This window comes from Neoaquamicrobium sediminum, from assembly GCF_013240295.1.
Classification (GTDB): domain Bacteria; phylum Pseudomonadota; class Alphaproteobacteria; order Rhizobiales; family Rhizobiaceae; genus Aerobium; species Aerobium sediminum.
This window is the reverse complement of record NZ_JABETK010000003.1, coordinates 114,571-229,913: the sequence shown is the minus strand read 5'-3', so window position 1 is coordinate 229,913 and position 115,343 is coordinate 114,571. Positions and strand designations below refer to the sequence as shown.

Here is a 115,343-nt window from a genome sequence, read left to right as displayed (position 1 = left end):
GCTCCGGTGTCGGCTCCCTGAACATGAGTGTGGAACAGCCGCGCATAGCCGCTTTCGGGAACCGGCATATTGGGGTGCCAGGCTTTCAGGCGTGCCTCGATCTCCGTCTCGGGCAGGTCGAGATGCAGGCGGCGCGCCGGCACGTCCACCTCGATCATGTCGCCGTCCCGCACGATCGCGAGCGGCCCGCCAATGGCGGCTTCGGGCGACGTATGCAGGATCACGGTGCCGTATGCCGTACCCGACATGCGCGCATCGGAGATGCGGATCATGTCGGTGATGCCCTTCCTGAGCACCTTGGGCGGCAGGCCCATATTGCCGACTTCTGCCATGCCCGGATACCCTTTCGGCCCGCAGTTCTTCAGCACCATGATCGAGTTCTCGTCTATATCGAGCGCCTCGTCGGCGATCTTCGCCTTGTAGTCGTCGATGTCTTCGAAGACGACGGCGCGGCCGCGATGGCGCATGAGATGCGGACTGGCGGCGGACGGCTTCAGCACCGCGCCCTTGGGCGCGAGGTTGCCCTTCAGAACCGCTATCCCGCCGTGCGGCGTCAGAGCCTGCCCGACCGGCCGGATCACGTCCTCGTTCCAGTTGCGGACGTCCTTCACCTCGTCCCAGACCGATGCGCCAGACACGGTGAGAGCATCCTTGTGCAGAAGGCCCGCCTCCCCCAGCGCACGGATCACCACTGGCAGGCCGCCGGCATAGAAGAACTCTTCCATCAGGAAGCGGCCGGAAGGCATCAGGTCGACGATGGTGGGAATGTCGCGGCCGAGCCTGTCCCAGTCGTCCAGCGTCAGGTCGATGCCGATCCGGCCGGCAAGAGCGAGCAGATGGATCACCGCATTGGTGGAGCCTCCGATCGCGCCATTGGCACGGATCGCATTCTCGAACGCCTCGCGTGTGAGAATGTCCGAAGGCTTCAGGTCGTCCTTGACCATGTCGACGATGCGGCGGCCGCTCATATGCGCCATCACGCGGCGACGGCTGTCGACGGCGGGAATGGCGGCGTTGCCGGATAAGGCCATGCCGAGCGCCTCGGCCATCGACGCCATCGTCGAGGCCGTGCCCATCGTGTTGCAGGAGCCGGGGCTGCGCGACATGGCCTGCTCGGCGTCGAGGAAGTCCTCGCGCGTCATGGCGCCTGCCTTGATCGCCTCGCTCATCTGCCACAGCGCCGTGCCCGAGCCGACGCGCTCCCCACGGAACCAGCCATTGAGCATCGGACCGCCCGAAACGGCGATGGCGGGAATATCGACGCTTGCCGCGCCCATCAGCAGGGCGGGCGTGGTCTTGTCGCATCCCACCAGCAGCACGACCCCGTCGAGCGGATTGGCGCGCAGCGCCTCCTCCACGTCCATCGCCGCCAGGTTGCGATACATCATCGCCGTTGGTCTCAGCGCGCTTTCGCCGGTGGAGAAGACCGGAAACTCCAGAGGCAGGCCGCCTGCTTCATAGATGCCGTGCTTCACCCGCTGCGCCAGGTCACGCAGATGGGCGTTGCACGGCGTTAGTTCCGACCATGTGTTGCAGATGCCGATGACCGGCCGCCCGTCGAAGAGATCGGCAGGCAGGCCCTGATTCTTCATCCAGGAGCGATGGTAGATGTGGTCGCGGCTGGTGCCCCCGAACCACTCCTGCGAGCGCAGCCGGCGCGGCCATTCGGCCTTTCGAAATTTCATGGCAATGAGGCCTTCCGCATGTGGGTCCCGCCGTCGCTAGAGAGCATGCACGCTCACCCTCCCGGTGCGCACCATGCTGCCGTCGATCGTCAGGCGGTTGCGCAGCGGGAGGCCGAATCCTTCGGCCTCGATTTCGAACTCGTCGCCGGGCTCGGTGCGCACGCCGTCGGCAAAGGACAGTGTTGCCGTGCCGAACATGTGGACATGCACGTCGCCCGGCTGCCGGAACAGGTCGTACTTGAAATGATGGTGCTCCAGATTGGCGATGCTGTGGGACATGTTCGCCTCGCCGGACAGGAACGGCTTGTCGAAAATGGTGGCGCCGCCGCGCCGGATGCGGGAGGTGCCGCGCACGTCCGCCGGCAGCGCGCCGATTCGGATTTCCGGACCGAACGAGGCCGGCCTGAGCTTCGAGTGGGCCAGATAGAGATAGTTCCGCCGCTCCATCACATGGTCGGAGAACTCGTTGGCAAGCGCAAAGCCGACGCGGCGGGGAACGCCGTTTGCGTCGATGACGTAGATGCCGGCAATCTCCGGCTCCTCGCCGCCGTCTTCGGCAAAGACGGGAGAAAGCAGCGAGGCACCCGGCGCGACGACATTGGCGCCGTTGCCCTTGTAGAACCATTCTGGCTGCACGCCCGGGCCCTCGTTGGCGGGCTTTCCGTCTTCGAGCCCCATCCTGAACATCTTCATGGAGTCGGTGAGCTTTTCCTCCTCCTGAGCGTTGGCGTTCTGGTGCATGGCGTCGCGCGTGGCTGCCGAGCCCAGATGGGTAAGGCCCGTGCCGGTCAGGTGCAGATGGGCCGGATCGGGATGATGAATGGGAGCCAGCAACCGCCCCGTTTCGTACGCGTCTTCGAGGTCGACGGCGGGCCCGAGGCCGAGGCTTGCGATCCTCGTCGCCATGTCGACGCCGGATGCGGCACAGTCGAGCGCGAGCTGATAGACGCTTTCGGCCCCGCGCACCTCATAGGCCTCGGTCCCCTCGCGGGAGACCACCGCCACGGAGCCGTCCGGCCTGCTGATTTGCGACAAATGCATGGATCGCTCCTTACGACCTGTTCTTGTTGTAGACGTCGAAGATCACGGCAGCGAGCAGCACCAGGCCCTTGATGACCTGCTGGTAGTCGATGCCGATGCCGAGGATCGACATCCCGTTGTTCATGACCCCCATGATGAAGGCGCCGATCACCGCGCCCACGATGGTGCCGACGCCGCCCGACATCGACGCGCCGCCGATGAAGACGGCCGCGATCACGTCCAGCTCGAAGCCGAGACCGGCCTTGGGCGTCGCCGTATTGAGCCGCGCGGCAAAGACAAGGCCGGCAAGCGCGGCCAGCATCCCCATATTCGCGAAGGTCAGGAACACCAGCCGTTCGGTGCGGATGCCCGACAGCTTAGCCGCCTTCTCGTTGCCGCCTGTGGCGTAGATGCGCCTGCCGACCGTGGTTCGGTTGGCGACGAAGGAATAGACGGCGATCAGCAGCGCCATCACGATGAAGACGTTGGGCAGGCCGCGGAACGAGGCCATCAGCCAGCTCATATAGGCAAGTGCCGCGAATATCAGCGCGTTCTTGATGGTGAATGCGGTCAGCGGCTCGCTTTCGATGCCGCGCTTCTGCTCCTGCCGGCGCGCGCGCAACGCCAGATAGACCAGCAGGCAGGCAACCGCCACGCCGATCACCAGCGAGAACAGGTTGATGTCCGTACCGCCAAGAAAGTCCGGCACGAACCCCGAGGCGATGCGCTGGAAGGCTTGCGGGAACGGGCCGACCGACTGGCCGGCCAGCAGCCACAGCGTCAGGCCCTTGAAGACCAGCATGCCGGCCAGCGTCACGATGAAGGATGGTATCCGGTAATATGCGATCCAGAAGCCCTGCGCGGCGCCGATCGCAGCCCCCACGGCCAGGCACAGGATCGCCGCGACCACGAAATTCATGTCCCATTGCACGATCATCACGGCGGCGAGCGCGCCCACGAAGCCCAGCACCGAGCCGACCGACAGATCGATGTGGCCTGATACGATGACCAGCAGCATCCCAACCGCCATGATGACGATGTAGCTGTTCTGGAGGATCAGATTGGTCAGGTTGACCGGTCGCAGCAGTATACCGCCGGTGGCGAACTGGAAGAACGCCATGATCGCCACGAGCGCGATCAGGATGCCGTATTCGCGCATGTGGGTACGCAGGAAGCCGGCGCGACCCTGCGGCTGCGCATGGGCTATCTCCTCGCGATTGGCTGTCTGGTCCATGGTTCTATCCACCTGACTTGACGATCAAGGACATGATCTTTTCCTGGGTCGCTTCATTTGAAGGCAATTCGCCCACGAAGCGGCCCTTGCTCATGACGTAGAGGCGGTCGGTGATGCCGAGCAGCTCGGGCATTTCCGAGGAGATGACGATGATCGACTTTCCGCTCGCCGCCAGGTCGCGGATGATAGTGTAGATCTCGAACTTGGCGCCGACATCGATGCCCCGCGTCGGCTCGTCGAGGATCAGGATGTCGGAATCGGCGAACAACCATTTGGCCAGAACGACCTTCTGCTGGTTGCCGCCCGAAAGATTGACCGTCTGCTGTTCGATCGACGGGCTCTTGATGTTGATGCGCCTGCGGTAGTCCTCCGCGACTTCGCCCTCGCGATGCTTGTCGACAACGCCGTTGTTCGCGATGGCGCCGAGGTTGGCGAGCGGCACGTTGCGGCGGATGGTCTGGTCCAGGACGAGACCGTAGCTCTTACGATCCTCGGTGACATAGGCAAGGCCGGCGGCGATCGCGCGGGGAACGGTGGACAGGTCCGCCTTGCGCCCGTGGATAAGCGCCTCGCCGACAATGCCGCTGCCATATGACTGGCCGAACAGGCTCATCGCGAGTTCGGTGCGGCCTGCGCCCATGAGGCCGGCGATGCCCAGCACCTCGCCCTTGCGAAGCACCAGCGAAACATCGTCCACCACCTTGCGGCTGCGGTCGATCGGGTGGTGCACGCTCCACCCGCGCACCTCCATGACTGTCTCGCCGATCCGCGGGTCTCGCGGAGGATACCGGTCGGAAAGAGGACGGCCCACCATGTCGCGGATAACGCGGTCCTCCGGCACGGGGCCGGCCGCGCAGTCATGCGTCGAGACGGCCATCCCGTCGCGCAGGATGGTGATGGAATCGGCGACCTTCGATACCTCGTTCAGCTTGTGCGAAATCAGGATCGAGGAAATGCCGCGCTCACGGAACTGTTTCAGCAGCGCCAGAAGCGCATCGCTGTCCTTCTCGTTAAGCGACGACGTCGGCTCGTCGAGAATGAGCAGGCGCACTTCCTTCGACAGGGCCTTGGCGATCTCGACAAGCTGCTGCTTGCCCAGGCCAAGATGCATCACCTTCGTCTCGGGTTTTTCCTGCAGGCCGACGCGGGCTAGCAGCTCGCCCGCGCGCCGGTTGGTCTCGCGCCAGTCGATCACCCCGGCGCGCGCGCATTCGTTACCGAGAAAGATGTTCTCGGCAATGGAAAGCAGCGGCACCAGCGCCAGTTCCTGATGGATGATGATGATGCCGTCGCGCTCGCTTCCAGCGATGCCCGAGAAGCGCTTGACCTCGCCGTCATAGACGATGTCGCCTTCATACTCACCGTGCGGATAGACGCCCGAAAGCACCTTCATCAGCGTCGATTTGCCGGCGCCGTTTTCGCCGACGAGCGCGTGGATCTCCCGCGGCGGACCTTGAAGCTTACATCATCGAGTGCCTTCACGCCGGGAAAGGCCTTCGTGATGTTGCGCATTTCCAGAATGGTGTCGCTCATCGCGTATGCCGCATCATCGCCGCGCCGCAGGATCGGGTCCGGCACTGCGGACCCGATCCTCGATGCGATTGCCCTTGGCTCAGTCCTCGATCTGCGAGGCCTCGTAATAGCCGCTGTCGACCAGCACCTCGCGCCAGTTGGCTTCGGTCACCGGCAAGGGCTCGAGCAGGTAGGACGGCACCACCTTCACCCCGTTGTCGTAGGTTTCGGTGTCGTTTATCTCGGGCTCGCCATCGTTGAGAACCGCCTCGACCATGCCAACCGTGACGCGGGCAAGCTCGCGCGTGTCCTTGAAGATGGTCGAATACTGGTCGCCCCGCAGAATCGCCTTGACTGACGGAACCTCGGCGTCCTGCCCGGTGACGATCGGCATCTTCATGTCGCCGGTGCCGTAGCCGACGCCGCGCAGCGAGGAGATGATGCCGATGGACAGGCCGTCATAGGGCGAAAGCACGCCGTGCACACGGTCGTCCGTGTAATTGGCGGAGAGCAGGTTATCCATCCGCGCCTGCGCCACGGACCCGTCCCAGCGCAGCGTGCCGACGGTCTGCATACCGCTCTGCTCGGACTTGATGACGATATCGCCCGCATCGATCATCGGCTGAAGCACCGACATCGCGCCGTCATAGAAGAAGTAGGCATTGTTGTCGTCCGGCGAACCGCCGAACAGCTCCACATTCCAGGGCTTCACGTCGGCAAAGCGCTCCTTCAGCCCTTCGACCAGCGTGTTGGCCTGCTGCACGCCCACCTTGAAGTTGTCGAAGGTGGCGTAATAGTCGACGTGCTCGCTGTCGCGGATAAGGCGATCGTAAGCGATGACGCTGATGCCGGCCGCATCGGCGTTGGCAAGCGCGTTGGACAACGTCGTGCCGTCAATGGCCGCGATGACCAGCACGTTGACGCCCTTGGTGATCATGTTCTCGATCTGGGCGAGCTGGTTGGGAATGTCGTCCTCGGCGTATTGAAGGTCGGTCTCGTAGCCGGCCTCTTTGAACTGCTCGACCATGGAGTTTCCGTCGGAAATCCAGCGTGCGGACGATTGCGTCGGCATGGCGATGCCGACGAAACCCTTGTCCTGGGCAAGTGCGGGCGCGCTTATCAAGCTCGCAGACAGAGCCGTGACCGCCAGGGCGGCCTTCAAGAAATGCATGGGTGAATCCTCCCGATTCAGATGATGCCAGCTCCGCCGACTTTCCGCCGGCCGCAGCTTTTTCCTCCCGATCGTTTCATCGGCCTACAAGCGATAGGGTTCAGTTGATATAACCGTCAAATTCAGATCGATCGCTTTGATATGCTCAAAACGGTATATCCAGGGAGGATGACGATGGATTGGCGCCGAACGCCGGCACGTGACGCGACGAGTCCGGACAGGCTCGTGCGGCGAGGACTGAAATTCAACCACCTGCGTCTCGTCGCCAAGCTCGGGGAGACGAACCAGGTCAGCGCGGCGGCCGGCCAGCTCGCCCTGTCGCAGCCGGCGGCGTCCCGCCTGCTCGCCGAATTGGAGCAGATCGTCGAGGCCCCGCTCTACCAGCGGCACGCGCGCGGCATCGTGCTGACGCAGGCGGGTCTGGCGCTGGTGCAGTGGGCACGCAAGGTGCTGGACGATCTCGACCACGCCGACCGCGAGATCGGCGAGATGGCCTCCGGGGTTCGCGGCACGGTGTCCATCGGTTCGGTCACGGGCCCGGCACTCGAGCTGGTCCTTCCCGTGCTGCGGCAGGCACGCGTCACCCACCCGGGCATCACCATCGACGTCTCCGTCGATACCAGCGACAAGCTGGCCGAGCTTCTTCTTGCCCGAAAGCTCGACTTCTATGTCGGCCGCATCCCCCAGGAGCTCGACCACAGCCACTTCGCGGCCGAGCCGATCGGCCCCGAACCGGTCAGTCTGGTCGTGCGCGACGGCCATCCGCTGATGCGTCCCGGCCGCGCCTCGATCGAGGCCTGCATCGCCTATGACTGGGTGCTGCAACCGGTCGGCAGCCTGCTGCGTCACGCGGTCGAGACGTATCTGCTCGAACGCCGGCTGCAATTGCCGGAGCGCATCGTCAGCACATCCTCAACGCTGATGACGCTGGCCATCATATCGCAATCCAATGCCATCGCACCGCTCGCCCGCGCAGCCATCGATTTCTTTGCCGGGCCCGAGGGGCTGGGCGCCAAGCTCTGCGCGCTGCCCGTCGCGGAGGAGCTCGCCGTGTCGTCCTATTCGGTGCTGCGATCGTCGAACAAGCCGCTCTCACCCGCCTCCGACACGCTGTGGTCTTTCATCTGCGAGCGCGCACGCCGGCTTCAGTCGGCCGGCGGCGCCTGAGGGGAATCGTATTTACAAAAGTAATATAATATGATTTTTTTGGATCGTGGGCCTCAAACAGCCCCATCTTGTGGAGGAGACACATGATCCGGAAATTGACTCTCGGCGCGAGCCTGCTCGCGACCGCATGCCTGATGTCGTCTGCGGCGCTTGCCCAGACGGTCGGCTTCTCGCAGATCGGTTCGGAATCGGGCTGGCGCGCTGCGGAAACGACATTGACGCGCATGGAAGCGGAAGAGCGCGGCATCGACCTGAAATTCGCCGACGCCCAGCAGAAGCAGGAGAACCAGATCAGGGCCGTTCGGTCCTTCATCGCCCAGGGCGTCGACGCGATCCTGCTGGCGCCGGTCGTGGCAACGGGCTGGGATGACGTCCTGGAAGAAGCCAAGGAGGCCGAGATCCCCGTAGTGCTGCTCGACCGCATGGTCGATTCCAGCAAGGATCTGTACCTCACTGCCGTCGGCTCGGACCTCGTCCATGAAGGCAGGGTCGCGGGCGAATGGCTCGTTGGCGAGGTCGGCGATGCCGACTGCAACGTCGTCGAGCTTCAGGGCACGACCGGCTCGTCGCCCGCCATCGATCGCAAGAAGGGCTTCGAGGAAGGCATCGCCGGCCACGACAACATCAAGATCGTGCGCAGCCAGACCGGCGATTTCACCCGCGCCAAGGGCAAGGAGGTCATGGAAAGCTTCCTCAAGGCCGAGGCCCAGGGGTCGATCTGCGCGCTCTACGCGCACAATGACGACATGGCCGTCGGCGCGATCCAGGCCATCAAGGAAGCGGGCCTGAAGCCTGGCGAAGACATCAAGGTCGTGTCCATCGACGCTGTGCCCGATATCTTCCAGGCGATGGCGGCCGGTGAGGCCAACGCCACGGTGGAGCTGACGCCCAACATGGCCGGCCCCGCCTTCGACGCGCTGGCTGCCTTCTGGAACGACGGCACCGTACCGCCGGATTTCATCCAGACCGAGTCGAAGCTCTACACGCAGGCGGACGACCCGCAGGCGATCTATGAGCAGAAGAAAGATCTCGGCTACTGAGCCCGCCACAACCAGGGCCGGCGGCATCCGCTGCCGGCCTGACTTGTCGGCGTTGTCCCGCTAAGATGATCCATGCCTGAGCCGACGCACGGCCCCGAGCCGCTTCTGCACGCCTCTGCCCTGTCCAAGACCTTTCCCGGCACCAAGGCGCTGGAGCGGGTCGACTTCTCGCTTCGGCGTGGCGAGGTTCACGCGCTCCTGGGTGAAAACGGAGCCGGCAAGTCCACGCTCATCAAGTGCCTGACCGGCGCCTATCTGCGCGACGGCGGCGACGTCCTGCTCGAAGGGCGATCGATCCATCCGCGCAACACGCTGGACGCCCAGCGTCTCGGCATCGGCACGGTGTACCAGGAGGTCAATCTCCTGGCGAACCTGTCCGTTGCCGAAAACCTCTTTCTTGGCCACGAGCCGCGCCGGTTCGGTTTCGTCCAATCGGCACGGCGAAACCGGCAGGCGCAGGAGCTTCTGGCCGAATACGATCTCCACATAGACGTGACCCGCGTGCTGGCCGGCTATTCCGTCGCCATCCAGCAGATCGTGGCGATCGCGCGCGCCGTCGACCTGTCCGGCAAGGTGCTGATCCTCGACGAGCCGACGGCAAGCCTCGACCAGCACGAGGTCGACGTGTTGTTTGCCACGATACGACGCCTGAAGGAACGGGGACTGGGCATCGTCTTCATCTCCCATTTCCTCGATCAGGTCTTCCGCATCAGCGACCGGCTGACTGTCCTGCGCAACGGCCGGCTTATAGGCTGCAGGGACACCGCTTCAGTCGACCGGGTCGAACTCGTCAACATGATGCTGGGTCGCGACCTGTCTGAGGAGACCCGAAAGACCGGCAAGCCCCCCGTCGCGACATCGGACGGGCCTCGCATTGCCTTCTCGCATTTCGGCCGTCGCGGCCAGATCGAGCCTTTCGACCTGTCGCTGCATCGCGGCGAGGTCATCGGCATGGCTGGCCTGCTGGGTTCGGGCCGCACGGAGACGGCGGAAGTGATCTTCGGCGCAAAGCCCGCCGACACCGGCGAGGCCTTCAAGGACGGCAAACCCATCCGCATCACCTCGACCCGCGCCGCGATCGCCGCAAGCTTCGGCTTCCTGCCGGAGGATCGCAAGTCCGACGGGATCATTGGCGAGCTCTCGGTGCGCGAGAACATCACGCTCGCGCTGCAGGCCCGGCTCGGCTGGTCGCGGCCGATCCCCTCGCAGCGGCAAAAGGCGATGGCGGACGACTTCATCCGCCGTCTCGACATCCGTACGTCCGATGCCGAAAAGCCGGTCGGTCAGCTCTCGGGCGGCAACCAGCAGAAGGTGCTTCTTGCGCGCTGGCTTGCCACCAATCCCGATTTCCTCATTCTCGACGAACCCACCCGCGGTATCGATGTCGGCGCGCACGCGGAGATCATCAGGCTGATCGAGGAATTGTGCGAAGCCGGCATGTCGCTTCTCGTGATCTCCTCGGAACTGGAAGAGCTCGTGATCTATAGCCACCGGGTGATAGTCGTGCGCGACAGGGCCCATGTCGCCGAGCTGATCGGCGACGAGATCACGGCCGAACGCATCGTCGAGGCGATTGCCGGCGACCAGCCGGACCATGGCAAGGACGAGACGACATGATGGCCCTTGCCCGCCGCCTTCTGCCGCAACTCGCCACCTTCGCCACGGTGCTGCTCCTCATTGCGGTCGTGTTTCCCGGGTTCTTCGACGTGTCTTTCGCCAATGGCCGCTTGTACGGCAGCCCGATCGATATCCTCAATCGCGGCGCGCCTGTCGCGTTGCTGGCCATCGGCATGACGCTGGTAATCGCCACGGGCGGCATCGACCTGTCGGTCGGCGCCGTGATGGCCATCTGCGGCGCAGTGGCGGCATGGGCCGTCGACCAAGGCCATGGCCTGCCCTCCGCATTGGCGCTCAGCCTGTCGGCGGGGCTCGCTTGCGGCCTGTGGAACGGCATGCTGGTTGCCGTGCTCAAGATACAGCCGATCGTGGCGACACTGATCCTGATGGTCGCGGGGCGCGGCATAGCCCAGCTCATCACCGAAGGCACGATCCTCACCTTCAACCATCCGGGGCTGATCTTCCTCGGTTCCGGTACAGTGCTTGGCCTGCCCACCCCTGTGCTGATCTGGCTCGCGATGGGTTTGCTCGTGACGGCCATCGTCAGGCGCAGCGCGCTCGGCTTGCTGATCGAGGCGGTTGGTATCAATCAGCGTGCGAGCCGCCTTGCCGGGGTCAACGCCAAGGTGCTGATCGTCACGGTCTACATGACCTCCGGTCTCTGCGCCGCGATCGCGGGCATGATCGTGGCAGCCGACATTCGCGGCGCGGACGCCAACAATGCCGGCCTGTGGCTGGAACTCGACGCGATCCTTGCGGTCGTCATAGGCGGCACATCGCTGCTTGGAGGGCGGTTTTCGCTGGTCGCATCGCTTATCGGCGCCATGATCATCCAGTCGATCAACACCGGCATACTGCTCTCCGGCTTTCCGCCCGAGTTTAATCTCGTAATCAAGGCGGCGATCATACTGGCCATCCTCGTGGTGCAGTCGCCGGCGGCGCGCGTCGCCTTGATCTATCCGAAACCCTGGAGACGCGACGGATGAACGAACGCCTCCTGCCTCTTCTGGCCACGATCGCCATTTTCATCGCCGCCTATGCCGTCTGCTATTGGCAATATCCGATGATCCTGTCGACGCGGGTCATCGGCAATCTGCTGACGGACAACGCTTTCATCGGTATTGCCGCGGTCGGCATGACATTTGTCATCCTGTCGGGAGGGATCGACCTGTCGGTCGGGTCGGTAATCGCCTTTTCGGGCGTCTTCATCGCCGTGCTTCTGCGCGACACCGGCATGCCGGTCTTCGCGGTCTTCGCGATGCTGCTTGCGATCACCACGCTCTTTGGTGCCGCGATGGGGGCCACCGTGCACTATCTGGAGATGCCGCCCTTTATCGTGACGCTAGCCGGCATGTTCCTGGCGCGCGGCATGGCCTATGTGCTTTCGATCGACAGCGTGCCGATCGACAATGAGGTCATGAGTTCCCTTCAGCGCCTTCGCTGGGTGGTGCCGGGCGGCGGGCGGCTGACCTTCATCGGAATATTGATGCTGGTGGTTTTCGTGGCAGGCATGGTGATAGCCCACCGCACCCGCTTCGGGCTGAACGTGTACGCGCTGGGCGGGGGCACGCACACGGCCCGTCTCATGGGCGTGCCGGTGGCGCGGACCACGATTGCCGTCTACGCCCTCTCCGGCTTTTTGGCGGGCCTTTCAGGAATTGTCTTTGCCATCTATACCTCGGCCGGCTACTCGCTGGCGACCGTGGGCGTCGAGCTGGACGCGATCGCGGCGGTGGTGATCGGTGGAACATTGCTGTCGGGGGCAGCGGGTTCGTCGGCGGTACGCTGGTCGGAATCCTCATCATGGGGCTGATCCAGACCTACATCGTCTTCGACGGCACCCTTTCGAGCTGGTGGACCAAGATCGCGATCGGTGTGCTCCTGCTCGTCTTCATCGCGCTGCAGCGGGCACTCGTCTGGCTGGGCGACCGAAGACGAGGCGCCGGGCATGCATCCGGCTGAAAGGAAATGGACGTGTTGAAATCCGCGATTTCGGGAAGCGCGCCGCGCAACAGCCATTCGCGGGTCGTCGACGAGCTGGGCCGCGCAATTGTCGGCGGGACCTTTATCAGCGGGACCATCCTGCCCGGCGACATAGAACTCGCGCAGCGTTTCAAGGTGTCGCGCACGGTCTTGCGGGAAGCCATGAAGACACTGGCGGCCAAGGGCATGGTCGTCCCGAAAACCAGAATCGGCACCCGCGTCACCGGCCGCAACAACTGGAACCTGTTCGACGCGGACGTTCTCGCCTGGCACCTGGAGAGCGCCACGGATACGCGCTTCCTAGAACATCTTTCCGAAATGCGGCTGTCCTTCGAACCCTTCGCCGCGCGCCTTGCATCAGAGCGGGTGTCCAGCGATGAGGTCAGGTCGCTCTACGCGCAGGTCGAGGAAATGGAGAAGGCAAATTCCATGGAGAGTTTCGCGCTCGCCGATCTGGACTTCCACATGGCCCTGCTGGGCGCCTCAGGAAACCCGTTCATGTATTCCCTCGGCGCCTTGATCGAGGCGGCATTGGCCACGAGCTTCCGGTTAAGTTCGCCGTTCGGCGAGCCCGACCTCCAGCAGGAAACCGCGCTTGCCCACCGCCGCATCGTGGATGCGATCGCGGCCCGGAATCCGGAAAACGCGGCTGAAGCTATGGACAGGGTCATCGTCGTCGGTCGCGACCGTATTACCGGAGCGCTGTCACCCCGACGTTGATGGAAGGGCGTCATCGCGCCAACATTGTTTCGGGGCAGGCAGCAGTCTTGCGAACGTGGTGGATAGAAGCTGAGCCGGTGGTCTATCCGCCTTCGATCACGGGCCGGTATATTCCTTTCGTGCTGCATCCACCTACACCTCACAACACTTCGAAGAACGAGATCCTGTCGCGCGAGGCATCGGGTAGTTTTCGAAAGCCGATCAAGGGGCGCCGGACGGCGGTGCGGTTCAGCCTTCTACGATGAGGGCTGCGAAGAGTTGAAGGAACGAATCCGTGTCCACGCCATCGGGATCGACCACCGCGTCCGATTGCGGGATGATGTTGTCGGGCTCCGCCCCGGCCCAGATCGGTTGGAGCCTTCCCGCCCCACCACCTGCCAGCAAGTCGAATACAACATCGAAAGCGCTTTCCGGCTTTGCGAGCCTGATCCATAGCGCCGTTGCCGCCGCGACTGTCGCTGCTGGGTTCACGCCGAGCTTGGCAGCCATCAGGCGTTGCCGGAAGTTCGCAATGCCGGCCGAATACCCCTCGCCTATCGCGGTATCGATCGACGCGACATCGAGCCCGCCGTCGAAGGTCATTCCACGGCGCCGGAAATGGCTCGTCCCGTTGAGGCAATACACGTCGTCCACGATCACCGTGGTTGTGCGGATGGCGCGGCGCGGCCGGGGTACCCGATAGGGTGGAACGCGGCGACCCGGCGAGGGTCGACCGAAATCAGGTCTGCCAGCGCCTCGCGGCGATGCCGCAATGCGGTGACTGTCCAGTGCGGGCGCTCGCGCGCAAAATCGCCCTCGCGCGGTACGCACAAAATGAGCTTGAGACGAGGATTGGCTGCCATCCGCGCCGCTATAAGGCTTACGAGATCGATCTCGTCTGGGCGTGGCGGCCCATCGGGCCGTGACGTGCGCGCAAAGGCGGGGCCTTCCACGTAGATCAACTCGCGCGCCTGACCGATCGCACGAACAAGCGACCACAACGCATCGCGCTGGCCCGAGCGCGCGGTTGCGATCTCGCGCTGCACGATGGGCACGACGCGCTGCTCATTGCCAAGTGTCACGGTCGGCGGCTGGATGCCGAGGTCGGCGGCGATTTGATTGATCAGGTTCTGCAGGGTTGCACCGGGCTGAGGCGCCGGTGCAGCAGCAAGCTCGGGCGTGTCACAGAAGGGCGCAATCGTTTCCAGAACAGCCGCCGCCACCGTGCCACCGGGCGGTGGCCCCGGCGGGTCATTCCATTTGTCGTCCATCGTCGTGGCGAGCCAGCCGCGGAAGTTCGCGCCTCCGGTCGGAATGAAGATCGGCTGCGCGCGCTTGATCGCATGCAGTGCGGCGTCGCGAGCCAGCGCGCCTGAAAAAGCCGTTCCAGAGGCAAAGACGTCCGGTCCGGCGGGATGGCCGGCATTGGCGAGTTCGGGCCGGGCGTGGCGGCTCTCCGGCGTCAACCGCGCACCAGTCGTCACCGCCTGCCAGTCGTAGGGTAGATTCGGATTGCCTGCAGGAGGTGCAGGCGACACGCCGATCACGAATTGCGTGTCGAAGCGGGCCTGCGTCGGCAGGCGCGGTCCCTGCCGCGGCTGCTCGTCGCTCGCCAGCCGTCGCAAAAGTTCGGTAAGGCTCGTCGGAGGTCCGGCGGAGGCGGGCGGACGCGGCAGACCAAAAGCCGGTACCGGCGCGATCGACCGTGTCATGAAACCGTCGAGAATTGTGGCGACCAGTGTGCCCGGCGCGAGCAATGGCACGCCGCCGAAACTGGTGTCCGGTACAAAAAGCGTCCGGTCCGGCCGCGACCTCCAGCCTGACGCCTGAATACATGCGGCGCCGACCGCTGCGCGAAACGACCACCAGGTCGACGATCAGGATCGCCGGTGATGGATGCGGCTCGGCCGGCGATAGGCCGAATGGATTGACCAGCAGAAGTCTGGCGGGACCTCCCTGTACGATGGTCGCGCCGCCGTCGCCGCGTACGAAAGAGGGCTGCTCGCCGATCGAGGCGATTTCGACAAAGCGGCGCGGATAGGCGCGAAGGTGAGCACCGAGCGGCAATTGGGATCCATCGACGGTCAGCACGACGTCCTGCACCGCGCCCGGACCGTCGCCCGGCGCGCGCCAGGATGCAGTGAGCCCCTGGCGCGGGTCCGCGGTCTGCACGATTTCCGAGGTCGCGGCGGCGGGCGGAAAGGCCGGCCACTGCGCTCCCGGTGCGGGCGGCGCAAGGACCGCCGGATCCAGAGCCGGAGAAACAGCGGCGGCAAACAACTGGTCGTTGGGATTGCCGAAGCCCTGTGTCATCGCAGCCATCGCGCCCAGCACATCCACGCCATCGGCGAGATAGGCGAAGCCCGGCGTCCTATCTCGCACGACAGGGTGCAGAAACGGCGGTGTGCCGCCGTCCTCCGCCGGGATCGCTGCGCCAGCGACGCTCGCGATCGGCACCATGGTGCGATTGCCGAGGATATGCCAATCCAGATCGACGGCCATGATCCGGAAGAAGCGGCGGCCGAGCCCCACTGTTGCAGGCAGCGCAGGCGCGGAAAGTCGTGCCTGTCCGAGCGTCCCGTTGCGCGCGAACCCCCAACGCAGCGGAGGGACCGTGTTGGCCGGTACCGCGGCAATATCCGCATTCGAGCGCCCGAAAGTCTCCCCGGCGGCGAGCGTCTCGAGACTATCGGCAGCGAGATCGCGAACTGCATCTCCCGCTCCGTTAAGTACACGCAACGTGGCCGCCGGGCGTGTGCCCTGATAGCGCCAGCCGTGCGGATCTACGACGTGGCAGAGATCGCCGGCGGCAAAGCCCAGCATTGAGCCGATGCCGCCAGGGTCTGCGGGTGTGCCGGCGAAGGTGTTTGCATTCTGTAGCGCGGCACGAAAGACCATCAGGTCGTTCCACAAATGCGCCATCGCGATTGGATCTATGGGAAGCCCGCGCGCATCGTGGAAGCTGACGGTGGCGGTACCGTCGTCAAGTGTTTCTCCTGCGAGATAGATTTGAGGGGGCGGCAGCGGGGACGGCGGCGCGATGCCGCGCAGGAGCATGGCAACGGGCACGGGATAGACGTTGGACCCGGTGCGCAGGTCGACCAGCACCTGAAGCCGACGAGCGGCTTCCGGGTGTAACGTCAGCGCGAAGGCGGGACCCGTCACTGATTGACCGCTGACATCACTATAGATGGCGGGCGCGGCAAGCCAGGTTGCGATGCCCATGAAAGGTGCGCGCGGGGACGCAAGGCGCAGGGTCAGTGCGGTCGGATCGTAGTCCCCCTGCGCCGGGTTCGACCCGGCCCAGAGCGGGCTTAGCGCAGGCGCAGCCAGCCCCATCGCCTCGAGCCCGCGCGCCTGCAGGTCATTGGCTGCCGAATTTGCGGTGAGCACGGTCTGAGCCGGCATCAGAGGCAGCATGTCAAGGGACCTCCTGCATGAAGGACGCGGGTGCTCCATCCACGCCGCCGAGGGTCGCACGCAAACTGCCGCCTTGGCCACGCAGGTAGAAGGATAGCAACGCCCCCGTTCGACCGGCGGCCTCGCGGCGTACCGGCAGCGGGACCGTGCCGGCGAACGGGTCCTCCAGAGGGCGCAATTGCGGAATGTCGGCATAGTCGACGTCGAGCGTCACCCCGCGCCCCATGGGTCGCGGAAGCGGGCCTGGTACAGCGAGGTGCGGCCGGAAGGCTGCCTTGAGTCGGTATCCCGCTTCTGGAGGCACCTTGAGCGGCAGGTTGATCGGTGCGCGGACGACGAACCCCTTACCGGCAATGCGCCTCACGGCAACCACGCCGAAGGCAAGCGGCGGAAGCGGCGAACCCGCGGGCACCGCTGCAATGCGCTCCGTCGCGCGGCCAAGAGGATCGTCGAGCTGGAACCGCACCGACAGCGCGGTATCCACGTTCGGACGCACGATGCGCAGCCGAATTCGCGTGTTCTCATCCGGCGTCTCGCGCCAGATGCCACTCGTTCCCAATGCTGGAGGGGCCGTCGGCAATGCGCGGAGCGAGCCGTCTCCCGGCACGCCATCGACAAGCTCTGGCCACGCGAACAGCGCGGTTCCGGGCCCGTTTTCAGCAAGACCGGTTACCTCCACGCGCAGTCGATGCGCCCCGAGCGTCGTGGCCTCGATAGGAGCCGGCGTCGCCGTCGCAATTTCGATCAGAGCAATATCGCCACCGGGCCAGGAATGTTCAAGCGGTTGGAGGTCCGGCGGGCCAGGTGGCGGTATGACCACACTGCGTGCTGCCGAAGGCTTCGAACGTCCGCCCAGAAGGCCACGTTCGGGACGCGGCAGTGACCATGCGACGGCCCGGTAGTAAAGCGGCGACCAGCTGCCCGCCGGCCGGTCCACGCCATTGGCGATGCCGATCGCCTGGCCCGGCGCGGCCCCACGTGGCGGGAGCGCACGTATCGCCCAGGTCGGCTCACCGCTACGCACTGTCATCAGCGGCGGTCCCATGGTATCCAGCTCCACCGCGGCTGCTTCAGATCGAACCCGGTGAATGTCGATGCGGTCGACCGTCGCCCCCGGCAGCGTGGTGAGCCGCAGATCCGCGCGAAAGGCATCGGTTCCACTGTCGGGATCTGCGGCGCGGCGCACTTCCAATGTCGGGGCGTCGGGAACCTGCTTCTGCGGCGCGGCATAGGCGATGGGCCGCTTGCGAAGCATCGGATCCCCGGCACCAGGCCATTCGGATTCCACGCCGCCGGCGCTGATTCCGACCACGAGGAAGAGATGAATCTCCTTGCTGCCGCGGGGCAATGTTGCCTGATAGGATGTCGCGCTGACTGCGGTCTCGTTGAGCCGGGTGAAGAAGCGCTTCGCCGGATTGGCCGCAAAGGCGTTTCGCAACTCCACAAGGCGCTGCGACAGGGTTTGTTCCAGCCGCGGCTCGGCAAGTCCCCAGTCGGCCCGTAATTTTCCCTCCTGGGCAGCATAGATGAAATAACCGGCCGCTCCAGGTGCCGAGGGCCATGTCACAAGCGCATGATGGCGCCCGGCCCCGTCTTCCATACTGGCGAGCAGCACATCTTCGTGTTCTGTCGCGATGACGGGTGGCCTCGGGTCCGACGCCGAAGCGATGCGCGGTGCACTCCAACCACCAGCACGGCCGGGGGGCGCCTCTCGATCGCCATTGCCGACAGAGCCAATCCGATGTGCCCGGCGGCGTTGAAATCGAGTGAGAAGCCGTCGACGCGAAGCCGGTAGCGGCGGGGGCCGGCAACGTTGAGCGGGCCAGCAATGATGTCGCGACCGTCCTCACTCAGATGCTGGAGCGTGCCCGGCATCGACGGCCGCGTTGCCGGCGGGGTCGAACCTGACCTCAAATGGCATACCCGCAGCACCGCCAAGGCTCCTCTGCAGGCCGATTGGTGCCGCTGGCCCGAGCGGCGGATCGCCGCGACGGGCCTGAGCGTAGAGCACCCCTGCGAAACGGATATCGGCCGGTGAGCGCGCTGCCCAGTCCCAGGCAAACTCCACCGTCAGCGAGGCCGGACAGGGTCCTGCGGAGGCCGTAGTGTCGAGCGACGCAGACAAGACAGGCACGATCTGCACGGGGGTTCCTGCACATTAATCGGGGCGGTGCGCCACTCGCTCCAGACACCGAATATGTCCTGATGGGCGACGCCGTAGAGAAGCGGAACGACGGCCGGACTACCAGGTATGGCAAAGCTGTCGTCCGAGGCGCGCAGTTGCGGCACGTTCGCAGGTACGTCGCTGCCGGTCGTCACGCCGATCGGCTGAAGCGCCTCGTCGCCCCTGCGCGGCAGGATAAGCGCCTGCGCGGTGCGGGCCCCGCCGACGCTGCGAGCATGGGCGTAGGCGGCCGATCGAAGCGGCAGACCGGGCGGCAGCCGATCCCATCCCAACCGCATCACCGGTCGCCATGCACCATCGGTCGTGGGCGGCGAGCGCATCCCTTCCTGCAGAATACTGAGATTGGCCGGTGGTGGTGGCGGGACGACGCGGCGCGGCGACAGCGCGATGGCAGCGAAGGCGATCTTGTCAGACTGACCGTCGAGCCCGTTGGCAAAACGCGCGGTAACGCGGAAATCGCTGTCGCTCCTGTTGGGATCGTTGAAATATTCGACGTCGCGAACGGAGATCGGCGGGATGTCTATTTCCTCGACTGCGGTTCCAAAACCGGCAAGCAGGCTCGCGACAGGATCGGTCGCAGCGGCGAACATCAGCGTGCCAAGCAGCGAGAAGGTAGCCGCGGCAGCTTCCCCTCCGCCTTCGGCGGCCAGGTCCACCGAGCGTTCCAGCGTGCCGTGCAGGTTCGGCGGGCGGGTGGTCACCATCTCCAGCAGCCCGTCAAGGACGTCGTCCTCCATAACCCGGAGGAAGGCTTTGGGGTCTGCTTTCCGCCAGTGGGGGGCAAGACGGCCTGGCGCGAAGGCGCTCTGCCATCCGAACGGCGCAGCGCCCCGGGAAAAGCGCGACAGCGCGGCGTCTACCGGCGGCATAGGCATGCCTGCTGGCCCTTGATCCGCGTCGAGGCCGAATACGCCGTTCCACTCGCCCTGGTCGACGGGCAGCCCAACGCGCTCGATGAGCGTCCACTCACCCCGGTTGGCGTCCTGGCCGTCAATGCCGACCCAGCGCAGGAGTTCGACCCCGTCAAAAAGCACCAGGCAGGCAATCTGTGGTGCGGAAAACGAGATCGTCCTGAAGCCGCTCGACACGGTCTCGATGCCGACGACAGCCGAGCCGAAGGGCGCGCCGGCAAAAGCAATGACATTAGCCTGCGGTGCCGTCACTTGGAGCGTTGCACGAATAAAAACCATTGGGGACGGCGCTGCGAAGGCTCGCCAGTTGAACAACGTCTGGACGATCAGTGTCTCGTCCTCGACCGGCAGCTCCTTTTCCAGCTGCACGTTGAGCGCCGGCCGCCGCCAAACCTCAAAGGGTTCGGTCGGGTAACCAAGCTCCGGTGACAGCAGCCAGCGCAGCTGCACGCCTCGCACCAAAGTCTCGCGGCTCTGCTTCAGTGCCGTCATATGGGTCTCGTCGCGGCGTGCGAGCGCGGCCCAGTCCACCAGCGCGGCGGCAAGCAGGAAGCGATCGGGATCGAGGATGAATTCCTCTTCCATGGCGATCTCACTCTTCCCACGGCGGCTGGGAAAGCTGCAGGTCGACGACAATCCTGCGCTCCTCGGCAACCGCCAGATAGGGTTCGGAAAACGGTCGACGGACCAGTTCAAGCTGGATACGGCTGCCGAGCGCGCCGGATCTGAGTAATATCAATGCACGTTGGCCGCCCGGGGCAATCACAGGCTCACCTTCAATCAGGCCCGCACTTGCGGCCGCCGGCTGGAAGCCCAGCCATTCCTTCTCAACAAGTTTCCAGCGCCTCGTGCCAGGGAGCCCATCCGGGTCGGGCACGCTCTCGGGATAGAGCCTGGCACGCGACAACGGCTCGTCCGCATCGACGAGGATGGCCGTCGGTCGGCTGCCGCCGGGGGCGGGCTCCCATAGCACCGTCACCTTCGGCGTCCGCGGCGCTCCGTCGACATCAAGACCGGCGCGGGCAAAAGCCTCGTCGAGTTCCTGGCCCATCGGGGCACGGCCGGCAAACGGCGCCAGATGCGTCATGGTCATGCCGGCCTGCAGGGCACGGTGGCCGACTGTCAGCCCGCCGAGCGAAACGCCGAAGTCCGTCATCGTGGCATGACCGCCGGTGGAGAAGTGGCGACGGTAGATAAACGGTGTCTCGTGCGTCGCATGCTGACCGACCGGCACCGCCACCACGTCCATGATGTAGTCGGTGAAAGGCTCCAGCGGTATCGGGATCACGACCACTGTCTGGCGGGTACGGCCACCGTCGATCGGGATGCACTGCCCATCAAGCACGCCGACAAGCGCGTCTTCGAACGGGGACAGGACCAGGGAGCCCGCACCGGCGAGGGTCGCGGCCGAGATGTCGATCTGGCCCGCCGTTCCATCCTGTCCCGGCGGATGCCGTCCGGAGGCCGCCTGCAAGCGGACTTTCAGCTCCTTGCCGTAGGCGCCGTAGAGACGATCGATGTCGGCGGTGGCGAAGACGAGGCGCGGGGGTTCGCCGCCGAAATAGTGCGTCTCGCCTTCCATCGGCGAGGTCATCAGCACGAACGAGTCCAGCCTTGCCGGTGCCTCGGCATCGGTGCGGAACCAGAAGCTCTGCTCGCCCTGTCGGGCCTTGCCGGAACTCTTGCGGGTCCCGGCCCAGCTGAGCCGGCAGCGATAGAGCGAGGACGGGAAGAGGAAGGCGTTGTCGGTGCTCGCCGGCCCGAGCGATTCGGTCACGATCTCCCGCTCGCGGTCGATCGTGGTGGTGTCGTGGTCGAAGCGCAGCCTCTCGGAAAGGCGCAGCAGTTCGATGGCGGCGAGATAGTAGGGCAGCAGGAACGGACGAAGCTGCGGATCGGAGCGCTTCACGCCGATCTCGACCCGAGCGGCCTTTTCATGTGGGCCGAGTTCGACCAGGGCCGCGCGGTAGCGGCCGAGGCGCTTCTCCGCCTCCAGGAAGGCGAACACGTCGGTGATTCCGGCCGCCCACGGCATGTCAGTCCTAGTCCATTCCTCGGGGAGGTCGCGCGGGGGCACGAGATCGTCGAAGGTGACGGGCCGCGATTCCAGCTCATTGCCTTGCTCGTCGAGCACGCGGATGACGATCGTCGCCGCCTCGTCGATCGGCGTAAGGAACAGCAGCAGGCGCAAGCGGTCGAACCCTGCGGTCTCCAGGACGAGCGTGTCGTCCAGCGGCCCGTGCACGATGCCGGCCTTCTCCAACGCTTCCTTGACGAGCTTTTCCTTCAGCGGGCCGGCGAAGCGCACGAGGGTCCCGTCGTCAAGCTGAGGCGACTGCAGTACCCGCGCTTCGCATGCGCGTTTTTCGCCCGCGACCAACGTGCCGACCGGCGAAAATGCCCCCAGGATGTCAGCGCGAGACACCTCCTCGCCGCGGCCGAGCGCGGCTATTGCTGCAAACTGGTCGCGCTGCGGCCTCGCCGTCATGTCGGCAAGCGCCTTGGCGTGCAAAGTCTCCGGAACCCTGAAAGGCTTGACCTCATCCGAGCCCACAAGTGCTGCAAGGACCGTGTCGTCTGGCGCAAGCGAGAATCCGTCCCGCCCACCTGCGCCCTCCTCGCGCATGACCGGACCGCGGCCGCCGACGCGCACGATCTCGGCCAGGTCACGCAGCGGGCGCGTGCGGCGGATGCAGGGAACTGCACCTCCCACCACCATCGCCGGCACGATGCCGCGTGCGGCGTCCACCCAGGCGATGCCGCTGCGCCATTTCTCGTGCACGAAGAGCCTGGCGTCTGCCGTCCCGGACCGCCGCGTGCCGTCCGGGTCTGGCCAGGCGATGCCGGCAAGATCCCAGCCGGACGTGCTCGGGCCGAGCGGTTCGAAGCGGAACGTCCACAGCACGGCGGCCGGCGGCGCGGCGTCGTCGCACACCGTCTGCCAGCGGTCGCGGATCGTCTCGGTGCGCTTGTCGCTGGTCTCGATGGCCTTGGGCGCGGGGTCGAGGTCCCAGGTCAACAACGCCAGTTGCGCTGCCGAGGATCGCCCGTCGCACCCTGCTGCGTCCACCAGCGCGTCGGCGTTCCGATGCCGAGCACGGGCGGGTCGATCACCGACCCGTCTGGCGCGATGCGTTCGAGTTCGAGGACCTGCAGCCCGTAGCGATAGCGCTCCCCACCGCGATCGACGAAGCCGTTGTCCGTCATGTCCAAGTTCGGGGGCGGTGCGAGCGTCGTGCCGAGGAAGGCGGCGCCCTCGATCACCGGCGGCGCCAGCATGGTGATGACAGGGATGGAATCAATCGGCACCACCGGCAGCGGCGCATTGGCCGCCGGCACGCCGACGCTCTCATGGGCATCGCCCAGACTGCCGTCGATGGGACGGTCGACGCCGGTTCCCTGGGTCAATGCGGGCGAACGGCTCTTGAGCGCCACCTTGCCGATCAGTCCCGGCACGTTCGGTTCGATGCCCGGCGTTCCGAAAGAGATCGAGACGCATTCGCTGATCTCAAAGAAGAAGAAATCGACATGGCCGCACGCCTTGCCGTCGACCCGAACGGCGATTGGCAGGGGGCCGTCCTGCTCGCGCACGGTGACGGTCAGGTGGACGTCCGCGCCGACCGAGACAATGAACAGGCGAAGTTCGCCGTAGACGCTCATGGTGCCGGAGATCAGCATCGGGTCGAAGCCGACGACCGCGTCGAAGCCGCCGCCGACTTTGAGATAGAGACCGATGTCGGTATCACCCCAGATAAACGAGGCCCCGGCCCCGATGCCGATGCCGAAGCCGGTGATGCCGGGTAGGTCCTTGTATGCTTGGAGGCCCTCTCCGCGGATCATCAGGTATCCGGTGCCGTCGACGATGCCGAGTACGCGCACGACCGCGGGACCCGGACCTTGGACGTCGGGGCGGGCGCCGAGATAGAAGTGCCATTTGCGCAAATTGCCGGTCGAGAAGAAGGCCTCCGCCGGGATCTTGATCTCGATCAGCTTCTCGATCTCGTAGGTGGCGTAGATGCCGATCGCAATGTGCTGCGGGGTAATCTCCAGGACGGCCAGGACGCCACCAACGCCTCCGGCCTCTTCCATCGCTGGCGGCGGTGTCAGAAAGCGCGCATTGAGCGCTATCAGGATGTTTGGCCCCGGCAGTTCCAGAAGCAGCGTTCCGTCAAGATTGAGGAGCACACCGCCTTCCATGGTGCCGATTATGGTCCCGACACCGAACGACCAGCGGTCGATCCGCGGCTCCCACAAAATGACGCCGCTATCTTCCTCTTCCTCTTCCGTTTGAGCAGGTTCGGTTTTGAGCAGGTTCGGTCGCCCCTTTGCCGCCTTCAGCCACTCGATAGATGGAACCGATTTGTCAGCGCCGATCGGCGTGCGTGCATAGTGCATGCCAAACAGGCCGCGGAAGCCGAATATCCCCAGGCCGGTCGAGCCAAGCGGGATGCCGACTGGCAGGAGGAGGTCAAGGCCGACGAAGAGCCCGGTCGCTGGGCCGCCTTCGGCTTCGGAGATGTCGGCGATTTCAAGCGCGCCAGCGACGCGCAACCCGATGGCGCGGACCGTCAGGTCGATCTGGCCTCCTATCTTGGTCTTGCTGATGGACAGGTAACCGTCGCCGACAAGTGCCCCGGGAATGTCGACACGTGCCCCGATGGATGTGATCTCAGGTGGTCGGGGCTGGTCGAGATAGGCACGTATGCCCAGCCTGTCGAATGAGACGACCCCGAAATCGACACCCATTCCGATCTCGACCTCGAATGTCATCGGATTGATGCGTGAGAGCCGCGCGCCGAGTATCTTGAAGATACGGTCGAAGGGCGGGCGCAGCATCAACCCGCCGGAGTTCTGCAGGCCGATCGTGTAGCCGCGCGAACTGTCGAAGACCGGCCTGAACTCGTAACGCGGCGCGATCGGAGCACCATCATCGTCAAAGTCGGAAAGCCGCACGCCGATTGCCTTGTAGCGGACGGAGAGCGGTGCGGCGGGATCGATGCGGACAAGCCAGTCATTCTCGGAAGGCAGGGACGCCGACCAGCACGCCTCAAGGTCGAAATAGATGTTGCCCTCGCTGCCAGCCACATGCCAGCGCGCCAGATACTCAGCACCGTGCAGGATGACGCGTTCGACCGTGAACCATGGCAGCGCGGCGATCAATGGTGGAAGGGCCAGCTCGGCACCCGTGATCACGGCATCGACCGGCGAGCCGACATCGCGGTCCGCAGCCTTGGCAAGCAGCGGCCAGAACGAGATGTAAGAGCCCAGCAGGTTCGCGCCAGAAACTCTGCGTCCGTGCCTCGCCGGGAAGCCAACCGACGGCGAGCAGGCCATCGGTGTCAGACGGGTCGGCGCCGATCGAGAACGACACCACCGTCTCGCCGGTCATCTCGTTTTCCTGCAGCAGGAAGCGGAACGCGGTGATGCCGTCACCCGGGTTGTCGGGCGCAAGCGGCACACCCCGTTGCAGGGTGCGAACACGTTCGGCAGGCTGCCCTTGGACCTGGCCGGTATTGCGCAGTTTTTCCTCGGCGGCAGTCTGAACATCGATCTCGCCGTCGATCTGGATCGCAACAAAGCGGCTTTCGATGACCCGCAATTTGACACCCGCGCTGCGGAACCAGTCGGGCCGCTGCGGTGGGTTCGGAACTGGCGGGTCAATGACCGATATCACTGGCGGCGTCCCACCGCCGGACGGATCACGGGTCAATGTTGCATCAGAGGCGCGTGGCGGACGGCTGGGGTCAGGATTGAACTTGATCTCGGCCTTCCACCAGTCACGATCGGAAGGCGACTTGTGCGTCATCCAGGCAGCCTTCCAGGCAGGAAGCGCGACGTAGCTCTCCTTGACCGGTGGCTCGGGGTCTATGCTGGGCGAGAAGCGGCCAGGGTAGTGATGGTGGATCAGTTCGCGTACGGCAATCGCACGTCGGCGAGCCAGCTGGTAATTGTGCTCCAGCTTGCTCTCATCGTCCTCGAAGCTGGCATGCCCCACGATCTGGATCTGCGTGACGGCGGGATCGATCGCCTCGAAGATTGCAGGATGGTTGCCGCCCGTCAGGGGCCGGTGGCCGCCGGTCTCGCGACCAGAACCTGGCGATCTGCCGCGCGCCAGGCTGGTCCACACCTGGTCGTTGCTTTCCGGCAGCACAGAGGCAAGGATTTGTGGCTCAGCCGCGCCTGCGCCCGGCTTCGGTGGGAGGTCGAAGTAGAAATAGACCGGCATCGCCTCGACCGTCATGCCGGGGATGCTCGCGCGAATCTGGTGTGAGGCGCCGGCTACGACCTCGACTGTGAAATTCGGTCGCGGCGTCGTTTCGGCGCCGCCGTCAAGCGACCATCGCACGTCACGCTCAAGAGGCTCTGTGGTCAGCGTGACGAAGCGATCATTCTGCTCCTTTATGACAATGCGTGGGTTCGCGCCGGCGGCAACAGCGATCATCGCCTGCCTGGCCGGTTCGGCGGCGGTGCCAGGGGTAACGACAATGGTACGCGGATCGCCCCTGCGCGCGGCGATCGTCAGCGCGGCGCTGTCCGGCGCGCCGGACGTTGCGTCCGCAACGGCGATAGCGATTGTGGCGGTGGGATTGGCTGACAAATCGATCTCGAAGATTCGACCGGTTGCTGGCGCAGCACCGTCGACAGAGACCGACACGCCGTAGGGCGTGCGCCCACCCTCCACGTCCACGACCATCCGGGTGATCGCCGGCAACACTGCGGAGGCGGTCGCGCCGTCCCGCTCCAGGAGGGCAAAACTGCGGCCGGAGGCGTCGAAGAAGCGTGCTCCCACCGTCAGGTCACCGCTGCCCTGGTTGAAAATCCTGCCCTCGAAGTCGCCCGAAATGCCGCCGTTTGGACCAAAACCGAAGAGGAAATCGCGCACGCCAAACTGATATGCGAAACCGTTGCGGCCGCCGGAGACAAACACGCGCAGTTCCGGCAGGTAAATGCCCTGCCAATCGTCGCCGACGCCGATCCGCTCCAATACGTCCGGAGGGGTACTTTCGCTGGACAGGTCCAGCGTCCCGCCACGGAATCCGATGCCGATGTCGGTGCCGTTTACGAACGCATAGGGTGGAACCATGGATATGAATTCGGATGTGGCAATGTCAGTCGGGTCGTCGAGGCTCTCGACACCGCTCGACAAAAGCAGGAAGCGCAGCCTGCCGTCACCCTGATCGTGGGCAAGGCGAAAGCGGAGTTTGGGGAGATTCAGCACCACTTCGCTGAAATTGGTGTCGGGCACCAAGAGCCCGTCATCAGTCATTCGCGCCGGCCGCAGTCCGCCGGGCCGGAAGGTTGGTGCGTTGACGATCAGGTCCAGCGTGAAGGCCGAGGCCGGAAAGTCGGATGGCGGCGCGTCGAGAGGGATCGGATCCCAATCGGCGAGAACCGCGCGAGCGGCGGCAAAGTTGGCGTCGCCTGCAAGTTGCGCGGCGCCTGCCGCAATGATGGTGGACGCGGTGCGCGGCACATGCAGTTCGAAGCTGATGCTCGTCTCCGACAGATCGAAGACGGGGTCGCGCTGCGCCGGGTCGAAAGGTGGATCGGTCTCGTCGTTTCGGAACTGGAATAGCGCACCGTTTGGACCGGGAATGCTGAGCCGGCCCTGGAACTCGGCGCGGCCGCGGATGGAGATGCCGAAAGCGTCGCTTGCCGTCTCATGCTCGACCACGCGCAGCACGGAAAATGCCGCGTGGAAGGCGTTCAGGTTCTGCCCCTTCAGGAAGTAAGGAGCGACCAGATCACTGAGCGCAAGGCTCTGTGGCACGAGAACCTCTCCGCCCCCGCGGCACTCGTCTCGTTGTTACGCTGGTGGAAAAGTATAGTGTCGATATAATCTTCTTCTGTTTTGGTAATCGTTGTCAATCACCTTCCGCACCGCCGGAAGTCAACGTTAACGAGAGCCTTCCGAGCGCAGTTGAGATGTTTGTCCGGTGGCCGAAGAAATCAGCGTAGCGAGTTAATCCGAGAGCCCCCTGCCGTCGGCGATGGTTTGTTGAAATGAAATTAGAGGAATGCGGAATTGAGTTTCCGGTCGGTCGCTGCGATCGCCGGTTGCTCAGCTATTCGCCATTCTCCAATATTTTGTCGAGTCCGAGATCAGCAGGATCAATTTCGAGATTCCGAATGCCGTGCGACAGACCCGTGTAGATCTGCGTTCTGGCAGCGTCTTCGATCTGACGTATGCTCTTACGGATCGCTTCGCGCCAAGCTGGCCCGCGCTCCCAGGCCTCAATGAAAACCTCGGCCAAGTCCTCCGCCTGATGCTGGGCGATCATGACCTCCATGATCGTTGCAGCCTGTGCAAGATCTTTGCGGCTTTTTGCCGTGCCATCGCCGTCGGTCCGACGCCGGCTTGCGACTATCAGCTTGTGAACTGCGTATCGTTCAGGCGCCGGCACGTTCACCGGAACCCCTGCCCCGTGCAGCAGAACGGCACGGATCGGGTTGTATATCAGGAAATCCAGAAATCGCAGCGGTTGCGCCGACGCGCCTCCAAGTGAAGGCATTGGAGCAGGACGTCCGCCATATTCATCCGATCCTGTATTTGGGGTCAGAAATTCCACCTTGTATCCGGCGCGGGACGTATACTGCGTTGTGAAGCGACCGTCGTTCTGGTGCGGTATCTCTCGAAAGGTTGGATCCACCTGCTTCAGCGTTTCGAGCACCGGCGGCATTTGATCTTCGACAGCAACCGAGATCGAATGGAATTGGGCAAAATCCGCATCGGCGGTAACCATGGCGGTGCGGGGCAGACGGACCCCCAGAACCGCCGGATAACATTGAAACGCAACGGTCCCAACTAAAACACCACGAAGCCGAAAGAAGCCTGCATCGGCCAACGCTTGGACAATCTCGCCGACGCCTCGTTCAGGTCGTGGCAAATATGCTTGACGAACGAGCGTAGAGACCAGTTTCCTGCGTTCTTGGATGTCGCTTTTCAGGTCCTTGAAGTTGTCCACCCGTTTGGTGACCTCAGGATCATCGACAGGACCGACATAGGTTCGCTTCTTCCCCCTGCCCGTCAGGCATGTCGAAATACCAGTAGCGACGGCCCTTGACCGCAGCGGTGATGAAGCGGCCGTCAGCGCTGAACTCAGAGGTGAAAGCACCATCCAATGCGCGCTGCGCCAGTTCCGAGTAGATGGTTTGGTAGCTGTGAGAGATGTGCTGCATGTGCGTTGTTACCGTTTACGCGAAGACGGTAATAGCACGCCTGCATTACAGCCGCCAGACGATTTGTTACCATATCTGCGAAAACGGTAATAGCCTCCTGCCATTCTGTTCATGGACATCGAAGGCGCTTGAATAGCTCATGTGGGCTGGATCGTGGCTCGCTCCTGCCAGCATATGCTTTCGGCACCAAGCAGCCGCGAAATCACTCTCTAGCAGCGATCCATTGTCTATGCCCTTGCCTCAACGTCAACCGAATGCGTGACGAACAATGCAGTCGCGGTCATCTTCACGCCCATCGTTATCAGGCTTGCCAACAAATAGGGATCGAGCCAAGGGCGCTCGTTGTAGCCGTAATGTTTGGCGCAAGCGCGAGCTTTGCGACGCCTATTGGCTATCAGACCGCACGCTTGTCTACGGCGCCGGCAATTACAGGTTCAGCGACTTCGTTAAAATCGGGCTGCCGATGAACATCGTCGTCGGAATAGCGTCATGTTACGCGATCTATCTGTACTATGGTTTGTAAGGCGGCACGCCGCTCGAACGAGACTTGCGGGCAAGTGTCCCCGAACTCGTCCGTCCACGATGACCCTGCGGCCATGACGGTGGCTGGGTCCGCTCTTCTCTCGGCGAACACGGAACCGATTCCGATCACCACCGGACCTCCGTTGAGGAGGGTGTTGATCCCCTTTGACAGATCCGCCAGATCGCAACACAGTTTGGTCTCACCAATCCGCCCAATGTCGGCCGCAATAACAACCGGCGTCTCTGGCGGCATGCCATGAGAGATCAATAACGAAGCGATCGAGGAAGCTGTCCGTCCGCCCATATAGAAGATCGTCGTGGTCGAGGGGTCGGCTATCGCCATCCAATCGATATCATCGGGCAGGCCGCCATGCTGTGAATGCCCAGTGATGAAACGAACCGATCGCGCCTTGTCACGGTGCGTGAGGGAAACGCCAAGTGTGGCGGCCAAAGCGAGCCCGGCAGTGACCCCTGGCACCACGTCGTAGCCGATGCCATGCCTTTCCAGTTCAGCGATCTCCTCGCCTGCCCGCCCGAAGATCATTGGGTCGCCCGACTTTAGCCGTACCACCCGTCGCCCGGCGTTGGCGAGTTTTACCATCAGGTCGTTGATCTCGTGCTGTTTGCAACTTGCACGCCCCGCCCGCTTGCCCACGAGAATACGTTTTGCCTCGCGCCGGGCCAGTTCCAGCACCTCATCCGACACGAGATCGTCGAACAGGATGACGTCGGCCGCCTGCAGGGCACGTATCGCCTTCAGCGTGATGAGCTCTGCGTCTCCGGGACCTGCCCCGACGAAGGTGACGTGCCCGCGGGACTCGATGTCTTGCAGTCCGCCAAGGAGGGAGGCTTCACTGGTTTCATCCGCGGCTGGCCCGAACGCACGGTCGACGAAGCGCTCCCAGAACCTGCGCCTTGCCGGCCCAACCGGCAGCGCCTCGGCGACACGGCGGCGCCAATCCCGAGCCAGCCCCGCCCACCCAGCGAGTGTGGGCGGAAGCAGCGTCTCGATGCGCCGCCGGATCGCCTGCCCCAGCACGGGTGCTGCGCCTGACGTGGATATGCCGACCACGACCGGCGAGCGGTTGACGATCGTTCCGAACTGAAAGTGGCAATACTCCGGCCGGTCGATGATGTTGCACGGTACCCCAGCCTCGCGCGCCGCCTGCTCGAAAGCCACCGCCTCGACGTCGTGTTCGGCGTCGCAGAGCGCCACCGCCGCGCCATTCAAGTCTCCCGCGCGCCAGCTTCGCGGAAAGTGACGGATTGCCGGGTGACGCACCGCCACTTCCTCCATGCCCTCGGACAACTCGCCAGCATAGAGGTCGACGTTGGCACCTGCCGACACCAGCAGTTCGACCTTCCATGCGGCGGCCTCGCTGCCACCGACGACGACGGCACGTTTGCCTGTCAGGTCGAGGAAGACGGGAAGGACGCTCAGCGCTCCTATGCGCGGCGCGGGGTCACTCGGCAGCCTGGAGACGATGTGCATCGAGCAGTGTCCTGATTTCGGAGCGGCACGAGCCGCAATTGGTACCCGCGCGAAGCTGCTGACCGATGTCCTCCAACGGCGGCCCCACGCGTTACTGCTGCCGCGATCTGATGTTCGCCGACGTTGAAGCAGGAGCAGATGACACGGCCGATCGACGGCATCGGCACGGGCGAACGTCCAGACAGAAGCGCCATGCGCTGCCCCGCCGCCAGCGGCTCACGCGCGCCAAGCAACGACACCAGCCAGTCTCGTGGAGGAAGTTGACCAGGGGTGCCACCAGCAGTGCCTCGGCAAGAGCACCGGCCGGATCGAGGGCAGCAGCGCGGTATGTCAGGCCGCGCCGGTCGGTGTATTCCATAAACTGGTTGCGCGGCGACCCATCCAGCAGGCGGCGCGACAGGAGGATGCCCTGGTCCGGCGTTTCGGTGCCGCACAATTCGTAGACCCAGCCGCCGTCGACCGGATGCCGCGTCCAGTGGACGAAGCCCGTTGGCCGCAACTCGCGACGCGTCATCAGCACGCCCGTCCAGGCGATGGCCTCACGTTCAATGCGTACTGGAACGTTCTTCAGTTCCGGTGGCCCGAGAACGGATCGCTCAGCGGCGTGGCAAGCGATCCCGCGCCTGCATTGGCGGCAAAATGGCCGCTCCAGTGCATCGGTAGGAAAGCTGTACCCGGTTTCTGATTGTCCGAGACGGTGACGCGTGCCCGGGCGAACCCGTAGCGGCTCGATATATGAGCGAGATCGCCATCCCTCAGCCCGCGCCGGTGTGCGTCCAGCGGGGCGATTTCGAGTGTCGGTGCGGGCACGTTCGCCATCAGACGGGGAACCCGGCCAGTTCGTGTCATGGTGTGCCACTGGTCGCGCAGCCTCCCGGAGTTGAGCGCGATGGGACGCTTCGCATCTACCGGCAGCGCCACGCCCTCCTGACGAACGGCAACAAAGCGCGCTCTTCCATCCGGTGTCGGGAACCGGCCGTCCACCAGCAGGCGCTCCGCGCATGGCTCACCACTCGCCTGTGGCCAGTGGCGAGGCGGGAAATGCTCATACTCGGCATCGGCAATCTCGGCCAACGCACCGATGTCGAAAAGCCTGTCGCCGTGGTTCTCGAACGCCGACAACCGGGCATGTTCCCGGAAAATTTCCAGCGGTCCATCATAGGTGAAGGCATCGCCGAATCCCATGCGCTGCGCGACATCGCAGATGATGCGCCAGTCCGCTCGCGCATTGCCGGGCACCGGCAGGAAGGGCCGCTGGCGCGACATGCGTCGCTCGGAATTGGTGACGGTGCCGCCTTTCTCGCCCCATGCGGCAGCTGGCAGCAGCACGTCGGCATAACGGGTCGTGTCGGTGCGGGTTACGTCCGAGACCACGACGAACTCGCACGATTTCAGAGCGGTGCGCACACGCGCCGAATCCGGCATCGAGACCGCCGGGTTGGTGCCCATCACCCACAGCGCCTTGGCTCGCCCGTCGCCGGCGGCGCGGAACATGTCCACCGCCTTCAGACCCGCCTGCCGCGCCATCGCAGGGGCGCTCCAGAACCGTTCGACGCGCTCGACGTCTTCCGGCCGGTCGAAATTCATGTGGGCGGCAAGCTGGTTGGCCAGCCCGCCGACCTCGCGCCCGCCCATTGCATTGGGCTGCCCCGTGACCGAAAACGGCCCCATGCCGGGCTGGCCAATGCGACCGGTCGCAAGGTGACAGTTGATGATGGCGTTGACCTTGTCGGTGCCATGCGCCGACTGGTTCACGCCCTGGCTGTAAACGGTGACGGTTCGCGACGTTGCGGCAAACAGCTCGTACAACAGCCGCACGTCGGCTTCCGCCAACCCGCATCCGGCGGCAACAGCGCCGGGCGAGGATGCTTCCGCGCTCGCGACCGAAAGCGCTTCGGCAAAGCCGGTCGTCGAAGAGTCGACAAAATTGCGGTCGATCACGCCGGCAATATCGAGATGGGCCAGCAATCCGTTGAACAGGAGCACGTCGGTGCCGGGGTCGACTGCGAGGTGCAGGTCGCATTCCTCTGCGGTGGCCGTGCGCCGGGGATCGATCACGACGATCTTGGTGCCCCGCGCCTCGCGAGCCGCCAGCAACCGCTGATAGAGGATCGGATGACACCATGCGGTGTTGGATCCGGTTAGCACCACAAGGTCGGCCTGATCGAGGTCCTCATAGGTGCCAGGGACGATATCCTCGCCGAAGGCGCGGCGATGGCCGGCAACCGACGACGCCATGCAGAGCCGCGAATTGGTGTCGATGTTGGCCGAACCGATGAAGCCCTTCATCAGCTTGTTGGCCACGTAATAGTCTTCGGTCAGCAATTGCCCGGAAATGTAGAACGCGACCGAATCCGGTCCATGTTTTTCGATGGTTTCCGAAAAACGACGCGCGACGAGGTCCAGCGCCTCGTCCCACGAAGTCTCGCGCCCGCCGATCTCCGGCACAAGCAGCCGTCCCTCGAGGCTGGTCGTCTCGCCCAGCGCCGAGCCCTTCGAGCACAGCCTGCCGAAATTCGCCGGATGGTCGGTGTCGCCGCGGACGGTCACGTTGCCGTCCGCGGCGACACGCGCCAGCACGCCGCAACCCACCCCGCAATAGGGGCAGGTCGTCCTCACTTCGGTTGCCGGCAGATCCTGCATTGCCGTCACTCCGCCGCCATCAGTGCGCGCTCGAGCCCCAGCAGGATGCGCCCGTCGATCACCCGCACAGGGATGGTCTTGACGGAGCCCTCATCCGCACCCAGCGCCTTGCCGGTTTCGAGCGAAAACACCCAGTTGTGCAGCGGGCACGTCACCGCGTTGCCGTGGACGATGCCCTGGCTCAGCGGACCGCCGCGATGCGGGCAATGATCCTCGATTGCATAGATCTCGTCGTCCGCCGTGCGGAACACGCCGATACGGCCCTGCGGCGTGGTCACGCAGCGTGCCCCGCGCGCCGGAATGTCCTCGATAGTGCCGATTTCATGCCAGTTCATCGCGTCACTCCGCTGCCTGCTGGAAGGAAAGGGCCGCCATTGGCTGGAACTCGTGCTTGTCCTTGCCGGACACGCGTTCCGACCACGGATCCACCTGCGCGAATTGCTGGCTGTAGACGAAGCGGTCGTAATAGGCCTTGCGGCGTTCGACATCGTCGAGCACCTGCCGCCGCACCTCGTCATATCCGATGCGCTTCGCCCACTTGTAGATGCGCTCCAGATAGCGGGCCTGCTCGCGATACATCTGCGTCAGCGCGACGATCACCTCGAGCGCCTCGTCCTCCGTCTTGACCAGACCGAGAACCTCGGTGCCCTTGATATCGAGCCCGGCGGCTCCGGCGAAGTGAATCTCGAAGCCGGAATCCACGCAGATGACGCCGACATCCTTGCAGGTGGCCTCGGCGCAGTTTCGCGGACAGCCCGACACCGCCATCTTCACCTTGGCGGGTGTCCACGAACCCCACATGAACTTCTCGATGCGGACGCCGAGACCGGTGGAATCCTGGGTGCCGAAACGGCACCAGTCCGACCCCACACAGGTCTTCACCGTGCGCAGCCCCTTGGCGTAGGCATGGCCGGAAACGAAACCCGCCTGCCCGAGATCGGCCCACACCGCGGGCAGGTCCTCCTTCCTGATGCCCAGCATGTCGATACGCTGGCCGCCGGTCACCTTCACGGTCGGGATCGCGAACTTGTCGACCACATCGGCGATGGCCCGCAATTCCTTCGAAGAGGTGACACCGCCCCACATGCGCGGCACGACCGAGTAGGTGCCGTCCTTCTGGATGTTGGCGTGAACCCGCTCGTTGATGAAGCGCGACTGGTAGTCGTCGGCATATTCGTCGGGCCAGTCGGCGACGAGATAGTAGTTGAGCGCGGGCCGGCATTTGGCGCAGCCGCAGGAGGTCTTCCACTCAAGCTCCTGCATCACGGCGGGGATCGTCTTGAGACCCTTCGCCTTGATGAGCCGACGCACCTCGTCATGGCCCAGTTCCGTGCAGGAGCACATCGGCTGAACCGCAGTGGGGTTGTAGCTGTCGCCGAGCGAAAGCTGCATCAGCTTCTCGACCAGCCCGGTGCACGTGCCACAGGAGGCGGACGCCTTGGTGTGGGCGCGCACGTCGTCCAGCGTCGTCAGTCCCTTGGAGGTAATGGTTGAAACGATCTTACCCTTGCAGACGCCGTTGCAGCCGCAGATTTCCGCATCATCCGCGAGTGCCGCAACGGCCGCCAAAGGGTCCGCCGAGGCACCCCCTGAAACGCCTGCCCGAAGATCAGCGTGTCGCGCATCGCCGATACATCGGTCTGTTTCTTCTGCAGATCGGCGAACCATGCCCCGTCCGCCGTCTCGCCGAACAGCACGGTGCCGATGATGCGGTCGTCCTTGAGCACAACGCGCTTGTAGATACCGGCCGAAGCGTCGCGCAGCACGATCTCCTCGCGGTCGTCGCCGTCGGCGAAATCCCCGACGGAGTAGAGATCGATGCCGGTGACCTTCAGCTTCGTCGGCGTGTCTGCATGGGCGAAATGGTCCTCGCCGGTTTCGGCCAGCGCGGCCGCCGCCACGCGCGCCATCTGATAAAGTGGCGCAACCAGGCCGTAGACATGCCCGCCCACCTCCGCGCATTCGCCGAGCGCGAGGATATCCGGATCGGACGTGCGCATCCGGTCGTCCGTGACGATGCCCCGGTTGACCGTCAGCCCGACATCTTTTGCCAGCGTCACGTTGGGCCGGATGCCTACTGCCATCACCACCAGCGCGGCCGGAATGATGGTGCCGTCATCGAGTTCGACGCCCTCGACCTTGCCATCGCCAACGATCTGTTTCGTGTTTGCCCGCGTGACGACCTTTATGCCTCGCGCCTCGACCGCCCGCTGCAGCAGGTAGCCGGCGGCCGGATCGAGCTGACGCTCCATCAGCGTCGGCATGACGTGAAGCACCGTCACCTCCATGCCGCGCTCCTTCAGGCCGGCGGCGGCTTCGAGGCCGAGAAGGCCACCTCCAATCACAACCGCCTTCTGGCGCGACTGGGCGGCCAGAAGCATGGCGTCGACGTCGTCGAGATCGCGGTAGGTCAGCACGCCCGGCAGATCGTTGCCAGGCACCGGAATGATGAAAGGGACGGACCCAGTCGCGATCACGAGCTTGTCGTAGGATTCCGTCACGCCATGGTTAGACGTCACCGTCTTCGCCTCGCGGTCGATGGCGACGATCTTGTGGCCCTTGTAGAGCACGATGCCGTTGGCGACGTACCAGCCATCGCCATGGATCACGATCTCCTCGAAGCTCTTTTCGCCCGAAAGCACCGGCGACAGCATGATGCGGTCGTAGTTCACGCGCGGTTCGGCGTTGAAGATCGTGATGTCATAGCGGCCGGGCGCGGCTTCCAGCAGATGCTCCAGCATCCTGCCGGGAGCCATACCGTTGCCGATGATGACGAGTTTCTCTGTCATGGCCATCATCTCCCGCCCGATCATTCCGCGGCCTGGGCGAGCGAGCCCGACGGCTCGGCAGCGCGCTTTTCCATCTCCCGGATCGCCAGATGCATCCACATCAGGCAGACGCCCACCAGCACGAAGAGCAGCATGAAGCAGCTCGACCAGATACCGGTGAGGTCGTTGAGCGCGCCGAACGCGATGGGGAGGATGAAACCACCGAGGCCGCCGATCATGCCGACAAGGCCGCCCACCGCGCCGACATTGTCGGGATAGTAGACCGGGATGTGCTTGTAGACGGCCGCCTTGCCGAGGCTCATGAAGAAGCCCAGCACGAAGGCAACCGCCACGAAGGCAACCGGGCCGATGGCCATGTGGAATGCGATCTGCCCGTCGATGCCCTGGACGAGATAGTCGGTCGCCGGGATCGACAGCACTGCGCAGCACACGGCGGAGACCGCAAAGGTCCAGTAGAGCACGGTGCGTGCGCCAACGCGGTCGGAGAGCACGCCGCCATAAGCGCGGAAGATCGAGGCGGGGATGGAATAAGCCGCGCCGATCATGCCGGCGGTGGCGATGTCGAAGCCGTAGACGCCGATCAGGTAGCGCGGCAGCCACAGCGCCAGCGCGACGAAGGCGCCGAACGCGAAGAAGTAGTAGAGCGCGAAGCGCCAGACCCGCATGTCGCGCAGCGGTGCAAATTCGGCCAGGAAGCTGCGCGGCTGGCCGGCGCCGGTGAGGCGACGCTGGCGGATCACCGGGTCATCCTCAGTGGAGAGCCAGAAGACAGCGGCCATCAGCACAAGCGCGGCGGCCCACACCAGCGCCACGCTCTGCCAGCCCCATGCCAGCAGCACGAAGGGCGCCGCGAACTTGGTCACGGCCGCGCCGACATTGCCGACGCCGAAGATACCGAGCGCTGTACCCTGGCGCCCCGCCGGATAGAAGCGCGAGACATAGGCGACGCCAACCGCGAAGGAGCCGCCCGCAAGGCCGACGCCGAGCGCGGCAACCAGCATGTGCGCATAGGTGGTGGCAAAGGCGAGCAGGAACGTCGCCAGCGCCGATGCAAGCATGGTCGCGGTGTAGACCAGCCGGCCGCCGAGACGGTCGGTCCAGATGCCGAGCAGCATGCGGACGAGGGATCCGGTCAGGATCGGCATGCCGACCAGGAGGCCGAACTGCGTTTCGCTCAGGCCGAGCTCGTCTTTGATGCGAACGCCGATGATCGAGAAAATCGTCCACACGGCAAAGCAGACGGTGAATGCGATGGTGGACATCGAGAGCGCCCGGCTGGCCGAAGCGTCCGGAATGGGGGTGGTTTTGGCGGTTTCCGTCATTTCTGGCTCCATCATCAGCCCTTGGGAGTGGCTGTGCGCTGGCTGAAAACAAAAAAGCCGCCGATCAGTCCTCACGCGCACCGGTATACGGGCACGCGACAGAAGCTGATCGGCGGCTTTGCCTGATGCGCCCGTCATTGGACGCGAAATCTGAAGGCCCTTCATCAGGCCTGCAAATAACCAAGCAGTTTACGTGCCAGTTTCAGAATTGAAGTGAAGAACGAGCAATATCAGAGATTTACGCGCTTAAGCAGCTGTTTCGGGCTGATGCCGCTGACCACTTTTTATTCAAGGCGCCGTTGTTGCCAGCCCAAGATTTGTGCACTGCACGAAAAAAGGCAGGTCGCAGGGCGCGGTCCAGGCCGCTATGACAGGCTCAGATATCGAGCGATTTGGTCTGGATCGAAGACCCCGCCATCGAAGAAGCCGTCGGGGCCCAGAACAAGGCTTGCCCCCGCCGATCCGACCGGTGTCGCCTTGACCAGCGATCCCTCCACCTTGGCGTTTGCACCCGGCAGGGCGACGCCGAGCGGACCGAGCGCGGCGCGGTAAAGATCCGGACGATAAGTCTCGCGCGCGATGTGCTCGCCAGCTTTGCTGGCCTCGATCTGGCCCCAGCGGGCCATCTGGCTGTAGAACCACAGCGCATGGCTTCGCCACGGGAAGGTGGCAGCCCGCGCAAGCGGTACAAAGAAGTCGTCGACGGCGATCACGCCCCCATCGCCATTCAGGAGTTGCCCCGACAGCGCCGGCATAAGCCATTCGACATCGCATCCGACATAGCCGGGCCGCGCGAGAATCGCCGCCAGTTCCGCATGGTTGGCGGCCTCGCCGCACCATTGCGCTGCACGATATAGCGCGCGCAGCAGCATGCCGAGCGACTCGGGATTGGCGTCCGCCCACTCGGCGGACACGCCCAGCACCTTCTCCGGGCTCGAACGCCAGATCTTCGATTTTGTCGTGACGATGCGGCCCGTGCCATGGAATACGGAGGCGCTGTTCCAAGGCTCACCTACGCAATAGCCGTCGATGCGGCCCGCTGCCAGCGCATCAGGCATCAACGGCGGGGGCACGATCACGATGTCTGTGTCCCGCTGTGGATCGATCCCGCACGCGGCCAGCCAGTAGCGTAATTCGTAGTTGTGCCCGGAATGCGGGTGCACCACCGCGAAGCGTAGCTTCTCTGTCCCTTGCCGCGATGCGATCACCTGTCGCAGCGCCGCGCCATTGATGGCAGGGTCAAGATCATGGGAAGCGCCTACCTCCCGCATCGCCGCCCACAGTCGTCCCGAAACAGTCACCGCATTGCCGCCCAGCCCCAGCGCCATCGGCGCGATGGTGGGTGTGGCCAGCGGTGCAAGGCCGAGATTGAAGGCAATCGGCATCGGCGCCAGCATATGTGCGGCGGCGAAATGGCCCACCGCAAGCCTGTCTCGGACGCTCGCCCAGGAGTTCTCGCGCACCAGCACGAGATCGATCCCTTCAGCTTCCGCAAACCCCTTTTCGCGCGCGGCGATGAGCAGAGCGCTATCCAGAAGTGGCAGGAAGCCGACCGTGATCCGGCAATCGGCGGTCATGTCTCATCTCCCGGTTCGAGCAATCCGGCTGCGGTGATGAGGCTCTGCGCGATCTCGGCGATCTTGCGATTCTGGTTCATGGCCGTCTTGCGCAAAAGCACATAGGCTTGGTCTTCCGAGATGCCGCGCGACTTCATCAAGATGCCCCTAGCCCGCTCGACCAGCTTGCGGTTCTCCAGTTCCGTACGCGCTTCCTCCAGTTCTCGCGCCATGCGCGAGAAGGCGTTGAAGCGGCTAATCGCCATGTCTACGATCGGCTTGACCCGTTCCTTGCGCAGTCCATCGATCACATAGGCCGATACGCCGGCCTCGACCGCGGCTTCGATCGAGGATGCATCCGAATGGTCCACAAACATTGCGATGGGACGCCTTACTGCCTTTGCAAGCTGGAAGAGGCTTTCCAGCATATCGCGATTTGGGTTCTCAAGATCGATCACGATTACATCTGGATCCAGTGTCTCGATCCTAGTGGCGATCCCGTCTATTTCGCTGACGACCCAAACATCTGCGTAGCCAGCCTCACGCAGTCCTGCCTCGATGATCGATGCACGGATCGTGTTTTCGTCGATGACGAGTATCTTAAGGTTAGAACGCACACTCATTCATAGCATCATGAATCAACGAACCTATTGTGCGTTGCAACATATACGTTGAGCTTTATATGGCTGTCCATGTATGTGAGCCCCGCGTCGGAGAGTGCCTCACTACCATGGACGGCCGTGCGGAATAAGCGCGCAAAAAGAGGACCGTCTTGTGGGCTTGTAGTGGGGCTACTGCCCCTTCCTGGGACCGTTTCAACGGGTCTCGCCACTGCCCACAACCATCTTCTCGATCGTCACAGCCACGAAGCCGATCGGCGCGCCCTTACACCCCGCTAATGGCACTACTACATGGCGGCGCGAAATCATGAGAGCACCAACCTTGTGCGGTCACCTCAATCCAGCGCGAAGCTAGCGTCGGTTGCACAGCTCTTGCCTCGACGCACTCCCGGACTTCCTGGCCAGGATCAGAGGTCCCGCCATAGGTGGTCTTGATCACCTGCGGCTCACACTACAGGACTGGATTGCCACGAAAGCGATGCTTCCGCGAATGCGTCACCGAGATTGGCGGACGGAGGATACCTCACAATCAGCCGTCAGCGGCCTCAATCTTCTCGGCGGCTTCGCGCCGCCTAATCATAATCAACTTGGCAAGGCAGCCACAGGCCATCAAGTTGATCCGCAAACGCCAAGGGATCAACGGAATGACGACGGCCGCATTCTTTGCCAAAATCCGCACCTATGCCGAGCTGTCCGGAGAAGCGGAGCAGGCCTGGGCGTCCCTCCTGCGTCCGCGCCATTATCGCAAGGACGAAAACTTCGTACAGGCAGGCACTGTTCCAACAACTTTCGCCTTCGTTGTCGAAGGTCTGCTGTGCCAGCACTATGTCGGTCGCGGGGGCGATCTGGTCATCAAATACTTCTTCCCGGAAAACCGCATTGGTGCGTCTGTGAGTGCAACGATGCTGCGCGAACCCAGCCTCTTTACGATTACAGCCATCGAGAACAGTCATGTCCTCGAATATGACTTCGCGGCTTTCAAGGCGCTGGTTTATACATATCCGGACATTGCAGCCTTCTATATCGCCTACATGGAGCGTCACTGGATCATCGAAAAGGAGCCGGTGGAGATCGCGTTCCGCCATGACGATGCCATGCAGCGTTACCTCGATTTCATTCGCAAGGAACCGCATCTTCATAAGCGCTTGAAACAGCATCACATCGCTGCCTGGCTCGGCATCACGCCGGAGTGAACCGCCCCGGGTTTGCCGGAGGCCGTTTCTTTTGAGTCACGCGGCCATGGCTGGTTCTTCCAGCATGGCGTAGTAGCGTTCCTCGGCTTCCGCCGGCGGGATGTTGCCGATGGGCTCCAGCAGCCGGCGATTGTTGAACCAGTCGACCCAGGTCAGCGTGGCGAACTCTACGGCCTCGAAGCTACGCCATGGCCCGCGCCGATGAATGACCTCGGCCTTGTAGAGGCCGTTGATCGTCTCGGCGAGAGCATTGTCGTAGGAATCGCCCACACTGCCGACGGAGGGTTCGATGCCGGCTTCGGCCAGTCGCTCGGTGTAGCGGATGCTGACATATTGAGACCCCCTGTCGGAATGGTGCACCAGGCCGCCGCGGTGGATGGGCCGCCGTTCGTGCAGGGCCTGTTCGAGAGCATCGAGGACAAAGCCCGCATGGGCGGTCCTGCTCACCCGCCAGCCGACGATGCGGCGGGCATAGGCATCGATGACGAAGGCCACGTAAACGAAGCCGGACCAGGTGCTGACGTAGGTGAAGTCCGACAGCCACAGCCTGTTCGGCGCGGGGGCATGGAAGACCCGGTTCACATGGTCGAGCGGGCACGGGGCGGCCTTGTCCTGCACCGTGGTGCGGATCGGCTTGCCGCGGATGACGCCCTGAAGGCCGAGGTCGGCCATCAGCCGCTCGACCGTGCAGCGCGCGACGGCGAAGCCTTCACGCAGCATCTGCCGCCAGACCTTGCGCGCGCCATAGACCTCGAAGTTCTCGGCGAAGACGCGCTCGATCTCAGGCCTCAGGACACCGTCCCGCTTCGCCCGCGCCGACAGCTTCTCCGGATCGACGCGCTTGGCGACGTGGTCGTGGTAGGTCGACGGGGCGATCGGCAGAACCTTGCAGATCGGCTCGACCCCATGGACCCGCGGTGATCGTCTATGAACCCGATCATCGTTTGAACGGGCGGTCGAGCTCCGCCTGGGCAAAATAAGCGGAAGCCTTGCGCAGGATCTCGTTGGCCTGCCGAAGCTCCCGGTTCTCCCTCTCTAGCGCCTTCAGCTTTGCCGCCATGTCCGTCGGCACACCGGCGCGCTTGCCGGCGTCTACCTCGGACTTCTTCACCCACTCGTTCAGCGTCTGGCCCGTGCAGCCGATCTTGGACGCGATCGACATGACCGCAGCCCACCGGGAGGGATGTTCATGTTCGTGATCCAGCACCAGCCGCACGGCTCGCTGGCGCACTTCCGGGGAAAACTTGTTCGTCGTCTTGCTCATGATGGCTCCACCTTCTCAGGAGTTGGAGCCTCCGGCAAACCCGGAGCGGTTCAGAGAGCCTCAGCCGCTTGCGTAGAAAGATTGCCTTTGGCCGTTTGGGCAAGCGGTAGCTCGCATTCTTACCAAACATCAATTCGCCCGCGCTCCGATCACTCTAAGCGTCATGTCCAAGCAGTCGCCGTGGCGGTCACGCCGACGCTTCAACCCGCCGGCAGTCACTGCTCAAGCTGTTGCCGTCGGAAAATGGAGGGACATGAACAATGACCAGGATGATTTTCGTGAATCTGCCGGTTACTGACCTGGCCAGGTCGGAAGCTTTCTACGAAGCGCTGGGTTTCACCAAAAATCCGCAATTCAGCGATGACGGCAGCGCCTGCATGGTGGTGTCGGAGACGATCCATGTCATGCTGCTCACCCACGCGAAATGGAAGAGTTTCACCAGTCGTCAGATCGCACCCGCACATTCAAGCGAAGTGCTTTTGGCATTGTCGTGCGACAGCCGTGACGCGGTCGATGCGATGAATTCAGCAGCAGCGAAGCATGATGGCACAGCCGACATCAACCCGGCCCAAGACCTAGGCTTCATGTACAACCGCAACTTCGCTGACCCCGACGGTCACGTCTGGGAAGCAATGTACATGGACATGAGCACCATGCCGACAGATTAGTCACGATCGATCTGCCCTGAAATCGGACCGCCAAGGATCGTGGAGCTCGCGTCCAATGTCGAGTCGCTCCGGCGCCAGGGCGCCGGGTCAAGCGCTGGCTGCAGCCTTCTTGCGGCTGCGTTTCTTGGGAGCCGGCGCTGACGGCTTCCGCCCAAGTCCCATGGACTTGGCTAGAGCGGACCGCGCTGCTGAATAGCCCGGTGCTACCATGGGGTAGTCGTGCGGCAGCCCCCATTTGTCGCGGTACTCGGCTGGCGTGAGGCCAAAATGGACGCTGAGGTGACGCTTGAGCGACTTGAATTTTTTGCCGTCCTCAAGGCAGATGATGTAGTCGTCATGCACCGACTTCTTCACCGGAACTGCAGGCTTCAGTGGCGCCACGGTTTCCTGCACTGCACCGCTGGTCAATCCGGCAAGTGATATGTGGACGCTCTCGATCAGGTCAGCCAGTTCCCTCATCGGAAGGGGTTCTTGGACACGTAGGCCGACACGATGTCGGCTGTCAGGGCGACGAGCTGGTCGCGTTCTCCCTGTTCATTCATAGCTTGACTCCTGTCGTCACTCGCGAGATTGCCGAATTCGGTTGGAGCGATAGACGGCTCTTACGCGGAACGCAATCCGCGCGCTTTTGCTAACGTCGTGTACGTGGTGGAACGGGTCCGAAGTCGTTTAGAGCCTCGCTCGGTAGCTCATCGCGCAGACCTGCACGCTATTTTAGCGTCTGGATGAGCGGAAATCGAGCGGGGAGGCACGCCAGTTCCCCGTCAAGTTTGAGCATATCCTTTCGCAAGAACATCGTGCTGGACGCTGACGCTATCAGATAGTCTGGAGCGCTTGCAGCCAAATCGTTGGCGGAAATATGAAGATGGTAATAAGGCGGCCGGCCAATATTCAAGCCCTCCTCCTCTGAACGGCTGATACGACGCCGTCGAGGATAAGACCTATTCCGAACTCGAATGCGCGATCGAAATCCCACTGACGCGGCAGCTCCATTTGTTCCAGCACCTTGAATCGAACCCGTTAATGCGGTTTCTCTGGGTGGCCGCATTTGGCTCCAGGTCGACGTAGTCTCCGCGGCTCTGGTAGGTAGCCTGCATGAGCGTGAAGCTGACGAGCGTGAAATATGTTCGCACGCTATCAAGGTCCGACAGACCCGCCTGGCCGAGAGCTCTTAGGGTTATCTCCATAGGCGCGAAGGCGCTGGTGGGTGCGATATCAGGCCCCTCCAACAGGCGACTCAGGCCTGGATGCCGCAGGCAGAGGGCGCGAAACTCACTAAAGCAATAGACTACCTGGTCGCGCCAGCCCGAGGCGCCGCCGTCAAACATTGCTTTGTCGAGGACATATGATGCAATCGCGCGCAACAGATCGTCCTTGCTGTCGACGTGATTATAGAGGGCCATTGGCGTCACCCTCAGAGACTTAGCGACGGCTCGCATAGAGACGGCCTCCACCCCTCTCGGTCGAGAAGACTGAGGCCGGCCTCAATGACCTTGCCCCGTGTTAGGTCGCGGGCTCTCATAGACGACCTCGCGGACGGTGAATCTGGGCGCTGCGGATACGCATCTCCTATTGTGTAAGTGCGACGGCCATTGCGATCAGGCTTAATGTTGCAAGGCCGGCGCGTGCCATATGCGAATACTCCCAGATATCCCTGAGCTGGCGCCAATCCGCATCCTGACCTGCAAAGGCGGAAAAGAACACCGAGCCCAAGCCTGAGATGCGTGTGTCCTTCAGCCAAACACTGTTCACGGGATGGGTAACGAACCAGTAGGTCAGATGCCCGACCACGAGAAACACAAATGCGGCAGCGATCCACCAGGAGCGCTCCGATCCGAAGGGCGTGAGCAGGAGCAGGATGGGCAGCAACAGCAGCGCACCCAACTCGCCGACGAGCCCGCCGATGGTGAACCCCGGATAGTAGATTGCCTGAACAAGGCGGTAGTCTTTTTCCTCGAGCCGGAGCTTGCCGGGAAATTCGAGCGCGTGGGCCAAGGCCAGTCCCATCGTGACGGCAACTAGGACAAGCGCGATCACGGCAAGAGCTTGGGTCATTGATAGATACCTCATGAGCGTCATCTTATCTCAGATATATATACAGTGTATATTTAGAATCCTGGAAGCGCAATGCCGCGAAAGCGTGTTCTTCAGATAGCGAATCGTTCCGGAAGTGCTGACACCGGACAGCCAGAGATGTCATTTGGGCTTTACGGCAAGAGCAGCTGCACGCTGGAAAAGGCTCCAGCCATCCGCCCGTAGATGATCAGACCGACCTTCCGCAGACGAATGCCAGCCCGACAACTTCATAGATCAAAATGCGCTGCTTTAGACGGCTTCGCTTGTATGCATGGGCGCCTACTTTCGGAACTGCATCTGTCCTCACGCGTTGGCACCTTTAGACACAGGAGGCGACAATGATGGCGTTCTTTCGCAGCCTGTTGGCTGAGTTATTGCCGCAAAAGCCCAAGGCCATCCGTCGACGGGCTCCCAAAGATCGCAGGCCAGCTCAACAGCCGAAACGACAGGAGCCCATAACGTTCGGTCGACGACGAAACCAGGTGCCGAAACGCGGCATGCGGTGAGGCATCAGGGGATTATCGTCTGCTGGCCTGTCGCAACGCGGAACCGTACCCCAGGGTGACGCATTGGCCGCAATGTCTCCTACGCGCCCAATCGAGGCCGGCATGATACTCAAACTCCTGACTCTTGCACTGACCGCCCTAATCGTCATTCCCGGAGGAGCTCACCTCTTCGAACTTCCGGCAAAGATGGGCATGAATGAGGCTGAATATTTCACGGTCCAGCCGATCTATGAAGGGTGGGCGTTGTTTGCGGTTGTCGTTGTCTGAAAGCCTGTCAGGATCGACGCTGCTGCACCTGATGGCCTCGGAGGTCGATCTCGCGCTCGTCTACAACCCGCCGGCCGACCCGCGGCTGAAGACGCAGCCGGTACTCGAAGAGCAGATGGTCCTCGTCGGCACGCGCGAGATCATTGGCGCCAGTGACGCGCCGGTGCTGTTTAACGATATTCTCGACCTGCCGCTGATCCTGTTGCGGCAAGGCATCTCGGCCCGGGCGTTGATGGACGACACCAACCTGCTGAAGAAGATCGAAGGCCGCGCCAAGCTGCAGATGAACTCCGTCCACGCCATCGGGGCGTCACTGGCCGCTGGGCTCGGCTGCGCAATCGGCACCAAGCTTTTCATGTACGAGCATATCGAAAGCGGCCTGTTGCATTTCCGGCCGATCATCGAGCCTGAGCTTTCGCGAACCCTCTACATCTGCGAGTTGGCCGATCGCCCGGCGACCTACGCCCTGGAAACCGTGCGTAACCTGATGGTGGAACTGGTGCGAGGCGCGGTGGTCGATGGCCGCTGGGAAGCCGGGATTGCCAAGTAGGCTCATTTCCGCTCATCGCGCACGGCAGCTGGCCGCTTTGTTGAGGTGCCGGCGCTCGTGTAGCTCGAATCCGCGCTGTACATGATCTTGCGCGAACAGGGTAAGACCCGCGCCGACCTGATGCGCTTACTCGATTGTAAGCGTGAACACGTGGATAGACTGTTCAGGCTCGACCACAACTCGCGCCTCGACTCCCTTGAGGATGCTTTCAGGGCGCTTGGTGTTCCGTTGCGGTTCGATATGCCATTTCCACATGCGGAAGCAGCCTGACAGGGAACCCCCGCCCCGGCAGGGTCTTTCTTTGCCCGGATGCGGATGGGAAAAGCACCAATCCTGTCAGCGGTTCAGAGCTTGCGAGCTAGCACCAGCTTTCCTTGAACCCTCGCCATTCGTGCGCCAGCCCCTTGCTGATCAGCTCCGCACCAACCTCGCGCTCGCCAACGCGGATCGTGGCCAGGGTGCGCCCGTAACGATCCTTGCCGTTGCGCTCGATGGTGAATGCACGGCCGTCGAGCGCGCGCCGGAGCTCATCTCGCGCCTGAACGGCCATCCGCCTTTCGCGGTCGCACGAGCCGTTCATCTCGGGCGCGTTGAAGCCTTCGAGGCGAATCTTCTCACCCCTCACCCAGATCGTGTCCCCATCGACTACGCAGTTGATGCGCTTGCCGCTGCCGCAGATCGGCATGGCGATGGTGTGGCCGGCCGAGACGATCGATGCAGCATCAACCCGGCGTTCCTCAGGCGCGATCTTCCATCCGATGATCCCGGCACCGGCAAGCGCCGCGCAGAAGCCCACAAAGAATACCGGCGGTTGTCCGAACATGGCAGCCTCCCACTTCGGAGCTCATTGTCGATCATGCGAGTTACGAAGTCGGAAACTGAAACGGTGGAATGTGCGGCAATTGCCTCAGGTCGCGTCAAATCCATCGAAAGGATAAAACGCGGCGGATGCGCAGAGTTCAGACCGCCCGTTAGGGTTCGCCCACCGGCATGAGGTGCTCAAATGAGCAGGACACCAGAACCCTCAGTAAAGCGTCGCCAACGCTCTCGCGGCCATGACCAGTCGCGAAGGTCAACTTCTTGCTATCCTCAAGAAACTCTAGCGGCCTTATCTCCACTGATCCATGCCCCCAGAGCACTCGTATTACGATGGAGCGCGTTTGGCGTGCCTTCATCGCGAATGAATCAGAGGACGTTGTATGGAACATGTCTGCCAGATGCTCGAAGAGCTGCGCCGCTACATCGGCGGCCGGGACGACTTGCGAACCGAACTTGAGGAGGTCGATGCTCTTCTGAGCGTTGCGCTCGAAGAAGTTCGGCGGAAGCTGGCGGCGGACGCGGATCGCCAGTAGCAATGATGTCTGCCACAGCCTCTGCAGCCGCCAGGAGCCGGCATGCAGCCTTGGCGCCGAGTGAACGTCTTTATTGGCGATCTGCTCGCCGTTGGTGCGATCGGTCGTGGTGCACGCAGCGAGCGAGAGCATCGCCGGTGCTGCAGTGAACGGCAAGCGCGTGGCATTTGCCTTTCATGGGATTGCCCAGAGCCGCCGGGCGGCCCGGGTTCATGCGAGCGTGCCGAGCGGACCCTGGCACACGTCGAAGGACGGCAGACTTGGCTGCATATTCGTTGTGATTGGAAACCTTCTTCACGCCCCGATGCGGGGACCAGCGCTGTCACGAGTCACGGCGGCGACGAGCGCTGATGAGCCCCGCTTGTGTCGCGTGGCCATGGTGTTCCTTTCACCCGGCGCTTGCCGGAAAGGGTTCGTTGTTGTTGATTATCGCACTGTCAGAGAAAAGTATAAGGAACCGATCAATGCAGTTGCATATGCGAGGTGTGGAACTGGTGGTCGAACTGCAGGATGCTGCCGACCGGGCGCATGAACTGACGCCATCGGAGATCAGACGTCTCCTCTTGGAAACCGCGTCAGTTCTCGGCGACTTACTGAAGCGGGACCTTCCCGCCAGACAACCCCATCGTTAACCGCGTCTCGGCGCTCACCGGTCGCTGCTTGGAACAAACCAGACTGTGGGCGGTTGGTGGGGCGGCAGGACTGCAGCCCTGCCGTATATCCCCTCAAAACTTGGCCGGCCTTCGTGCCGGCCCTTTCTTGTTAAGACCCGCTGCTGGCTTTGGGTGGCTGAAGCGCTCGTCTCGTTCCGGAGCGGTCTGCCGGGGGCCGGCATGGCGGCCGCAAGGTTCCGGTTTGGATAACCGTTATGTGCCGCAAGTTCTTCCATCTTGCGGCTACCACCACTCTGCAGCGTCGCGTCTGCGTTGTTTCTTGAGCAAGGGGGCTGGAACAAAACGCATGGTTTCTGGTTGGCGAGCGCGGACTTCCACTGGCCCTGCCGACACGCGACCTCCTGACTCGCTGGCCGGCTCAAGGCCGGCCGTTTTTTTGTGGTGTCGGTTAGGCAACCCTTTCAGCCGAACGGCGTTGAGCGATCGTCCCTATGCATCTTCGGGAGGAATGCCATCATGAGGCTGCATCTGCCAGTCACGGTTACTGTTGGGCTATCCGGTTCTCGTGATCTGCTTACAATCGGTGATCTCCTCGATTTCCTCGACGAATGGCCGCCAGCACGGCGTGGACCGATTCGCGAGAACGTCCGCCGATTATGTCTAGCAGCGCTGGCGCAGGAGGTGTCCGTAGAGGAAGCCCGCGAAGCGTTCGTCGCTTTTGCGAGGATGATGAATGTCCTTGAGCCGACGTTCGATCCGGTACCTGGCTATGACATGCGCAGCACTGCCGTTCGACGTTAACGCGTAGCTATCGGAACCGTTGAACGACACCGGCCGTCGGCGGATTCATCGAGGGCGCTTTGCAACCGCGCGACAGGGAAAGCCAGCTCCGGACCCCGTGGTTCGCTTCGACAATGGTTGTTGTGGCGAAGCCCGGCGCGGCAACAGAGGCACAGGCACAGTCGATGATGGCGGTTTCCCGCGCCGGGTGGACCACTTCCCCCAGATGAGCACGCGGTGAACGCATCCGCCTCGATGAGGCGGATGCGTTCAGGAGCCAGTGCCCCTTCTGGCTCAGTCCAGGCGTTTCCAGACGACCTCGACATGGCCGTCGCCGATCGTTGTCATAGGATTGGTGTAACGCCAGACGTCGCCCTCCACGCTGGATTCGCGACGCTGCTTTTCGCCCTCCCAGTTCGGAAACGTGCTGACCTCGACATTGAAGGTCACGGTCTGGTTTTCTTCGTCGACCTCGTATGTCCCATACAAAGCGTTCGATCCCTTTCCGATCGCGGTGTATTCCTCGGCCGTACCTTGCATGCGGTTGTTGCCCGCATAGAGCGGGAGGCTGGAGCGGGTGATGATGTTCACGAAGCGACCGTTCGGATCCATGATCTGGATTCCTCGCGGTTTCTCGCCGAACAGCTCGACCTTCTTGTCGGTCTGGTGGACCGTGAGCGAGACGAGCGACCATGTTCCCACGACCTGCTCCTTCAGGCTCTTGGCATCGCTTGCAGCGGCGGAATGACACGCTGCGAGAAGTGAAATCGCTGAGGCAGCGACGAGAGTGCTTTTGCGTTCCATTGGTGTTCCTCCTGTAATGCCCGGAAAGCACGCGAAGCCTGCTCTGTCTCCCGGCGGGACGCATGTATTCGCGCTGCAATTTTCCTCTAATACGGGTATAATTTCGGCTGATCGCATGCGTGCGAGGGAGGAATGAATACGGCAAGACGATATCGGTTCGGCTCCTTCGTTCTTGATATGGAACGAATGGCGCTCACTGAAGGTGAACACCAGATCGAGCTGCGGCCGAAGGCATTCGATACGCTGCGTTTCCTTGTCGAGCACTCCGGTCGCCTGGTCACCAAAGATGAACTGGTAGCCGTCGTGTGGCCCGATGTAATCGTAAACGACGATGCGCTTGCTCAATGCGTGCGCGACGTTCGCAAAGCGCTCGGCGACGATGATCATTGCTTGATCAAGACAGTGCCGCGACGCGGCTATCTTTTTGCTGGAGGCGTCACTGAGGAAAACGACGGGCATTTTCCGCGCCCGATGCCGCATCCCCTCTGGCGTCGACCTCTGGCGGCGCTCACGGCTCTATTGGCGGTGGCGGCGGTTGTGGCCGGCATGGCATGGACACACTTCGCTGCTGATGTCAGCAGCGCGGAAGGGCGTGATCCCAGACCCTCTGTCGCCGTCCTGCCATTCCGAACCAGCACCGAAAGCGATGTCGACGCCTGGCTGGGCGAAGGCGTCGCTGAGGATGTCATCATGGCGCTGTCGCGTTTCCGTGACATTGCGGTCATCGCCCGCAATTCGAGCTTTCGGTTCGACACCGACGACGATCTGCCTCGTATCCGTGAGGGGCTTCGCGCTGACTTCCTGCTGCAGGGGAGCCTGCGACGGAACGGCGATGAACTGCGCCTCGCTGTCCAGCTTGTCGACCTGGAGACCGGGGTCAACCGCTGGACAGAGCGTTTCGACCGTCCTTGGGGTGACGTCTTTGCAATTCAGGAATCGATCGCCTCGGATGTCGCTGCACAACTTGCAGCACAAACAATTGCGTGAAGGGCTACTTTCTCTCCAAGATCATGTACGGCGAGGACCGTCTGACGACCCCGCTGATGCGCAAGCGCGGCGGCGTCTACGACAAGGACGGCGAGTTCGAACCCGTGTCCTGGGACGAGGCCCTCGACCTGATGGCGGAAAAGTGCAAGGCGGTGCTCCGTGAGAAAGGGCCGGAGGCCATCGGCATGTTCGGCTCGGGCCAGTGGACGATTTTCGAGGGCTACGCCGCCACCAAACTGATGCGGGCAGGTTTCCGCTCCAACAATCTCGACCCCAATGCCCGCCACTGCATGGCTTCGGCCGCGGTGGCCTTCATGCGCACCTTCGGCATGGACGAGCCGATGGGTTGCTACGACGATTTCGAGCACGCCGACGCCTTCGTGCTGTGGGGCTCCAACATGGCGGAGATGCACCCGATTCTGTGGACCCGGGTCGCCGACCGCAGGCTGGGGCATCCGCACGTACGCTGCGCGGTGCTGTCGACCTTCACCCACCGCTCGATGGACCTCGCCGACATACCGATTGTCTTCAAGCCCGGCACCGACCTGGCGATCCTGAACTACATCGCCCACCACATCATCCAGACCGGACGGGTCAACGAGCAGTTTGTCCGCGATCACGCCGTCTTCATGAGCGGGGCGACCGACATCGGATACGGGCTTCGTCCTGACAACCCGGTGGAGGTGGCGGCCAAGGGCGCCGCCGACGCGGGAAAGACCGAGCCGATCGACTTCGACGCATTCAAGGCCATGGTCGCCGACTACACGCTCGACATGGTGTCGGAACTCTCCGGCGTCGAGCCTGAATTCCTGGAGGAACTCGCCGAACTCTACGCCAATCCCGACATAAAGGTCATGTCGCTATGGACGATGGGCTTCAACCAGCACGTCCGAGGCGTGTGGGCCAATCAGATGGTCTACAACATCCACCTTTTGACCGGAAAAATCTCCGAGCCCGGCAACAGCCCTTTCTCGCTGACGGGCCAGCCTTCGGCCTGCGGCACCGCGCGCGAGGTCGGCACCTTCGCGCACCGATTGCCGGCCGACATGGTGGTGACCAACCCGGAACACCGTCACCATGCCGAGGAAATCTGGCAGCTGCCGCAGGGGCTGCTTCCGGAAAAGCCCGGTTTCCACGCCGTCCAGCAGGACAGGATGCTGCACGACGGCAAGCTCAATTTCTATTGGGTCCAGGTCAACAACAACGTCCAGGCCGCACCCAACAGCTCGAACGAGACGTATCCGGGCTATCGCAACCCAGATAACTTTATCGTCGTCTCCGACGCCTATCCGACCGTCACCGCGCTATCGGCCGATATGATCCTACCCGCTGCGATGTGGGTTGAAAAAGAAGGGGCTTACGGCAACGCCGAGCGACGGACTCACGTCTGGAGACAGCTTGTGAACGCCCCGGGCGAGGCTCGCTCGGACCTGTGGCAGCTCACCGAATTTGCCAAGCGCTTCACCACCGACGAGGTGTGGCCGTCCGACCTCCTCGACGCCAATCCGGACTACAAGGGCAAGACGCTGTTCGACGTCCTGTTCCGGAACGGCAAGGTCGACCGCTTCCCGCTTTCGGACCTCGATGCCGAGTATGAGAACCGCGAATCCCGGGAATACGGTTTCTATCTTCAGAAAGGTCTGTTCGAGGAATACGCCGAATTCGGACGTGGCCATGGCCACGACCTCGCGCCCTTCGACACCTACCACGAGGTGCGTGGCCTTCGCTGGCCCGTCGTCGCCGGCAAGGAAACGAAATGGCGCTACCGTGAAGGTTTCGATCCCTACGTGAAGCCGGGCGAAGGGGTGAAATTCTACGGCAGGCCCGATGGCAAGGCCGTCATCCTCGCCGTGCCCTATGAGCCGCCGGCTGAATCTCCAGACGACGAGTTCGACGTCTGGCTGGTGACGGGACGTGTGCTTGAGCATTGGCATTCCGGCTCGATGACCATGCGGGTGCCGGAGCTCTACAAGGCGTTCCCGGGTGCAGTCTGCTTCATGAACGCCGACGACGCTCGCCGGCGCGGCATCAACCAGGGAGCCGAGGTGCGCGTGGTCTCCCGGCGCGGGGAGATCAGGGTCCGCGTCGAGACGAGGGGGCGCAACCGCATGCCTCGGGGCGTGGTCTTCGTTCCCTGGTTCGACGCGAGCAAGCTGATCAACAAGGTGACGCTCGACGCCACAGACCCGATCTCCAAGCAGACGGATTTCAAGAAATGCGCAGTCAAGATCATCCCCGTCTGAGGCGTCGTGTGCGCGCCATCCTCGTCGCGGTGCTCGCCGTCGCGGCCGGCTCGGCGGCATTCGCGCAGATGAGCGCCGAAATCGTTCCGCCGCTCACCGGAGCGGGTCAGCCCATGGAGGAAGTACCCGCCGGACCGATCCCGAAGTGGACCGTCGACGACATCCGCAGGATGCGGGCTTATCCTGACCAGCCTCCGGTGATTCCACATTCGATCGAGGGCTACCAGCTTTCCGTCAATACGAACCGCTGCGTGTCATGCCACAAGCGCGAGTTCACGGAAGGCTCGGGAGCGCCGATGATCAGCGTCACGCACTACATGACGCGCGAGGGACAGATGCTCGCGGACGTTTCGCCGCGCCGGTACTTCTGCACGGCCTGCCATGTCCCCCAGGCGGACACCGCGCCGCTCATCGGCAACACCTTCACCGACATGAGCGAGCTGGGCGTCGGCCATGCGGGGGACGAATAGATGTGGTCACGCCTGAAGGCGTTGGTCGCCTGGGCATGGGGCATCGTCGCAACTCCAGCCGCGACGCTCAGCCTCGGCTTCCTGACGCTTGGCGGCTTCCTCGGCGGTGTGATCTTCTGGGGCGCGTTCAACACCGCCCTTGAGCTAACCAACACGGAAGAGTTCTGCATCTCCTGCCACGAGATGGAAAACAACGTCTATGAGGAGCTGACGCGGACCGTCCACTTCTCGAACCGCTCAGGCGTGCGCGCGTCCTGCCCGGACTGCCACGTGCCGCACGAGTGGACCGACAAGATCGCCCGTAAGATGCAGGCGTCGAAGGAAGTCTGGGGCAAGATCTTCGGCACCATCAACACACGTCGCAAGTTCCTCGACCACCGCCTCGAACTCGCCCAGCACGAGTGGGCGCGGCTGAAGGCCAACGACAGCCTCGAGTGCCGCAACTGCCATTCGTCCGTGGCGATGGACCTCTCCAGGCAGACCGAGCGCGCCGCGACGATCCATACGCGCTACCTCCTGTCCGGCGAAGCGACCTGCATCGACTGCCACAAGGGCATCGCGCACGAGCTGCCGGACATGGAAGGGGTGGATCCAGGCTGGAAGGTTCCCCCAGAGCTCCAGGGGGACGAACTACCAGAGGCGTCTGTGTTCGACAGGCTGGAGCGGCTGGCCCATTCCCCGCACCGGACCATGTGGAGCCTGGACGAAGAGCTGTCCGCCATGTCCATGGATTCGATTGCCTCTGCCCGGGGCGGAACCAGCTCCGCCGGAGCAGCTGCCGAGTAGGTGTCTCCGCCTGTCAATGTCTATCCAATGGGTGATCGGATAGGCCTCGGCCTTCCATGGTCCAGCCTCAGGCGCTGAAGCACCTGACCCGCCCCGTCTACGATCACCCGGAACCTGAGGCTTCCGTGCCAGAACGTCAGGCGGACAAGCCCGTCATCCTCCCCAGTGCCGCGTTCGAAGCGGGAGGTGATGGATCCGTCGCGGAGCATCGAGGGGACGGCGTCGGGGCGCAGCCGAAGCCCTTCCGCCACCAGTGCGGCGTCGACGGTCACCCCACCGTCCTCGAAAATGACATCCAAGTGGGCCTCAGCCATCGGCCGACCCCGCGTGCGAGGCCGTCGCAACGAGCCAGTCCTCAAGTAGTCGCCGGTCCTCCTTCGAGAAGGAAGACCGGCGCACCAGGTCGGCAAACGTGTCGTCCGGATGGCAGCGTTCGTACTGCCGCAACGTCTTCCCCATGATCGCGGCGTCGTGCCTCTGCGCATCTCGACCGTTCGCGCGGGCTGCTTTTCCATCCGGCCTGGTCATCGTCCGCCTCCTAGCCCGGATCCCTCGACATCCGGGCATTGGTGAAGCATTCACGGCTACTTTGCCGCGACCACCTGGCCGAACAGCTCGGCGAACACGGTCTTTGCCTTGCCCGCCTGCTTCACGGCCTTGGCATCCTCGACGTTGACGGGCTGGCCCACTTCGATGAGGGCCACCATGCCCATCGCGTAGTGCGGTGCGCACTTCACGCCATAGACCCCTTCCGCCGCCAGCGTGATCTCGAAAGTCTCGTTGAACTTGCTTTTGAAGGCCTCTGCGCCCTCGGGTAGCATTCCCTTGATCGTCTCGACGTTATGGCCCTTGTCAGTCGGCACGAAGCGGATCGTGTCCCCCGGAGCCGCCTTGATGAAGTCGGGCTCGAACACCATGTTGCCCTTCTCGCCCTTGTTCAACATCATGACCTCGAACTCGGCAGCTCCGGCCGCTCCTGCTGCGATGACTGCGGCGCCGAGCGCCAGGGCTGCTATGATCCGTTTCATTTTTCTGTCCTTTCTTGGTGCCCGGCTGCGATCGCCGTTGCATTCGTGATACCTTCCCGAGGCGATATGCTGTTTGCGCCAGAGCAAACAGCAGCTAGAAACCGTATCGGAAGCAGTGCCGGAGACCGCTGGAATCAGGATGACGTTGGACAGGAGCCTTATCGCCGGACTACCCGCGTTCGCGGATCTCGACGGTCCCGGACTCGACGCCGTGCTGGCCCGGGCGCGGTCGTCGCGCTTTCCCAAGGATTCCGAAGTCTTTTCTCAGGGCGGGGAAGCAGCTTCCTTCTTCCTGCTGCTGGCGGGCCACATCAGGGTCGTGCGGACCTCGCCCGAAGGCCATCAGGTGATCGCGCGCTACATCAACGAAGGCGAACTCTTCGGGATCGCCGTGGCGATGGGACGGAGCACTTATCCAGCGTCCGCAGTTGCCGCGGTCGACTGCGTCGTTCTCACCTGGCCCAACGCCGCGTGGCCTGATCTTCAGGCCCGCGTCCCCTCCTTCGCTGCGAGCGCATACCAGACAATCGGCTCGCGGCTGCAGGACACGCAGGCGCAGGTCATGGAGATGTCGACGCAGCAGGTGGAGCAGCGGATCGCGCATGCCCTGCTGCGGATCGTCAGCCAGTCAGGCAGGAAGACCGAACAAGGCATCGAAGTCGACTTTCCGATCACGAGGCAGGACATTGCCGAGATGACGGGAACGACGCTTCACACGGTGAGCAGGTTGCTCAGCGCCTGGGAAGACGAAGGCCTCGTGAAGGGCGGGCGCCAGCGGGTCGTCGTGACAAATCCGCACGGCCTCATGGTCGTGGCGGAGAACCGTCGCAGGAAATAGGCCTCGGGCGCCGTCCGTGTTTGGCAGTCAGGGCTCTTCGATGAACCTGATGCTGAGAACACGGGCTCGATAGAACGGGAAGTAGTCCGGCGTGCCGATGAAGTTTCCCCCTTCGATCCGCGTCGGCAGCATATAACCATCAAAGGAGCGGAACTCGGAGAGCCTGCCCCCGAATGGCTGAATCCGGTATTCCCTTTGGGGGTTGGCGTTGCTCCACCGCGGAATGACGACCGTGTGGGGCCGTCCTTCCTCGTCGACCGAAACGTCGACCGACTGGACCATGTCGCGATAGCTGACTGTGGCGCGCGCTGTGTCCGGGCTGACGGCTTCCCACTCGACTCCTTTGCCAGGCAGCAGTGCGGCGGGCGCGAAGAAGACCGATTCAGCGACGACGCGTCCGAACGCCGACCTGGCGTGGTCCGGATTGCCTCCTTCCCGAACAACCGGAATCGACTGCAGGAGCCAAAACCGGACCCACGACCGCGATCTGTCGAAACCATCCGACCCTGACAAGGACATCAACCCCAATCCCGCGTCCACCTTCCACACAAATCCGCGCGGGGGCGCGATGACCTGATGGCCCCTCATGGCGAGATAGCGAGGGTCGGATCTGTCGCCAAGGCCGATCTCCCCTTCCATCTCGATTTCCGCGACGGTCCGAAGCGGCACGCCCCCTCCGATCGTATAGAGAAAATAGCGACGGGCGGGCTCTGGCAGCGCGTCGACCATGGAGCGATCGAACTCCGCCACATCCTGCACCGAATCGGACCAGAGCGACTTCCACAGGGTATTAGCGTTCCGCTGATCGGACATGCGCAGCACCGTCAGCGCCACGACCGCGGCGATCACGACTGCCAACGCCCACCGGACGATTCCTGCCAGGATGACCATCGGCCTGCCTTTCTTTCCCGCAGAGGCCTCCGACGAAGCGCCGTCGCATCAGATGGGGGTCAAGCAACCGACGCCGCGTGGGTGCCGCCCGCGCTGGCATATTTCGCATAGATGCCCCGGTTGGGACAGAAGTCGGGAATGTCAGTTCGTCCCGCAGCCAGCCAGTCGCGGCAATCGTCGCCGTGACGGCAAAGAACGCAGCGCCAGATCGCGTTCCGCATGTCGTTTTCCGCAGCGAAGCCGCCCTCGGCCATATTGACGCGGCCCCGCGCCATGATCTCGCCGGACTGATCCAGCCTTGCTTGTACCCGTCCCATGATGTTCATCATCTCACCTCGCTCCGGTTGTTTCGAACACCGACGGCCCGCTCACCAGGTCGTCGTTCGTCATGGCTGCCAGAAGCTCGCGCGAGACTGTCTCCTCATCGAGGCGGTGTGCGTCACACGCGTCCGTCAAATTGTGGAACACGCCGATCGGGCAGCCGATGCACAGCATCCGGTGTCGAATGAACACCCGGATCGTGGCAGGCCATCGTCGCATGATCTCATCGACCGTCATGTCCGGGTCGATCGTCAGTGGTGGTTTCACGTCCAGCATCTCCAAAGAACACCATATGACCACCTCGGTGGCGTCCGAACTTTGCGCCGGCGCAAACAAATCGACGGTACGCAGCGTTTCGCGCCAGCCGCGACATCAGCGCACTTGCGATCGGAGGAGCTGGCTCGTAAAAGTGGCTAAAGAGATGCCACTTTTTGGTGACCGCCATGATTCCTGCCGCAAGAGATGCCATCCGACCGCAGCCCGAGCAGCCGCTCGTGCATCCCCTCATGGACCGCGCGTTCATCGGCGCGCTTGTCAGGGACTTCTATTCCCGCGTGCGCGCCGATAGCCGCCTGGGCCCGATATTCGCTTCGGAAATCGACGGCGACTGGGAACCCCACCTGGAGAAAATGACCGACTTCTGGTGCTCGGTGATCCTGAAGAACGGCGCTTACAGCGGCAGACCGGTGCCAGCTCATCTCAAGCTGAAACAGGTGCGGGAGGAGGACTTCGATATCTGGCTAGGCATTTTCAGACAGACGGCAACAGAACTCTGCGAGCCGGCGGTCGCTGCCGTCTTTGTCGAGCGCGCCGAGCGCATCGCCCAGAGCCTCAAACTTGCAATGTTCTACCGACTTTCGGCTCCCGGCCTGTCACCCGCGGAGAGCTAGGATGCCCGTTCGCTCCACCGAACCCTTTCCCGACGCCGTGACCGCCTTTGTGGCAACAGCCTGGTTGGGCATGCTCATTGGCGTTTCGTTCCTTGCGACGCCTATTAAGTTTCAGGCTCCTTCACTGGCGCTCCCCAGTGCACTTGAAGTGGGACAAGTGACCTTTGCTGCGTTTTCAAAGGTGGAATGGGGTCTATCTGCGTTCCTCGTCATAGCCACTTTCATTCCAAGAGCACCACGTGCGGAGGTGGTGCTGTCTTTTGCGGCCGTTCTAATCGTTCTGACACAGGCGCTTTGGCTGCTGCCTGCTCTCGACGCACGTGTCGATGCAGTTCTTTCTGGCCAGCCGATGCCGCCCTCTGCCCATCATCTGCTCTACGCGACGCTGGAAGCGAGCAAGGCAACGGCCCTGGCTGCGGTCGCATTGGTGGCACTATTCAGGCTAGGTTGGCGGGACAAGCCCCAGACGAGCGTGGAATAAGCGATGAAACTGACCCTCTACACCGATTACTCACTGCGCATGCTGATCTTCCTCGCATTGCGCGAAGGGCGATCCACGACTGTGTCCGATATCGCCGATGCGTACGGTCTCTCACGTAATCACCTTCTGAAGGTCGCGCTGAATCTCGGCCGCCTTGGCTATGTCAGAACGACCCGAGGCCGGTTAGGAGGCATCGCCCTTGCCCAGCTGCCAGAGGACATTAACCTCGGTGATGTCGTGCGCGGAACCGAGGACGGATTCGCGATGGTGGAATGTCAGCGGTCGGATGGCGGGACGTGCGTCATATCGCCGGCGTGCAGGTTGAAGGGCATTGTCGGCAAGGCCGTTGAAGCTTTCCTCGCGGTGTTCGATGCTTATACTCTGGCGGATATCGTCGCAAATCGAACATTGCTCGAAGCGTTGTTGGAAACACCCTCAACCGCACCCAGGGCCGCATGAGGCAGGTTATCCAGTACAGCATGGAGGCAACATGATCGAACAGCTCACGTCCAGCGAGCGGCAGAACGCAGCCATTATCCTTCTCACCCTTGCTGTTGCTGGAGCCGCACTCGCCATACTAGGCCGGAATGACACTCTGGGCGTTCATGGCGTGATTATCATGGTGTTCGCGGGCGCGCTGCTCTATCTGGTTCTTTCTTCCTTCTATGGCCCCGAGCCAAACGAGGACCGGGCCGCATCCTACTACGACGATCCGATCAAGGTCGGCATCGTGCTTTCGATGGCCTGGGCCGTGTTCGGCATGTTCATGGGTGTGTGGGTTGCTGCCCAGTTGGCCTGGCCCGAACTGGCCTTCGACGCCGCATGGTCTTCCTTCGGTCGGCTTCGTCCGGCCCACACCAGCGGCGTGATATTCGGCTTCGGCGGCAATGCGCTGATCGCGACCTCATTCCACGTTGTCCAGAGGACATCGCGTGCGAGGCTAGCGGGACAGGTCAGCCCGTGGTTCGTGCTGCTAGGCTTCAACCTGTTCTGTTTGCTCGCCGTTTCCGGCTACCTCCTCGGCGTGACCCAATCGAAGGAATATGCCGAGGCCGAGTGGTACGCCGACTTGTGGCTGGTGATCGTGTGGGTGACCTACTTCGTCCTCTACATTGCGACGATCGCACGGCGGAAGGAACCGCACATCTACGTCGCCAACTGGTACTTCATGGCCTTCATCCTGGTCGTGGCCATCCTCCATATCGTCAACAATCTGGCGGTCCCGATCTCCTGGGGGCACGCCAAGAGCTACACGATCTGGCCGGGCGTGCAGGACGCGATGGTGCAGTGGTGGTACGGGCACAACGCGGTCGCCTTCTTCCTGACGGCAGGCTTCCTGGGGATGTTGTACTACTACCTGCCCGTGCGGGCACAGCGCCCGATCTTTTCCTATCGGCTTTCGATCCTCAGCTTCTGGGGCATCACCTTCTTCTATATGTGGGCCGGCTCGCATCATCTGCACTACACCGCCCTGCCCCACTGGGTACAGACGCTCGGAATGACCTTCTCGGTCATGCTGCTCGTGCCGTCATGGGCGTCGGCGGGTAACGCGCTGTTGACCCTCAACGGCGCCTGGCACCGGGTGCGGGACGATGCGACGTTGCGCTTCATGATGGCAGCGGCCGTATTCTACGGGCTTTCGACCTTCGAGGGCTCGTTCATGGCGATCCGCCCGGTCAACTCGCTCAGCCACTACACCGACTGGACCGTCGGTCACGTCCACGCAGGGGCGCTCGGCTGGGTAGCGCTCATCACCTTCGGCTCGCTCTACACACTGGTGCCGAGCCTTTGGAAACGCGAGCGCATGTACTCGGCCGCGCTCGTCGAGGTCCATTTCTGGCTCGCGATCGCGGGAACCCTGATCTACGTCTTCGCGATGTGGAATTCGGGCATCATCCAGGGGCTGATGTGGAGGACGTACACGGAGGAAGGCGCACTTGCCTATTCGTTCGTCGACAGCCTGGTCGCCATGTATCCCTACTACATCGCCCGCGCCTTCGGAGGCCTTTTGTTCCTCATTGGCACGATCATCGGCTGCTACAACATCTGGATGACGGTCAGGGCGGCCCCGCTCGCCGCCACCCGCTCCGATGCGCCTGTCCAGCCAGCGGCCGTTCCGGGAGAATGATTGATGCCTGAACTCTTCCATCGCAAGCTCGAGCGCTCGGCCATCGGCTTCGTTCTCGCGATCATTGCAGCAGCCAGCGTCGGCGGCATCGTCGAGATTGCGCCGCTGTTCACAATCGACGAGACCGTCGAGGAAGCCCCCGACATGCGGATGTACACGCCGCTCGAACTGGCCGGGCGCAACATCTACGTCCGCGAGGGTTGCTATGCCTGCCACAGCCAGATGATCAGGACGCTGCGCGACGAGGTGGAGCGCTACGGCCCGTATTCGCTGGCGGTGGAGTCGCAGTACGACCGCCCGATGCTGTGGGGCTCGAAACGGACCGGTCCGGACCTTGCCCGCGTCGGCGGCAAGTATTCGGACTTCTGGCACGTTGCGCACCTCAACAATCCGCGGGACGTCGTTCCGGAATCCAACATGCCCGCCTATCGCTGGCTGGCACGCACGCCGCTCAGGATGAAAGACCTGCCCAAGCATCTGGCGGCGCAGCAATCATTGGGCGTGCCCTACACCGACGAGATGGTGGAGAACGCCGCGCGCGACGCCTACGGCCAGGCCACCCCGGACACCGAATTCGCTTCCGGCGTGACCGAGCGCTACGGCCAAGAAACCACCGTCAGCGCCTTCGACGGCGTCGCCACGCAGGTCACGGAGATGGATGCCCTCGTGGCCTACCTTCAGGTGCTGGGCCGCCTGACCAACGCCGCCTACACGGATACCGCGGCCACCGAGCAGCCATCGGATCCGGAAGACTAAGGAGGCAGACATGGACTTCTCTTACGAAACGCTGGTCGCCTTCTCCAAGAGCTGGGGCCTATTCTACATGATGGCGTTTTTTCTGGCCGCCTGCGTCTACGCCTTCTGGCCGAAGAACAGGAAGCGGTTCGACCGGGCCAAGCACAGCATCCTCGAACGGGACGACACGCCATGGCGGAAGTAGAACGCGACCCCGTCACTGGACGCGAGACGACGGGCCACGAGTGGAACGGCATCAAGGAACTGGATACGCCTGTTCCTCGCGGGGTGCTAATGTTCCTGATCGTCACCCACGTGTGGGCGATCTTCTGGTGGTTCATGGTGCCTGCCTGGCCACTTGGCGTAACCTATACGAAGGGCCTGCTCGGTATCGACCAACAGACGACTGTCGAGGCGCGGGTCCTCGACGGCCAGCAGCAGCGCTCTGTCTGGACGACGCGGCTGGAAAACGAACCCTATGACACGATCCTCGCCGACGAGGCGTTGATGCGGACCGTGCGCGACACCGGGCGGCAGCTGTTCGGCGACAACTGCGCTGCGTGCCACGGTCGCGACGGCAGGGGCCGCGCCAACTATCCCGACCTGACGGACGATGACTGGCTGTGGGGTGGCGGCCCGGAGCTGATCGAGCAGACGATGCGCGTCGGCATCAACACCGCGCATCCAGAAAGCCGGGTCGCCCAGATGCCTGCCTTTGGCCGCGACGAGATGCTCGACCGCGAACAGGTCCGCAGCGTCGCCGCCTATGTCTATTCGTTGACGCACCCCGACTATTCCACACCGGAGAACCTCGATCGCATCAACACCGGCCGCGAGGTCTTCGCCACCACCTGCGCCGCCTGTCACGGCGACAGCGCGCAGGGAGACGTGGAAGTCGGCGCGCCGAACCTGACCGATGCCTACTGGGTCTATGGCGGCGATCTCGATACGATCATCGCATCCGTGCATGGCGGCCGTCAGGGTCACATGCCGACCTGGGACGAGCGGCTGAGCAAGGCTGAGATCAGGACGCTGGCAGTCTACGTCCACGATCTCGGGACGGCGCAGCCATGAGGGGACGCGCGCGGCTCCCCGGCGGATGGCTGCCATGGGTCCTTGTCCCGGCGGGCCTTCTGCTCTTCGCTGGCGCGAACGCGCACCTCGTCTACGTCGCGTTCCAGTCGCAGCCGGAATGTGTCGAACATCTGAAGTCCGCCGACGGCGATGGTGGCTACCGCGCCGCCAAGTCGGCCTGCTGAGGGAGGAGGAAATCATGGGCGAAGCCGACAAGGGATACTGGCTGCTCAGCGAGACGTCTGGCATCGGCGAGACCCGCGACCCAGCCCTTCAGCGCGACCTGCCACTGCTCGAGGGCCAGCGCTGGCTTGCCGCTGGGTGGCGTGATTTCTGGAACGGCGCCTCGTCGAGCCTCGCATACGGCCTGGGCGTCTTCGTGCTGTCCGTGCTCTTCGTCTGGACGCTCGTCGGCTTCGGCAGGGATTACATCCTGTTCCCGGCGCTGGCGGGTTTCCTGATCGTCGCCCCCTTCCTTGCCATTGGGCTCTACGAGAAGAGCCGCGCAATCGGGGAAGGCAGGCCAATCACACTCGGATCGATGCTGCGCGTCAGGCCAAGGGCTGGAGCCCAGGTGTTCTTCACCGGGCTCCTGCTCAGCCTTTTGATGCTGCTGTGGACGCGCGCCGCCGTCCTGCTCTGGTCGCTGTTCTTCGGGGTCACCGCCTTCCCGGGCCTCGACCATGTCATCGGTATCCTCCTTGGCACGCCCTCCGGCTGGGCGATGGTCGTCATCGGCACGGCCATAGGCGGCCTGTTTGCCGCATTCGCCTACTCGGTCAGCGTCTTTGCCGTTCCCATGCTGCTTGATCGCCGCGTCGACGCGCTCACCGCCATGGGCACGAGCGTGAAGCTCGTCTGGAACAACCTGCCTACGATGATCGCCTGGGGAGCCATGGTCCTAGGGCTCTTTGCCGTCTGCGTGGCGACGGGACTGGTCGGCATGATCGTCATCTTCCCGCTTCTCGGGCACGCTACATGGCATGCCTACAAGGCCGTCGCGCGCCCGGAGGAATGAGCCTTGAGCTGCTGCGCGCCCGGAACCGAAGCGGCCCTCGAAATCGGACCTGGCCGCCTTCTCGATGACCGCGAGATCCTTCTCGCCAGTCGTGACCTCGGTGACGGCACGTTGCAAACCGACCTGTCGGTTCCGGCTGCGCACTGCGCCGGATGCATCCGGACCATCGAAGGAACGCTCGCGAGACTGGAGGGCGTCGTTTCTGCACGGGTCAACCTGTCCGCCAGACGCGTCGCCGTGAAATGGCGGCGAGAAACCGGCGTACCTCCGCTTGTCGACGTGCTGCGGGGCGCGGGATACGCCGCCAGCCTGACGGAGGCTGCAGACAGTTCCGCCGATCCCGAGATGGCGCGGCTCCTGCGGGCTACTGCCGTGGCGGGCTTCGCGGCAATGAACATCATGCTGCTCTCTGTCTCGGTCTGGTCAGGTGCTGGCAACGAGACGCGGCAAGCCTTCCATGTAATCTCCGCCGCGCTGGCTCTTCCCGCGCTGATCTATTCGGGACGCATCTTCTTTCTGTCTGCCTGGGGCGCGTTGCGCGTCGGACGCACTAACATGGACGTGCCAATCAGCGTCGGCGTCCTGCTCGCATTTTTCATGAGCCTCTACGATACCGTGGCGGGAGGCCCGCACGCCTATTTCGACGCGTTGACCTCGCTACTGTTTTTTCTGCTGGCCGGACGGACCGTCGACCGGGCGATGCGCGGACGTGCCCGCGACGCGGTCAGGTCGCTCGCCAGGATGATGCCGCGCGGGGCGACGGTGGTCGCGCCGGACGGCGGCCGCGAGTATCGTGAGACCTCGGCGATCGGAGCCGGGGAAACAGTTCTCGTTCTTGCCGGCGAACGGGTGCCCGTCGACGGAACCGTCGTGTCGGGCACCGCTTCGCTGGACCTGTCGGTCGTGACCGGCGAGTCCGCCGCTGAGCAGGTCGGTCCGGGATCGCAGATCCTGTCGGGTTCGCTCAACCTCGACGGGCCGCTGACCGTAACCGTGGACCGTCAGCAGAAGGATTCGTTCCTCTCCGACATGGTGCGGCTGATGGAGGCGGCCGAAGGCGGCAGGGCGCGCTACCGCCGCATCGCCGACCGGGCCGCCTCGCTCTACTCCCCTGTCGTCCATGGCGTCGCCTTTACGGCCTTCCTTGCATGGCTCTGGGCCACCGGGGACATGCACAGGTCGCTAACGGTCGCCATCGCCGTCCTGATCATAACGTGCCCGTGTGCTTTGGGGCTCGCAGTTCCGATGGTCCAGGCGGTCGCAGCGCGGCGGCTGTTCTCGTTCGGATTGACGCTCAAGGACGGGGCTGCGCTGGAACGGTTGGCGGAGGTCGACCACGTCGTCCTAGACAAGACCGGCACGCTGACGGAGGGAATGGCCCGGGTGATGTCATTCACCGTGCCCGAGCGCGAACTGGGGGCCGCCGCCGCGCTTGCCCGAATGTCGCGGCATCCTGCCTCGCGGGCAGTGGCCGCGCTTGCGCCCGCGCCTTCGCTGATCGTCGAGGACGTGCGCGAGACGCCAGGAAACGGCATCGAAGGCAGGATAGCGGGCCGAACCTACAGGCTTGGCCGCCAGGACTGGGTTGGTGCTTCAGCTGCCAGCCGAGTTCCTGCCGCGTCCTGGCTCTCCGTCGACGGTCGCGTGCTGGGCGGCTTCGAGATCGCCGACACGCTGCGGCCCAGCGCCTGCGAAGCGGTGAGGCAGCTGCGTCGGCTCGGACTATCTGCAGAAATCCTGTCGGGCGACGAAGAGGAGGCGGTCGCCGAGGCGGCAAGTACCGTGGGGATCGATCAGGCGAAGGGACGCATGCTTCCCCGCGACAAGGTCGCTCGCCTCGAAGCCCTCGCATCTCATGGCCGCAAGATCCTCATGGTCGGCGACGGGCTCAACGATGCCCCCGCTCTCGGCGCGGCCCACGTTTCGATGGCCCCCTCGTCGGCAGCCGATGTCGGCCGGAACGCAGCCGATCTGGTCTTCCTTGGCTCCAGTCTCAACAGCGTGCCGGAGGCGATCGTGGTCGCGCGCCAGGCGAAGCGGCTTGTTACGCAGAATATCGGGCTCTCGATCGCCTATAATGCGATGGCACTGCCGCTTGCGCTCGCAGGATACGTGACCCCCTTGTTGCCGCGGTGGCAATGTCGACTTCGTCGGTTCTGGTCGTCGCCAACGCACTGCGCCTTGCAGGCCGAGGCGGAGCGCCATCACGCGACGGGACCGCCTGGAAGTCGCTTCGGCTTTCGGAGGCGACATGAGCCTGTTGTCGTGGCTGGTCCCGCTTGCGCTGGGCATGGGGCTTGTTGGCCTGATCGCCTTCCTGTGGTCAATGAGGAGTGGGCAGCTGGAAGACCTGGACGGCGCGGCCGAGCGAGTTTTGCTGCACGAGATAGACGACGCACCGCTACGGGATCGGAACGATCGTGAGCGCACCAACGTTGCGGAAACAGGGAGCGAATGATGCGCGAGCATACCGACAGGAAGTTCGACTGGGTTGCGGCGCTCGCATTCGGTTCGGGCGTAGCCGTGATGGTACCCAGCATGATCGCTCTGGCAGTCGCGTCGATGGCTGTGCTCGCTCTGCTGTTCTGAGAGAGCAGCAACACGCACAGCTGCCTCTGGATGCCCGGAATCGTCGAGCTGGTCATTGCATGAAGCGTAGTCGGCGCTATTGTGGGACTTGGAAACGCTTGAGTTCGTGCCGTGCCCACTTCTCGAATGGACAGGACATCATCGCGGACCCGCATCCGGTTCATGAACCACGCGGGCAGCCTTATCGCATGCATCTAGCCCTGGCGCGGCCGCAAGGCCGTCGACCGGGGGCCGGAAATCCAACCAAGTCAAAAATTCAGTTCTGATTTCCGGGTCCGCCCCTCTGGCCCGGTGGAGATGCATGATGATCGACAGATGCCCCAGCCGCATGTGCGCGGCTTCCAAACTCGCCGTCCGCAGGAGGCGGACATGAGGGTTCTCATCGTAGGCAGCGGGGTCATCGGCGTGACCTCTGCGTGGTATCTGGCGCGCGCCGGACACGAAGTCGCCGTCCTCGACCGACAGCCCGGTCCCGCACTGGAAACCAGCTACGCCAATGCTGGTGAGGTGTCGCCTGGCTATTCCTCACCGTGGGCGGGTCCCGGAGTGCCCCTAAAGGCGATCAAATGGCTCCTGATGAAGCACGGCCCTCTCGCCATCCGTCCACGGTTCGATCCGGCGATGTGGTCGTGGGTTTTGCAGATGCTCGCCAACTGCACGTCGCGGCGCTACGCCGTGAACAAGGCGCGCATGGTGCCGATCGCGGAGTACAGCCGTGACTGCCTTCGCGAGTTGAGGGCTACGACCGCCATCGAATACGACGAGCGATCGCAGGGTACTCTGCAGCTGTTCCGCACCCAGAAGCAACTCGACGGAATCGTCGGCGACGTCGAGGTCCTCAAGCAGTTCGGGGTTGATTTCACTGTCCTTGCCCCATCGGGCTGTGTCGCTGCGGAACCGGCGCTCGCGCGGGTGACGGAGAAGTTCGTTGGGGGCCTGCGGCTTCCCGGCGACGAGACCGGAGATTGCCGCGTCTTTACCGAGAAGCTGGCCGCTCTCGCCTCCGCCGCGGTCGATTTTCGTTTTGGCGTCTCGGTCCAGGGACTTGTCCACGAAGGCGGCAGGGTCACGGGCGTCCAGACAGCCGGCGGGCTGCTTACGGCGGACGCCGTCGTCGTCGCTGCGGGAAGCTATTCTTCCCGACTGCTCGCGCCCGTCGGCGTGCATGTTCCTGTCTATCCGGTGAAAGGCTACTCGCTGACAATGCCCGTGACTGATGCTGCTGCCGCGCCTGTATCGACTGTGATGGACGAGACCTTCAAGATCGCTATCACCCGCCTGGGAGACCGCATCCGCGTTGGGGGTACTGCCGAGATATCTGGGTTCGATCTATCCTTGCCGCGTTCCCGCCGCGGGCCCCTCGAGCATTCGGTTACCGACCTGTTCCCCGGGGCGGGCGACGCTGCTGCCGCATCTTTCTGGTGTGGGTTGAGACCAATGACTCCAGACGGCCCGCCGATCATCGGCGCTACGTCCATCCCCGGGCTCTACGTCAACACCGGACATGGAACCCTCGGTTGGACGATGGCGTGCGGCTCGGGACGCGTTCTCGCGGACCTCATCTCGGACAGGGTTCCCGATATCGACCTATCGGACCTCAATCCCGGACGGTACCGCGCATGAGCGCGAAGGGAATGCGAGCAGGCGCAATCCTTACGATCGATCTTGAGGCGATCGTTTCCAACTGGCGGCTGCTGTCGAAACTGGCGAAGCCAGCCGAATGTGCCGCCGTGGTGAAGGTGGACGCCTATCCCGCTGCCGAGAAATGGTCCGGAAGCACGGCGGCCAGAGACGGTCTGCTGACCTGCGCCAGCGATCGCCACGTCTCGCTGGCCGTGGCGGGGATGCATCCTGAGGTGGTGCGCATCGCTGCGCCAACGGCGGCAAGGGGCGCAACCAGCCAGACCGTAGGGATTCATCTCTGCGTGCCCGTCATATGAGGCACGACCTCGACGCCTCCTGTTCGCTTGCCGAGCTGACGGCTAGCTATGAGAAACTGCAACACCATCACTTCGCGTCGGAAGGGGGCGCTTTTGCTGGAATGTTCCGCGGTAGGGCTTCGTAACAGCACACCAAATCGCACCAAACTCATCCGCTGGCAAAGGCTTGGAGAAATAATACCCTTGGGCGTATCGGCACCCCCATTCTTGCAACAGGTGTGCCTGCTCAGTCGTCTCCACCCCTTCTGCTACGACGTCTATTCCCATGTTTTGCGCCAGATGGATCATCGATTTTACAATCGCCGTCCCGGTGCCGCTCTGCCCAAGATCGCTGACAAAAGACCGATCGATCTTGATTTCGTTCACCGGGAGTCGCTGAAGGTGCGTGAGTGATGCAAAGCCGGTGCCGAAATCATCGAGCGACACACGAACACCATGCCGCTGCAACTGCTCAAGGCATTGGCGCGTCTTGGGGGCGAGCTCGTCCACCAGCACACGTTCAGTAATTTCGACAGTGAGCTGGTGTGGTTTGACGGATTTACGCTCAAGCTTCCGCAGCAGCGAGCGCGCTAGCCCCTCCTGCATTAGCATTTCGCCCGAAAGATTGATCGAGATGCTTCCCACCGAGGCAGGCCATGGTCCCCATTCACGTAGGTCCGAAAGCACGAGCGCCATCATTTGGTCGTTGATCAACTTGCTGAGCTTGGGAGCGTCAAGTGCAGCCCATATAGACGCAGGGGAGAGTATCCCATCGGCGGGATGGTCGACCCGAAGCAGAGCCTCAGCGCCAGCCACCTCGCCAGACCTCAAATCGATCATGGGCTGGTAGTAGGGAACCAACCAGCGAGACCTGAGTGCCTGCCTGGCGAGTTCGAGCTGATCGGCACGCTCGTTGATAGTGCGCTGAAGAGCAGGCGTGAACAACCTGGCTGGTTGTTTGCTGTCTTCCTTGGCTGCGTACAGTGCCATTTTTGCGCGGCGGATCAAATCTTCGCAACGATCACCAACCAACGACCGGGCGCAACCGATACGGACCCCAACATTGCGCGTTCTTGTGTTCCGATCCATTCGATGCTCGAGTTCACGCGCGAGCTTGACCGCAAACGACTGCAAGCCAGCTTCACCAATGGGCTCGTGAAGCATCACCACGAATTGGTCGCCCGCAATCCGCCCAATCACATCGGTTTCAGATAGGCACTTGCGCAGAAGAATCGCAAAGAGCCGGAGGACCGCATCCCCCGTCTCATGACCAAAGCGATCGTTCAGGTGCCGGAAGCCAGAGAGGTCTACGACCAGAAGTTCGACGGGACCGCAAGTTCGGGGTTCCTGTAGCAAACCCGCCAACTCTTCTTCAACAGACCGCCTATTCGCAAGCCGCGTTAGATCGTCAACATAAGCCTGCCTGTGAAGCCGTTCAGTGGCCAATTCAAGATCGTGGATGTCTTCGACTGCGCCGTACCATTTTACGATCTGGCCATCCTCATCCCGTCTCGGTGTTGCCCGAGCTCGCACCCATCGATAGGTGTAGTCCTCCAAGCGTATGCGATACTTCAAATCCGCCGGCTCACCGGTTTGAAGCCTTTCCGCCCAATAGCCCCTTACGCGGTCAACGTCCTCAGGATGGAGAGCCTGGAACCACCCATGACCAATGGCACTTTCCACCGGCAAGCCGGTCGCTTCCTTCCAACGTGACGACAAACTCATTATCCGCCCCTGCGGATCGGCAGTCCATGGGATCTGGGGGTTGTGCTCGACTGTGTGGCGATAATGTTCTTCGCTTTCCCGAAGGGCCTGCGCTGTTCGCGCCTTGTCGATGGCTACGGATGCCAAGCGCCGCAGATTGTCGAGGTTCTTGAGCTCATCCTCCCGGGGGCACGCTCCTCGTAGAAATAGAAGCCGAACGTTGCGAGCACATCACCATCGGGCCCATATACCGGCAGCGACCAGCAAGCCTTGATGCCAAGTGGTGTGAATGCTTCTCGCCAATCATCCCATAAAGGATCGGTCTCGATACATTCTGAAACGACATCGCGCTTCTCGAAAGCCGCAGTGCCGCAGGAGCCGACACCAGTTCCGACCTTCGTGCCGGGTATCAACGAATGAACAGTGTCAGGAAGAAATGGGGCCGCACCACCGGTGAATTCTGTGCCACCGTCGTTCAGGAGGAGAACCGTACAACGACTGCCTGGCAGCTGCTCTTCGCCCAGCGTACAAAGTTCTTCTAGGATAGAGAGAACGTCGTCGCCGGCAGCGACCTTGTTGAGGATCTCGGCCTGAGCACGATCTCTCGTCTGCATGGCGACTAGATCATGTATATCAGTCGAGCAACCGATCCACTGTCCGCCGCTATCTGCAACCGGATTGGCGCGCACCACGTGCCAGCGATACTGCCCATTCTTATGGCGGAACCGCAGTTGGATTTGATAGGCCGGATTCTGACCACTGGCCCGTGGCGGCCAGATCGCTCCAAGAGCAGCAACATCATCGGGGTGGACCATCTGGGCCCATCCCTTTCCCAGTGACGCGGTGCGCGTGAGACCGGTGTATTCACACCACGCATCATTAACGAATTCAACATTGCCGTTGGGATCGGACAGCCAAACGAAGCCGGGCACTGAATGTGTGAGGACATCGAATAAGCGGTCTTTTTGCGCCATCTCGGTATTCGTCCTCATGGAAGCGAACATAGTGAGAGCCCTGCGGTCCAGTTACCTCTCGGGCTAACCTGTTCCGGTTAAAATCATACTGCGTTGCGAAGAATGATCTTGCAATTTGTTGCACGTCTCCGGTGCTTGATTTGACGCGATCCCTGAGAGATGCCCTATCGGCTCAAGCGCAATTGTGTTTCGGCCCAGCTTCTTCGCCCGATATAGCGCGCGATCAACAGACGCAAAGACAACCTTTGCGTCTGCAGGCCCCGAGAAGAGCCCAAGACCTACAGAGACGGTGACAATGCCGTGGGGATGGTTTCCATCGTGCTTTACGACTTCTTGTCGAATGTGCTGCAAAATTGCCTGATGGAAAGAGACTGCTGCGTCGTCGTCATCAGATACGCACGTGACAGCAAATTCTTCGCCGCCGATACGATATGCCGAGGCTGTATTGCTGTCACAAGCATGACGCAATATCTCGCCAATCCTCTCAAGGACAGCATCTCCGGCCGCATGGCCATAGCTGTCGTTGTACGACTTGAATTGATCCACATCGACCAGTGCAAATGACTTTGTGCGGCCATACTCGGTAGAAGCCATGAATTCGGGTAGTTCGTTGGCGTAAGCGCGCCGGTTCAGTAACCCGGTCAACACGTCGATCCGCGCGCTCCATGCTTCTGTCACATCGCTGAATATCCAGATTCTGCTATAGCCGCCGCCGCCGTCACCTAGCGCAACGCTGCGCCTGTTGAAGACCCGTCCATCCTTGAAGGTCAGTTCGTCTTCGGAGAATTCGGAACTTTCATAGAGTTGTTCCACGCGAGCCACGAACGACGTTGGATCGTCAAGTTGGCTTACAACGTGATCAAGCATGGCAATGTCGCCGTACTCGGCGACATCGTGAGGGATACGCCACAGCCGTTCGAACGCCTCGTTGAAGTAGAGCACTTTTCGATCGTGTCCGATAATCAGAACACCATCCGGCAGAAGGTCCAACGTCCGACGCATAAGTACGTAGGCAGTCTCGACGCTCTGCGTGTTGTTTGTCAGTTCAACCACGGTGATCGCCAAACATCTCGGTACGGTAGGTACGGCAGTTTGTGGCAGCCGGGTTGAGATTCTTTTAAATTAGAACGAAGGAATCTATAGACTCAGCGCAGCAAGGATGGGCCCCACCTGAGTTAATTGTAACCTATGCAATCCCGAATCTTGCCCGAGATCTCATGACCCGCCTTGGCCGTCAGTCGCGGGCACCGACAAAGCAGACCCTCAAGATCGCGCTTTTGCAACTTGGATGATTCAGGCCGAAAAGACGTCTTCTCGACGAAGTTGACCACCAGCCCATGAGAGCGGACTGCGCTCGTCAACGCACCTGTCAGTGCGGTGACTGGCTCGGGATCCAAACCGCCTTCTATGCAAGCCCTGACTCGAAATAGTCCCGTTGGTTCTTTTAGTGCAGTCCCGAGTGTTATCCTCAACTAATCATTTCGGTAGGGACGATTATCATGCAGATAATCTTTGCCACCCAAAGCCTTGGTCTTCTGATCCACACCGAGCGAAAAGCACAAAAACTCTCCCAGGAGCAGCTCGCCGCGCTCACCGGGGTCGGTATCCGCTTTGTGCGTGAGCTCGGAAGCTGGAAAGGAAAGTTGTCAAGTCGGGCGCCCCCTGCAGGTGGCGTCCTCGCTCGGTCTTACCGTGTCGGTGCTCAGTCGACGGGAGAGTGAGACATGACATCCCGTGTTCTCTAAGTCAGTCGATGCCCGAGGACGCTGTCACAACCAATGCTTCGCGCAGCCATTTGCACTCGTTGCCGGACCGTTGCTCGCGGCTCCCATACGGCGAACGGGAGGTGACATGCAGACGAAACGGCGGTCGCTACGGACAGGTGCTATGCGGCCAAAGCCGCCGTCCGGCTTGTGGGTTGAACGGCGGCTCTGGCTTTGATCGCGTCAGGCACAGGCGGTAGCGTCAATCTCGAAAAGCAGGCCCGGAATGGCCAGCCGCTCGACGCCGACCAAGGTCATCGGTGGGGTGTTCTGCACCGCACAAAGCCGCATCCCCAGCAGATCGAAATTCTTCAGCGCCTCATCCACATCTGTCGTATAAATGCCTAGCTTGATGACATGGCTCAGACCCATGCCCGCGCCCTCCAGTATCGCTTCAAGATTTTCCAGCGCCAGACCGATCTGGCCGCGCATATCACCCAAATGCTGCGGCTTGCCTTCCGCATCGACAGCGGTCTGGCCGGCGCATACGACCTGGCGTGTTGCGCCTTCGATGATCTCGGCTTGATTGTATCCCAGCCCCAGGGACCAGTCCCACGGATTTACCGGAGTGCGTTGCATGCAGGTTCTCCTCGTTGATGTCTATACGGACTCCTGTAGGACTTATTGGTGCCAAAGCTTGGCACCTTTCGTACTATGCTGACACCATGAATATCCGAACTCGTCACGATGCCATCGTGCGTAGCCTGCGCCGCTCACAGACGACGACCGTCGATGCCCTTGCCCGTGAGGTAGGTGCATCGCGGCGGACGGTTTTGCGCGACATCGCCGCCCTGCGCGAACAGGGGTTCCTAATTCACTCGGAACCTGGACGCGGTGGCGGCCTGCAACTCGATCCACAATCAATTGAAGCAACGGCACGGCTCGCCGTGGCGGAGGTCTTTGCCCTGCTGATCAGCGTGGCCGCAACGCGCGCGGTCGGCTACCTGCCGTTCTCAGGCCTCGCGGATGCGGGACTCGCAAAGATCGAAAAGACGCTCCGGCCGGAAAAAGTGCGCGATCTGCGCCGGCTTCTGGACTGCCTGCACGTGGGGAGACTTTCGCCGCTTCAGGATATGTCGGACATAGGGTCGATCGATTCCGATCTGTTGCCCGCCTTCGAGAACGCTTTCTTGGCACGCCTGCATCTGAAGTTCTGCTATCGCGATGCCAAAGGCCGACAGTCGTCCCGCGAGGTCGAACCGCAGGCCATGCTGATCCTACCACCGCTATGGTATCTGGTGGCATGGGATCCGCTGCGAGAAGACTTCCGTCACTTCCGAATGGACCGCATCAGTAAGCCGGCCGTGATCGATGGCAAACAGTTCCGACAACGCCACGTGCCTTTTGACGAAGACGTTTGCCCCTACAGGAGCTTATCGCAATGATGCTTCCACCGAGCGCACGGAGAAGGTCCAACGCTATAGTCTGGGCGAGCATATTCCCGCCTGCGCGGGCGACGCGGAACCCGATCACGTGCGGTGAGCTTACCCAGCCCCCGCGCGGACCTCTTCCAGCACCTTCTGCGCGATATCCAGCCGAACATTCCCGGCCTGCTTCAACCGTGCGGCGACATGCTCAATCTCGTCGCCGTCCGCGCCCGCCGCGATGGCGACATTGCGAGCGTGAAGCGACATATGGCCCTTCTGGATGCCCTCGGCCGCCAATGCGCGTAGCGCGCCCGTGTTCTGCGCGAGCCCGACCGCCGTTATGATCTGCGCCAGTTCCTGCGCTCTCGACGCCCAGCATCCTGACGCTCGCCTGAGCGACCGGATGTGTCTTCGTGGCGCCGCCGACGAGCCCCACCGCCATCGGCAGTTCCAAGGTGCCGACGAGATTGCCATTTGTGTCCTTCTCGTAGTGGGACAAGGACGTATAACGACCGCTTGCAGCGGCGTGGCAATGCGCACCCGCCTCGACCGCCCGAGTATCGTTGCCGGTGGCGAGCACCACTGCGGTGATCCCGTTCATGATGCCCTTGTTGTGGGTCGCGGCACGGTAAGGATCGGCGACCGCGAAGTCATAGGCGTCGATGATGCCGTTGACCACGTCCTCACCACCGAGTGCGTCGCGGTCGTAGATCGCCCGGACGCGCGCGAGCCTCAAATCGGCCTTGTTCGACAGGATGCGCAGGCGCACCCTGCCCCCGGCAATCTCCGAGACCAGCGGCGCCAACGCCTCGGCCATCGTATTGACGGCGTTGGCGCCCATGGCGTCGCGGACATCGACGATGAGATGGAGCACGACATGGCTCACGCCCGGCGCCTCGATGATGCGCACCTTGATATCCTTGGCGCCGCCGCCGAGCTTGACGAGGAACGGATCCTGTTCGTTCGCAAGATCGAGGATGTCACGGCGCCGCTCGTACAGGCGCAACCGCGCGCCATGCGGATCGGGAGCGCCGACCACCTGGATCTGCGAGATCATGATCGGCTGGTCGCTGGAAGCGTGAAAGCCGCCATGGATGCGCGCGACTGACGCCATGTTGCTGGCAGCGGCCACCACCGAAGGCTCCTCGGTCGCCATCGGAATGAGGTAGTCCTTGCCGTTGATCTTGAAGTTGGCGGCCACTGCGAGCGGGACCGATAGCGCGCCGATCACGTTCTCGATCATCCGGTCAGCTATGGCGAGCATCTGGTCGTCCGCGGGTAGGACAGCCCCCAGTTGCCCGATCTCCAGCCCTGTCGCCTGCAAGACGGTGTTTAGCCGCTCCGAAGGCGACAGCTTATAGAAACCGGGAAGACGACTGCTCGTCACCATGAAGTGGACTCCTCAATCAGATGACGAGGAGCCTATTTGTCGGCCCGGCTGCCAACAATGTGGATGAGATACAGGCTGCCGCAGTCTTGACGTGGAAAGGGAACAGGGTCAGCCGCCCGCCTTCATGAGGTGCAGGCGCAGCGCGAGATGGGTTTCAAGGCCGTGCACCGGATCGAGGCAGGCGGCGCTGAGCTGTCCAACGAGGTCGAGGCGCTGCCGCATCGTGTTGACATGGATGCCAAGCTGCTCGGCGGCCTTGCTGAGGCTCCTGCCGCTGTCGAGATATGCAGCAAGCGTGCGCGCGAGCTGACTACCCTTGCGCAGATCGTGCTCGATGATAGGCCCAGTCGTTGCCCTCACGAAGGCACCGACCGCGTCGCTCGGACCGCCTGCGAAGATGGTCGCATACATCGCCATCGCGCTTTCGGATACGATACGGCCTTGCTGGCCCAGGCCACGAACGAGGCCGACACACCGCCGCAGCGATTCGAAGCGCAGCGGCGCTTCGCCGATCGCAGCGACGGGTTCGGAAACCACGATGGTCAGGCGGCGCTGTGTGGCGGCCTGCAGTTCCTCCGAAAGCCGCTCCGCCACGTCCAGCGGTCGCTCGCTGCTCGTCGCCACGACGAGGTCGCCGTTGAACTCGGCGAAAATTGTGTCGCGTCCGGTCAGCGCCGCACGTGCCGGGGCGGCGACCTGCATGAATGGCAGCTCGCCGACGTCGACCAGCATCATCGTCAGCGGCCACGTGACGGCGCTGGCGCCCGGCTGCTGCCTCAGAGCGCCGCCGGCGAAGGGATCGGACGTGCCACGCGCCAACGCCGAGATCGCGTCAGTAGCGCTTCTGTGTGCCGACTGGGCGATCCGTTCGATCGATAGCAGCACGATGCCGGTGACGATGGCGCTGCGCTCGAAGGTCCGCACCTCAGGCGCTGAGAATGGCCGGGGCCTCTTGAACAGGAGTGAGCCCAGGCGCGCACTGCCGCCCATCGCGGCCGCGATGATGGCGATATCACCGTCCTCGCACCGGACTTGCACCGAACGTCCCGTCCGGTCGCTCTCGCGCGCGGCGCGCACGATCTCTTCCTCAGAGCATCCGGGGGAAACGTGCCGCTGATCGGCTTAAGCCGCTCATCGAGAACTGCCGCCTGTCCGTTGAGCAGCTTTCCAACGCGGCGCGAGAGATCGTCCAGCGTTCCGCCACGCGCGACGAGCTCGGTAAGCTGTTCGTGCGCGGCGGCCGCGCTCGACTTCCTCCGCCTGCGTCGAGAGCGCGATATTGGCATCTTTCGCTGTCTGCAGCGCCCGGCGCGTCTCCTCGAACAGGCGTGCATTTTCAATTGCCAGCGCTGCGAAGGTGCCAAGCGAGGAAAGCACCGCCATTTCTTGCGGCGTGTAAGAACGCACATAGCGGTCGCCGACGAACAGCACGCCGATCACCTGAGAATCGACTTCGAGGGGAATGCCGAGAATGGAAACGACGCCCTCGCCGCGCGTGGCCTGGTCGATGGACGGATCGTGCGCAAAGGCCTCGTCGCTCGAATAGCTGCTCGAATAGAATGGACGTCGCGTCCGCGCGACGCTGCCGCATACCCCAATTTCGCGTGGCACCCGGATGCGGGCGAAGTCCTGCGAAATGACGCCTTCCGTGGCCCGGACGTAGAAGTCGTTGCGCTCGTCATCCGCTGCCGAAAGATAGGCAATGTCGCTGCCGACGAGCTGGCGGGCGCGCTGCACGATCGCCTGCAGAACCTGGTCGGTATTGCGCAGAGCGGAAAGGTCGCGCGCCGTTTCATAGAGGGCAGAAAGCTCGCGCTCACGCTTGCGCTTGTTTTCGAAATTCTCCTGAAGCCTCAGCGCGATCTCCAGGTCCGCAGCCATGGAGGCCGGCAGATCTCCGGCCTGAACACGCTGCCGAATCTCCGCACCAAGTCGGTCAAGTTCCGGGAAGCCTCGTTCGCGTCGAGGAGGCTCAAGATGCGGCGGTAATGATCGTGCTGAACGCCTTCCGGCGATGGCGACTCGATGCGGCGAATGCTGGCTCTCATCGCCTCCTCCCAGGCAACTTTCCGATCTGACAGTAAACAATCGGATTTCTCTCAAGGGGAATGTGTATGTCGTACATACTTCGGCGTCTATCATGTGCGCGACCCATATTCATTGGGTATCCACGCGATTGCTACTGTTCCGGATCGTCACGCTTTGGCGGGAAGAGAGGACCGATGGCGGAGCATGTCACGATCGTGGAGGTAGGACCACGCGACGGCCTACAGAACGAGCCGACTGCGGTTCCGGTCGAGGTGCGTATCGAGCTCGTCAGGCAGCTGGCGCAAGCCGGGCTCCGCAGTATCGAGGTCGGAAGTTTCGTGTCGCCCCGGCGGATTCCTCAGATGGCCGGCACGGCAGAGCTGTTGCGCTCGCTCCCCCGGTTCGACGAGGTCATCTACGGCGTGCTTGTTCCCAATGAGCAAGGCGCCTTGGAGGCCGTCGAGCTTCCCATACAGGAGTTAGCTGTCTTTGCCTCGGCATCCGAAACGTTCTCGCAGCGCAACATCAACTGTTCGATCGACGAAAGCCTTGACCGCTTCTTGCCCGTGATGGAGCTGGCGCAGGCCCGCTCGATCCCGGTGCGCGGCTACGTGTCCTGCGTCCTCGGCTGCCCTTATGAAGGTAAGGTGTCGGTGCGGTCGGTCGTGGACGTTTCGCGCCGTCTCTCAGCACTCGGATGTCGTGAGATATCGCTTGGAGACACCATCGGCATCGGCACGCCGCGCGAGGCAAGCGCCATGGTCCGGGCTGCGGCGGTCGAGTTACCGATCGACAGCCTGGCGGTTCATTTCCACGACACGCGCGGCCAGGCGCTCGCGAACATTCTCGCTTGCCTGGACGATGGGGTCAGGACGATTGACAGTTCAGTTGCCGGGCTTGGCGGCTGTCCCTATGCGCCTGGAGCGTCCGGCAACGTCGCTACCGAAGATCTCGTCTATATGCTTGACGGGCTTGGCATGGAGACGGGCATCGACGTCAGTGCTGTGGCGGCGGCCGGAGACTTCATATCGCGCCATCTCGGACGGGCGACCGCGTCGAAGGTGGCCCGGGCGCTGGCCGTGAGCGCGAAACAGCATAGCGCCTTATGAAGAACCTATCTCGCTCAAGCCCGGCGGTGTAGCACGGCGACATTGTTCATCCGAGAGAGATGGCGAACAATTCCAAACAGGGAGGACATCCATGTCTGACGTCAAGTCAGCCGCCGCCAGCGGCATCACCGGCTCGGGCCCGCTCAAGGGCGTAACGGTGCTCGACATCACGCGCGTGGTGGCGGGTCCCTTCTGCTCGATGTTGCTTGCCGACCTCGGCGCGACGGTCATCAAGGTCGAGCACCCGGATGACCCGGATTATGCTCGCACCTTCCCACCCTTCGTCAACGGTGACGATGGCGACTTCTCCGCCTTCTTCACGCAGTTCAACCGCAACAAGCTGGGCATCACGCTCAACATGAAGTCCGAAGAAGGCAAAGCGCTCCTGAAGACACTGGTGCGACGTGCCGACATCTTGGTCGAGAACTTCCGGCCAGGCACGATGGAGAAGCTCGGCCTAGGGTACGAGGTGTTGCGCAAGGAGAACCCGCGACTGATCTATACGGCAATCAGCGGCTTCGGGCGCACGGGTCCCAACTCCTCGCGCCCTGCCTACGACAATACCGGCCAGGCCACCGGCGGTCTCTGGTCGATGAACGGCTATCCCGACATGCCGCCGGTGCGGGTCGGCACGATTATCGGCGACCTCGCCGCCTCGCTTTATGCGGCGATCGGCACGCTTGCCGCGCTGCGCGAAGCCGAGCACAGCGGTCGCGGTCAGGTCGTAGATATCTCCCAGCAGGACGCGGTGCTGACACTGACCGAGAACGCAGTGGTCCGCTACACCACCAGTGGTGAGGTCGCCTCCCCGCTCGGCAACGACCACCCCTTCGTCCGTCCCTACGGCCAATTCCCCTGCAAGGACGGCTTCGTGTTCTTCGGTGGTTATACCGACAAATTCTGGCGGATCACCTGCGAGATGTTCGGCGAGCCAGAACTCGCGGACGATCCCGAGATCGACACGATGGAGAAGCGGTTCGACGCGCGCGTTGCAGACAGGCGCGTCAAGCCGATCCTGGAACGCTGGTTCAGCGTCTACACCAAGGCGGAACTGGAAGAGCTTGCGGGCGACCGGGTTCCGCTCAGCGCCATCAAGACGATCGCCGAGGTTGTCGAGGACCCGCACATCGCGGCTCGCGAGATGATCGTCAAAGTGCCGGTGGCGGGTAAACTGGTGCGCATGTTCGGCCTGCCGGTGAAGTTGTCCAACACGCCGGGCAACCCTTCTGAGAAGGCGCCGAATCCGGGCGAGCACAACAGCTTCGTCTATTCGCGCCTGGCCGGCCTCACCCCACAGGAGGTCGAGAAGCTGTCCGAGATCGGGGCGATCTGAGCCATGGCGATTGACCTGACCCGCAACGGCCCCGTCGCGACCATCACCATCAACCGGCCCGACAAGCTCAATGCCCTGTCGCTGCAGATGTATGAAGATCTCGGCCTTGCCTTCGCCGAGGCGCGCGACGATGCCGACATACGAACCGTCGTGCTGACCGGTACCGGCGACAGGGCGTTCTGCGTCGGTGCGGACCTGACCGAATCGATTCCCGCGCTGGCCAGCGGCCGTTTCGACATCAGCGCCTGGGACCCTGCGCATCTGAAGAACATGGATTTCTACAAGCCGGTCGTCTGCGCGGTGCGCGGGCTATGCCTGGGCGGCGGTTTCGAGATCATGCTGGCGACCGACATCCGCATTGCCGCAGAAGACGCGCAGTTCCAACTTCCAGAGCCGATCCACGGTTTCGTGCCGGCCGGCGGCACCTTGGTGCGGCTCGTCCGACAGATCGGTTATGCCCACGCCATGGAAATCCTGCTTTCGGCGCGCCGGTTCTCTTCCGCCGAACTTGTCACGCGCGGTGTCGTCAACCAGGCCGTTCCAGCTGAGGACGTGGACGTCATAGCCCACGAGACAGCGGCGCGGATCGCAGCACTCAGCCCGACAGCGGTGCAGACCATCAAGGAGGCGGTGCTGACGCTTCAGGACCTGCCATGGACGGAAGCCTTCGCGCGCGAAGCCGCGCTCGGCCAGCGGACGTTTACCAGCGAGGATGCGCGCAATGGGCTCGCCGCCTTCGCAGCGCGGGCGAGTGGAAATGCGAAGAAAAGTAAATGAGCGCAAGGAAAGGCGGCCGGCTCGTGCTGGCCGCGCTGAAAAAAAAGCGGCCTTAGGTTCAGTTCGAGACGAGCGAACAGGCCGATTTGTCTAGCGGCTGAAACGCTTCTTCCGCAGGAACAGTCGCGAGCAGCTTGTAGTAGTCCCACTGCCCTTTCGACTCCTCAGGCTTCTTGACCTCGAATAGATACATGTCGTGCATCATGCGTCCGTCCTCGCGGATAGTCCCGTTTTTGTAGAAGACGTCGTTGACTGCCATCTCGCGCATCTTCGACATCACCGCCTCTGTCTCGTCGGTTCCAGCGGCCTCGACGGCCCTGAGATAGTGAAGCACAGACGAATAGGTGCCGGTTTGCAGCATGTTGGGCATCGCGTTCATCTCCTCGAAGAAGCGCTGAGACCACGCCCGCGTCTCGTCGTTGAGATCCCAGTAGCTCGCCTCTGTTACTGTGAGGCCCTGCGCCTGCTCCAGTCCGAGCCCATGCACGTCGTTGATGAAGCCAGCGAGAGTTGCGAGCTTCTGGCCGGCCTGCGTGAGCCCGAACTGAGCCGCCTGCTTGATCGAGTTGATCGCGTCGCTGCCAGCATTCGCCAGCGCGACCACCTCGGCTCCCGAGCTCTGTGCGGTCAGCAGCGCGGAGGCGAAATCGGTGGTTCCGACGGGCAGGCGCGTGCTTCCCAGGACCTCGCCACCGGCCGCTTTCACCACCTCGGACGTGTCCTTTTCGAGGCTGTGGCCGAAGGCATAGTCGGCGACGACGAAATACCAGCTGTCGAAACCCTGCTCCACGAGAGCCTTGCTCGTGCTGTGGGCGATCGCATGGGTGTCGTAGGCCCAGTGAACGACGTAGGGCCCACAGTCCTCGTTGGTGATCCGCAGCGAGCCCGGCGAGCTCAGCGTCAGGATCTTCTCCTTCTCCCGGGCAATCGCCAACACCGAGAGCGCCGGCGAAGAACTGGCAACGTCGAGAATAGCATCGACCTTGTCCTCGTCGAACCATTTGCGCGCAATTGCGCCGGCGATGTCGGGCTTGTTCTGGTGGTCGGCCGACACGATCTCGACCGGCATTCCGAGCACGCTACCACCGAACTCCTCGACCGCCATCTGTGCGGCGGTCACCGCGCCCATGCCGGTGATATCGGCATAGACGCCGGACATATCCTCGATGAAGCCGACACGCACGACGCCGTCGGAGATTTGCGCGTCTTGCGCGAAAGCGCTCGTGCCGGCAAAGGCCGCAGCGGCGATCATGGTGGTGGTGCAGACTGTTGCGAGCTTGCGATGTTGCACAATGTTCCTCCCTGTTTCGCAAAGACGCTCCCGCCGCTCATGCACCGGAAGCGCGCTTCTTGCCTTGCAAGGTTAGGAATTCCAAGGCTCGCGCGACAATGTCTGCGGAACATAGCCTGCGGCACGCGCAATGTTGATTCATCACTCCTGCCCCGCGGACCTACTCAACAATCGATGACGATGTCGCCGCGCGGGATCGCCTGGCACAGCAGCACCTGGCCACGAGGAAGCAGCGGCTCATCGCCCGCCGGATAGAAAGCGCCTCCGCTGACGACGCGTTGCGCGCAGGACTGGCATTCGCCGTTGCGGCAGGAATACGGGACATCGACGCCATTGGCCAAGGCCAGGTCGAGCAGCGAGCCGCTTTCGGGCTGCCAAGTCACGTCTTTTTGGGAGCGGGCAAAGGTCACGCTGCATGGGCCCCCTTCGTTAGGGACGCCAGCGGAGGCGAATAGGCCGCCGTCCTGCTTTTGCTCGAACGCCTCCATCCTGATACTCTCCGGCGCGACCCCGCATTCGATCAACCCCTGTTTCAGCGATTCCATGAAGGCGGCGGGGCCGCAGATGTAGAAATCGGCGTCGGCGACGGGGACATGCGCCGCGAGCGCTTCGGCATCGAGGCGGCCCCGATGATGGCAGCTGTCGCCGGTCTGGGGTCGGGAGTAGGCAGTCAGCAGTCTGATACGCGGATTGGCGGCTGCGATACGCCGCGTCTCTTCAGCAAACAGGTGGTGCCGTGCGTCGCGCGCTGCATGCACGAACCAGACGTCGCGCCTTGAGGCCTCTTGTGCCAATTGCTCGGCCATCGGCAGCAGCGGTGTGATGCCAACGCCGGCGCTGACCAGCACAACCGGGCGTAGCGGTGCGCTGTCGAGGACGAATTGCCCAGCCGGTGGCCCGACTAGCAACTCATCGCCCGCCGCGACCGCTTCATGGAGCAGCGCAGAGACCCCGTCATTGCCGACGCGCCGCACGGAGATGCGCAACGACCGTGCGTCGGGGACACCAGAGATCGAGTAGGACCGGCGGCGTGGCGTCGGGTGATCGTCATACGGCAGCGAAACATTCACATATTGGCCAGGTAACACGTCGCCGACGGGGGCGCCGTCGCGCGGCTGCAGCACCAACGAGACAACATCCGGGCTTTCCCGTGTCCTTGTCACGCAGGTAAAGCTGCGCCGCCCGCTCCAGGCAATCGGGCGGGAGTCCGTCCAGATCCGCGACCGCGAGAAGGCGGCGGGGCAATGGAAGTATATCTCCTCCGGATGCAGAGCGAGCCGGCGCTGCCCGCCAACTTCAGCACCAACCTCCCGATAGGCGCCGTTGATGCGGATGATGTCGGCACGTCCTGGCTCGACACCAAGCAGCGCGAACTCGGCGGAGTGCGGCGCAGCGGACATGTCGGGTTCGACGTCGATGAGGAAGGACTGCCGGTTCGTGCCGGGATCGGGCCGAAGCGGACCGGCCGCCAGTTCGAGTAGGATCTCTCCCGTATCGTTCTCCCGCGCGAGTACGATGAACCGGGCGGCGTCGATGAAGCCCATGAAACCCGGTCCGGCAGTGCCATAGGCCTTCGTCTGCACCAGCGGGCTGGGCGTTCCGTAAGTCTCGCGCAGACCTACGTCGGTCAGGCGGCTTTCGGCAGCAGCGTCGTAGAGAACGGGCTTGCGTCCGCTCTCCGCCTGCCAACGGCCATCGCTGTCGTAGATGTCGAGAACGTCGAGGGGCGGTTTCCTGTCCGCCGGGTCGATCCAGAACCCGCTCTTTGCGAACGCCTTGGTTGACACGAACTCCATCCGATCCGGCGTCAGGACCATGACGCTCAGCGGACGATTCTCATCTGCTGGAAAAGCAGCGATGTCCAGCGGCTCTCGCGAAACCGTAGCGCGCGCGGCAATCCGCAGATATTCGTCGGACCGCCGGTTGAGCAGGATCAGCGCCACGTCGGGATTGCTGAGCACATTGCCGATCGTGTCGAGCCGGCGGTTGCCGATATAATCGGGAAGGAAAAGGCGGCCATCGTCCGCGATCCGCACCACGCAGGGCTGGCCGCCGCGTGGCGAGACGTCCATGCCGCCGGTTGCATTGCGCGAGGCGATGAAAAGGAGCGTCGACTTTTCGATGAAGGAACGCGTGCGGTCGTCCATGCTCTTGATCCGTCAGACGGCGTCTGCCAGGGCACGCCGCACGAAGAAGTCGCGACCCGGAACCGCATCCAGCAGTCGCCGCGTGTAGTCCGCGCGCGGTGCGTCGAAGAGGTCGGCCGCAGGCGCCTGCTCAACGATACGGCCGTTCTGCATCACAACGATCTTGTCGGCGATTTCGCGCGCCACGCGCAGGTCATGCGTGATGAAAAGCATGCTCAGCCCGATCTCGGCCTTGAGGTCGGACAGCAGCTTCAGCACCTGCGCCTGCACCGAGACATCCAACGCTGAGACGGCCTCATCGGCGATCAGGCACACGGGATCGAGCGCCAGCGCGCGGGCGATGCAGATGCGCTGACGCTGGCCGCCGGAAAACTCGTGCGGAAAACGATTGAGTGCGTGGGCGCCAAGACCCACCTTCTCCAGCCAGCGTGTGGCGATCGCCACCGCCTCGGCGCGGGAAGCGCCGAACGCCATGGGCCCGCGTACGATGCTCTCCCCGATCTTCAGCCGCGGATCAAGCGAAGCGTAAGGATCCTGGAAGACGATCTGCACCCTGCGCCGGAACTGGCGCAGCGTCTCGCCTTTCATTTCGCGCACCGCAGCGCCGTCGAAGCGGATCGTGCCACCGTCCGGCTCGATCAGGCGCAGCACCATTCGTGCGAGCGTCGACTTGCCCGATCCGCTCTCTCCCACCACAGCCAGCGTGTCGCCGCGCGTGAGCTCAAGGTTAATGCTGTCCGCCGCGACGACGCGGCGCGGCTCGGCAAAGAAACTCTGCCGCGAAGTGAAGACCTTCCGCAGGTCCTTGATTTCCAGGAGTGCTTCGCGCTCGTCCGCGGCAGGGCGGACGGTTCCGCGGCCGGGCACGGCGTCGAGCAGGTCGCGGGTGTAGTCGGTCTGCGGGCGATCGAGCACCGCCGCGGCAGCCCCTCTTCCACCACCTTGCCATGGCGCAGCACGACCACACGATCGGCAATGTCTGCCACCACCCCGATATCATGGGTTATGAACAGCACTCCCATGTCGCGCTTCTTCTGGAGGCTCAGGATGAGGTCGAGAATCTGCCGCTGCGTCGTCACGTCGAGCGCGGTGGTAGGCTCGTCGGCGATCAGGAGCTGCGGATCGTTAGCGAGCGCCATAGCGATCATCACGCGTTGGCGCTGCCCGCCGGAAAGCTGAAACGGATAGGCTGCCCCTATCGACGCCGGGTCGGGCAGCCCGACCTGGTCGAAGAGCTCGGTGACGCGGGCCGAGACATCGCGGTCGGCAATGCGGCCATGAATACTGATCGCCTCGGCAACCTGGTGCCCGACCTTCGCCAGCGGGTTGAGAGCGGTCAGCGGTTCCTGAAAGATCATCGCGATGCTGCTGCCGCGCAGCGCACGCATATCGCGAGGCGCCAGGCCAATGAGGTTGCGGCCGCCGAGCCGTATCTCGCCCTGCAGCGCCTCCACCTTCGAAGGAAGGAGCCCGAGGATCGCATGCGCAGTCATCGACTTGCCCGAGCCACTTTCACCCACGAGGCAGACAATCTCGTTGCGGTCTACCGTCAGGCTGATCCCGTCGACGGCGCGGCTGCGGTCTGCTCCCTGCGGCAGGCCGAGGACGAGGTTCTCGATGGCAAGCAAAGGCGTGGTCATGCTCGGGAAATCCTCGGGTTCAGCGTGTCGTTGAGGGCTTCGCCCACGAGGTTGATCGCCACGACCGTCAGCAGGATTGCGATGCCCGGAAAAACGCTCATCCACCATGCCTGCCGGATCACGGTGCGGCCGGCGCCGACCATGTAGCCCCAGCTCATGAAATTGGGGTCACCTAGCCCCATGAAGGAGAGTGCCGCCTCGATGAGGATTGCGGCCGCAACCGTCAGCGATCCCGCCACGATGATCGGTGACACGGCGTTGGGCAGGACATGGCGCAGCACGATCGAAAGGGTCGACTGGCCCTGGCACCGCGCGGCCTGAACGAACTCTCGCTGGGAGACAGTCTTCACCTGCGCGCGCGTCAGCCGCGCCAGCGGGGGCCAGCTCACGAGCCCGATCGCCAGGATAATCGTGCCGATTGACGGGGTGAGTATTGCAACGAAGAGAATTGCCAGCACGAAGCTCGGGATCGTCTGGAAAATCTCGGTGAGCCGCACGATAGCGCTGTCGACTGCGCCACCTGCATAGCCCGCGATGCAGCCGAGCGGGACGCCGATGCAAAGCGCCGTCAGCGTCGAGGCAAGGCCGATCAGGATGGAGACGCGTGCCCCATGGGCTATGCCAGATGCGACGTCGCGCCCGAGCGTATCGCTGCCCAGCAGCATGTCATTCTCGCCAGGCCGGCTGAAGGGAATGCCCACCATCTCCCATGGCGAGGCCGGATAGAGTAGCGGCGCAAGGACGGCGAGGAGGCAGACCAAAGCGAGGAGCAGCAGGCCGACACTGCCGGCCGGCCGACGGAGGAAGGTACGCATGAAATCCTGCATGACAGCTCCTATCGGCCTTTGATGCGGGGATCGATGAGCCGGTGCAGAAAGTCGCTTAACAGATTGGTCGCGATCACTAGGATCGACATGATCAGGAAGAGGCCGAGAAGGACTGGGTAGTCTCGCGCGGTGACCGCGTCATAGGTGAGCCGGCCGAGACCGGGCCAGGAGAACACGGTTTCGACGACCACAGCGCCGCCGATCAGCGCGCCCGCCTGCATGCCGGCGAAGGTCACCACCGGCACAGCGGCGTTGCGCAGCATATGCCGCGACAGGATCTGCGGCTCGCTCAGACCCTTCGCGCGGGCGGTGCGCACATGGTCTTCGTGCGAAACCTCGATCAGCGAGGACCGCATCAGGCGTGTATAGACGGCCATGTAGATCGCAGCGAGCGTGATCACGGGAAGGATCAGGTGACGCGCGACGTCGAGTGCGTATTCGATCGGACCGAAGCTCGCTGCACGGATGCCAGCATAGCCGAAGGCCGGCAGCCACTCGAGCTGGATCGAGAAGATCAGCACCAGCATCAGGCCGAGCCAGAATACCGGTGTCGCGTAAAGCAGCAGCGACAAGAGCGAGATGACGAGATCCGACCACTTGCCCTGGCGCTGGCCGGCCAGCGCTCCGAATAGAACGCCGCCGATCAGTGAGAGGAAGAATGCGGAAAGCGTCAAAAGGAGCGTCGGCCCGAGCCGCTCGAGAATGAGCTGGCTCACCGCGGTCTGCTGCCGGTACGAATAGCCAAGGTCGAACTGCAGGATCTTGCCGATATAGGTGCCGAGCTGCACGATGAACGGCTGGTCGAGCCCGTATTGCGCCCGGACCTGCTCGATGAACTTCGCATCCGTCGCACCTGACTGCCCCGCGATCACCAGCGCAGGGTCGCCGGGCGTCGAATGAATGAGGAGGAAGTTGATCGTGGCGATCACCAGGATCGTGAAGACAATCCCGGCAAGCTTCGCAAAGAGACGTGAGACGACAGGCATCAGGCGATCTCAAGTCCGAGCAACTGGTCGAGGACGTGAAGGAACAGGCCGGCACCAACCGGGATCAGCTCGTCCGGAAAGTCGTAGTCGGGATTGTGGACCATCGGGCGGTCCACGCCGGCCCCGATGAAGAGCATGGCTGACCTCGAGCACGATCCGAACAGGCCGAAATCTTCCGCGCCCCTGATGGGCACATAGCCTTCAACGCGCGACAGCTCCATGCGCGTCGCGGCGGTGTCGAAGACGTCCGCCGCCTCGGGGTCATTGACGCAGGCGCGGAAGAAGTTGTGCGTCGAATGGGTGACGGTAAGCTGCTCCTCGGCGGCGACCTTGGCCACCATTTCCAGCACCTCCTCGACAAGTGCCGCCATCCCGTCGCTCTCGGGCCTGCGCAGGGTCATGCGGATCTCGGCAGAACCCGGCGTGATGCCGAATACCGGCCTGCCCATCTGGACGTTCGTCAGTGTCACGCGCCGGAACCCTTGTCCCACCACCTCGCCCGTGTCGAAAGTCTTCAACGCGGTGATGATGCGGGAAACCGCGGTCGCGGGCGAAATGCCGGATTCAGGCATGGAGGCATGCGCGGTCTTGCCGGTGAGTTCAACGCACAGCCCCATCGATGCACAGGTGATCTGGCCGGGCGCCACCGCGACATGGGCGAGCGGCAGGCCTGGCATATTGTGGATCGCGTAGGAATGGTCCGGCGTGATCGGCGCGAACTTTGGATCGGCAAGCACGGCCTCGGCGCCATGGGCGGTCTCTTCGGCCGGCTGGAACAACAGGACCGCCCTGCCCCGGGCCGGCCTTTGATCGCCCAGACGGCGGGCGACGGCAGCCATCATCGTCATGTGCCCGTCATGACCGCACATATGCGCCTTGCCGTCGATGCGCGAGCGGTAAGGAAGGGCAGATAGTTCGTGGATCTGGAGCGCGTCGAGCTCGCATCGCAACAGCACCGTCGGGCCCGCATCCGCGCCCTCAAAAACCAGCGCGACGCCGTGCCCGCCCAATTCGGTGATGACCTCGTCCGGACCCGTATCTGCGAGGAAGGAAACCACCTCGCGCGCCGTCTCGACCTCTTCGCCCGAAATCTCAGGAAACTGGTGCAGCTTGTGCCGCCACGCCTCCAGCGCGGCGATCTCGGCGTCATCGAAATGCCAGGTCATGTCGGCTGAAAGCCTCCTCTGCCGCGGCCGCCGGCCACGTTCTTTAAAAAATACAGCCGCCGGCGCCCGGTCGGGCGCCGGCGGAGCCCGTAGCGATCAGGCCGCGAAGTGTGTCGTGCCGAAATTGGCGTTAACGCCGGTCGATGTGGTGACGACATCGCTCAGCCGGTTGTCGAAGATCGTCGGGTATTTCTGCTCGCACAGCCACAGGATCGGCATCTCCTCGACGAGGAGCTGCTGCACCTGCGTATAAAGCGCCTGGCGCTTTTCCTCGTCCAGCTCGACGGCAGCAGCCTCGAACAGCTCGTCCACCTTCGGATTAGAATAGCCAGCCGTGTTGGAGAACATCACGCCCTTGCGGATGTTGGAGGATATATAGGTGCGCGATACGCCGAGGGCTGGATCGCCATTCTGGTAGAGCTGATTGCCGCTGATGTCGAAATCACCGTTGCTGACGGCGGAGACCCAACCGGCAAGATCATTGCTCTGCAACTCGACATTGATCCCCGCCGCACCGAAGGACTGGCGCACATACTCCGCAATCCGCGTCCAGACCTCGCCTGCCGGCACCATCGTGAACTTGAGCGTCGCACGCACGCCGGCGGCGTCGGGCTTCAGGCCCATCTCGTCGAGGAGCGCCACAGCCTTTTCGACCGAAGGCTCGTAAATTTTCACGTCCGGCGTGTAGTATCGCATCGACGAAGCAATCGGCCCTGTCGCCGCATTGGCAAGGCCAAACAGGATGCGATCGCGCACGAACTCACGGTCAAGAAGGTGCATCAGCGCCTGGCGAAACCGCTTGTCGTCCATTGGCGGACGGCGGCAGTTCAACTCGATCCACACCATCGGTGAGAAATACTCGTAGCCGTCGGTCGTCATGTCGAGGTGATCGAGCGACGCCAGCCGCTCCACGTCGAATGGTTCGATGTCCTGCCACTGCGCAAGCTGCGTCTCACCCTGCTCGAGCGAGACGGCGCGCGAGGCGGCGTCCGGGATCACGCGATAGTAGATTTCCTTCAGCTTCGGCTGATCCGGCCGATAGTAGTCATCGACCGCGGTCAGGTGGATGTGGGACCCGCGCACCCATTCGGCAAGGCGGAACGGACCGGTGCCAACCGGCTGCTGCTCGGCGCCGTCCTTGCGATAGTCTTTCCCTTCCAGCAGGTGGCGCGGCAGCATAGGCGCCGATGCCGTCTCGAAGGCCATGATGAAGGCCGGGAATGCCTCCTTCAACTTGAAGACCACCGTATGGTCGTCCGGCGCCTCAATGCTCTCGCAGCGCTCGAACACGGCGCGGGCACGGGGATGGGTTTCGGGCAGCAGCGACTTGCAGGAGAAGAGGACGTCGGCCGACGAGAACGGCTGGCCGTCGTGCCACTTCGCGTTCGTCACGAGTTTGAAGGTGTAGGTCAGGCCGTCCTCCGAAACCTCCCAGGAATCGGCGAGCAGAGGCTGCGGGCTGAGGTCCTTGGCGTAGGAAAGCAGCCCTTCGTAAATCTTGCCGCCGACCACGCCGGTCGGCGTCTGTTGGTTAAGTCCAAGGTTCAGGATCGGCGGCTCGGGTTGGATGATCGCCGTCAGCGTGTCGCCCGTCCTCTGGCCGAACGCAGGCCCCGCAAAAGCTGTGGAGCCGATCGTGGCTGCCAACATCAGGTTGAATTCTCGCCGGTTCATTGATCTCTCCCTTGCCGATGGGCGCATCCGGTCGATGTCCCCTTCGCACGACCGTACGGACTGCGAGGGATGAGGTTCAATGTGTCGAGGGCACAGTCGATGGGAGTGGGAGTGTCGGTTGGCGACAGATGAGAGGAACGCACACTTCGTGTACGATCTGGACGGCAACATCATCGCCGAATATGACGCGGGCGGTACGCTTCTACGCGAATATGTCTGGCTCGAAGAACGGCCGCTTGCCGTCGTCGATCACAGCGGCACGTCACCGGCGATCTATCACGTTCATGCCGATCATGGGAATCGATAGCGCCCCAGCTCGGCGTCGCCTTCGAATACGATATAGCGATGAAATCGCATCTGCTTTTGCTGCCCGCCTGGATGAACTCAACAAAAAAGTGGCCTGCCCCTATCGGGTGGTCCGGTTTCAGTCTTAGTGCATGATCGGCTTTCCGGCTATCGCTTGGGCAGATGATGGAGTCGATCCGCGTGGCATCGCAGGTATAACGATTGCCTGCGGTGCTGGCGGTTTGTATCCGAGTGATGAGTGCGGCCGCTCCGTATTGTAGTAGCGCCGCCACGCCTCGATGATGACCTTCGCCTCGGCGAGGCTGTAGAAGATCTCGCCATTGAGCAGTTCGTCACGCAGCTTCGAGTTGAAGCTCTCGCAGTAGCCATTTTCCCAAGGGCTGCCTGGCTCGATGAAGGCAGTCCTGGCCCCGACCGCAACGATCCACTCCCGCACGGCCTTGGCTATGAACTCCGGTCCGTTGTCCGATCGAACATGGCCCGGCACACCGCGCAGGATGAACAGGTCCGACAGAACGTCGATGACGTCGGTCGAATTGAGCTTGCGATCGATGCGGATCGCCAAGCATTCCCGGGTGAACTCATCGATGATGTTGAGCATGCGGAACTTCCTGCCATTGTGCGTCCGGTCCTCGACGAAGTCATAGGACCAGACATGGTTGGGATGCTCGGGTCGAAGCCGGATACACGATCCGTCATTCAGCCAGAGACGGCCTTTCTTCGGTTGCTTCTGGGGAACCTTCAGCCCCTCCCGCCGCCAGATGCGCTCGACACGCTTGGCATTCACCGTCCAACCCTCGGACCGCAGCATCGCGGTGATCCTGCGATAGCCGTAGCGGCCGTAGCGTGAGGCCAGGCGAATAATGTCAGCCGTCAACGCCTCTTCATCCGACCTGCCTTCCGGCTTCTTGCGCTGGGTCGAACGGTGCTGGCCGAGAGCCTTGCAGGCAAAGCGCTCCGAGACACAGAACTTCGCCATGACATGATCGACGCAACGGCGACGGCGGGCGGGGCTCAGAAGTTTCCCGCAGCAGCCTCTTTCAGGATCAGCTTCTCGAGCGTCAGGTCCGACACCGCCTTGCGCAGCCGGTCGTTCTCTTTCTCAAGCTCTTTCAGGCGCTTCACCTGGTCGCCCTTCAGGCCACCAAACTCCTTGCGCCACCGATAATACGAGAACTGCGTCACACCTATTGAGCGAACCGCTTCACCAACCGATCGACCTTGCGACAACAAGACATCGACCTGGCGCAGTTTCGCGACAATCTCTTCGGGCTTGTGCTTCTTCTGGGGCATTCCAACGTCCTCTCTAAAGGCTCAATAGCCTACTTCAGGGAGGACCACTTTTCAGGGGCAGACCACATGCGCTTCCAATCAGCGGCGCGGAGGCTTCCAATCAGCCGATCCGACACCTCGTCGGTCTTTTCCTCTATGGCCCCATCTGGTACAAAACCTCACACTATGGACGTTGAAGTGCGAGAGTATGTATCTATGCCGCAGGCCCGGCCCCAGCGCGAGATAGCCCGCGACCTCCTCGCGGCGCGTGGGATTCTGCGCCTCGCGGAACTCAGGGCCGCCGGCGTGACCGCCGTAACCGTCAGCCGCATGGAGAGGGATGGCGAGGTCATCCGCCTGGCGCGCGGGCTCTATCAGCTTACCGACGCAGAGCTCGACGCAAACCACAGCCTTGCCGAGGCGGCCAAGCGTTTCCCCAAGGGTGTGATCTGCCTCGTCTCGGCGCTCGCCTTTCATGGACTCACCGATCAGCTTCCCCAGAAGGTGTGGATGGCGATCGGCCGGAACGACTGGACGCCGAAGCCGAGCGACATGCCGATCCGTGTGCTGCGTTTCTCGGACGATCTGCTTGCCGACAGCGTCGAGACCCATGTGATCGAAGGCGTATCGGTAAAGGTGTTCGGCGTGGCAAAGACCGTCGCGGACTGCTTCCGCCATCGCGGCAAGATCGGTCTTCCCGTCGCGCTCGAAGGCCTGCAGGAGGCTCTGCGCCAACGCAAAGCCACCCCGGCAGAGATCGTGAGGGCAGCGGATACAGGCGGGGTCGGCACGGTCATCCGCCCCTATCTGGAGGCGCTGACCGCCAATGGCTAAGGAGATCACGAATATCGGCGCCTCGGTGCGCGCCCGGCTCCTCAACCTCTCCAAGGCGAACGGACAGAGCTTCGATCTGGTGCTCACGCGCTTCGCGCTGGAGCGCCTTCTGTTCCGGCTCAGCCAGTCACCCCATGTCGATCGCTTCGTGCTGAAAGGCGCGATGTTGATGATGAGCTGGTTCGACGATCCGCACCGCGGGACGCGCGATCTCGATCTGCTGGGATTCGGCGACCGGAGCGAAGCCGCGATGCTGGCGACATTCCGGGACATTCTCGCTCAGGACGCCGAAGACGGTGTCGTGTTCGATCCGGACACGCTGCGTGTCGATCGCATCCGCGATAAGCTCGACTATGGTGGTCTCCGGCTGCGTGCGATCGCTTCGGTCGGCGGCGCGCGGATCAATCTGACAATCGACATCGGTTTCGGGGATGCACTGGAGCCGGGGGCGGAAGTCGTCGACTATCCGGTTATGCTCGACCTCCCGAAACCAAGACTGCGCGCCTATGCGCGCGAGACGGTCATTGCCGAGAAGTTCCAGGCGATGGTGGCGCTGGGCCGGGCGAACAGCCGGATGAAGGGCTTCTATGACATCTGGATTCTCAGCCGGTCATTCGCCTTCGATGATGACCGGCTCGCCCGCGCCATCGCGGCCACGTTTGCGCGACGTGGGACAGTGATACCGGCCGAGCCGCCCGATGCGCTCACGCCAGCATTTGCAGCTGACGAACAAAAGCAGCAGCAGTGGCGCGCCTTTGTCGAGGATGTTGCAGCTGCTCCGGGGCCTCTTGCGCTGGTTCTTGAGGAGCTCGCCGGCTTCCTGATGCCACCGGCCAGTCGAGCAAAGGAACTGAAGCCATAGCGACAAAGTGGAAGATTTTGACTGAGAAAAACAATCGGTAAGGTAGGATTAAGGGACTAGGCCGACGAATGGCCATTGCGTTTTCGCCTTAGTTTCTCGAGGTGCATGAAAGCGCACGACGAGCCACAACCGTTGAGTGCTTAAGAGGATGTCGGGCGCGCGACCGATAGCCGAATCAAGCCCGAGAGCGACGGGACCCGCCGGCCCACAGTTTGAAACCGGTCGGCACACACTATGCTGGCCTGCCCCTATGAGGTGGTCCGGTTTCAGTTTTAATGCATGATCGGCTTTCCGGCCATTGCCTGTGCAGATGGTGGTGCCGTTCTACGGTTCGGCGCTGGCCAGATGATAGCCTCCGGCGCCGGCGGTTTATAGCCGAGCGATGAGTGCGGCCGCTCGGTGTTGTAGTAGCGTCTCCATGCCTCGATGATGACCTTTGCCTCGGCGACGCTATAGAAGACCTCACCGTTGAGCAGTTCGTCGCGGAGCTTCGAGTTGAAGCTCTCGCAGTAGCCGTTCTCCCATGGGCTGCCGGGTTCGATGAAGGCAGTCTTTGCACCGACAGCCACGATCCACTCCTGCACGGCCCTGGCGATGAACTCCGGGCCGTTGTCAGAGCGAACATGGCCCGGCACGCCGCGCAGGATGAACAGGTCCGACAGGACGTCGATGACGTCGGACGAGTTGAGCTTGCGATCGATGCGTATCGCCAGGCACTCCCGGGTGAACTCGTCGATGATGTTGAGCATGCGGAACTTCCTGCCATTGTGGGTCCGGCCCTCGACGAAATCATAGGACCAGACATGGTTGGGGTGCTCGGGTCGAAGCCGGACGCACGATCCGTCATTCAGCCAGAGCCGACCTTTCTTCGGTTGCTTCTGGGGAACCTTCAGCCCCTCCCGCCGCCAGATGCGCTCGACGCGCTTGGCGTTCACCGTCCAGCCCTCGGACCGCAGCATCGCCGTGACCCGGCGATAGCCGTATCGGCCATAGCGGGATGCGAGCCGGATGATGTCGGCGGTCAACGCCTCTTCATCCGGCCTGCCTCTGGGCTTCTTGCGCTGGGTCGAACGGTGCTGGCCGAGAACCTTGCAGGCAAAGCGCTCCGAGACACAGAACTTCGCCATGACATGATCGACGCAACGGCGACGGCGGGCGGGGCTCAGAAGTTTCCCGCAGCAGCCTCTTTCAGGATCAGCTTCTCGAGCGTCAGGTCCGACACCGCCTTGCGCAGACGGTCGTTCTCTTTCTCAAGCTCCTTGAGACGCTTCACCTGATCGCCTTTAAGGCCGCCGAACTCCTTGCGCCACCGGTAATACGTGAACTGTGTCACGCCGATCGAACGAACCGCTTCGCCAACCGATCTTCCTTGCGACAACAGAACATCGACCTGGCGCAGCTTCGCGACGATCTCTTCGGGCTTGTGCTTCTTCTGGGGCATTCCAACGTCCTCTCTACGGCTCAATAGCCTACTTCAAAGAGGACCACTTTTCAGGGGCAGACCAAACGGCGACAGCTATCGCCTCGCGCAAAGCCGGGCACGAAAAACCGCCAACCCTCACCAATAAGATCGCCGCTGCTGCGAGCGGAAAACTCTGGTCGGGCTACGCCCTCCCGACGTTCCCCGCTCGCAGCAGCGCCAGGGGCCTGGTTTTGCGCCGCCCAATGGCCGGTTTTTGCTCCGCCGTTGACATCCCTTGCCCGGGAGGAGCGGACGACGATGGTTCTCGAACGCCTAGAAGGCGTTCATTTTGAAGCAGGGAGCGGACCGAATCCAGGTCGCGGAGGTTTGCCGTCGGGCTGGGATCAGCCAGGCGACCTACCTCAACTGGAAAAAGAAACGGGGCGGGCTGCGGCCGATCAGGATGAACCGGCTCAAGCAGGTCGAGGACGACAGCACGCTCAGGACCCTGGTCGCCGACCTCTCCCTCGACAAGGAGATGCTGCGGGACGTGATCCGCCAAAAACGGAATGAGAGCAGAATACGGCCAGGGCTCAAATCGACGATGGACGAACGTTCAGGGGCATGTCACGGACCCTAGAGGAGATGGCAACCCGCCACTATTTACATTTTCTCGCCGCCTAACTTGCTCGCGTGGATCACCCAATCGGTGAATTGATCCTCGTCGAAGGGCTTATCTTTGTAAATGTTGAGGTACCGAACTTTTCCATGTTTCGAGGACTCTGGCGGCATGGGTTCAAGCTTCGTTCCTTCGAGGAACGTCACTTTCACATACCTTGTGAAACAGTGGAAACTCAGGAACCAAACATCCTTTTCAGTTCCATAGAAAGGCGAGTTCCATTTCACTCCTTTTTGCACGTCGGGTACGGCCTTCTCGATGAGCCTATCAAGCTTGCGTCCAATATCCCGCTTCCAATCGGGCATGGCCTCGATGTATGCCTCCACAGGCTCATTGCCGTAGCCTTTTGGTATCTGTGGATTGCCGCCAGAGAGCAGCTTCGGTTTCGCATTCTTGCTCATGTTCTCAACCTAACGTATTCTCTGCCCCTCGTCCGCACACCGAGGAACTTGCCGCCAGTTGCGCGCGCGGGTGCAGCTCACGCACCTTCCCACCAATCGTCAATTGGCACTCGGGTTCCTGAGGCGACGATTGGATCGCAGCAAAGCGGGTTATGAGTAGGTTAAAGGCCATTGAGCGCTGATCGCAAGAAGTGCGTGGTAGTACCCACGCCGTCTTGGCAACAGACGCTACTGCATGCCTACAGTTGCATCCCTCCCCGCCGATACGTGGCGATGGACGCCCCACCCCTTGGCGCATGCACTGCGCTCCCACGAAACTCAAGGCTATTCATATCTGCTCGTTTTCTCTTCCAACCTGTTCGCTGCTAAGCCTCCCTTCACCTCGGCACTACTCAATGTCATAAGCGTCTGGCTGTTCCTCTGAAATGCAGCCGCTTTGTGCTATCGGCCCTTCTCGTGCTCTCGGCAACCCTTCCCTGGATCGGCATGGTGCAACGCAGCTTCCGATCCTTTCGCCTGTTTAATCCTCGCCCTCCAGCGCATCGCTGACGACTGACCAAACCGAGAGTTCGACCAACTCACCTCGTTCAACCATCACGATAGCTGAACGGTCGCGGTGGTACGATTACAATGCGTTGGAGGTTAAGGGTGCTTGCAAAACCTCTTTGAACCGCTCCGGGTTTGCCGGAGGCTCCAACTCCTGAGAAGGTGGAGCCATCATGAGCAAGACGACGAACAAGTTTTCCCCGGAAGTGCGCCAGCGAGCCGTGCGGCTGGTGCTGGATCACGAACATGAACATCCCTCCCGGTGGGCTGCGGTCATGTCGATCGCGTCCAAGATCGGCTGCACGGGCCAGACGCTGAACGAGTGGGTGAAGAAGTCCGAGGTAGACGCCGGCAAGCGCGCCGGTGTGCCGACGGACATGGCGGCAAAGCTGAAGGCGCTAGAGAGGGAGAACCGGGAGCTTCGGCAGGCCAACGAGATCCTGCGCAAGGCTTCCGCTTATTTTGCCCAGGCGGAGCTCGACCGCCCGTTCAAACGATGATCGGGTTCATAGACGATCACCGCGGGGTCCATGGGGTCGAGCCGATCTGCAAGGTTCTGCCGATCGCCCCGTCGACCTACCACGACCACGTCGCCAAGCGCGTCGATCCGGAGAAGCTGTCGGCGCGGGCGAAGCGGGACGGTGTCCTGAGGCCTGAGATCGAGCGCGTCTTCGCCGAGAACTTCGAGGTCTATGGCGCGCGCAAGGTCTGGCGGCAGATGCTGCGTGAAGGCTTCGCCGTCGCGCGCTGCACGGTCGAGCGGCTGATGGCCGACCTCGGCCTTCAGGGCGTCATCCGCGGCAAGCCGATCCGCACCACGGTGCAGGACAAGGCCGCCCCGTGCCCGCTCGACCATGTGAACCGGGTCTTCCATGCCCCCGCGCCGAACAGGCTGTGGCTGTCGGACTTCACCTACGTCAGCACCTGGTCCGGCTTCGTTTACGTGGCCTTCGTCATCGATGCCTATGCCCGCCGCATCGTCGGCTGGCGGGTGAGCAGGACCGCCCATGCGGGCTTTGTCCTCGATGCTCTCGAACAGGCCCTGCACGAACGGCGGCCCATCCACCGCGGCGGCCTGGTGCACCATTCCGACAGGGGGTCTCAATATGTCAGCATCCGCTACACCGAGCGACTGGCCGAAGCCGGCATCGAACCCTCCGTCGGCAGTGTGGGCGATTCCTACGACAATGCTCTCGCCGAGACGATCAACGGCCTCTACAAGGCCGAGGTCATTCATCGGCGCGGGCCATGGCGTAGCTTCGAGGCCGTAGAGTTCGCCACGCTGACCTGGGTCGACTGGTTCAACAATCGCCGGCTGCTGGAGCCCATCGGCAACATCCCGCCGGCGGAAGCCGAGGAACGCTACTACGCCATGCTGGAAGAACCAGCCATGGCCGCGTGACTCAAAAGAAACGGCCTCCGGCAAACCCGGGGCGGTTCACTTTAGCGCCTCGGCGACGCAGACGCGGAGATCGAGCCGATGTCATGAAACATGCAGCGCTCAAAATTCACTCACTGCGCGCTCAAAGCGAATGATGAGAGCCTTCGTTTCGTTGTTTGCGGAAGCACAAAGAATGCGAGCGGAGCGTTCGGTAGGTTCAGGTTATCAACAAACGGGTCAACAAGGGCAAGTGTCATGACCATCCGCAAGAGCCTTCTCGCAACCGCAGCCGTCGTCGGCCTGATGATGGCGGGCGCCGCCGGTGTTCTCCCGGCCTTCGCAGACGGGGATCATCAGCATATCGCCGAACTCGGCACCGCGGAGGCGCCGCTCGACATTATCCGTCAGGCGACCGACCTTCCCGGCACTATCGGAGAGCGGGGCCCGCAGACGGTCAAGGTTGGCCTCGAAACTGTCGAGGTCATGGGTAAACTCGCCGACGGCACGGCCTACCACTACTGGACATTCAACCGGAAGGTCCCGGGTCCACTGGTTAGGGTTCGCGTCGGCGATAGCGTTGAGGTCATGCTCAAGAACCATCAAGACAGCGGGGCGATGCATAATGTCGACTTCCATGCGGTCACCGGTCTGCATGGCGGTGGCCATGCGACGCTCGCGGCCCCCGGCGAAGAGAAGGGCTTCACGTTCAAGGCGCTGAATCCTGGCCTTTACGTCTATCACTGCGCCGTCGGGCCGGCCGCTCAGCACATTGCGAACGGCATGTACGGCCTGATCCTAGTCGAACCCGAAGGCGGCCTGCCTCCTGTCGATCATGAGTTCTATGTTATGCAGGGAGAGCTCTACACCGAGGAAGCCTATGGCGAGCAGGGTCAGCTGACGGAGAGCTACCAGAAGCTGATCGACGAGCAGCCGGAATACTACGTCTTCAACGGGGCCGACCAGGCGCTGACCGGAGACAACGCCCTGAAGGCGAAGGTCGGCGAGACGGTGCGCATCTACTTCGGGGTCGGCGGCCCGAACAAGACTTCGAGCTTCCACGTCATCGGCGAGATCTTCGACAAGGTCTACAACCTCGGCTCCTTGACCGGCGAACCGTTGCCGGACGTGCAGACGATCAGCGTTCCCCGGGCGGCGCCGCGGCGGTGGACTTCAAGGTCGAGGTGCCTGGCGAATACCTTCTGGTTGACCACGCGCTGTCGAGGGCGATGAGAGGTCTCGTGGGCAAGCTGGAAGTGGAAGGGCCTGAGCAACCTGACATCTACCGCGAAGGCATAGACGAGAAGGTCGGCATGGTTTTCGAATAGCAATCGCAGATTTCATTGGGTCGTCGGGTAGCCGACGGCCCAAATCTGTTTCTCAGGGACAAGAAACCATGCCCTCCAATCTTAGTGACCCGACGGCGGCACACTCGATGATCGCGGAAGTGAGAATAGCGCTCCTCGGAGCGGGCCTCGATTGCGAATGCGAAGAGAAGGCGAAGCAGGCTCTCGACCGCCTTTCGGCCTTCGGTGCCTATGCGCATGCGGATGAACGGCTGGAGAAGTCCCGACGCCAAAGAGAGGCCATTCGGAGGCTGCTCCCATTCCTTACTGAACTTGACGAACTGACATCTCAAGAGCCGGATCTTTCAGCGTTGGAGGAAGCCGCAGTCCTGTTCGATGAAGTCGCGGCGGCGGCCCACTCCGGCGCGACCGCCCTGAGGGACGCCCACGAGCGGTTGCAGGCGGCGCAGCAGGAGAGGCCGCTGTGACCGCAAGGGCAGTTCGCCAGGACAGGTCAACCCCGCGCGCCGCGATGGCTCGTGGCGACAAGACACGCGATGGCCGGGGACGCGTGCGATCGATGCCCGCCATCCTGCATTACGGATTCCGCCCGTTCTTCTTCCTGGGCGCCCTCCATGCGACGATCGCATTGCCGATCTGGCTCTGGATGTCCGTGTCGGGAGTCGTTATGGGCGGTCCGTTCCAGGCAATGGCGTGGCATGCCCACGAGATGATTTTCGGTTATCTCGGCGCGGTGATCGCCGGCTTTGTTCTGACTGCAGTGCCGAACTGGACCGGCAGACTTCCGCTCAGCGGCCTGCCACTGTTGGGCCTCGTATCACTCTGGCTGCTTGGCCGCATCGCCTGTGCGTTCGTCCCCTCGCCGGAAGTCGCAATGACGCTGGATCTGGCATTTCCGATCGTACTTGCCGCCTCGGTATGGCGGGAGGTCGGGGCCGGTCGCAACTGGCGTAATGCTCCCGTAGCGGGAATGCTGACTCTGTTCGCCGTCGGCAATCTCGCGCATCACCTTGAGGGCATGGCCATATTGCCTGAGGGATATGCGATCCGCATTGCTCTCGGGACGGTCGCGATGCTGATCGCACTGATCGGCGGTCGCATCGTGCCGAGCTTCACACGCAACTGGCTGGTCAAGCAGGGCGGAACGAGCCTTCCGGCGCATTTTGGCATCCTTGACAAGGCGGCACTCGCCAGCACTGTTCTGGCCGTGATGGGCTGGATGTTTGCCGCAGGTGCGTCACTCTCGGGTTGGTTGTTGGTGACTTCGGGCACTCTGCTCGCAGTCCGCGTCGCTCGTTGGCAGGGCTGGCAAACCTGGCGCGAACCTATCGTGCTTGTGCTTCATCTCGGCTACGCGTGGCTGGCTGTCTCGATGCTGCTGCTCGGCCTCTCGACGGTGACGGACTTCGTTCCGGCGAGCGCTGCCCTGCATGCCCTCACCGCGGGTGCGATCGGTACCATGACGCTCACAGTGATGACCCGCGCGAGCCTTGGTCATACAGGCCGGGAGATCAAGGCGGACTTGTGGACCCGTGCGATCTATGTCGCTGTCACAGTCGGAGCCTTGCTGCGTGTCGCAGCGCCTTTTGCGGCCGACACCTACCTCACGCTGCTGATGGCCGGCGGGATCCTCTGGGCATTCGCTTTCGCGCTGTTTGCTGTCCGGTACGCTCCTATCCTTTGGAGACATCGGAAATGAGGAACGTCGTGAATGTTCTGCGCTCCAGAATACCGATTGGTCCCAAGAAGATGAAGGGTGTCTCACCGATACAGCACTCCTTCCATGAAGACGTCGCGGCGATCCTGCTGGGCACGTCCTTCGTCGCCTTGGGAACCAAGATGTTCGCCGACGCACATCTGGTCACCGGAGGGGTCGCCGGAGTAGCGCTCCTTCTCCAGCATTCATGGGCGATTCCGTTCTGGGCCGCCTTTTTCGCCGTTAACCTTCCGTTCTACCTCCTGGCTTGGAAGAGGTTGGGGCCGGCTGTGGCTCTGAGGACGCTCCTGGCCGTCAGCCTGGTAAGTGTCCTGGCAGGCGCGATCCATTCGTGGATCGAATTCTCTCACCTCGACACCGGCTTCGCAGCGATCGCAGGCGGCGGGCTCTGCGGCGTTGGACTGCTCATTCTATTTCGGCATCGGACTGGACTTGGCGGCTTCAACCTCCTGTCGATGTACCTCCAGGACACGGTCGGCATCCGTGCTGGATACGTGCAGATGACCCTCGACTTAGCGGTGCTTGCAGGCGCTTTCCTCCAGCTGGGTTCGGGAGAATTCCTACTTTCGGTGATTGGAGCGGTAGTCCTCAATCAAATTTTAGCAATGAACCATCGGTCTGATCGATACGTGGTCGCGCGCTGAATGCGGCGATGGCTGATCGTACCGCACGAGGCAATAGCGACGTTGACCGGTAATCGGGAAGGAGGCGACAATGTTGGCCGCGCACGAGCCGCAGGATACACCTGCTGTGGGGGCAGATCTCGCAGGAACCGAGCACAAGAACATTCGTTAGCGATATGTGCCGCCGCGGCCTCCTGGATGTGGCGGCATCTATTAACGTTGAGGAGGAATTACACGTGAACCGATTTACAGTACTTGCGGTGGCTGCCAGCATTTGGGGTCTTAGCGGGGGTTTCACCTTCGCAGCCGAGCACGAAGTACGCATGCTCAATAAGGGACCTGAAGGCCAACCGATGCAATTCGATCCCGCGTTCATCAAGATTGAGCCGGGCGACAGCGTAAAGTTCATAGCCACAGACAAAGGTCACAATTCTGAATCAATCCTCGAAATGATTCCAGAAACCGCAGAGGTCTGGAAGGGCAAGATTAACGAAGAGATTGTTGTGACTTTCGATGTGGAAGGGATTTACGGCTATAAGTGTATGCCGCACTTCGGACTTGGCATGGTCGGCATCATCCAGGTCGGCGATAGCACGGAGAATTTGGACTCGGCCGAGACGGCAAAGCTGCCAGGACGGGCCAAGACGCGCATGGCGGAATTAATCGCGCAGGTCAGCAGTGATGGTGCCGAAGGCGACGGTGCCGGAGCGGCAGATTAAGTTTCGAAGCGGTTGCGCCTTCTGCGCGCAACCGCCACCGCCGTTAAAAAATGGAGCAGTTGCATGTCACCAAAACAGACTACGTCAGGATCCGACCAGTCAGCCGAAGAAGACAAGTCCATCAGCCGCAGACGCCTGCTTGTAGGGTCGGTGGGCGCGGTCGGGGGTTGGTTGCGGCTGAAGCGGCTTTAGCTCAAACTGCTGGCGCGCATTCCGCGCATAAGGGTGGCGCGCCGGCCGATGGGACGCAGATGGCGCAGCACAGGACGTATCCAGGAAGTCTCAGCAACCGGATCTATTCAATCAATCCGGTTCATCCTGATATGGCCGACATTGCTGAAAAACCCACCAATATACCTCCTCCCCTCACCCGACGTGAGCCGGCGACGGTCCGAGTCGATCTCGAAACGAAGGAAATTGAGGCCCATCTGGACGATAAGGCCATGTTCCGTTTCTGGACGTTTAACGGCACTGTGCCTGGTCCTTTTGTACGCGTGCGGGTGGGCGATCAGGTGGAGGTTCACCTAAAGAACCCCGAAGACAGCTGGATGATGCACAATGTGGATTTCCATGCCTGTACAGGCCCCGGCGGTGGCGCGGGCGCAACCACGGCCGCCCCGGGCGAGGAGCGCTCTTTCACTTTCAAAGCACTAAATCCCGGGCTTTATGTCTACCACTGTGCGGTCCCCCGGTCGCTCTTCATATAGCCAACGGCATGTATGGCCTCATTCTCGTCGAGCCTGAGGATGGCTTGCCGCCCGTTGATCGCGAGTTCTACGTCATGCAGGGCGAAATCTATACCGAAGAGCCTTTCGGTAGCAGCGGGCTGCTGACGGAGAGCTATGACAAGCTGCTCAACGAGCGACCTGAATATTTCGTATTCAATGGGCATGTCGGGGCGCTGACTGATCACTATCCGCTGAAAGCGCAGGTAGGCGAGACAGTGCGAATATTCTTCGGCGTGGGAGGGCCAAACTATACGTCGGGCTTCCACGTCATAGGGGAGATTTTTGACAAGGCCTATCAGCTTGGCTCAGTCACAAGTCCTCCCATCACAGACGTCCAGAGCATCTCGGTCCCACCCGGCTCCGCCAACATCGTCGAATTCAAATGCGAGGTGCCCGGCCGGTATGTTCTGGTGGATCACGCGCTGTCCCGCGCCGAACGCGGGCTCGCCGGTTATTTGATCGTCGAGGGTCCGGATAATCCGGATGTTTTTAACGCTCCTCCGAATCCTCACGATAGCGGCCACTAGTATATCGCCAGGAGCGCTTGACTGACCGCTCCGGTTAACGTCGACGCAGGGCGCAAGATGATATCCGCGCCCTGCGCATGTTTTCTAACTGCTGGATTACGCGTCGTGCACAGTCAGATTACCCCCAGGGCACGCATCGCCTCGGCAACTCGCACAAAACCAGCGATGTTTGCGCCCTGGACATAGTCGCCGGCCACGCCGTAGTCCCGTGCCGTTTCTGCACAGGTGTCATGAATGTTTTTCATGATTTCTGCCAGCCGGTGCTCGGTTTGCTCAAAGGTCCAGCTGTCGCGGGAGGCATTCTGTTGCATTTCCAGCGCCGATGTCGCCACGCCGCCAGCGTTTGCGGCTTTTCCCGGGGCAAATAGCACGCCAGCTTCCTGAAAGATGCGAACCGCCTCTGGTGTACAGGGCATGTTGGCGCCCTCTCCTACGGCGACCACACCATTCTTCACCAACGTCCGTGCGTCCTTTCCAGTCAATTCGTTCTGGGTCGCTGATGGCATGGCGATATCGCAGGGAACGTCCCAGATGCACCCAGTGTCAATATAATTCACCCCCGTTCCTTTCAACCGCGCGTACTCGGAAATGCGATCACGCCGGACTTCCTTGATTTCCTTCACCAACTCAAGGTCAATGCCGTTTTCATCGACCACATAACCATTAGAGTCGGAACAAGTGATAACCCTCCCGCCGAAATCGAGGATCTTCTCCATCGTATAGATGGCCACGTTTCCTGATCCTGAGACCGACACCCGCCGCCCCTCAAAAGAAGTACTATTTGCAGCTAGCATCCGTTCTACGAAATATACCGCGCCGAATCCGGTGGCTTCTTTGCGGGCCCGCGAACCGCCATACGGTAATCCCTTGCCCGTTAGAACACCTGCTTCGTAGCGGTTTGTCAGACGCTTGTACTGTCCAAACAGGTAGCCAATTTCGCGACCGCCAACGCCGATGTCGCCCGCGGGAACATCCGTATGCTCGCCGAGATGGCGGAAGAGTTCCGTCATGAAGGATTGGCAAAAACGCATGATCTCCCGGTCTGAGCGTCCACGTGGATTGAAGTCGGCGCCTCCTTTGCCTCCACCGATCGGTAAGCCGGTGAGCGCATTTTTGAAGGTCTGCTCAAACCCAAGGAATTTGATTATCCCAATGTTGACCGAGGGATGAAACCGGATCCCACCTTTGTACGGTCCAAGCGCGGAGTTGAACTGCACTCGGAAACCGCGGTTGATCTGCACTTGACCGGCATCATCGATCCAGGGGATTCGAAAGATGATCTGACGCTCCGGCTCGCAAATCCGCTCGATCAGAGCATCCGACGCATAGGCCGGGTGTTTCGCGACAACCCGGCCGAGGCTTTCAAGAACCTCGCGCACGGCTTGGTGGAACTCCGGCTCGCCTGCATTCCGGCGCAGAACCTCACCCAGAATGGCTTCGAGTTTCTCATCGATTTGCGTCATTGGCATAACTCACTTGTACGCGCCTCCTCCGGCAGTAGACGGCTGAACCGTAGATTTTGAGGGGTGGATTCGATTCCCACTGACGCCGACCGCGCCGTTATCCTAGCTGATCCGTGAAACACATATTTGTGCTCGCGCAACTTGATTGTCGCCGCACCGGCCCCTCGACTATCATTAAGACAGTGTGCCGCGCTGGAAAGAGGCGGTCTGAACCATGAGCGGCAGCGAAATCCGGATGGCGGGTCTCTTAGCCTGTCAATGCACCTTCGTTGGCGGGACGCGCCAATCGGGCGAATTTCGCCAGAACGCCGCGCGTATAGCGCGGCGGCGGTTGGGTCCATGCGGAGCGCCGGTGCGTCAGCTCAATGTCGTCGACATGCAACTGCAAGAGCAGCTTGTGGGCATCAATCGATATGATGTCGCCCTCTTCGACAAGTGCTATCGTGCCCCCAAGTGGGCTTCCGGCGCGACGTGGCCGACGACCATACCCCATGTGCCGCCTGAGAAACGTCCGTCGGTAACGAGACCGACCGACTCGCCCAGGCCACGCCCCACCAGCGCGGAAGTAGGCGCCAGCATCTCCGGCATTCCTGGGCCCCCTGTGGACCGAGATAACGCAGCACCATCACGTCGCCGGGTGCTATGCGATCGGCAAGGATTGCCTCAAGTGCAGATTGCTCGTCGTCGAACACACGTGCCGGACCCATCATGACAGGATTCTTCAGCCCGGTGATCTTTGCCACTGCGCCGTCCTGCGCAAGGTTGCCTCTGAGGATCGCAAGGTGGCCCTCGCGGTAGAGCGCCCTGTCGATCGGCATAATGACGTCTTGATCGGCTCGGGGCGAGTCCGGCACTAGATGAAGTTCCTCCGCAAGCGTTCGCCCCGTGATGGTCAGGCAATCTCCATTCACCAATCCCGCGTTGAGCAGGACCTTCAGCACCTGCGGAACACCACCGGCTCGGTGAAGGTCGACGGCCATGTACCTGCCAGATGGCTTCAAATCGCAAAGAACTGACACCTTGCGGCGTACACGCTCGAAGTCGTCCAATGTCCAGTCGATGCCGGCGGCATGCGCGATGGCAAGATAGTGCAGCACCGCGTTGGTAGAGCCACCCAATGCCATGATTACCGCAACTGCGTTTTCGATCGACGCGCGCGTGACTATATCGAGCGGCCGGATCTTCTTCTTCACCGCCTCCACCAAGACGCGTCCCGACTCGGCCGCGCTCTCGATTTTTTCGTGATCCGGATTTGCCATCGTCGAGGAGAACATCAGCGACATACCAAGTGCCTCGAAAGACGAGCTCATCGTATTGGCTGTGTACATTCCGCCGCATGAGCCAGTGGTCGGACAGGCATTGTGTTCGATGCCGTCGAAATCCTCTTTGCTTAGCTTACCTGCCATGAATGCGCCGACCGCCTCAAAGGCCGAGACAATTGAAAGCTCCTGGCCCTTCCAGTGTCCGGGTTTGATCGTGCCGCCATAGACATAGATTGCCGGCACATTGGCTCGCAGGATTCCGATCAACCCACCGGGCATGTTCTTGTCGCAGCCGCCCAGCACGAGGATGCCATCCATCCATTGACCCTGAACTGTAAGCTCTACGCAATCAGCGATCACCTCGCGCGACACCAGTGAATACTTCATGCCTTCCGTGCCCATCGACATCCCGTCAGAGATCGTCGGGGTGCCAAAAACCTGCGGATTAGCACCAGCAGTCTTGATCGCGCCTACCGCCGCGTCCGCAAGCGGCTGAAGCCCGGCGTTGCATGGTGTAATGGTCGAGTGGCCGTTGGCTATGCCGATCATCGGCTTGTCGAAATCATCCTGTTTGTAACCCAACGCATAATACATCGCGCGGTTTGGCGAGCGGGCTACTCCTTGAGTAATGTAGCTGGAGCGTTCGTTGATTTTCATGAGCTCTTCAGATCCTTTTTGATCAACGGATGAGTTCTTCTCACGGCATATCTGCACTGCGGCGACGATACTTGGGGTTTGGCTCCACCTCATCCACCGTACATGAGTGCCGAGGTGTTGGCACTATTCCCAGCCGGAACGCAGGCGGACCCAACTTATGCAGACGGACATCAGAGGATTTCAAACTCTCGCCTCCGGCACGAATAGGTTGCCACGTGCTGGAAGGATGAAAGCAGCCGGCTGTGCTCGCACGCCACGTACAACACCCGCGATCTCCAATGCCCCTAAAGGGCCCGTCGAACAGAGCAAGGCACCACCGGCTGTCGTCACGGACTCTGCCTAGCTTCTCTGATGGTCAGTGGTTGGTCGGCCATACATCACAGCTAACGCAGAGCGCACGCCGCGAGTTCAACAGCCGGCATGTGCCGGTTCGTTCATGGGCGATCCTTGGGCCGAACGCTGCTGATCGTGTCGGCATCGCCGGCCAGCGCAGCGACCAGCGCCACCACTCAGTGGAGCCCTTTCACGGTCGATGCAAACGCAAGAACTCCCACTGCCCTTTGCTTTGAGCCGATAGAGTGCGCGGCACGTCCGCCGCGGGGAGCGGGCGGTCAAACAGATAGCCCTGTCCTATGCTGCAGCCACGTGCCCGCAGGTATCGGGCCTGCTCGACCGTCTCGATGCCTTCAGCGACTGTCTGCATGCCCAGCCGCTTTGCCATCTGAAGCACGGCATCAATCACGGCGGTTGCCTTTGGGTCGCTTGCGTCAATCCGCTCGATGAACGACCTATCGATTTTGATCACATCGACGGGAAATTCTTGAAGATGTGTCAGAGAGGCATAGCCCGTCCCGAAATCATCCAGCGCGACCATGACGCCCAGTGTCCGCAACTCTCGCAACATGCGTGAAACCTCGGGGCCGAGTTGGCCGATCAGTACAGTCTCTGTCACCTCGATATCGATGGCAGAGAGGCTTTGCCCCGCTACGTTTGGATGTGATTGGAGCCTGTCAGCCAACGCGTTCTGCCGGAAATCGGCCGCCGACACATTCACTGCGATGCGGCCTGGATTTATGCCTGCCGCCTGCCAGTCTGCGAGGTCGGAAAAAACGCGTGCAAACATGCGATCTGTCAACTGAACGGCGATCTCACTATCGAGAAATGCCGCCGCAATCTCAGACGGCGGCAGTATCTCATTGTTCAAGCTGCGAATTCGCAGCAGCGCCTCCCACCCCATCACGCGGCCTGTGCGCAGGTCGATCTTAGGTTGATAGAAGGGGATGATACGATCCTCCTCCAGCGCCTGCCTTGCCAACTTCAGCATGTTCGAACGTCGTTCTGCAGCACCCTTTAACGACGGCGTGAATTCAAGGACGGTTCCTGGCATCTGCTCCTTGGCCGCATAGAGCGCCAGATCTGCAGCGATCAGGAGCTCGGCGGGATCATCTCCATCGCGCGGCCATATGGCGACCCCAGCAGAGAAATTAACGGGAACCCGCAAGTCCCCAAATAGAATTGGCTCGGCCAAAGCAGCCGAAACACTGTCCATCGGTCCGGCATACGCATTTGGAGCGGCAAGCTCCGGCAATATGATCGCAAATTCGTCCCCCCTAGTCGCGCCACGGTCGCTTTCTCGGGCAGGCTGCCAAGCAGGCGCTCAGCAGTATTCTCCAACACCCGGTCGCCAGCGGCATGCCCCAAGGTGTCATTGAGTTCCTTGAAGTTGTTCAGGTCGAGCACGATCAGGGCGACGCAGTGGCCATCCTGTTTTGCGGCATCAATGGCAACCCGCTTTCGCTCCTGATAGAGTGTGCGATTGGGCAGTTTCGTCAGTGGGTCGTGATGCGCCGCCCAGTTCAGCTCGGCCTCGGCGGTCTTCTGTTGGGTGATGTCAAGCATGGAGCCGACAAGCCGAACGGGCTGGCCGTCGTCGTTGCGAACGATGACACACCGTGTTCTGATTTCAATCCAGTGGCCGGAGGCGACACGGAACCTGTACTCTTCATGCCAGTAAGCCGCCCCTCCTTCCAGTGCTGCTGACTGGCTCGTCAGCACTCTGGGGCGATCCTCGGGATGGATGCGATCGAGCCACCAATCACGGTCGGTCCGGTCTTTGAGTTCCGGGTACCCCAATACCTTCTTATAGGCACCTGCCCATGTGGCGCGCTGTTCCTCGAAGGACCAATCCCAGATAACGTCGCTCGTTGCGCGAGAAGCAAGACGATAGCGTTCTTCACTGGCGCGAAGCGCGTCTTCGCCCTGGACTTGCTCGTGGACATCCTCAAGGCTTCCATACCAAGCGACCACTTTGCCTGCAGCATCCCGGCGCGGTTTGGCGCGTGCACGGAACCATCGATAGGAGCCATCAGCCATTCGTAGGCGATAGCGGACATCGGCACGTTCGGGGTCTTCTGCGTCGATGGCCGCACCCCAGAGCTGTTCCACGGAGGGTAGGTCATCGGGGTGAACAACGTCAGCCCATCCTGCACCGCAACCTGCTTCACGCGGTAGCCCGACCAGTTCTTCCCAAAGAGGCGCTATCTCCGTTACGTTCCCTTTCGGGTCGGCGACCCATGCAATCTGGGGGTTCAGCTCAACGTAGGCCCTATGGTGATCTTGTGTCTCGCGGAGCGTTTCCAAAGTTTGGATCAGACGGCGCTGTTCTTCCGCCGTCGCCCTCGATAGTCGCTCCGAATGCCACGTGTAGGTTATCGCCGCTCCAAGCATGAACAGGAAGACGGCAACCACCATGGTGGCAAGCTCGTCAACTGACGCGATCCAACCATCCAGCTCGACAGGCGCGGCAACCGTCACGATTGTCACACCCGACATTGCAATGAAATGAAGTGACACGACCGCCGCGAACAATGCCGCTGCCGCAGGCCACGCGAAAATCTGATCTTTCCACCTGACGAGGAGGTGGCCAGCTCCCGCAGTCAAAACCAGACCAACAGCGATCGCCAATGCGCTCGTCAGGTGATCATGCACAACAATCCCACCAAGACGTAGCGCATGCATGTCCACAAAGTGAGCTACCGCAACGCCAACACCAGCTATGGCACCGGCCAGCAATCCCCGTTCCCGGCCATGCAAAATCAGACCGCCCGCGAGAGTGAATGCACCTGTGAGCAAGAGAGAAAGAAGAGCAACGATTAGATCGAAATGTATGTCGAGATCGCGTCGATAGCCCAGCATTGCCGTGAAATGAGTGGACCACACACCAAGCCCAGCGATTATGGCGGCGAGGATTAGCCAGCCTCGCTGCTTAGAGACGTCCGCCTTCATGCTATATTGTGCTATGGCGGACCCAGTCAGGGCTGAAAGCGCACAGATGCCGATGGCCAACCCCACGAAGCGCAGGTCGTGATCATGAACAATTGTTTCATAGACAGTTTGCATCTGCCACTCGTCACGTGCTCTCAGCCCTACATAACATGCCCGGGTTTACAAACTCCAAGAAGAAAGCAGCCGTGGGGACGCGGGCGAAGCGCAGACTTCACGCGGACTATTCGCCGACCGGCGCCGCCTGGAGCAGCGCATCGACGAGGTGACGAAGAAGATCGCCGCAACTGCGGACCGAGAAGATATCGCCTACCGGCGGAGATTCATGGCCGCTTCCAGTGTGGCGTCGGGAGGGACATGATCAATTCCTGAGTTATAATCCGACCACTCTCATCTACGATCATTATCAATTCGCGATCGTGATGGCGGAAGGACAAGCGGTGCCTGCCCTCATCCTCGCCGCTCCCACGCTCGACGCGCCCTCGGATGGCCCCGCGCCGCATCTGCCTGAGAAAATACTCCACGGCGAACTTCATTGCGCGTGCGGCTACGGCGGCATCAATTTCGGGTATCCCGTCCACTAGGCGAACCACAGACATTTCAACATCTCCGAAATAGGTTTCGTCCCAGCCAATAGCCCCATGAACTCCGCTGTTCATTGAGCAGGCGCAAGGATGCCAGAATTTGCTGTTCCATCGCGACTACATGGTCTGGATTTTCCCCCTTCGCCTTTTGTGGGCGCAACGCCAGCTTGTTTGCTCCAACTCAAGCAGCGCACGGCCGAACCGGTCTGGCCTCAAACGTAGCAAATAGAAGCCCCAGGGCGCTTTCGCGGATTTTCAGCCGTCAAGGAGCACGCCTCCGCTCGGTGATCTTCGCGACAGCTTCGCGCTTGAACTCGTCACTGGAATAGCCGGTCCCCTTCATGGCCTCCTTGCCTCAAAGCTCGGGAAGAAGGCGTCCTGAACCGCCCCGGGTTTGCCGGAGGCCGTTTCTTTTGAGTCACGCGGCCATGGCTGGTTCTTCCAGCATGGCGTAGTAGCGTTCCTCGGCTTCCGCCGGCGGGATGTTGCCGATGGGCTCCAGCAGCCGGCGATTGTTGAACCAGTCGACCCAGGTCAGCGTGGCGAACTCTACGGCCTCGAAGCTACGCCATGGCCCGCGCCGATGAATGACCTCGGCCTTGTAGAGGCCGTTGATCGTCTCGGCGAGAGCATTGTCGTAGGAATCGCCCACACTGCCGACGGAGGGTTCGATGCCGGCTTCGGCCAGTCGCTCGGTGTAGCGGATGCTGACATATTGAGACCCCCTGTCGGAATGGTGCACCAGGCCGCCGCGGTGGATGGGCCGCCGTTCGTGCAGGGCCTGTTCGAGAGCATCGAGGACAAAGCCCGCATGGGCGGTCCTGCTCACCCGCCAGCCGACGATGCGGCGGGCATAGGCATCGATGACGAAGGCCACGTAAACGAAGCCGGACCAGGTGCTGACGTAGGTGAAGTCCGACAGCCACAGCCTGTTCGGCGCGCGGGGGCATGGAAGACCCGGTTCACATGGTCGAGCGGGCACGGGGCGGCCTTGTCCTGCACCGTGGTGCGGATCGGCTTGCCGCGGATGACGCCCTGAAGGCCGAGGTCGGCCATCAGCCGCTCGACCGTGCAGCGCGCGACGGCGAAGCCTTCACGCAGCATCTGCCGCCAGACCTTGCGCGCGCCATAGACCTCGAAGTTCTCGGCGAAGACGCGCTCGATCTCAGGCCTCAGGACACCGTCCCGCTTCGCCCGCGCCGACAGCTTCTCCGGATCGACGCGCTTGGCGACGTGGTCGTGGTAGGTCGACGGGGCGATCGGCAGAACCTTGCAGATCGGCTCGACCCCATGGACCCGCGGTGATCGTCTATGAACCCGATCATCGTTTGAACGGGCGGTCGAGCTCCGCCTGGGCAAAATAAGCGGAAGCCTTGCGCAGGATCTCGTTGGCCTGCCGAAGCTCCCGGTTCTCCCTCTCTAGCGCCTTCAGCTTTGCCGCCATGTCCGTCGGCACACCGGCGCGCTTGCCGGCGTCTACCTCGGACTTCTTCACCCACTCGTTCAGCGTCTGGCCCGTGCAGCCGATCTTGGACGCGATCGACATGACCGCAGCCCACCGGGAGGGATGTTCATGTTCGTGATCCAGCACCAGCCGCACGGCTCGCTGGCGCACTTCCGGGGAAAACTTGTTCGTCGTCTTGCTCATGATGGCTCCACCTTCTCAGGAGTTGGAGCCTCCGGCAAACCCGGAGCGGTTCATCCACAAATCTAGGGGCTATTCAACGTGCTGCTCCGATGACAGATCGATACCCGTCGATTCAGCCGATGGAGCATCGCTCGCACGCTCGTTCTTTAGCGGCTGAAGAAGCCAGGTCAACACGTTTGACGGGAGCTTCAAGGAGCTGTCTCGATTGCTATTTGCTGCAACTCGTAGTAGAAATACCGGCGAGGAGTGGACGGGGGCGAGCGGACGGAGAACGAGATGACGGAAGATGAACTTCTGACACTCTTAGATCATGCCGCTGGATATAGGCAGATTCTGCATGAGATCCTCTTCGATCTTTCCACGACCGATGCGACGCAACAGCTGCCATCCAACGATGAGCCGCAATTTTATGGCCGGTCGCAGAATGATCTCACTGCACTTGGAGAGAGACTGCTCGGCCGCTAGCCACCCCACTGGCCAGGAACCTGTTAGCTTTGAATCCGTTTCCGGCTTATGGTCTGGCCGGCTCCAAAATCGTTCATCGGAAAGGCGGCACTGAGGCTCCTTGTGACTTCGGTGGGGATGTTCTTGGGCGTTCTTGTTATGATGCTCGTGTTGATTCAGTTATTGTTTATCAAGACAGTGCCTGAGGACCAATTGAGCCCGGATCCAATCGAAACCAATGGCCTCCGGGACGAGGTGGGAGGCAACTGATGGACGCCCTCGATTTTCGGCTGACCTGAATAAATGTCGGGCGAGACACGACAGAGCCAATCTTTGCACTCAAGCAACCGAAGAACCGCGACCACGCCGTTTTGGGTTTGCAGATAGAGTATGGTGGCGCGCACGCTGTCCTCCACCCGTTCCAGGCATGGCTGACAGAAAGGAACCTCCGTAACTGCGTCAGGCATGGATTGGCTTTGCTCACGCAGCCTATCGGTGGAAAGATAGTAGCGAGTCACCATCACCGGGGGCATATAGAGCCCTTCGGAAAGCTGAACCGACAAAGTTGCCTTTTTGCCGCAGCAAACGCACGGCTGCGGGGGACGCGCTGTGTTTGCCATCACGAATAGCTTTGCTGGTTTGATCCCGTTTCAGACAAGATGACGACGTCTCCCCTGATGGCCTCACCGAATCCCGCCAGGGTTTCTTATTCTACGCCGAGAACTGCGGAATGGCTCGACCTTTTCAGTCTTTACTCCTCGTTTAACTCGGCTTGCACGAGCGCACAACGAGCCGACGCCATTCGGGCAACCAAGTTGTCCATCATGGCTTTCATTCATTGCTGCTTCCGGCGGGGATGCAGGCCGAGCCCTCAAGAATGATGCACAGCGCAGGAAAATTCGCTTTGGGTTTGCGCTTGCTCAACGATGCATCGACACCGCCCGATATGAGTTGCCTATAGACGAAACCAGGAGACATTAGTTGATAGTTCGTCCCGAAGATGTCGACCCCTCCCTGATTGATCTGGCAACCAGGACGGTACCTCGCTACACATCCTACCCGACGGCGCCGCAATTCTCGGCAGAGGTCGGGCCGGGTGAATACGCGGCATGGCTGGACGCGGTTGGCGGGACGAACAATCCCGTTTCGATCTATCTCCACGTGCCGTTCTGCAGGTCGATCTGCAACTATTGCGGCTGCACCACGAAAGCGGCGCTTCGCGACGATCCCATCCGCGCTTACGCCGACGTCCTCAAGGAAGAAATCGGCCTTGTGGGAGCCAGAACCGGACGCATTGCCGTGTCGCACCTGCATTGGGGCGGAGGGACCCCGAACATCTTGCCGCCGGACTGTATGGCGGAATTGGTCGAGCTTCTTTCCAAGACGTTCAATTTCAAGGACGACATGGAACACGCGATCGAACTCGATCCCCGACACGTCACCCAAGACGGCATGGCACGCCTTGGTGATCTGGGCGTAAACCGGGTGAGTCTCGGTGTACAGACGCTCGATGACCAGGTCCAGAAGGCGATCGCGCGCGTTCAGCCGCTGGCCGTCGTCGAAGACGCGATGCGCGCGATATCACAGGCCGGCATCGCAGACGTGAACTTCGACCTGATGTTCGGCCTGCCCTTCCAGACTGAAACGTCCATTGAGGCAACCGTCGAGCAGGCGGTCCGTCTGGCCCCCTCGCGGTTCGCTGTCTTCGGCTACGCGCACGTCCCCTGGATGAAATCGCACCAACGCCTGATCGCCGACGAGACCCTCCCCGACGCTAGCGCGCGGATCGCCCAGGCACGGCTTGCGCGCCGTCTTCTTGTGGGGGCCGGCTACGAGGGCGTGGGCATCGACTACTTTGCCCGCGAAAGCGATCCGCTTGTCGCAGCGATGCGGAATGGCACGATGCGCCGGAACTTCCAGGGCTACACGACCGACGGCGCGTCCACTCTCTTAGGTCTTGGAGCGTCATCCATAAGCCGTACCCCCTCGGGCTATGCGCAGAACCTGCCCGACAACGCTGGGTGGCAACGCCGCATCAGGGCGGGCGAACTGCCCGTGGCCCGGGGCAAGGCGATCGATGCCGTGGACAGGATACGTGGCGATGTCATCGAAGCGATCCTGTGCTTCTTCGAAGCCGATCTTGCCGTGATCGCAAAGCGCCATGGCTTTCCACTCGACTTGTTCGGTCAGGACATTGTCAGGCTGGTGAAGGAAATGGGAACACGCATCCGCATCGACGGCTGGCGGATCGCGATAACGCGGGATCCCCACGAAACCGCACGTCTG

General features: G+C 62.3%; 94 protein-coding genes, 16 pseudogenes and 3 other annotated features (2 of these 113 only partly in view). Of the genes and pseudogenes, 51 read left to right on the top strand and 59 right to left on the bottom strand.

All coding sequences use genetic code 11. The features are described 5' to 3' along the window. From araD to chvE, 5 genes and pseudogenes are all read right to left on the bottom strand, one after another. On the bottom strand, positions 1–1,685 hold the 5' portion of the coding sequence (gene araD, locus HK436_RS23780) for an L-arabinonate dehydratase (protein ID WP_173194073.1). The gene continues 58 nt to the left of window position 1, outside the view; the window shows 1,685 of its 1,743 coding nt (coding positions 1–1,685); it begins with the start codon at positions 1,683–1,685; its stop codon lies off the left edge, out of view. Positions 1,686–1,721: 36 nt separating this feature from the next. Further along, on the bottom strand, positions 1,722–2,726 hold the full coding sequence (gene araD1 / locus HK436_RS23775; RefSeq protein WP_173194071.1) for an AraD1 family protein: 1,005 nt from the start codon (positions 2,724–2,726) through the stop codon (positions 1,722–1,724). A 10-nt stretch (positions 2,727–2,736) separates the two neighbouring features. After that, entirely contained in the window at positions 2,737–3,939 is a 1,203-nt protein-coding gene (mmsB, locus tag HK436_RS23770) for a multiple monosaccharide ABC transporter permease (protein ID WP_173194069.1), read from the bottom strand. 4 nt (positions 3,940–3,943) lie between these two features. Beyond that, positions 3,944–5,472: pseudogene (mmsA, locus tag HK436_RS23765) on the bottom strand (multiple monosaccharide ABC transporter ATP-binding protein). A 79-nt stretch (positions 5,473–5,551) separates the two neighbouring features. Next, on the bottom strand, positions 5,552–6,622 hold the full coding sequence (chvE, locus tag HK436_RS23760; protein ID WP_173194067.1) for a multiple monosaccharide ABC transporter substrate-binding protein: 1,071 nt from the start codon (positions 6,620–6,622) through the stop codon (positions 5,552–5,554). 174 nt (positions 6,623–6,796) lie between these two features. On the opposite strand from chvE, the gene HK436_RS23755 reads away from it, so the two are divergent. The 6 genes and pseudogenes from HK436_RS23755 to HK436_RS23730 all read left to right on the top strand — a co-directional run bounded on the left by HK436_RS23755 (position 6,797) and on the right by HK436_RS23730 (position 13,149). Further along, complete coding sequence (locus tag HK436_RS23755) at positions 6,797–7,789, top strand: LysR substrate-binding domain-containing protein (protein ID WP_173194065.1); 993 nt, start codon at positions 6,797–6,799, stop codon at positions 7,787–7,789. Between the two features lie 83 nt (positions 7,790–7,872). Continuing rightward, a complete protein-coding gene (gene ytfQ / locus HK436_RS23750; protein WP_173194063.1) occupies positions 7,873–8,829 on the top strand; it encodes a galactofuranose ABC transporter, galactofuranose-binding protein YtfQ in 957 nt (318 codons plus the stop codon). A 72-nt stretch (positions 8,830–8,901) separates the two neighbouring features. Next, positions 8,902–10,446, top strand: coding sequence for a galactofuranose ABC transporter, ATP-binding protein YtfR (ytfR, locus tag HK436_RS23745; RefSeq protein WP_173194061.1), 1,545 nt, complete (start codon positions 8,902–8,904; stop codon positions 10,444–10,446). Then, positions 10,443–11,432, top strand: coding sequence for an ABC transporter permease (locus HK436_RS23740; RefSeq protein WP_173194059.1), 990 nt, complete (start codon positions 10,443–10,445; stop codon positions 11,430–11,432). Before ytfR ends, HK436_RS23740 begins: the two co-directional genes overlap by 4 nt. Beyond that, a pseudogene (gene yjfF / locus HK436_RS23735) lies at positions 11,429–12,408 on the top strand (galactofuranose ABC transporter, permease protein YjfF). Before HK436_RS23740 ends, yjfF begins: the two are co-directional and overlap by 4 nt. Positions 12,409–12,414: 6 nt before the next feature. Beyond that, a complete protein-coding gene (locus tag HK436_RS23730) occupies positions 12,415–13,149 on the top strand; it encodes a FadR/GntR family transcriptional regulator (RefSeq protein ID WP_173194058.1) in 735 nt (244 codons plus the stop codon). Between the two features lie 228 nt (positions 13,150–13,377). Here HK436_RS23730 and HK436_RS23725 read toward each other — a convergent pair whose 3' ends face one another. Genes HK436_RS23725 through HK436_RS23710 form a run of 4 tightly spaced genes read right to left on the bottom strand, consistent with a single transcriptional unit; the run spans position 13,378 to position 18,163 of the window. Next, complete coding sequence (locus HK436_RS23725) at positions 13,378–13,731, bottom strand: hypothetical protein (protein ID WP_173194056.1); 354 nt, start codon at positions 13,729–13,731, stop codon at positions 13,378–13,380. A gap of 53 nt (positions 13,732–13,784) precedes the next feature. Next, the gene (locus HK436_RS23720; RefSeq protein WP_173194054.1) at positions 13,785–14,399 is read right to left on the bottom strand and encodes a phospholipase D-like domain-containing protein; all 615 of its coding nucleotides are present in this window, start codon (positions 14,397–14,399) and stop codon (positions 13,785–13,787) included. Next, complete coding sequence (locus HK436_RS23715; protein ID WP_173194052.1) at positions 14,380–16,548, bottom strand: hypothetical protein; 2,169 nt, start codon at positions 16,546–16,548, stop codon at positions 14,380–14,382. The genes HK436_RS23720 and HK436_RS23715 overlap by 20 nt, the downstream gene beginning before the upstream one ends. A 1-nt stretch (position 16,549) precedes the next feature. After that, the gene (locus tag HK436_RS23710; RefSeq protein WP_173194050.1) at positions 16,550–18,163 is read right to left on the bottom strand and encodes a hypothetical protein; all 1,614 of its coding nucleotides are present in this window, start codon (positions 18,161–18,163) and stop codon (positions 16,550–16,552) included. Positions 18,164–18,412: 249 nt separating this feature from the next. On the opposite strand from HK436_RS23710, the gene HK436_RS23705 reads away from it, so the two are divergent. After that, positions 18,413–18,586: a hypothetical protein gene (locus tag HK436_RS23705; RefSeq protein WP_173194048.1), complete on the top strand. Its 174-nt coding sequence runs from the start codon at positions 18,413–18,415 to the stop codon at positions 18,584–18,586. Between the two features lie 32 nt (positions 18,587–18,618). On the opposite strand, the gene HK436_RS23700 is transcribed toward HK436_RS23705, so the two are convergent. From HK436_RS23700 to HK436_RS31720, 6 genes are all read right to left on the bottom strand, one after another. Next, on the bottom strand, positions 18,619–20,229 hold the full coding sequence (locus tag HK436_RS23700) for a hypothetical protein (protein ID WP_173194046.1): 1,611 nt from the start codon (positions 20,227–20,229) through the stop codon (positions 18,619–18,621). 7 nt (positions 20,230–20,236) lie between these two features. After that, the gene (locus HK436_RS23695) at positions 20,237–22,714 is read right to left on the bottom strand and encodes a hypothetical protein (RefSeq protein WP_173194044.1); all 2,478 of its coding nucleotides are present in this window, start codon (positions 22,712–22,714) and stop codon (positions 20,237–20,239) included. Further along, entirely contained in the window at positions 22,660–24,837 is a 2,178-nt protein-coding gene (locus HK436_RS23690; protein ID WP_173194042.1) for a hypothetical protein, read from the bottom strand. Before HK436_RS23690 ends, HK436_RS23695 begins: the two co-directional genes overlap by 55 nt. After that, positions 24,749–27,415, bottom strand: coding sequence for an OmpA family protein (locus tag HK436_RS23685; RefSeq protein WP_173194040.1), 2,667 nt, complete (start codon positions 27,413–27,415; stop codon positions 24,749–24,751). Before HK436_RS23685 ends, HK436_RS23690 begins: the two co-directional genes overlap by 89 nt. 295 nt (positions 27,416–27,710) lie before the next feature. Next, positions 27,711–28,610 (bottom strand): nucleotidyltransferase family protein, encoded by a 900-nt coding sequence (locus HK436_RS23680; RefSeq protein ID WP_312860711.1) that lies wholly within the window; start codon positions 28,608–28,610, stop codon positions 27,711–27,713. A 19-nt stretch (positions 28,611–28,629) separates the two neighbouring features. Then, complete coding sequence (locus HK436_RS31720; RefSeq protein ID WP_244649370.1) at positions 28,630–28,824, bottom strand: hypothetical protein; 195 nt, start codon at positions 28,822–28,824, stop codon at positions 28,630–28,632. Positions 28,825–29,046: 222 nt separating this feature from the next. Here HK436_RS31720 and HK436_RS31715 point away from each other — a divergent pair. Continuing rightward, positions 29,047–29,347 (top strand): annotated as a pseudogene (locus HK436_RS31715) (SLC13 family permease); the annotation flags it as partial. Here HK436_RS31715 and cysG read toward each other — a convergent pair. The 7 genes and pseudogenes from cysG to HK436_RS23645 form a co-directional block, all read right to left on the bottom strand. Beyond that, positions 29,312–30,838 carry a siroheme synthase CysG gene (gene cysG / locus HK436_RS23675; RefSeq protein ID WP_173194038.1) on the bottom strand — a complete coding sequence of 509 codons (1,527 nt, stop codon included), beginning with the start codon at positions 30,836–30,838 and terminating at the stop codon, positions 29,312–29,314. The pseudogene HK436_RS31715 and the gene cysG overlap by 36 nt on opposite strands. After that, positions 30,810–33,481: pseudogene (locus tag HK436_RS23670) on the bottom strand (nitrate reductase). Before HK436_RS23670 ends, cysG begins: the two are co-directional and overlap by 29 nt. A gap of 5 nt (positions 33,482–33,486) precedes the next feature. Beyond that, positions 33,487–33,816, bottom strand: coding sequence for a nitrite reductase small subunit NirD (gene nirD, locus HK436_RS23665; RefSeq protein ID WP_173194036.1), 330 nt, complete (start codon positions 33,814–33,816; stop codon positions 33,487–33,489). Positions 33,817–33,820: 4 nt separating this feature from the next. After that, positions 33,821–36,270 (bottom strand): annotated as a pseudogene (gene nirB / locus HK436_RS23660) (nitrite reductase large subunit NirB). A 20-nt stretch (positions 36,271–36,290) separates the two neighbouring features. Beyond that, positions 36,291–37,592, bottom strand: coding sequence for an MFS transporter (locus HK436_RS23655; RefSeq protein WP_244649369.1), 1,302 nt, complete (start codon positions 37,590–37,592; stop codon positions 36,291–36,293). Positions 37,593–37,957: 365 nt separating this feature from the next. Continuing rightward, on the bottom strand, positions 37,958–39,169 hold the full coding sequence (locus tag HK436_RS23650) for a CmpA/NrtA family ABC transporter substrate-binding protein (RefSeq protein ID WP_173194034.1): 1,212 nt from the start codon (positions 39,167–39,169) through the stop codon (positions 37,958–37,960). Further along, positions 39,166–39,771 carry an ANTAR domain-containing response regulator gene (locus HK436_RS23645; RefSeq protein WP_173194032.1) on the bottom strand — a complete coding sequence of 202 codons (606 nt, stop codon included), beginning with the start codon at positions 39,769–39,771 and terminating at the stop codon, positions 39,166–39,168. The genes HK436_RS23650 and HK436_RS23645 overlap by 4 nt, the downstream gene beginning before the upstream one ends. 611 nt (positions 39,772–40,382) lie before the next feature. Here HK436_RS23645 and HK436_RS23640 point away from each other — a divergent pair. Then, entirely contained in the window at positions 40,383–40,961 is a 579-nt protein-coding gene (locus HK436_RS23640; protein WP_244649368.1) for a Crp/Fnr family transcriptional regulator, read from the top strand. A gap of 36 nt (positions 40,962–40,997) precedes the next feature. On the opposite strand, the pseudogene HK436_RS23635 reads toward HK436_RS23640, so the two are convergent. Then, positions 40,998–42,225 (bottom strand): annotated as a pseudogene (locus HK436_RS23635) (IS3 family transposase). Next, positions 41,829–41,944: a sequence feature (AL1L pseudoknot), on the bottom strand. It overlaps the preceding pseudogene by 116 nt. Positions 42,226–42,485: 260 nt before the next feature. Between HK436_RS23635 and HK436_RS23630 the strand changes: the two are divergent. After that, positions 42,486–42,893, top strand: a complete 408-nt coding sequence (locus tag HK436_RS23630) for a VOC family protein (protein ID WP_173194030.1) — start codon at positions 42,486–42,488, stop codon at positions 42,891–42,893. A gap of 87 nt (positions 42,894–42,980) precedes the next feature. Here the strand turns inward: HK436_RS23630 and HK436_RS23625 are convergent. The 3 genes and pseudogenes from HK436_RS23625 to HK436_RS23615 all read right to left on the bottom strand — a co-directional run bounded on the left by HK436_RS23625 (position 42,981) and on the right by HK436_RS23615 (position 44,948). Next, positions 42,981–43,435 (bottom strand): annotated as a pseudogene (locus HK436_RS23625) (Ros/MucR family transcriptional regulator). Positions 43,436–43,834: 399 nt separating this feature from the next. Then, positions 43,835–44,347 carry a TetR/AcrR family transcriptional regulator gene (locus HK436_RS23620; protein ID WP_312860710.1) on the bottom strand — a complete coding sequence of 171 codons (513 nt, stop codon included), beginning with the start codon at positions 44,345–44,347 and terminating at the stop codon, positions 43,835–43,837. Between the two features lie 115 nt (positions 44,348–44,462). Beyond that, positions 44,463–44,948 carry a DUF1772 domain-containing protein gene (locus tag HK436_RS23615; protein ID WP_173194028.1) on the bottom strand — a complete coding sequence of 162 codons (486 nt, stop codon included), beginning with the start codon at positions 44,946–44,948 and terminating at the stop codon, positions 44,463–44,465. 629 nt (positions 44,949–45,577) lie between these two features. On the opposite strand from HK436_RS23615, the gene HK436_RS23610 reads away from it, so the two are divergent. Next, complete coding sequence (locus HK436_RS23610) at positions 45,578–45,742, top strand: hypothetical protein (protein WP_173194026.1); 165 nt, start codon at positions 45,578–45,580, stop codon at positions 45,740–45,742. Next, positions 45,735–46,292, top strand: a complete 558-nt coding sequence (locus HK436_RS23605; protein ID WP_244649366.1) for a LysR substrate-binding domain-containing protein — start codon at positions 45,735–45,737, stop codon at positions 46,290–46,292. Before HK436_RS23610 ends, HK436_RS23605 begins: the two co-directional genes overlap by 8 nt. A 358-nt stretch (positions 46,293–46,650) precedes the next feature. Here HK436_RS23605 and HK436_RS23600 read toward each other — a convergent pair whose 3' ends face one another. Together HK436_RS23600 and HK436_RS23595 are read right to left on the bottom strand one after the other, a co-directional pair. After that, positions 46,651–47,115 carry a thermonuclease family protein gene (locus HK436_RS23600; protein WP_244649365.1) on the bottom strand — a complete coding sequence of 155 codons (465 nt, stop codon included), beginning with the start codon at positions 47,113–47,115 and terminating at the stop codon, positions 46,651–46,653. 148 nt (positions 47,116–47,263) lie between these two features. After that, positions 47,264–47,776 (bottom strand): hypothetical protein, encoded by a 513-nt coding sequence (locus HK436_RS23595; protein ID WP_173194024.1) that lies wholly within the window; start codon positions 47,774–47,776, stop codon positions 47,264–47,266. A gap of 998 nt (positions 47,777–48,774) precedes the next feature. Here HK436_RS23595 and HK436_RS23590 point away from each other — a divergent pair. After that, positions 48,775–49,059 carry a DUF982 domain-containing protein gene (locus HK436_RS23590; protein WP_173194022.1) on the top strand — a complete coding sequence of 95 codons (285 nt, stop codon included), beginning with the start codon at positions 48,775–48,777 and terminating at the stop codon, positions 49,057–49,059. A 273-nt stretch (positions 49,060–49,332) separates the two neighbouring features. On the opposite strand, the gene HK436_RS33740 is transcribed toward HK436_RS23590, so the two are convergent. Beyond that, entirely contained in the window at positions 49,333–49,842 is a 510-nt protein-coding gene (locus tag HK436_RS33740; RefSeq protein ID WP_173194020.1) for a lipocalin-like domain-containing protein, read from the bottom strand. Positions 49,843–49,974: 132 nt separating this feature from the next. Here HK436_RS33740 and HK436_RS23580 point away from each other — a divergent pair, with 132 nt between their 5' ends. From HK436_RS23580 to HK436_RS23565, 4 genes and pseudogenes are all read left to right on the top strand, one after another. After that, positions 49,975–50,829: a winged helix-turn-helix domain-containing protein gene (locus HK436_RS23580; protein ID WP_376769203.1), complete on the top strand. Its 855-nt coding sequence runs from the start codon at positions 49,975–49,977 to the stop codon at positions 50,827–50,829. Further along, positions 50,820–53,072 (top strand): annotated as a pseudogene (gene napA, locus HK436_RS23575) (periplasmic nitrate reductase subunit alpha); the annotation flags it as partial. The gene HK436_RS23580 and the pseudogene napA, both read left to right, overlap by 10 nt. After that, positions 53,045–53,542, top strand: coding sequence for a nitrate reductase cytochrome c-type subunit (locus HK436_RS23570; protein ID WP_173194016.1), 498 nt, complete (start codon positions 53,045–53,047; stop codon positions 53,540–53,542). The pseudogene napA and the gene HK436_RS23570, both read left to right, overlap by 28 nt. Continuing rightward, positions 53,543–54,226, top strand: a pseudogene (locus HK436_RS23565) (cytochrome c3 family protein); the annotation flags it as partial. Between the two features lie 122 nt (positions 54,227–54,348). Here HK436_RS23565 and HK436_RS23560 read toward each other — a convergent pair. From HK436_RS23560 to HK436_RS23550, 3 genes are read right to left on the bottom strand one after another with little or no spacing between them, the layout of a single operon-like run. Continuing rightward, positions 54,349–54,627, bottom strand: a complete 279-nt coding sequence (locus HK436_RS23560) for a DUF6522 family protein (protein ID WP_206680567.1) — start codon at positions 54,625–54,627, stop codon at positions 54,349–54,351. Positions 54,628–54,634: 7 nt separating this feature from the next. Further along, complete coding sequence (locus tag HK436_RS23555; RefSeq protein WP_173193765.1) at positions 54,635–54,856, bottom strand: hypothetical protein; 222 nt, start codon at positions 54,854–54,856, stop codon at positions 54,635–54,637. A gap of 56 nt (positions 54,857–54,912) precedes the next feature. Further along, positions 54,913–55,356, bottom strand: a complete 444-nt coding sequence (locus HK436_RS23550; protein ID WP_173194010.1) for a pseudoazurin — start codon at positions 55,354–55,356, stop codon at positions 54,913–54,915. Between the two features lie 139 nt (positions 55,357–55,495). Here HK436_RS23550 and HK436_RS23545 point away from each other — a divergent pair, with 139 nt between their 5' ends. After that, entirely contained in the window at positions 55,496–56,194 is a 699-nt protein-coding gene (locus tag HK436_RS23545; RefSeq protein ID WP_173194008.1) for a Crp/Fnr family transcriptional regulator, read from the top strand. Positions 56,195–56,221: 27 nt separating this feature from the next. Here the strand turns inward: HK436_RS23545 and HK436_RS23540 are convergent, their stop codons facing one another. The 3 genes from HK436_RS23540 to HK436_RS23530 are packed head-to-tail and all read right to left on the bottom strand — an operon-like array spanning position 56,222 to position 57,682. Next, positions 56,222–57,085 (bottom strand): DUF6544 family protein, encoded by an 864-nt coding sequence (locus HK436_RS23540; RefSeq protein ID WP_173194006.1) that lies wholly within the window; start codon positions 57,083–57,085, stop codon positions 56,222–56,224. 59 nt (positions 57,086–57,144) lie between these two features. After that, a complete protein-coding gene (locus HK436_RS23535; protein WP_173194004.1) occupies positions 57,145–57,414 on the bottom strand; it encodes a DUF6455 family protein in 270 nt (89 codons plus the stop codon). Between the two features lies 1 nt (position 57,415). Further along, positions 57,416–57,682 carry a DUF1858 domain-containing protein gene (locus tag HK436_RS23530; protein WP_173194002.1) on the bottom strand — a complete coding sequence of 89 codons (267 nt, stop codon included), beginning with the start codon at positions 57,680–57,682 and terminating at the stop codon, positions 57,416–57,418. A gap of 167 nt (positions 57,683–57,849) precedes the next feature. On the opposite strand from HK436_RS23530, the gene HK436_RS23525 reads away from it, so the two are divergent. The 14 genes and pseudogenes from HK436_RS23525 (at position 57,850) to HK436_RS23465 (ending at position 68,261) form a co-directional block, all read left to right on the top strand. After that, the gene (locus HK436_RS23525; protein ID WP_173194000.1) at positions 57,850–58,296 is read left to right on the top strand and encodes a group III truncated hemoglobin; all 447 of its coding nucleotides are present in this window, start codon (positions 57,850–57,852) and stop codon (positions 58,294–58,296) included. A 1-nt stretch (position 58,297) separates the two neighbouring features. Beyond that, positions 58,298–58,777 (top strand): DUF4149 domain-containing protein, encoded by a 480-nt coding sequence (locus HK436_RS23520; RefSeq protein ID WP_194248637.1) that lies wholly within the window; start codon positions 58,298–58,300, stop codon positions 58,775–58,777. A gap of 3 nt (positions 58,778–58,780) precedes the next feature. After that, positions 58,781–59,236 (top strand): Rrf2 family transcriptional regulator, encoded by a 456-nt coding sequence (locus HK436_RS23515; protein WP_173193998.1) that lies wholly within the window; start codon positions 58,781–58,783, stop codon positions 59,234–59,236. A 34-nt stretch (positions 59,237–59,270) separates the two neighbouring features. Next, positions 59,271–60,905, top strand: coding sequence for a cytochrome-c oxidase, cbb3-type subunit I (gene ccoN, locus HK436_RS23510; protein WP_173194530.1), 1,635 nt, complete (start codon positions 59,271–59,273; stop codon positions 60,903–60,905). 3 nt (positions 60,906–60,908) lie between these two features. Further along, positions 60,909–61,661 carry a cytochrome-c oxidase, cbb3-type subunit II gene (gene ccoO, locus HK436_RS23505; RefSeq protein ID WP_173193997.1) on the top strand — a complete coding sequence of 251 codons (753 nt, stop codon included), beginning with the start codon at positions 60,909–60,911 and terminating at the stop codon, positions 61,659–61,661. Between the two features lie 10 nt (positions 61,662–61,671). Further along, complete coding sequence (locus HK436_RS23500) at positions 61,672–61,845, top strand: cbb3-type cytochrome c oxidase subunit 3 (RefSeq protein WP_173193995.1); 174 nt, start codon at positions 61,672–61,674, stop codon at positions 61,843–61,845. Further along, complete coding sequence (gene ccoP / locus HK436_RS23495) at positions 61,833–62,714, top strand: cytochrome-c oxidase, cbb3-type subunit III (protein WP_173193993.1); 882 nt, start codon at positions 61,833–61,835, stop codon at positions 62,712–62,714. The genes HK436_RS23500 and ccoP overlap by 13 nt, the downstream gene beginning before the upstream one ends. Further along, positions 62,711–62,899 carry a hypothetical protein gene (locus HK436_RS23490; protein ID WP_173193991.1) on the top strand — a complete coding sequence of 63 codons (189 nt, stop codon included), beginning with the start codon at positions 62,711–62,713 and terminating at the stop codon, positions 62,897–62,899. Before ccoP ends, HK436_RS23490 begins: the two co-directional genes overlap by 4 nt. Positions 62,900–62,913: 14 nt before the next feature. Beyond that, positions 62,914–63,732, top strand: a complete 819-nt coding sequence (locus HK436_RS23485; protein WP_173193989.1) for a DUF2189 domain-containing protein — start codon at positions 62,914–62,916, stop codon at positions 63,730–63,732. Positions 63,733–63,735: 3 nt separating this feature from the next. After that, positions 63,736–65,987 (top strand): annotated as a pseudogene (locus HK436_RS23480) (heavy metal translocating P-type ATPase). Next, positions 65,984–66,190, top strand: a complete 207-nt coding sequence (gene ccoS, locus HK436_RS23475) for a cbb3-type cytochrome oxidase assembly protein CcoS (protein WP_173193987.1) — start codon at positions 65,984–65,986, stop codon at positions 66,188–66,190. Before HK436_RS23480 ends, ccoS begins: the two are co-directional and overlap by 4 nt. Continuing rightward, complete coding sequence (locus HK436_RS32510; protein ID WP_280515807.1) at positions 66,187–66,321, top strand: hypothetical protein; 135 nt, start codon at positions 66,187–66,189, stop codon at positions 66,319–66,321. The genes ccoS and HK436_RS32510 overlap by 4 nt, the downstream gene beginning before the upstream one ends. Before the next feature lie 369 nt (positions 66,322–66,690). Next, positions 66,691–67,944 (top strand): D-amino acid dehydrogenase, encoded by a 1,254-nt coding sequence (locus tag HK436_RS23470; protein ID WP_173193985.1) that lies wholly within the window; start codon positions 66,691–66,693, stop codon positions 67,942–67,944. Further along, the gene (locus HK436_RS23465) at positions 67,941–68,261 is read left to right on the top strand and encodes an alanine racemase (protein WP_173193763.1); all 321 of its coding nucleotides are present in this window, start codon (positions 67,941–67,943) and stop codon (positions 68,259–68,261) included. The genes HK436_RS23470 and HK436_RS23465 overlap by 4 nt, the downstream gene beginning before the upstream one ends. A gap of 42 nt (positions 68,262–68,303) precedes the next feature. Here the strand turns inward: HK436_RS23465 and HK436_RS23460 are convergent, their stop codons facing one another. The 3 genes from HK436_RS23460 to HK436_RS23450 all read right to left on the bottom strand — a co-directional run bounded on the left by HK436_RS23460 (position 68,304) and on the right by HK436_RS23450 (position 71,971). Then, on the bottom strand, positions 68,304–70,091 hold the full coding sequence (locus HK436_RS23460; RefSeq protein WP_173193983.1) for a putative bifunctional diguanylate cyclase/phosphodiesterase: 1,788 nt from the start codon (positions 70,089–70,091) through the stop codon (positions 68,304–68,306). After that, on the bottom strand, positions 70,079–70,918 hold the full coding sequence (locus tag HK436_RS23455; RefSeq protein ID WP_173193981.1) for a PAS domain-containing protein: 840 nt from the start codon (positions 70,916–70,918) through the stop codon (positions 70,079–70,081). The genes HK436_RS23460 and HK436_RS23455 overlap by 13 nt, the downstream gene beginning before the upstream one ends. A gap of 63 nt (positions 70,919–70,981) precedes the next feature. Then, positions 70,982–71,971 carry a diguanylate cyclase gene (locus tag HK436_RS23450; protein ID WP_173193979.1) on the bottom strand — a complete coding sequence of 330 codons (990 nt, stop codon included), beginning with the start codon at positions 71,969–71,971 and terminating at the stop codon, positions 70,982–70,984. 446 nt (positions 71,972–72,417) lie between these two features. Between HK436_RS23450 and HK436_RS33735 the strand changes: the two are divergent. Next, a pseudogene (locus HK436_RS33735) lies at positions 72,418–72,646 on the top strand (helix-turn-helix domain-containing protein). A 218-nt stretch (positions 72,647–72,864) separates the two neighbouring features. On the opposite strand, the gene HK436_RS23445 reads toward HK436_RS33735, so the two are convergent. Continuing rightward, positions 72,865–73,260: a RidA family protein gene (locus HK436_RS23445; RefSeq protein WP_173193977.1), complete on the bottom strand. Its 396-nt coding sequence runs from the start codon at positions 73,258–73,260 to the stop codon at positions 72,865–72,867. An 86-nt stretch (positions 73,261–73,346) separates the two neighbouring features. On the opposite strand from HK436_RS23445, the gene HK436_RS23440 reads away from it, so the two are divergent. After that, positions 73,347–74,066 carry a helix-turn-helix transcriptional regulator gene (locus HK436_RS23440; protein ID WP_173193975.1) on the top strand — a complete coding sequence of 240 codons (720 nt, stop codon included), beginning with the start codon at positions 73,347–73,349 and terminating at the stop codon, positions 74,064–74,066. Between the two features lie 99 nt (positions 74,067–74,165). On the opposite strand, the pseudogene HK436_RS23435 reads toward HK436_RS23440, so the two are convergent. The 3 genes and pseudogenes from HK436_RS23435 to HK436_RS23425 all read right to left on the bottom strand — a co-directional run bounded on the left by HK436_RS23435 (position 74,166) and on the right by HK436_RS23425 (position 77,319). Continuing rightward, positions 74,166–75,438 (bottom strand): annotated as a pseudogene (locus HK436_RS23435) (hydroxymethylglutaryl-CoA reductase, degradative). Between the two features lie 108 nt (positions 75,439–75,546). After that, complete coding sequence (locus tag HK436_RS33200) at positions 75,547–76,515, bottom strand: PucR family transcriptional regulator (RefSeq protein ID WP_173193973.1); 969 nt, start codon at positions 76,513–76,515, stop codon at positions 75,547–75,549. Between the two features lie 54 nt (positions 76,516–76,569). Beyond that, positions 76,570–77,319: a GAF domain-containing protein gene (locus HK436_RS23425; RefSeq protein WP_173193971.1), complete on the bottom strand. Its 750-nt coding sequence runs from the start codon at positions 77,317–77,319 to the stop codon at positions 76,570–76,572. Positions 77,320–77,660: 341 nt separating this feature from the next. Here HK436_RS23425 and HK436_RS23420 point away from each other — a divergent pair, with 341 nt between their 5' ends. From HK436_RS23420 to HK436_RS23410, 3 genes are all read left to right on the top strand, one after another. After that, entirely contained in the window at positions 77,661–78,575 is a 915-nt protein-coding gene (locus tag HK436_RS23420; protein WP_173193969.1) for a hydroxymethylglutaryl-CoA lyase, read from the top strand. A gap of 91 nt (positions 78,576–78,666) precedes the next feature. After that, positions 78,667–79,908: a CaiB/BaiF CoA transferase family protein gene (locus HK436_RS23415; protein WP_173193967.1), complete on the top strand. Its 1,242-nt coding sequence runs from the start codon at positions 78,667–78,669 to the stop codon at positions 79,906–79,908. Between the two features lie 3 nt (positions 79,909–79,911). Beyond that, on the top strand, positions 79,912–80,685 hold the full coding sequence (locus HK436_RS23410; RefSeq protein ID WP_173193965.1) for an enoyl-CoA hydratase/isomerase family protein: 774 nt from the start codon (positions 79,912–79,914) through the stop codon (positions 80,683–80,685). A gap of 58 nt (positions 80,686–80,743) precedes the next feature. On the opposite strand, the gene HK436_RS23405 is transcribed toward HK436_RS23410, so the two are convergent. From HK436_RS23405 to HK436_RS23375, 7 genes and pseudogenes are all read right to left on the bottom strand, one after another. After that, positions 80,744–81,937 carry an ABC transporter substrate-binding protein gene (locus tag HK436_RS23405; RefSeq protein ID WP_173194529.1) on the bottom strand — a complete coding sequence of 398 codons (1,194 nt, stop codon included), beginning with the start codon at positions 81,935–81,937 and terminating at the stop codon, positions 80,744–80,746. Positions 81,938–82,140: 203 nt separating this feature from the next. Beyond that, positions 82,141–84,123, bottom strand: a complete 1,983-nt coding sequence (locus HK436_RS23400; RefSeq protein ID WP_173193963.1) for an FAD-binding oxidoreductase — start codon at positions 84,121–84,123, stop codon at positions 82,141–82,143. A 12-nt stretch (positions 84,124–84,135) separates the two neighbouring features. Further along, positions 84,136–85,763: pseudogene (locus tag HK436_RS23395) on the bottom strand (ABC transporter ATP-binding protein). After that, positions 85,760–86,590 carry an ABC transporter permease gene (locus HK436_RS23390; protein ID WP_173193961.1) on the bottom strand — a complete coding sequence of 277 codons (831 nt, stop codon included), beginning with the start codon at positions 86,588–86,590 and terminating at the stop codon, positions 85,760–85,762. The pseudogene HK436_RS23395 and the gene HK436_RS23390 overlap by 4 nt, the downstream one beginning before the upstream one ends. Before the next feature lie 8 nt (positions 86,591–86,598). Then, positions 86,599–87,576 carry an ABC transporter permease gene (locus HK436_RS23385; protein ID WP_173193959.1) on the bottom strand — a complete coding sequence of 326 codons (978 nt, stop codon included), beginning with the start codon at positions 87,574–87,576 and terminating at the stop codon, positions 86,599–86,601. Next, positions 87,576–88,742: an amidohydrolase gene (locus HK436_RS23380; protein WP_173193957.1), complete on the bottom strand. Its 1,167-nt coding sequence runs from the start codon at positions 88,740–88,742 to the stop codon at positions 87,576–87,578. Before HK436_RS23380 ends, HK436_RS23385 begins: the two co-directional genes overlap by 1 nt. A gap of 96 nt (positions 88,743–88,838) precedes the next feature. Continuing rightward, the gene (locus HK436_RS23375; RefSeq protein ID WP_173193955.1) at positions 88,839–90,416 is read right to left on the bottom strand and encodes an ABC transporter substrate-binding protein; all 1,578 of its coding nucleotides are present in this window, start codon (positions 90,414–90,416) and stop codon (positions 88,839–88,841) included. A 148-nt stretch (positions 90,417–90,564) separates the two neighbouring features. Here HK436_RS23375 and HK436_RS23370 point away from each other — a divergent pair, with 148 nt between their 5' ends. Then, positions 90,565–90,723, top strand: a complete 159-nt coding sequence (locus tag HK436_RS23370; protein ID WP_173193953.1) for a hypothetical protein — start codon at positions 90,565–90,567, stop codon at positions 90,721–90,723. 123 nt (positions 90,724–90,846) lie between these two features. On the opposite strand, the gene HK436_RS23365 is transcribed toward HK436_RS23370, so the two are convergent. Then, a protein-coding gene (locus HK436_RS23365) for an IS3 family transposase (RefSeq protein ID WP_173193951.1) occupies positions 90,847–92,015 on the bottom strand; the annotation gives its coding sequence in 2 pieces (ribosomal slippage) (positions 90,847–91,751 and positions 91,751–92,015; 1,170 coding nt in all). 195 nt (positions 92,016–92,210) lie between these two features. Between HK436_RS23365 and HK436_RS23360 the strand changes: the two genes are divergently transcribed. Both HK436_RS23360 and HK436_RS23355 read left to right on the top strand, forming a co-directional pair. Then, entirely contained in the window at positions 92,211–92,828 is a 618-nt protein-coding gene (locus HK436_RS23360) for a type IV toxin-antitoxin system AbiEi family antitoxin domain-containing protein (protein ID WP_173193949.1), read from the top strand. Further along, positions 92,821–93,690 carry a nucleotidyl transferase AbiEii/AbiGii toxin family protein gene (locus HK436_RS23355; protein WP_173193947.1) on the top strand — a complete coding sequence of 290 codons (870 nt, stop codon included), beginning with the start codon at positions 92,821–92,823 and terminating at the stop codon, positions 93,688–93,690. The genes HK436_RS23360 and HK436_RS23355 overlap by 8 nt, the downstream gene beginning before the upstream one ends. A 272-nt stretch (positions 93,691–93,962) precedes the next feature. Here the strand turns inward: HK436_RS23355 and HK436_RS23350 are convergent. Further along, a protein-coding gene (locus tag HK436_RS23350) for an IS3 family transposase (protein WP_173193945.1) occupies positions 93,963–95,131 on the bottom strand; the annotation gives its coding sequence in 2 pieces (ribosomal slippage) (positions 93,963–94,867 and positions 94,867–95,131; 1,170 coding nt in all). A 307-nt stretch (positions 95,132–95,438) separates the two neighbouring features. On the opposite strand from HK436_RS23350, the pseudogene HK436_RS23345 reads away from it, so the two are divergent. After that, a pseudogene (locus HK436_RS23345) lies at positions 95,439–95,690 on the top strand (transposase); the annotation flags it as partial. 65 nt (positions 95,691–95,755) lie between these two features. On the opposite strand, the gene HK436_RS23340 reads toward HK436_RS23345, so the two are convergent. Further along, positions 95,756–96,172: a DUF1801 domain-containing protein gene (locus tag HK436_RS23340; protein ID WP_173193941.1), complete on the bottom strand. Its 417-nt coding sequence runs from the start codon at positions 96,170–96,172 to the stop codon at positions 95,756–95,758. 719 nt (positions 96,173–96,891) lie between these two features. Here HK436_RS23340 and HK436_RS23335 point away from each other — a divergent pair. The 8 genes from HK436_RS23335 to HK436_RS31690 all read left to right on the top strand — a co-directional run bounded on the left by HK436_RS23335 (position 96,892) and on the right by HK436_RS31690 (position 103,717). Continuing rightward, positions 96,892–98,120, top strand: a protein-coding gene (locus HK436_RS23335) for an IS3 family transposase (RefSeq protein WP_173187516.1) whose coding sequence is annotated in 2 segments (ribosomal slippage) — positions 96,892–97,180 and positions 97,180–98,120 — 1,230 coding nt in all. Because the reading frame shifts where the segments join, the coding sequence is not laid out codon by codon here. Further along, positions 97,173–97,289: a sequence feature (AL1L pseudoknot), on the top strand. It overlaps the preceding gene by 117 nt. 234 nt (positions 98,121–98,354) lie before the next feature. After that, the gene (locus HK436_RS23330; protein WP_244649361.1) at positions 98,355–99,329 is read left to right on the top strand and encodes a multicopper oxidase domain-containing protein; all 975 of its coding nucleotides are present in this window, start codon (positions 98,355–98,357) and stop codon (positions 99,327–99,329) included. Between the two features lie 163 nt (positions 99,330–99,492). Then, positions 99,493–99,870 carry a hypothetical protein gene (locus tag HK436_RS23325; protein WP_173193939.1) on the top strand — a complete coding sequence of 126 codons (378 nt, stop codon included), beginning with the start codon at positions 99,493–99,495 and terminating at the stop codon, positions 99,868–99,870. Continuing rightward, positions 99,867–101,102 (top strand): NnrS family protein, encoded by a 1,236-nt coding sequence (locus HK436_RS23320; protein ID WP_312860707.1) that lies wholly within the window; start codon positions 99,867–99,869, stop codon positions 101,100–101,102. Before HK436_RS23325 ends, HK436_RS23320 begins: the two co-directional genes overlap by 4 nt. After that, positions 101,099–101,764 (top strand): YitT family protein, encoded by a 666-nt coding sequence (locus HK436_RS23315; protein WP_244649360.1) that lies wholly within the window; start codon positions 101,099–101,101, stop codon positions 101,762–101,764. Before HK436_RS23320 ends, HK436_RS23315 begins: the two co-directional genes overlap by 4 nt. A gap of 215 nt (positions 101,765–101,979) precedes the next feature. Then, positions 101,980–102,462 carry a pseudoazurin gene (locus HK436_RS23310; protein ID WP_312860706.1) on the top strand — a complete coding sequence of 161 codons (483 nt, stop codon included), beginning with the start codon at positions 101,980–101,982 and terminating at the stop codon, positions 102,460–102,462. 251 nt (positions 102,463–102,713) lie between these two features. Beyond that, positions 102,714–103,169 carry a multicopper oxidase domain-containing protein gene (locus HK436_RS31695; RefSeq protein ID WP_244649359.1) on the top strand — a complete coding sequence of 152 codons (456 nt, stop codon included), beginning with the start codon at positions 102,714–102,716 and terminating at the stop codon, positions 103,167–103,169. An 8-nt stretch (positions 103,170–103,177) separates the two neighbouring features. Beyond that, positions 103,178–103,717, top strand: coding sequence for a cupredoxin domain-containing protein (locus tag HK436_RS31690; RefSeq protein WP_244649358.1), 540 nt, complete (start codon positions 103,178–103,180; stop codon positions 103,715–103,717). A gap of 113 nt (positions 103,718–103,830) precedes the next feature. Here the strand turns inward: HK436_RS31690 and gdhA are convergent, their stop codons facing one another. From gdhA to HK436_RS23275, 7 genes and pseudogenes are all read right to left on the bottom strand, one after another. Then, a complete protein-coding gene (gene gdhA / locus HK436_RS23300; RefSeq protein ID WP_173193935.1) occupies positions 103,831–105,180 on the bottom strand; it encodes an NADP-specific glutamate dehydrogenase in 1,350 nt (449 codons plus the stop codon). Positions 105,181–105,427: 247 nt separating this feature from the next. Then, the gene (locus HK436_RS34035; protein WP_446685692.1) at positions 105,428–105,673 is read right to left on the bottom strand and encodes a hypothetical protein; all 246 of its coding nucleotides are present in this window, start codon (positions 105,671–105,673) and stop codon (positions 105,428–105,430) included. Next, entirely contained in the window at positions 105,585–107,099 is a 1,515-nt protein-coding gene (locus HK436_RS23295; protein WP_446685691.1) for a dihydroxy-acid dehydratase domain-containing protein, read from the bottom strand. The genes HK436_RS34035 and HK436_RS23295 overlap by 89 nt, the downstream gene beginning before the upstream one ends. A gap of 523 nt (positions 107,100–107,622) precedes the next feature. After that, positions 107,623–108,396 (bottom strand): annotated as a pseudogene (locus HK436_RS23290) (EAL domain-containing protein); the annotation flags it as partial. Positions 108,397–108,524: 128 nt separating this feature from the next. After that, a complete protein-coding gene (locus HK436_RS23285) occupies positions 108,525–110,498 on the bottom strand; it encodes a PAS domain-containing protein (RefSeq protein ID WP_173193931.1) in 1,974 nt (657 codons plus the stop codon). A 206-nt stretch (positions 110,499–110,704) separates the two neighbouring features. Further along, positions 110,705–110,980, bottom strand: coding sequence for a DUF6522 family protein (locus HK436_RS33730; RefSeq protein ID WP_368805278.1), 276 nt, complete (start codon positions 110,978–110,980; stop codon positions 110,705–110,707). 403 nt (positions 110,981–111,383) lie between these two features. Beyond that, positions 111,384–112,613: pseudogene (locus HK436_RS23275) on the bottom strand (IS3 family transposase). Further along, positions 112,217–112,332 (bottom strand) — a sequence feature (AL1L pseudoknot). It overlaps the preceding pseudogene by 116 nt. A 276-nt stretch (positions 112,614–112,889) precedes the next feature. Here HK436_RS23275 and HK436_RS23270 point away from each other — a divergent pair. Then, a complete protein-coding gene (locus HK436_RS23270; protein ID WP_173193927.1) occupies positions 112,890–113,078 on the top strand; it encodes a hypothetical protein in 189 nt (62 codons plus the stop codon). A 960-nt stretch (positions 113,079–114,038) separates the two neighbouring features. Continuing rightward, a protein-coding gene (gene hemN, locus HK436_RS23265) for an oxygen-independent coproporphyrinogen III oxidase (RefSeq protein ID WP_194248635.1) crosses the window boundary here: on the top strand, positions 114,039–115,343 show its 5' portion. 60 nt of this gene lie beyond the right edge of the window; only the first 1,305 of its 1,365 coding nucleotides appear in the window; the start codon lies at positions 114,039–114,041; the stop codon falls past the right edge of the window.

Excerpts from the sequence above, each read along its gene's own strand:
- araD1 (WP_173194071.1), bottom strand. The coding sequence starts at position 2,726 with ATGCATTTGTCGCAAATCAGCAGGCCGGACGGCTCCGTGGCGGTGGTC.
- mmsB (WP_173194069.1), bottom strand. The coding sequence starts at position 3,939 with ATGGACCAGACAGCCAATCGCGAGGAGATAGCCCATGCGCAGCCGCAG.
- chvE (WP_173194067.1), bottom strand. The coding sequence starts at position 6,622 with ATGCATTTCTTGAAGGCCGCCCTGGCGGTCACGGCTCTGTCTGCGAGC.
- HK436_RS23755 (WP_173194065.1), top strand. The coding sequence starts at position 6,797 with ATGGATTGGCGCCGAACGCCGGCACGTGACGCGACGAGTCCGGACAGG.
- ytfQ (WP_173194063.1), top strand. The coding sequence starts at position 7,873 with ATGATCCGGAAATTGACTCTCGGCGCGAGCCTGCTCGCGACCGCATGC.
- ytfR (WP_173194061.1), top strand. The coding sequence starts at position 8,902 with ATGCCTGAGCCGACGCACGGCCCCGAGCCGCTTCTGCACGCCTCTGCC.
- HK436_RS23740 (WP_173194059.1), top strand. The coding sequence starts at position 10,443 with ATGATGGCCCTTGCCCGCCGCCTTCTGCCGCAACTCGCCACCTTCGCC.
- HK436_RS23730 (WP_173194058.1), top strand. The coding sequence starts at position 12,415 with ATGGACGTGTTGAAATCCGCGATTTCGGGAAGCGCGCCGCGCAACAGC.
- HK436_RS23725 (WP_173194056.1), bottom strand. The coding sequence starts at position 13,731 with ATGACCTTCGACGGCGGGCTCGATGTCGCGTCGATCGATACCGCGATA.
- HK436_RS23720 (WP_173194054.1), bottom strand. The coding sequence starts at position 14,399 with ATGGACGACAAATGGAATGACCCGCCGGGGCCACCGCCCGGTGGCACG.
- HK436_RS23715 (WP_173194052.1), bottom strand. The coding sequence starts at position 16,548 with ATGCTGCCTCTGATGCCGGCTCAGACCGTGCTCACCGCAAATTCGGCA.
- HK436_RS23700 (WP_173194046.1), bottom strand. The coding sequence starts at position 20,229 with ATGGAAGAGGAATTCATCCTCGATCCCGATCGCTTCCTGCTTGCCGCC.
- HK436_RS31720 (WP_244649370.1), bottom strand. The coding sequence starts at position 28,824 with ATGCAGCACATCTCTCACAGCTACCAAACCATCTACTCGGAACTGGCG.
- cysG (WP_173194038.1), bottom strand. The coding sequence starts at position 30,838 with ATGCACATCGTCTCCAGGCTGCCGAGTGACCCCGCGCCGCGCATAGGA.
- nirD (WP_173194036.1), bottom strand. The coding sequence starts at position 33,816 with ATGAACTGGCATGAAATCGGCACTATCGAGGACATTCCGGCGCGCGGG.
- HK436_RS23655 (WP_244649369.1), bottom strand. The coding sequence starts at position 37,592 with ATGACGGAAACCGCCAAAACCACCCCCATTCCGGACGCTTCGGCCAGC.
- HK436_RS23650 (WP_173194034.1), bottom strand. The coding sequence starts at position 39,169 with ATGACCGCCGATTGCCGGATCACGGTCGGCTTCCTGCCACTTCTGGAT.
- HK436_RS23645 (WP_173194032.1), bottom strand. The coding sequence starts at position 39,771 with ATGAGTGTGCGTTCTAACCTTAAGATACTCGTCATCGACGAAAACACG.
- HK436_RS23630 (WP_173194030.1), top strand. The coding sequence starts at position 42,486 with ATGACCAGGATGATTTTCGTGAATCTGCCGGTTACTGACCTGGCCAGG.
- HK436_RS23615 (WP_173194028.1), bottom strand. The coding sequence starts at position 44,948 with ATGACCCAAGCTCTTGCCGTGATCGCGCTTGTCCTAGTTGCCGTCACG.
- HK436_RS23610 (WP_173194026.1), top strand. The coding sequence starts at position 45,578 with ATGATACTCAAACTCCTGACTCTTGCACTGACCGCCCTAATCGTCATT.
- HK436_RS23600 (WP_244649365.1), bottom strand. The coding sequence starts at position 47,115 with ATGTTCGGACAACCGCCGGTATTCTTTGTGGGCTTCTGCGCGGCGCTT.
- HK436_RS23595 (WP_173194024.1), bottom strand. The coding sequence starts at position 47,776 with ATGCTCTCGCTCGCTGCGTGCACCACGACCGATCGCACCAACGGCGAG.
- HK436_RS23590 (WP_173194022.1), top strand. The coding sequence starts at position 48,775 with ATGAGGCTGCATCTGCCAGTCACGGTTACTGTTGGGCTATCCGGTTCT.
- HK436_RS33740 (WP_173194020.1), bottom strand. The coding sequence starts at position 49,842 with ATGGAACGCAAAAGCACTCTCGTCGCTGCCTCAGCGATTTCACTTCTC.
- HK436_RS23580 (WP_376769203.1), top strand. The coding sequence starts at position 49,975 with ATGAATACGGCAAGACGATATCGGTTCGGCTCCTTCGTTCTTGATATG.
- HK436_RS23570 (WP_173194016.1), top strand. The coding sequence starts at position 53,045 with ATGCGCAGTCAAGATCATCCCCGTCTGAGGCGTCGTGTGCGCGCCATC.
- HK436_RS23555 (WP_173193765.1), bottom strand. The coding sequence starts at position 54,856 with ATGACCAGGCCGGATGGAAAAGCAGCCCGCGCGAACGGTCGAGATGCG.
- HK436_RS23550 (WP_173194010.1), bottom strand. The coding sequence starts at position 55,356 with ATGAAACGGATCATAGCAGCCCTGGCGCTCGGCGCCGCAGTCATCGCA.
- HK436_RS23545 (WP_173194008.1), top strand. The coding sequence starts at position 55,496 with ATGACGTTGGACAGGAGCCTTATCGCCGGACTACCCGCGTTCGCGGAT.
- HK436_RS23540 (WP_173194006.1), bottom strand. The coding sequence starts at position 57,085 with ATGGTCATCCTGGCAGGAATCGTCCGGTGGGCGTTGGCAGTCGTGATC.
- HK436_RS23535 (WP_173194004.1), bottom strand. The coding sequence starts at position 57,414 with ATGATGAACATCATGGGACGGGTACAAGCAAGGCTGGATCAGTCCGGC.
- HK436_RS23530 (WP_173194002.1), bottom strand. The coding sequence starts at position 57,682 with ATGCTGGACGTGAAACCACCACTGACGATCGACCCGGACATGACGGTC.
- HK436_RS23525 (WP_173194000.1), top strand. The coding sequence starts at position 57,850 with ATGATTCCTGCCGCAAGAGATGCCATCCGACCGCAGCCCGAGCAGCCG.
- HK436_RS23520 (WP_194248637.1), top strand. The coding sequence starts at position 58,298 with ATGCCCGTTCGCTCCACCGAACCCTTTCCCGACGCCGTGACCGCCTTT.
- HK436_RS23515 (WP_173193998.1), top strand. The coding sequence starts at position 58,781 with ATGAAACTGACCCTCTACACCGATTACTCACTGCGCATGCTGATCTTC.
- ccoO (WP_173193997.1), top strand. The coding sequence starts at position 60,909 with ATGCCTGAACTCTTCCATCGCAAGCTCGAGCGCTCGGCCATCGGCTTC.
- HK436_RS23500 (WP_173193995.1), top strand. The coding sequence starts at position 61,672 with ATGGACTTCTCTTACGAAACGCTGGTCGCCTTCTCCAAGAGCTGGGGC.
- ccoP (WP_173193993.1), top strand. The coding sequence starts at position 61,833 with ATGGCGGAAGTAGAACGCGACCCCGTCACTGGACGCGAGACGACGGGC.
- HK436_RS23490 (WP_173193991.1), top strand. The coding sequence starts at position 62,711 with ATGAGGGGACGCGCGCGGCTCCCCGGCGGATGGCTGCCATGGGTCCTT.
- HK436_RS23485 (WP_173193989.1), top strand. The coding sequence starts at position 62,914 with ATGGGCGAAGCCGACAAGGGATACTGGCTGCTCAGCGAGACGTCTGGC.
- ccoS (WP_173193987.1), top strand. The coding sequence starts at position 65,984 with ATGAGCCTGTTGTCGTGGCTGGTCCCGCTTGCGCTGGGCATGGGGCTT.
- HK436_RS32510 (WP_280515807.1), top strand. The coding sequence starts at position 66,187 with ATGATGCGCGAGCATACCGACAGGAAGTTCGACTGGGTTGCGGCGCTC.
- HK436_RS23470 (WP_173193985.1), top strand. The coding sequence starts at position 66,691 with ATGAGGGTTCTCATCGTAGGCAGCGGGGTCATCGGCGTGACCTCTGCG.
- HK436_RS23465 (WP_173193763.1), top strand. The coding sequence starts at position 67,941 with ATGAGCGCGAAGGGAATGCGAGCAGGCGCAATCCTTACGATCGATCTT.
- HK436_RS23455 (WP_173193981.1), bottom strand. The coding sequence starts at position 70,918 with ATGGCGCAAAAAGACCGCTTATTCGATGTCCTCACACATTCAGTGCCC.
- HK436_RS23445 (WP_173193977.1), bottom strand. The coding sequence starts at position 73,260 with ATGCAACGCACTCCGGTAAATCCGTGGGACTGGTCCCTGGGGCTGGGA.
- HK436_RS23440 (WP_173193975.1), top strand. The coding sequence starts at position 73,347 with ATGAATATCCGAACTCGTCACGATGCCATCGTGCGTAGCCTGCGCCGC.
- HK436_RS23425 (WP_173193971.1), bottom strand. The coding sequence starts at position 77,319 with ATGGCTGCGGACCTGGAGATCGCGCTGAGGCTTCAGGAGAATTTCGAA.
- HK436_RS23420 (WP_173193969.1), top strand. The coding sequence starts at position 77,661 with ATGGCGGAGCATGTCACGATCGTGGAGGTAGGACCACGCGACGGCCTA.
- HK436_RS23415 (WP_173193967.1), top strand. The coding sequence starts at position 78,667 with ATGTCTGACGTCAAGTCAGCCGCCGCCAGCGGCATCACCGGCTCGGGC.
- HK436_RS23410 (WP_173193965.1), top strand. The coding sequence starts at position 79,912 with ATGGCGATTGACCTGACCCGCAACGGCCCCGTCGCGACCATCACCATC.
- HK436_RS23405 (WP_173194529.1), bottom strand. The coding sequence starts at position 81,937 with ATGATCGCCGCTGCGGCCTTTGCCGGCACGAGCGCTTTCGCGCAAGAC.
- HK436_RS23400 (WP_173193963.1), bottom strand. The coding sequence starts at position 84,123 with ATGGACGACCGCACGCGTTCCTTCATCGAAAAGTCGACGCTCCTTTTC.
- HK436_RS23390 (WP_173193961.1), bottom strand. The coding sequence starts at position 86,590 with ATGCAGGATTTCATGCGTACCTTCCTCCGTCGGCCGGCCGGCAGTGTC.
- HK436_RS23385 (WP_173193959.1), bottom strand. The coding sequence starts at position 87,576 with ATGCCTGTCGTCTCACGTCTCTTTGCGAAGCTTGCCGGGATTGTCTTC.
- HK436_RS23380 (WP_173193957.1), bottom strand. The coding sequence starts at position 88,742 with ATGACCTGGCATTTCGATGACGCCGAGATCGCCGCGCTGGAGGCGTGG.
- HK436_RS23375 (WP_173193955.1), bottom strand. The coding sequence starts at position 90,416 with ATGAACCGGCGAGAATTCAACCTGATGTTGGCAGCCACGATCGGCTCC.
- HK436_RS23360 (WP_173193949.1), top strand. The coding sequence starts at position 92,211 with ATGCCGCAGGCCCGGCCCCAGCGCGAGATAGCCCGCGACCTCCTCGCG.
- HK436_RS23355 (WP_173193947.1), top strand. The coding sequence starts at position 92,821 with ATGGCTAAGGAGATCACGAATATCGGCGCCTCGGTGCGCGCCCGGCTC.
- HK436_RS23340 (WP_173193941.1), bottom strand. The coding sequence starts at position 96,172 with ATGAGCAAGAATGCGAAACCGAAGCTGCTCTCTGGCGGCAATCCACAG.
- HK436_RS23330 (WP_244649361.1), top strand. The coding sequence starts at position 98,355 with ATGACCATCCGCAAGAGCCTTCTCGCAACCGCAGCCGTCGTCGGCCTG.
- HK436_RS23325 (WP_173193939.1), top strand. The coding sequence starts at position 99,493 with ATGCCCTCCAATCTTAGTGACCCGACGGCGGCACACTCGATGATCGCG.
- HK436_RS23315 (WP_244649360.1), top strand. The coding sequence starts at position 101,099 with ATGAGGAACGTCGTGAATGTTCTGCGCTCCAGAATACCGATTGGTCCC.
- HK436_RS31695 (WP_244649359.1), top strand. The coding sequence starts at position 102,714 with ATGGCGCAGCACAGGACGTATCCAGGAAGTCTCAGCAACCGGATCTAT.
- HK436_RS31690 (WP_244649358.1), top strand. The coding sequence starts at position 103,178 with ATGTATGGCCTCATTCTCGTCGAGCCTGAGGATGGCTTGCCGCCCGTT.
- gdhA (WP_173193935.1), bottom strand. The coding sequence starts at position 105,180 with ATGACGCAAATCGATGAGAAACTCGAAGCCATTCTGGGTGAGGTTCTG.
- HK436_RS34035 (WP_446685692.1), bottom strand. The coding sequence starts at position 105,673 with ATGGGGTATGGTCGTCGGCCACGTCGCGCCGGAAGCCCACTTGGGGGC.
- HK436_RS23295 (WP_446685691.1), bottom strand. The coding sequence starts at position 107,099 with ATGAAAATCAACGAACGCTCCAGCTACATTACTCAAGGAGTAGCCCGC.
- HK436_RS23285 (WP_173193931.1), bottom strand. The coding sequence starts at position 110,498 with ATGCAAACTGTCTATGAAACAATTGTTCATGATCACGACCTGCGCTTC.
- HK436_RS33730 (WP_368805278.1), bottom strand. The coding sequence starts at position 110,980 with ATGTCTGTGGTTCGCCTAGTGGACGGGATACCCGAAATTGATGCCGCC.
- HK436_RS23270 (WP_173193927.1), top strand. The coding sequence starts at position 112,890 with ATGACGGAAGATGAACTTCTGACACTCTTAGATCATGCCGCTGGATAT.